Origin of the sequence: Chitinivibrio alkaliphilus ACht1 (genome assembly GCF_000474745.1) — a bacterium.
Taxonomy (GTDB): Bacteria; Fibrobacterota; Chitinivibrionia; order Chitinivibrionales; family Chitinivibrionaceae; genus Chitinivibrio; species Chitinivibrio alkaliphilus.
In genome coordinates this window covers 1-115,343 of the sequence record NZ_ASJR01000002.1, presented here as the reverse complement: position 1 = coordinate 115,343, position 115,343 = coordinate 1, and the positions used below count along the sequence as shown (strand labels likewise).

Sequence of the window (115,343 nt, the reverse complement as noted above, 5' to 3'; positions counted from 1 at the left end):
TCTTGAGTATGAGGTGAGCGCACACTATCTCATACTCCGCAACGGTGTGTGCCATGCCTTAGTACCGGAAGAGAAAAAAGCGTGGCATTGTGGAAAATCAATCATGCCTCCGCCAGACAATCGGCACGGGGTAAATGCCTTTAGTATTGGTATTGAGCTGGTAGGAGGAGAACCAGGAAAACCGTTCACCCCCGCTCAATACAACAGCCTTGTGCCACTTATAAAAGATATCTGTTCGCGCCACTCCATTCAAAAGATACTCGGCCATGAAGACATTGCAGGAAGCCGAGCCATAAAAATGGGTATCCGCCCAGATGAAAAGAAGGACCCCGGACCGAATTTTAACTGGAAACTTCTACATGGTATCACATCACTTTTGAGTCAGAGAGAAGACTCCATTCCACTGTGAAGGGGGATGGACACATAAATACTCCGTTCGCTTCACCATAACTGTGGATGGACTCATCCCAGGAGAAATTTCCCTCTCGCAACTACGACGAAACTCTTCCAAGGCTGTGGAAAAATCCCCCTCTGTATACTTCTGAAGAGCTGATTCATACACATTGATAAGGTCGTTTATCTGCGTCTGTTCTTCCGTCTCACACACCTCTTTCTCCCCCATGAGTTCATACACCCGCACCGGCTGCTTTTTTCCTACTACGGTGATCGTGTCAACCCAACGAAAAAAGAAAGAGTCTCCCGCATCTTCACGAGTGGTTTCTCCCACAAGAACGGAAACCCCATACTGCTTTGCAGCGGACTCAAGGCGAGCAGCAAGATTTACGCTGTCGCCAATCATGGTATAATTCATTCGTATATCACACCCAATATTTCCCGTGACAAAATTACCCGTATTGATACCGATACGGGTTCTCATAGATGTGATTTTTTGAGATATATCAGGATCTTTTTGCCACAGCACTTCCAATTCTCGTAACGCACGTTGCATTTGGCACGCAGCTTTGCAGGCATGAAACGCATTCTGTGGAATACGCTGTGGAGCACCAAAAAACGCAATAATTGCATCACCACTGTATCGATCAAGGGTGCCCTTATTCTCAAGAAGAATATTGGTCATTTTCGAAAAATACGTATTAAGAACTGCCACAAGATCCTGGGGATTATCAAATTTCTCTGAAAAAGTAGAAAACTTCTCAATATCAGTAAAAAAAGCAGTACCATATACAGACTCTCCGCCCAGTTTGGGTATTGTATGGGTACGCGCCATTTCCTCAATGTATTGGGGAGAAAGATAGGTCTTAAAAAGAGAGGTTAAATATTTGTATTCCCGATTATCTTCAAGATAATCCACAATAATCCCAATTCCTGTAAAAATTGCTACGGAGACGAATGCCTGGACCATGGGAAGAAAAACATTTTCAAGATACAGGAAATACGCCCCCATATAAAGAGAAATAAACAGAAGGGGAATGCATATAAACAAAAACTTCTTTGAAAGAAATAGAAATATACCGTACAACAACAGGAGCGCTCCAAAGGAGAGTATAGAAGCAGCTCTAAAACCGAGGTCTACTACGGGATCCCCTTCGAGCAATGTGTGGGCTGTTTGAGCATGTAGCTGCACGATAGGAGATCGTCCGCTGCTGTACCGTTGAGAAAGAGGTGTCAATCCCAAATCTCCCACGGTTTCTGCAGCACTCCCAACAAAGACAATTGCCTTGTCCAACAATTGCGGAAGCGAATCGGTATCCCCACGCAGATATGCATTATAGCCTCGATAGAGACTACTCAAAGAGTAAAAGGGAAGCGAATCAGAGAAGTTTACCGTAATGCCATACTCCGCATCAAGAGAGATAGTATCATCACTGAGGTGGAGTTTTGATTTATCAAGATCATAGGAGAGCGTATGGTCTGTGTACGCAAGAACTGCCTCAAGAGCAAGGGAAGCATAGACCCGTGAATTTGCCGAGAGCAGTACGGGCATCTTTCGGTCAACCCCATCGGGCATAGGCACGGCCCTATTAATAAAGCCCATACGCTGAACCACATCACCCACAGCATCATAGGGACGCTGTACTCGCCGCACAGACCGGTCATCAAAATAGATTTCTCCATCTCCGTGCGAAAATCGTTCCATAAAGCGATGTTGTTGTCCCGGAATAACTCCCCGTCCCCCGTCGCTTTGTCGAACGACAAAGCCAAACCCGGGAATTACGGAAGGAGAAGCAGCAAGGTATTGTAGGAAGAGTGCATCATCGTCATGGATCATCTCGTCAATAAAAATGATATCGAGGGCTGTAACAGTAGCGCCATACTCCTCAAGCATCATGAGAATACGAGCATATACATCTTTCCGCAGGGGCCATGTAAATCCGAGAGTTTCAAAAAAATCTTCGTCTATACCGACAACCGCAACAGAAGATGAAACATCTCCTCCATGTTCATTCCGAGTCCAGAAATCGTATACACGCCACTCTTGCACTGCCACAGTGGGGATACGAAACAGAAGTGCCACAAAGGCAAATGAAAAAACGAGACCACCCCAAAGCAGCTTATATTTTTGTGATTGTGGTCTATGCTCTTTGGGCATCCCTTTTTTTGTCATAAATCCATCCAAACAAGTAGATCTGCAATTTCAGCAATTTGTGTAGGATCTGCACCGCGAACACCACCAAAGGGCATAACATTACCGCCATATGAATCCGTGTCACCAGCCCCAGAAAAATCATCTTCCAGCACTTGCTGACGAATCATATCTTGTAAGCGACTTCGATCTATCTGCTGCTCCTCACCGGAGTGATCCGTGGCTCGTTCTGTCGGTTCAGTACTTACGGGAATACCGAGCAGTCGATCAAAACTATCCAGGCTTCCTGTTTTTGTGTACACCTCACGAACCATATCAGAAAAGACATCCATACCATCAGAACGATCAGATACGTAGTAAAATAACCCTTTATTAATTAAACCTTCTTCAAAAGAACCACGGGTCAAAGCCTCTTCTATTTGGCCAATGGCCGCTCCATCATCTCCGGTTAAGAGTAAAGCGCAGGCATAATTATTCCGTACAGCTCGACTCTCCCCATACAGCTCAACAAGGCCGGAAAAATGCTCGCGAGCTGCCAAAAAATCACCACTTCGAGCGTAGAGACGACCAAGACGATTCTTCTCAGTCAGAGAGAGTGTATCTCGACTCTCAAGATCTTCGATGGCTTGAAACATGCTATTTCGAGCATACTCATATACGTGACTTAAATCAACCGTTACCGAGGAGAGAAGGTTTTCCAGAGGTAGATCTATGGTATGTCGATAATCAAAGGGACGATAGGTTTGCCACGCCGTGGCAACTTCTACAATATCAAAACGACCTCCATCAGCAACGGTTTGACGAAACTGCTGTGCCGCCGCAGACCACGCGTCAAAAAACGTGTCAGATAACATGGTGGTTTCCACGGGAATCCAACACTGGTTGTTGTGAATAATAACCCTGTTCCTATCTACACCAAGAATGTCTGCATTTTTCTCATAAACACCTGTATTAAACATGGTTAAGACATGATCATCATAAACAATGAACGCCGTGGGAATACCAATAGCTGAAAGAAGAGCTGCGTATAATACGGCAAAATCATCACAATCTCCGGTGCGTTTTTCTAAGGTTTGCACGGGAAAATAGACTTGATCAAGACCTGATGCCGCAATATTTACGGGATCACTTACATAGGTAAATCCGTGTTCTCGAAGGGCGCTAAAAATAGCGATAGCATCACTCAGGTCATCGGGGAGAGAGGTCGAGCGATCATACTCAGCAACAACATACCGTGCAAACCGATCAATGGTTGGGTTTTGATATGTTACAAAAGACCCAAGACTGGGTAGATTGTTCCAATCAAGGCCATTACGGGTGTATACCCGTACGGGCACCATAATCTCGCGCGACTCCCGACGCCCTTGAATCGTGTATGACAAAGACACCTCTGCAGGCACTTGCCGTTCCGCAGAAAACTCCAGGAGTTTCTCCTCATTTAGAAGCAGAGGCATGGAAAGGGTTTTCTCGCCACCCTGGGAAAAGGAAACGGCACGCTCCGTGGGCATATCCATTAAGCGAGGTATAAAAACATGGACACGAAGATCATCTACCTGTTCTCCACCTCCTGCTACGGTAATTTCAGCAATATCGTTTTCTTCATAATAGCGAAGCCGTGAGGGGAATATGGGTTCTATCTGAGCGGAGCGTACCGAAAGAGAGGGCATATCAATATCGTAGGAAATCTTCCCCGGCGTTGTGCGTTCCCCTTCCTGAAGGGCAATACGTCCCGGAGCAAGAGCACTAATTCTCCATACTCCATGCTGCTCAATCTGTCTGCGCAATGCCTGGACAGTTCCCAGCACTTCAACATCATACACGGCCCGCCCCTGTTCAACATACCGTAAATGGCCCTGCTTTATTTGGGGAATCTTCGCAAAGGACGATTCAAGATCATACAGTTTTTCCTCACTCTGGGAGTGTGCCAATAGTTCTATACGACGTAAGCCACGCGTATGTTCACGCCAGTAGGCTGATATGGCCGCATCAATACCAGCAGAGATAATCTCGCCACCTTCACGCAAACCATCATCGCGAGCGGTATACTCATCAAGTGTACGTTTGAGGACCCGTTCCGAAAGTGATGTAATAATCTCTGCATTATCAGCACGAATCACCCGTACATTCACATTTACCGGCACTGAGACTTGCGAAACTCCATAGGCGGTCTGTACACGGGGAGCTGCAATATCAACACGCCCGCGAATAATAATATCTGCTCCATGGGCAAAACCCAAAGCGGCAAGATCTTCACCGTCCGTATCCTCTTGGCGTACCCGTTCCAATTGCTCCTCTTCAAGAAGCTGATACCCCTGAGCTGTGAGAGCTCCTTCAATTACGTGGGTTACAATATTATCGTGTACAGGTGTATTCTGCTCATACTCCTCCAGAAGTACCATCACACGGGGCTTTTCAACCTGTTCTTCTACGAGAAACCCCTCGGCTTCAAAAGAGTCTATAAAAAAATCTTCATTCACTCTCAGCCGTACCGTTGTTTCATATACCCCATAACGACTTTTCTTTTCGAGGATCTCCGAAGAAACGATAAGATCTTCTCTGTGGGTTTGGAAAAACTCCTCTACCTTCTGTTCATACTCACGAAGAAAAGAACGGTCGGAAAGGGTTTGTGCATACTCCCAAAGGGCATCTCTTTGCGCTTTATGCAACGCCGACTCTACGGACTCTCCCATGGCAGATGCGGTGCGGAAAGCACCTTCGTTTCTCTGCGCGGCCTGAAGGGTAAAAAAGAGACAGCAGAGACATAAAAAAACCGTGGAACACGTTGATGATTTCATGAAAACTTCCCCGATAAAGTGACTGATAAAATAAATTATTGCTCCAGCGATAACTATATTATAATATGAACAAACGTGCAAATATATTTTATGAGAAAGAACCATCTCCACAGAAGAGAGCATACCATGGTATTCCTGAACCGCCTTGGTTCATCTACCCTAAGAACAATAAGCACATACACAGATTTGCTCGGTTTGTGGTATGACATGGTTACGCGCTTACTGTTCAATCGAGACACACGTGTAAACGGCCCACAACTGGTTAATCAAATTCTGTTTACCGGCGTAGACGCATTTTTTACGATTACCCTTATCGCTATTTCATTAGGGGTAGCCCTTTCTACACAATTGGTGAACAATGTTGCCAATATCGATGTTACGTCATTTTTCGGTACTTTACTGGCCTTATCTATCAAAGAGGTCTCTCCCTTTATAACGGCTGTAGTCATAATTGGGCGATCTGGTTCAGGATTTACAACCTTTCTTGGAAATATGAAAGTAACCAGAGAAACAGACGCTCTCAAAGCCATGGCCATTCCTGTCATTGACTTTCTCTGTATACCCAACTTTGTTGGTATGGTTATCGCAACCCTCGCCCTCAATTTCTACTTTAGCAGTATCCTTCTTCTCTCTGGCCTCGCAACAATAAACTTCCTTACGGGACGCCCCGTATACATTTTGATAGAACAGGTATTCTCCCACATCGTATTTATCGATATCATGGTAATACTTCTCAAATGTATTATATTCGGATCGGTGGTTGCCACAACCTCAAGCTATTTCGGGCTGCACGTTAAAACAATTCGTATTGTGCCACGGGCAGTATTTCGAACAGTAGTAACCTCAATCATATTTATTCTTCTTGCAAATATTGCCCTTGCTCTCATTTCCACCTTTTTACGGGGATTTCTGTTGTAATTATGTCGTCCATAACCATACGCGGAGTCTCTATGTATTCTCACGTGAGCAAATACCCCCCCACGGACCTCTCAATCCCCGAAGGAAGCACCATTGTTTTTTCAGGCCCCTGCGGAAGTGGAAAAAGCTTTCTTCTTGAACTTGCGGCAGGTATAAAAAAACCTCCCATAGGCACAATTCTATGGAATAATCGCGATATCCAAACCTTATCGGAATTAGAAGAAAAACAGTATCGTTCTTCCTTTGGGGTTGCCCTGCAACAACCCACCCTTATCAACTTTCTATCCGTCGAAAAGAACCTCTCTCTGCCCTTGTCGTACCATGGCAGAATGGACTCAGAGTCTATACAGAGACGGGTAGAAACCATGATACAGCAATTTGAAATTACAAAACAAAAACACAACCTACCGGAACGACTCTCCACCGGCCAGAAAAAACTGGTCTCCCTTGCACGAGCACTTATCGCATCTCCGAAGGTTCTTTTTTTAGATGAACCCACGGAAGGGCTTGATCCATTGCAGGCCGAAACTATTCTAGATGTGCTGAATTTGCTTGGGCAAGTTCCAGAGAAAACCGTAATCATCTCTACAGGAGATAACTCAATTATAGAAAAACTACAATCTCCCCTCTACTATCTCGACGGGTATACCATACATTACTGCCCTGATTATGAATCTTACCTGCAAAGGAGAGAGTCCTTATTATGAGCTCAACTACGGCCCACCATAATAAAGATCCGTTCTACTATCGGTATAGAAATCAAGTTGTTGGCTTGTTTGTACTTATTCCTCTTATTCTCATCCCTACCTTTATGGTACACGTCTTTATAAGCTCCGAATACTTCACCCCTCGAGCCCCCCTCTATCTACGTGTTACGCACAGTCTGCCTATTGAAAAGGGGAATAATGTAACAATTATGGAAAAGAAAGTGGGGTATGTACAGGAGATTATTCTGAACAAAGAAGGCAGCTTAGATATAAAAATGAGTGTTGAAGAACAATACTTACCGCTCATTGGGCACGACAGTAAGTGTATGATTAAACAAAAACAAACGGTTGTTGGAGACTGGCTCATAGATATAGCCCCCTCAAGAAATCCAGAAAAAAAAGTAACAGCCGGTGATACCCTTCGCCAGTTTGAGTTTATTCGTATTGAAGATATGGTGCACCGCTTAACCACAATGTCACGAAGTGCCCACACCATCTTAAATCAAGTAGCCTATGGAGAAGGCATCGTGAGTATGCTTATCTCCGATGAGGAGCTTGCCCAAGACATGCGCATACTTGTGGATCAAACCAAGCATTTTTTTGCAGAGCTGGAAACATCTCTCGATAGCTTCCCGCCAATTCTCGAAACCATGGAACAGGCAATACTTTCTCTTGATAAACTGGGACACGAAGGTGTTTCCATGGCTCAAAACCTCAACACCTTTGCCCTTATGGCACAACATGTGGCAGACTCACTTTTTATTGTGACAGAAAAGATGGATCATCTAGCAGATTCAACAGCCACGGTGCCACCTGTAATGAAGCAAAGCTTTGAAGAAATTGAGTCGGTCCTTGCCGAGTTTGCCCTTATTCTTGAAGGGCTTCGTGAACACTGGTTTTTAAAACGAAGTATCCGAAGAGTAGAAGAAGATCGAGAGGAATAAAACATGAAAGTAGTATTATTTTAAGTCACCGCTAGGAACTATTATTATATTAGTGATACAACAGTGAAAAGCAGTCACAAAAAAACAACGAAGGTTATTTATGGCAACAATCAACTACGCTGCGCGTGAAATAAATGTAAAGATTGTCTATTACGGCCCAGCACTCAGCGGAAAAACAACTAATCTTCAAATTATACATCAGAAAACTCCCGATGCTTCAAAAAGCGATATGGTATCTCTTGCAACCGAAGCAGACAGAACACTCTTTTTTGATTTTCTTCCCATAGATCTTGGAAAAATACGGGGATTTACCACAAAGATACAGCTCTACACTGTTCCGGGGCAGGTATATTACAACGCAACGCGAAAGCTTGTTTTGCGCGGGGTTGACGGCATTGTTTTTGTGGCAGACTCGGCAGAAGACAAAATGGACCAGAATATTGAAAGCCTCGATAACATGGAAGAGAATCTTGCTGAGTACGGATATGATCTTCGTACGATACCGGTCATCTTACAATTTAACAAACGGGACATTCATAACGCCCTCCCCGTTGAATATCTTAATCAAAAGCTCAATCGGTATAACACACAGTATCAGGAGGCAATTGCCAATAAAGGCAAAGGGGTCTTCGAAACCCTCAAAGTAATCGGCAAACGGGTTATTGATATCCTGAACCAGAAGTACAGCACCCCAAACCAACCCGGGCTGAATCATAGCAGACCCACTCAGCCAAGACCACTCGCCCAGCCAAAAGCTGCGCCTAAAAAAGCTGCCCCAACGCCACGTCCTCAAAAACAGCCTCCCCCCGCAGCGCAAAATCAGGCTCCGCAGGAGCAACAACAGCAACAGCTGGAACTACAACGGCAAATTCAACTGCAACAACAAATGCTTGAGCAACAAAAACGACAGCTTGAAGAACAACAACGCATGTTCGAGCAACAGCGACAAGAGTTTCTTCGGCAACAGCAAGAGACACCTCCTCCTCCCTCTGCTCATACAAGTGAAGACTCAGAGGATCTTGAATTTGATATGTCCTTTGGGTCGTCAACCTCAAAAACACAGGAGATTCCCGTTGTACCACGTTCTCCCGAGCCCCCACAACAACAGGAAGATTCCGATGATATTGATCTTGATATAGATGATTTGGACGCCTTCAATGAGGATCTATCTCTTGATATGGACGAAGACTCACTTGGAACTGATCTTGAGCTTGAAGAGCTCGACACGGTTGATTCACTCTCAGAAAAACCTCAAGCTCAACCTGAAAGCCCAACGGAACTCTCCTTGGAAGACTTCTCCTTTGACGATGATAGCGATGACCTCATATCAAGTAGTTTTCTCTCGGATGATGCTCCTTCCACTCCACCAGAGAAAAAGGAAGAGAAGAAGCATGAAGAGCCACACGACGCCCCTCTTGACGTAACATCTATGAAACCAGAAACCAACGATTCTGAGGAAGAAGAAAGCCAACTTTTTTTCAGTACCATTGAAAACAGCACAAAGAAAGCCAAGAAAAAGCCCATTAACCCAAAGTACAAGAAAAATTTCCTTGATAATCTTTTTAATAAATAATCCGGAGGATTCATGCGGGAAGACCTTTTATTACGACCGGATGATATTTTTTCCATAAATCTCATCCTCACATCAATTCTTGATGACAGTCACAGCGAAATTATATTGCTGACCAATAAATCGGGGAGACTCATAACTTTTCAAGCACAAAGAAGTACCTATGATGCCATATCTATTTCTGCCCTTATATCGGGAACCTTTGCATCAAGTAATTCTATCGCAAATATGATTAACGAACCCGGTTTTGATACCATTCATCTTGAAGGCAATACCTTAGATATATTTGTTGCCCAAGTTGATGCAAACAATATTGTCACAACGGTATTTCCAAAAAATTCCAGTGCCAAAAAAGTAAAGTATGCCTTAGAGACACGGAAAACCGAATTTCAGAAAACTCTAAAAAAGCTCTACTCCCACGTTGAAAATGACCCATTCCTTAATATTAATGTCTCAGAATATGCTCATGATAAAAAATAAGAGAACTATGAGCAACAGAATGATAACCGTTTTTACAAAGGCCTGCCAATCAGCGTGCTTTTCGGTGTGGCCAAACTCATTCCGAACACTCTGTTCGTAATCATGTTCATGAAGATCGTTCTGATCATACCCCCCCATATCAGACCATCCCGTGCTCTCATCGGAGCCGCAATTCGGACAAAATTGAGCGTCTCTAGCCAATTCAAAATTGCAAAAGGGACAATTCCATGTATCTTGCACAAGCCTCACTCCTCATAAAATGGTATTTCTTCTGATACTAACTCTGCTTCCGTTTTTCACAGGCCTTATGGCCATATGGTATATCGGAGCAACAAGTGGTAAGACACCACCGTGCCTACTCTTTCATAATATATATATAACACCGCCAAAACTTCGTACCCTCTCTGAAATTTCCCGCCATACCTTTGAGGATATTATTACAACAGTTGCTGCTCACTATACTATCACATCGCTACGCGAGTATGCCGGTTCAACGGATATGGTACTCACCTTTGACGACGGTTTTTCATCGATTAAAGAACACGCTCTCCCCTTTTTAGAAACCCACGGCCATAATGCAACTATCTTTATTATCAGTGGGGCTTTGCACGGATCTTCTCCCCTGGATATCTATGGAAAAAGATCCTATCTTTCTGCCGCTGATATTCGTGAAATAGCAGAACGAGGATTTGAAATAGGCAGTCATACCATGCATCACCGTGACCTTCGACAACTTTCTCTTAAAGAGTGTTTGTATGAATTGGAGGGATCAAAAAAAGATTTGGAAGACCTTCTGGGAATGCCCGTAGAAGCCCTCTCTTTTCCTCTCGGGCTTTGGAATAAGCGAGTTCTTTCCCTTGCAAAACAAGCTGGGTATAGCCGCTTTTCTTTCTATACTGGCATGCCCTCCCGCTATACCGCTACGCCTCCCCACTTTGCGGCTCGCGGTGTATACCCCTTTGACTCTCCACAAGATGTTTTGGAAAAATTACAATGTCGTCCCCGCTACTCACAAGGACGTACGCGGGGAGCAATCCTTCCCCACTTTGCCAAGGGAACGGCCATGGCAAAATACCACCCATCCTATGCTCCATGGCGTATTTTTACGCCTCAGCACGATTTTCGATACCAGCAGAACACGTACCAATAGAATACAGAAACAGCCACCCAATAAGAAAGAACAGGGCGATTGAAGAAAACCCGGCGCGTACAGGTAACGTGCGTGCATAATAAATATGGATTAGGGTATACTCATACCGATATTGGAAAAACTGAGTAAGTCCGTAGGTTATGAGAGAGATAATCGCAGGCCCGAGAATCATGGAAAAACGACCGACCATTGAATAAATCCCAAAAAAAGATGTTTGCTTCTCCCCAGGGATGAGACTCAGAAAATAAGATCTGCTTACCGCTTGTGTTCCCCCTTGAAGCATCCCGACACCCAGAGCTAAAAGAAAAAAGCTGTAGGTGCCGCGAAGAAAGAAAAGGGATGATGCAACAAGGATACTGTAGCCACCGACAAGCAACAGCAACACACGACGAGCACTCCCTCTTGAAGCTGCTCGTCCGGCAAGCAGGGAGCAAGGAAATGCCGCAAACTGTACAAAAATCAGGGCGACAATAACAGCAGAGTTACTCACACCGATGGCTAGAGCCATGCCAGAACTCATGGATATTAAGGTGAGCACACCGTTTATATAAAACCAATAGGCGATAATAAAAAAAAGAATATTTCTATCCCCTAACAAAATATTCAAATCATCTTTCAGCAATGCAAGGGATCTACGAAACCGATGTGGAGGGGGCGTTTTCACTTTTGGAGTAAAATTTGCGCAGAATAGAGGTTGTGCAAAAACAAGCCACCATACAGCTGCGCAAATCAGAGACACCTTGGCGGCATGGTATACTCCATCTATACCAGGGAGTTGTTCGTGCCAACGAAGAATAGCACTATTTCCGAGAAAAAGGAGAACCCCTCCAAGATAACCATAGGCAAACCCTTTGGCGGAAACGAGATGTCTATTCTGTTCCGTTGAGACATCATACAAAAGCGTATCATAAAACAGAACCGATAGCTGAAATGAGACTTGGGAAACAACAAAAAGAGCCAAGGAGGCCCCCCATTGATTCACCCCAATCAGAGATAACCCCGCTGTTGAGACAATGCCCGCGAGAGCCCAAAATATAAGATAACTCTTACGTCTACCCGAGGTGGACGCAAAGGCTGCAGCAAAGGGAGATGCCACAGCTACAACAAAACCTGCCCAAGAGTTTGCTGCGCCAAGCCATGAAAAAGCAGCGCTTGGTGAGAGTGTCGCTCCCCAGTACTCAGTGAATAGAATGGGAAAAAAGGCTGCTAAAACAGGGAGTGCATAGGCCGAGTTTGCCCATCCGTAGAGTATCCACGCTCTTTGTCGTGTTATTTTCATAGAACTCCTGTCTCACACCCAACCACCCCGATAAAATATATTTATACTGAACCTGTTGTGGAGATGATTTATGAAGATAGCCCTTATCACTGGTGCTACATCTGGAATTGGATACGCCTTTGTAGAACATATCGACACCCTCTCTGAAGTGGATGAAATATGGGTTTCTGGGCGACGAATCACTGTCTTAGAGAAAATACAGAGCTCCTGCAAAACACGCATACGAACCTTTCCGGGAGATTGTACAACAAAAGCAGTAGGTCACGAAATTGAGCACGCCTTACATACAACAAAGGCGTGCATATCATACCTTGTTATTTCTGCAGGCATGGGAAAGGCAGGCCCATTTCGGCAATCATCCTATACAGACCAGCTTACCATGGTTGATCTGAATTGTCGCGCCGTGGTAGACATCATCCACTGTGCTCTTCCTGCCATGGGCAAAGGCAGCACTCTATTCCTCCTATCTTCCATTGCCGGCTTTTCTCCCTTGGGCAATTATGCCGTATACGCAGCATCAAAGGCATTTACCACAAGTTTGGGCATAAGTCTACGTGAGGAACTTCGTCCGGATATTACCGTGGTAACCGTAACTCCTTCCTCCGTAGACACCCCCTTTCACAGAATAAGCAAAAGTACCGGAATAAAAAAACGATATTTTACACAAAAAACAGCACCGGAAAAAGTGGTACAAAAAGCGTTTGCTGATGGTCAGAAACATCATGCCTACTCCTGTGCCGGTCGTGTCGCCATCGCTGTGCGAGTGCTACACCGCTGTATTCCAAATCATCTTGCCGCACTTCTTGGGTGCCGCGCCCTCTATCGATAAAAGGAAGCCTATGACACATCCCCCCATAGCCATAACCATGGGAGATCCCGCAGGTATTGGCCCAGAAATTATTCTCAAATTTTTCAGCAAACTCCCCACTCTTACCACACCGCCCCTTGTGATTGGTTCTATGGAAGTACTCTCCTATTACGCTGCGTGCCTTACAGAGCCTGCCCCCCCCCTTCAAAGAGTAACAGATCCTCAGGAGATACAGCCGGGGGTGATACCTGTGCTGGAGCAGGATATGCCACCATTCTCATGGAAACCGGGTATTCTTTCTAAGGAGTGTGGCGCTGCGGCCTATTCCTACATTTGCCGTTCTATTGAGCTGGCCCAATCTCAGCAGGTCTCTGCCGTTGTTACTGCCCCCATTAATAAAGAAGCTCTCCATATGGCGGGCATTGCCTATCCGGGACATACCGAAATTTTTGCAGAAAAGACGGGATGCAGTTCCTATACAATGATGTTCTCCCTTGACGGCGTTTCCGTTGTACATGTGACAAGCCATTGTTCTCTTCGTGAGGCTCTCGATAAGGTTAAGCCACCCCTTGTTCTTTCTAATATTCGCCTGCTCCACCAAGAATTGTGCTTGCTGGGTATAGACAACCCACGTATTGCCGTATCCGGTCTCAACCCCCACGCCGGTGAGAATAGGATCTTCGGCAATGAAGATTATGAACATATTTTACCTGCGGTGACCCATGCCCGCAAAGAAGGCATGGCTGTTGTAGGACCTCTGCCCCCTGACACGGTCTTTATGAACGCCTTTAAAGGCGAATTTGATGGGGTGGTTTCAATGTTACATGATCACGGGTTTGTGGCGTTGAAATCCCGCGATTTTGAACGAGGAGTAAATGTTACAATCGGGCTCCCTATTATTCGCACCTCCGTTGGTCATGGTACCGCCTTCGGTATTGCCGGGAAAAATTGTGCCTCACCGGAAAGTCTTTGCGAAGCCTATGCAACAGCAGAAAAACTAACCCGTTCCCGCAAAGAGTAAAAAGAAGTTGCATCTCCTGTGACCGTAGTATATTATATAGGCGTTCTGGAAGGAGAAACGTATGGGAAATAAAATAGTTGATCCAATTGTTGCACGCCTCATGGGCCTACGCTATAAGTCACATCCATGGCACGGCATATCTATTGGAAAAAATGCACCGGAAGTAGTAACATCATTTATTGAGATGGTCTCAACCGATACCGTAAAATACGAAGTAGACAAGGCCAGTGGCTACCTCTACCTTGATCGTCCGCAAAAATATAGTAACGTTGTACCAGCCATTTACGGGTTTATTCCGCAAACATATTCGGGAAAACGAGTTGCTCAGATCAGCCAGGACAAAACAGAAGATGCAAGTATAAAAGGTGATGGAGACCCCATTGATATTTGTATCCTTACAGAGAAAAGTATTGTTCATGGCGATATTATTGTAAGCGCAAAGCCAATCGGTGGATTCCGCATGCTTGACGGCAACGAAGCAGATGATAAGATTGTTGCCGTGCTAAATCACGACGCGGTGTATGGAGATTATCGCGACATCTCCGATGTTCCTGATATGGTTATCGATCGACTAAAACACTATTTTCTTACATACAAAGATCTCCCCGGTGAAAAGCGCAATGTTAAAATAACCCATACCTACGGTATTGACGATGCTCATCGGGTTATTGAAAAGTCCATAGAAGACTATGATGCACGCTTTAATAACCTTGAAAACATCTTGAGCGACCCAAGCTGAGGCTCTGTATATGAAAATTGGTGTTCTTCTCACGGGTCATACTTCTTTCGCTTGGCTTCAGGAACAACTGGAAAAAAAGCAGGCAACCCGCCTTGGTCTGAACACCTATGTACACGGGTTCTACGGTAAAACCGAAGTGGTGGCCGTATCTACCAGTCACGGTAAGGTGGCAACCTCCCTTGCTGCAACCGTATTGGCGATTCATTTCTCCGTAGATCAACTCTTTCTATTTGGATTTTGCGGATCACTCAGAAACAACATTATCCCCGGAGATATTATAGTTCCTGAAAGTTTTGTGCAATATGATGCGGATGTAAGTGCCTTAGGAGGTACAACATGTGAAATTCCCTTGCATGGTTTTTCACGATTTTCGGCAAACAAAGACCTCACGCATCGTATTATAGAAATACTTTCTCTTTCGAAGGAAATAAAACAAGGTTCTCTGCACCGGGGGTGTATGGGAAGTGCCGACACCTTTGTAGCAGATAGGCAACGGCGAAACAGAATCAGTAAAATCAGTCCTGAAATTCTTACTGTTGATATGGAGAGCGCCTCCCTGGCGCATGTCGGGTATGAGTACAATCTCCCCATAGCTGTTATTAAACTAGTGTCTGACACAGCTGATCATTCGGCTGTATCAGAGTATGAGTCATTTATTAAAGAGGGCGAAAAGACCCTTCTTCCACCCCTTATCTCAAAACTGCTCTCACATGTCACAACATAAGGGAACTCCCGCCATACTCATCCCTGCATACCGGGCGGAAAAAGAACTCCGTACGTTTATTCCGCAGTTGCTTGAGTTTTATCCCGCCCAACATATTTACGTCGTCAATGACGGTATTACCGATGCTACGCAAGCCCTCTGTTCCTCCCTGGGAATTGTGTGTTTTTCTCACACCAAAAACCGGGGAAAAGGTGCAGCACTCCGTACGGGGTTTTTCCACCTTGTGCACCACTATGAGTGGGTAATCACCATGGATGCCGATGGGCAACACCGGCCCAGTGACATTCCCCATTTTCTGTATGCAATACTGCATGCTCCAGCTCATTGTGCCCTCATTTTCGGCGTACGGAACATGTCTTTCGGACAAATGCCCATACTTCGTATGCTTTCAAACAAACTCACTTCTCTCGCACTCTCTCTTCTCTGCATGCGGTTTATCGAGGATTCACAATGTGGATTTCGCGCGTATAATCTACCTGTCTTTATGCGGATACACACCCGATTTCGAAAATTTGAATTTGAATCGGAAGTGCTTCTTCGCCTTCGTGCGGCTCAATATGAGGTAGATTCAGTGCCGGTAAAAACAGTATACATAGAGGATGGACCAAGCCATATCTCACACCTTACCGATACCCTGCGGTGGATCTTTGCCGTGGGAAGTACCAAAATATCGCTTCTATGGAATAGTTAAAATGGACTCTTTTCATTTTTTACCCCCGGATGTCGCCCGGGGTCGATTAGTACGAAAGCTTCGTACCAAAGGAATTACCAATGAACAGGTACTGCATGCCATAGAGTCAGTGCCCCGCCATGCCTTTGTTGACCCAGGCCTTTCTCATAAGGCATATGAAGATATTACCCTTCCCATTGATCATAACCAAACAATTTCTCAACCCTTTATTGTTGCCCTTATGACGCAACTTCTTGATGTACAACCAGACATGAAAGTCTTGGAAATTGGCACGGGGTCGGGATACCAAAGTGCGGTTCTGCGTTATTTTACGCACCGGCTTTTTACGGTGGAACGTATTAAGGAACTATCCTTTAAAGCACGGGACGCATTTACCCGTTGCGGCATTAAAAATATTATTTGTAAATACGGGGACGGCACCTGTGGATGGCCGCATTATGCCCCCTTTGATCGTATTATTGTCACGGCGGGAGCACCGGCAGTACCGACACGGCTTTTGCAACAACTTACTCCTGAAGGAATCTTGGTGATTCCCACAGGAGACCGTGAAAATCAGCGTCTTGAAGTATATAAAAAACGCCCAGACCGCATAGAGCGAACCACCTATACTGATGTTGTCTTTGTTCCCCTCATTGGCGAACAAGGATGGAAAGAGAGGGAATAAGTGAACAGAACCATAAAAGAACTTCTGGCTGGCTATGTTGTCGGAGCAGCAAATATCATACCCGGCGTATCCGGAGGTACATTTCTTCTTATTCTCGGATTGTACGAACGTCTGATTACCATCCTCAGCAGCATACATCCGATGCAGCTATTGTTCGACTTCGGTAACTGTATAGTACCCTTCAGAAAACAGTCCCGCCCCCTGGCTCATCCCCGAGAAGACCTACTCTTCCTTGTACGTCTTGTGGGAGGCGCGGCCCTTGCGCTTTTTACGCTCTCCCATGTAATAACCATTCTTCTTGAATCACACCATACGATTACCTATGCCTTTTTCTTTGGGCTAATTCTTATCTCAAGTTATATTCCTATACGACTCCTAAGAACTCCCTCCATTTCGCTTTTTTTACCCCTCCTTATGGGCGGATTTCTTTCCCTCGGACTCTCCAGCTTCGACCAGCCCGTGGAAACAACCCTCAGCCGTTCTGCTCAATATGAGGCGCGGTATTATGCCGAGGATGAAACTTCAGCCGATGAAAGCCCCCTCAAGCAGACAGCCTACTCCCCGAGAACCTACGGAGCCGTATTTATCAGTGGTGCCCTTGCCATGGCAGCCATGATACTCCCCGGTCTCAGCGGCTCTTTAATACTTCTGATGCTTGGACAATACCTAGTGGTTATCTCAGCCATATCAGCCCTCCTGCGTTCTCCCGCGCCAGAACACATACTACTTCTTACAATCATGGCCATGGGGATGCTCTTTGGTCTGATATTTTTTGTAAAGGTTATTCATACAACCTTACAGCGGTTTCATGACGGTACCATGAGTTTTCTAACAGGGCTTATTCTTGGCTCTCTTTACACCCTCTGGCCTTTCAAGGAACGACAGATACTCCCGGAAGTATTTCTTCGAGAAGACGGAGAAATCGTTAGAGTTGAAGGGTACGAACTTATTACGGCTATCAACCAAGCTCCTTCAGGTGACACGCTTCTTCCGGCTCTAACAGCGTTTCTATTTGGAGCTGGTACTATGATTATATGTATCTATCTTAAGGAGCGTTCCCAATGATTCATACAGGTGAATATGCTTCCCTCACGGTTACTCGGTTTACCGATTTTGGCACATTTCTTACCACCACGTCGGGAGAGGAAGTACTCTTGCCCCGTGCAGAGACACCCGAATCTCTTGCCGAAAATGACACACTTCGCGTGTTTCTCTACTGCGATTCTGAGGATCGTCCCACGGCAACCCTTCGTACTCCTGCCCTACGACTCCATACATTTGCTCCCCTTACCGTCACTGATGTAAACGCCATGGGTGCCTTTTGCGACTGGGGGCTTACTAAGGAACTCCTTATCCCGTATTTCCAAATGTTTTCACCTCTAAAAAAAGACGAAACCGCCGTGGTATACCTCTGTCGTGACGATGACACGGGACGCCTCTACGGCACAACTCGTCTCGGGCCACATCTTCAACAACCGGCGGAGAGCGATCTTGCCACACCAGCAGACGTATCAGCCATGGTGTATCATATTTCTCCTCACGGTGCCTTAGCGGTAGTAAACGGTCAATGGAGTGGAATGTTTCCTCCTCAGGAAAGTTCTCTTCTTACGGTTGGAACATCCTATACGGCGACGGTAAAGGTTGTCCAAGATGATGGAAAGATTGATCTCACCTTTGCCCCCGCTTCGGCAGGACAACGGGATGAGTTAGAACAGCAAATACTCGCTGCATTGCAGGCTGCTCCGGGGGGGGTGCTCCCCTATCATGACAAAAGTGATGCAGCGTCTATTCAGAACGCCTTTTCCATGAGCAAAAAAACATTCAAAAAAACCGTGGGAAGTCTCTATAAAAAAGGGCGTATACGTATAAAAAAAGGACACCATATCTCTTTACCGTAAAGGAGCCTCCTCCTCCGCGTCTCTCAATGACATATATTACAATAGACCCATACTGAGGAGGAAGAGATGAGACGACTATACCTGTTAGTTACAGTACTGTTTTTGAGCTCGTGTATGCGCTATATGACCCATGAACGCCAGGAAGCTCGCGTAGAACACATAGATATTTCGCAAACTCTGCTTGTGGCAGAACAGATGATGCAAAGCACCGACCGACGCAACAGCTTAGTATTTTGGGTTATCAAAGACCAAGAGCTCACGGCTGAAGAGGCTGCTCGCATAGGAGAACTCTACTTTACATATAAGGATAATATCGAAACATCCTTTGATCAGTGGCATTTCACGTGGGCCATTGCCAATATGTATCGATTGGGGGATTCTGCAGTACAACATGAGTTGAGTTATGCTTACGCTGATGCCCTACAATGGGCACAAGACCTTGGTCGTCGGGGAAAACGAGCCACACGGGATACAACAATCTATATGGGAGATGCACACAGCGGTGGACGCCTCTTTGCCCGGCGCCATATTGTTGCACCGGGAAATGATTCCTATCTGCAGTCTGCAGAAGAGTACTTTAGACGCGAGGGCATTCCTTACACAAAGGAGTAATGTTTTTTGAGATCCGCGGTGATATCCCACTCACATGAAAGGCCTTGTGGAAAAGTGACAAGATCACCTGCTTCAATGTAAAACACTTCTCCATGGGACGTGGTAACCCGCACCGCGCCCTGGAGAATATAGCAGACCTCCTCTGCATCGTAGGTCCAAGGAAAGCAAGACACTTCCTTTTCCCATATGGGCCAAGAAAAAACGCCCATGCGATCAAGCTCTTCCCGTGCGGGATTTCGCGTAATTGTAATCTTATCAGCCATAGAACCTCCTATATATCAAGGGGAGTACTTTCAACCTTCAGTTCTGCCTCTGCATCTACGACACCACGATTAATCAGCAATCTGCATTCTGCCAATTTCTCAATGGTAACCGGATCTTCAATATTTGCTTTAATGGCCCGGATTAACTGAACAACCATACGCAATACACGAATCAGATCTCCCTCGGGTACCCCAAAGGCAAGAAGGTCTCCGAGGCTGCCGCCATTTACCCAAGATAAGATTGGCGCTGCCAAACGATAATCAAGTTCAGGAATAGGATCTTTAATCCCCTCTTTCAACTCTTTCTGCCGTAGTTTACGAATAATCTTACCGCCATCAGTGGTTATCTCAAAATCACTGAGTGGCCCATCTTTTTTTCTGCTTTCTGTAATGAGTGCTCCCAAAACAACACAGATTTCCTGCGGCGAAAGAGCATCAAAGATACGTCGATAATAGAGTTCTGCCGCCTGTATCTCATAGCCGTTTACCAAAGAGGCAAGGCGACCTTTGGGAGTGAGATTTTGTCCGTCAAGATAGCCGTTTTTCTGAAGAAAACGTACGCGGCGACGAATCTGATCTTCCTCTTTTTTATATGACGCAGATAAGTGAAACGTCCCTTTTACAAAGTTACGCAAGCTTTTTCGGAAAAGAACAAAGGCCTCTTCTCCAAACCGACTATACAAGCTAAGAATTGTCGAATATGATGCAAAGAAACGACTTTCTACTTGTTCACTCTCTGTGTAGAAAAGTCGTTTTATTTCTTTTTCTTCAACTGTTTCAGGGATAATATGACAGTAGACATGGCCAATATCATCTAAGCCGCGCCGTCCTGCTCTTCCTGCCATCTGCTGAAAGGAACGATTACTCAGATATTGGAACTCCACGCCGTTAAATTTCTCGACATCATCAAACACAACCGTTCGAGCAGGCATATTCACCCCAAGGGCAAAGGTCTCCGTACAAAAAAGAAGCTTGATAAGTCCCGTGGCAAACAATCGTTCTACAATTTCCTTTGCCGCAGGCAATATTCCGGCATGGTGATAGGCAATACCACGGCGCCATAACCGCTCCATATTGTCCAAACGGCTGTAATCTTCAATTTGATACATATGAATTAAGGTGTCAACCATGGTATCAAGCTCCACCTGTTCTTCATCGGAAAGAAGGTTGAGCACGGCCATACGACGGGCATTTTCTTCGCACCCTTTGCGATTAAACACAAAATACAGTATGGGATCACGCTCTTTTCGGACGATATTTTTGATTAATCGTTTCGGAGAGGGCTTGCGAAACCGAAACCGTTTGCGTTGCTTGGGATTTTTGACGTACCGCTCTTTGAGCAGATCAAAAGAAACCGGCCCATATTTTGCACTGAAAAGGTGCATCTTAAGGGGAACAGGACGTTCCGTCTCACATACCACGGCAATTTTCTGTTCACGAACAACCTCCATCCATTCTGCCAAGCGATCAATATTTGGAACTGTCGCTGAGAGACAGACAAAACGGATATGTTTTGGTGCAAGAATAATTGATTCCTCCCACACGGTCCCCCGCTCTTCATCATCGATAAAGTGAACTTCATCGAAAACTGTATACCGCACATTTTCAAGGCGTTGAGCCCCCTCAAGAATCATATTCCGAAAGATTTCCGTGGTCATCACCAAAATCTGACCATCAGGATTAATAGAAAGATCTCCCGTATGGATGCCCACAGCATCATCGCCAAATCGCAGTTTAAAATCGCGATACTTCTGATTTGAAAGGGCTTTGATCGGCGCTGTATAAACAACCCGTCCCCCCTCGTTAATCACTTTTTCTACGGCATACTCTGCTACAATTGTTTTTCCACACCCCGTTGGGGCAGATACTAAGACGGAAGTATTCTCTTCAATAGCCTGAATTGCGTCTTCCTGAAATTTATCGAGTTCTAATCCTCTGTAATTCATTACCGGCAGAACCTTTCTACGCTAAAAATTTTTATACACATAAGCAATATCATCCCGTGTAAGGGGAGAATCAGCATAGTGTATATTTTGTTGTACGTGTTGCAGAGTACGAAACCCTGGGATAACCCCTGCAACATTTTTATGATACAATACAAACTGCAAGGCCACACGACTTAACTCTTCTGGAGTTGTACCAAAACGATGTTCAATCTGCTGCATGGCGGCAGTTACTTGTTCAAGGGATTTCTTCATGAATTTCTTTTGTCCACGGCGATGGTCTCCTTCACCGAAGACGGGAGGGTTTTCCGGCCGATACTTATGTAGCAACAACCCTTGGTTCAAGGGCGAAAACCCTACGAAGGAGCAATCATACCGCTCACATAATTGCATAAGATCACTATTCTTCTCTATAAAATGGTAATCCATCATATGCGCCCAACTTTGGCAGACATCGGGCTGTACGACAGGAAAAAGGCGCTTAAAATCTTTTTGCGAGTAGGCCGATTGACCAATGGCACGAATTTTTCCTTCTTCCTGTAGCTTCCGCATCTCCGCAACGGCATCATCCAAATACACATCATCTGGACCGAAATCTCCATGATGAAAATAGTACAGATCTATCACTTCACGTTGTAAATTCATGAGTGACTGCTCACATTGGTGACGAATATTAAGGGGGGTGTAGGCATGCTCACCAGTTCCACGGAACCACCCCACCTTACTGGCAATAACCACATCCCTCGTCCGCTTCCCCAGGCATAGGGCCAGAAGGCGTTCTGCCCGTCCATCACCGTACACATCAGCAGTATCAAAATGGGTTACCCCGTGATCAAGAGCATAGGAAACACCTTTACGCACCTCTGATTCATCACAGGGAGCCCACCCATTGGGGTATCCGCCATGCCAATTCGGCCCACCAAGGGCCCAACAGCCAAGGCCTATCTCAGAGATTTCGATACCTGTTTTCCCAAGGAGTCTGTACTTCATTATCCCAGCTCCAATACATCTTTTAGGGGAGAAAAAGAGAAATCGTGCAATAATCTCCGTAACCGTGGATAGGTTTTATGCTGATTCACATAGTGGCGAAACCTTTTTGAAAGAGGTAGTCCCGTAACACGAGGCTGCCCCGGATCTATCTCCCACGGATGTAGATAAAACACACCTGGTCGGCCGTGTTTTTCGCAATGGCGGAATCCATATTTAAACCACTGATAGGGAAACATACGGAAATACCCACCGCCACTACAGGGAATATTCATGCCAAAGCGCGGAATACAGGTCATGGGAAATTCCATCAGGCCTTGACGTATCTCGTATGGCTCTAAGGGAACCCCCGCATTGGCGTAATCTGGATGAAAGGGCACAGGAAACAAGGACGAGTCGTAGAGAATTCCCGCATCAGAGAGTGTTTTAAAGATCCAGTCTTGCGTAGGATCAACTGAAAAAGACGGGGCACGGAATCCGATAATTGGATTTTTCGCACATCTAGCAAGGTGCTCGAGGGAGACAAAGAGATCTCTGCGAAATGCCTCCGGTCCCAAGTCAATCACGCGCTCATGTCCATAGCCATGTGTACCGATCTCATGACCACGATGCTCTATCTCAGTGATCAAATCCGGCAGGCGGTGTGCAATCCACCCCAGAACAAAAAAAGTCGCCCGCACTCCACATTCATCAAAGAGATCCAAAAGCTTCGCCGTATTTGCAGCAACACGAAGCTCAAGACGATCCCAGTCGGCATGGGAGTATCGATTGGCAAAATTTTGCACCATAAACCAATCTTCAAGATCTATGGAGAGGGCATGCATACAGGTCATTAGAGCAACCGTTTTCCCTTTTTCTTAAAATCCCGCACTTCCTCTGGAGTCGGAAATGTTTGATAAGATCCTCCCGCTGGAATGGGAGTTCCAACCACATCCTCATGAACCATCTGAGCAAGAACGTGATCCATGAGACGTGCACTAATTTTCTTTGTTTTACGGATCATCTCATCTAAACTCTCCTGCCCGATGGGGACACGTTCCTGCACAAGCATATGTCCCCGATCAACCTCTTCTTCCATTGTATGAATCGTTACACCAAGTTCGGGGGCATCCTTATATAAAGCCCAAAATACGGGCATCATTCCACGGTTTTCCGGCAAAAGAGCGGAATGAGAATTGAGACATCCCCGTGGAGGAATCCCTAAGAGTTCTTTTTTAAAGATAACCGGTGCAGCCACAGATACAAGGACATCTATTTTTTCGTCCTTAAGCCACGAGAGATACGCTTCACTATGAACCGATGCAACATCGATACAGGGAATACGTTCCTGCTCAACCAGGGAACGTATTGTCTTCTTACGAAACTTTCGATATGCATAGGCACACCCCATACGGATAAAATCACGCATACCATAGAATCCATACATCTGTCGTGCCAACGCCCAGGTTGAACCTTTATTGAACGCCGGAAGAATTGTGACCCCACAAATCTCGTACTCACTATGACGTGCGCGGGGAAGGAACTCACAAAAAAACTCACGCACATAGAAAAGGTCTTCCTCCGTGATTACGGCTACTCTCATGCATTTCCCCTTTCTGTGCTGGACCATGTCGCACTTTTTATGCCCCGACAGAATCGGAAAAAACCAAAAAGCAGGGCTATATTCATAGAAACAAAATGCGCAAGCGATGACAATAACGGAATTGATATGCCACACCGGTAACAGAGCCACCCGACACCCGCAAGAATATAGAACAGGAGTTGTCCCATAAAAATTGTCACAAAATGCGGTTGCTGAAGCAGAAGCATATTGGACACAAACATACTTACAAGGAGGAACGGAGAAAACCAGCGCAACACCTTATGAGAGAGATAAAAGAACAATCGAAGTGGATGAAGTGGCGATAGCATTCGGGGTAAGAGTGAGAAAGATTGATAATTCCCCGCTCCAATTCGTACACGACGAGAAAACTCCTCTGAAAGAGTCTCACCGGTTTCTTCGTACGCACGAGCCTCAGGATCAAAGATAACCCGAAGCCCCTTCTGAATCATGCGCACGGGAATCAGAAAATCATCATTGGAATACGCATTGGCTGGTAAAGGCTGAAAATATGCTTTTCGTATGGCATAAAACCCACCGAAAGCACCCATGGCATACCCAAAAAGACCTTCACCATATTTGATATTGGCTTCACTCTGACGATAGGTAACTTCCTTTTTCAACCCCTGTACTCCGCGGGGGACATAGAGACGCAAGGCCCCTAACACAGCCCCTATATCAGGGGCGGCAAAGGCCGATACAATTGTGCGAAGAGCCTTTGTTTCGTACATGGTATTAGCATCAGATAAAACGATGATATCTCCCCGTGCATCGGGGACAGCCTTATTAATCATCCCCGTTTTCCCACTTCGCTCTGTATAGGCATGAAAGGTAATGGATGGGTACTTCTCTGCGTACGTCGTCACTATCTCGTTGGTCCGGTCGCTGCTCTTATCTGAACAAACCAGAATTTCCAGTTTTTCCCGAGGATACTCCAAGGAAAGAGTGTTTTCCAGTTTCTCCGCAATCACCTTCTCTTCATTGTAGGCGGGAATAAAAAGAGACACCGTGGGCAGAAACGTATCGTCTCGGGCGATCCCTTTTTTCCAGCGTTTCCCCAACCAGTTCATACCACGCGGAAAAAAAACATAGGCATGGAAAAAAAAGAAAAGAGATGTATAAAACAGTAGATCCATTATTATTCATCCTCCATCTGCTGCAAGATACGGTCAAGCAATTGCAGCCATTGTTCAGGTGAGTCATCATAGTGGTGTAATATATCTATCACATCCGTTACAGAGTGTCCTGTAACATCAAGAAGTGCCTGTAGGAACCGTGCTTTGTCAGCCGGTGTCAGAAAGCGTGCATTGTCTTCAAGGATAATTACCCCCGCCACAACCTGCTCCTTTGCAGACATTCGAGATGAATCAGAAGAGGCCATGGCAACGCCATAACTCATACAAAGGCAGAGAAGTACGGCACAGAGATTATTCATAGGACACCATATAGGCCTCAGGATCTACGGGCGTTCCTTGTATCCGTACCTCATAATGAACATGCGGGCCGACGGAATACCCCGTCTCTCCAAGCGCCCCAATTCGATGTCCCTTGGACACACGCTGACCGCGCCGCACAAAGATCTCATCTAAATGAGCATAAAAAGTTTCCACACCTTGGCTATGTCGGATACGTACATACTTTCCCCAAAAAGAGTCTTCTCCCCTTTCACGCACCACTCCCCCCGCCGTTGCAATGACAGGTGCCCCCACGGGAGCAGTATAATCAACACCGTTATGCATCTGTTCGCGATGATCAAAATGGCTTTTGTAGGTCCCAAAACTCTTTGTTTGATAAAATCTTACAGAATCAGGCAAGGGCTTTATAACGGGAATATCAGAAAAGATATTATTCCCCTCTGAAATCGCCTGGGCAATGGTAGCAAACTCACCGTGGAGGCTATCAACATATGAAGTAAGAAAGGGGATATCACGAAATAGAGACGTATCCCATGGTACGGTGCGGGTATCCTCCGCCGTATCCGAAACCATAAGCCAGGAATTATGTTCTTTCAAGGATGAAATCTCCGCACCAATATCTGCTTTAAGACGCCCCACGGATTCAGTGCGATAAGCCAAGGTCTCAACGCGCTTATGAAGGTTACGTTCACGAAAGGAGACCCGCTCTTTCTCCTGTGAAAGAGTGGGTAGAATCCAGAAACGAACCCCCAAAAGAACCAAAAAGAGAGAAAATAGAAAGAGGTTTCGCAGGATGCGCCGTTTCCGTTTTCCCTCATTACGGAGTAACTTTACTCGAAGCAGAACCGTTTTTTTTGTGAGCACTTAGGCGTCCTTTTTTGCCTGTTCCTCTTGTGAAGAAGGTTCCTCTTCCTGTGCTTCGCGCTCTTTTAACTCTGTAATTTCGGAATCAAGCCGAGCAATACCAGCATAATTTTCATCGATATCTGCAACAAAGCTTTCTACGGCAACATCGGCGGCAATGGACGCGTCCAACCCATCTTTTTTCATATCATACACACGTTGTCCAAGGTCTTTAAAGGCTGTTTCAATACGTTTTTCAGCCTGAAATTTTTCAATTTTTAACTTCCCAAGCTGTGAATAGTGATTGATGGCATCTTTTGAAACTGCAACACCGGCATTAATACTACTGCGAACATTATCCCAGAATGTATTCTCCATAGTATCCTCCACGGAAAAGTGATATTCATACCATCTAAATATACTTAAGGTTAGTTGAATATGTTACGAAAGAATCCACGAACCCCTCTTTTTATAATTTCAGCATCAACAGAAACACGATATGCCTCTGGACGCCCTTCCATGGTACCATAAAACAGGCGTCCTCCATCAATCTTTTCATCCTCGATAAGGGCATCCCATATGACAGGACGTACATAGGTGCGAAACTCAGGGGAGATACGCCCCTCTATGGAATAGGCAAAGGTTCCCGGGACAAGCAGATACATACCCGCAAGATGTAAGGAGTAATAGTCGTGTATGCAGGAGATCTCGTGACTTTCCACAATCCCGTTTCGCAGCCGTACGTCTCCTCCTATGTGGTCAAAATCAAGGTCGGCAATACCAATGCGCGCCAACTCCCGCCGGGCCCGCTGGAGGTAATCGCTTTCTGAATCGGAAAACTTTTCAAGGGAAAATCGCCCGTTCCCTGAGAGACGATAGGGGTTTCGTATATCTGGAATTGTAAGAGTATCTGAGGAGAAAGAAAAAGAGAGCTGTCCTCCCAAACGTGCTTCCGGAAGAAGTGCTTCCAAAGAAAGCGAGTCACCGCGAAGATTCCCTTGAAGTGCCTTTTTTTCATGATCATACAATCCATCAAAGGTCAATACTCCCTCTGCAAGAGTCAGGCTGGCTGACGTAGCCATAAGCTGAGTCTCTTCAAGGGTTACGGGGAGAGACAGAGAGTCTACTGTAAAGGGGCCTAAAAGCCCACGATCAGCCGAAAAGATTCCGCGTAAGCTGTTTCCACGGCCGCCTATGTCAAGCCTCCCCCGCTCCACCTGAGCCGCCGTCTCTTCAAAGGGCACTGTCGCCGATATATTTTCTATGCGCACAGAACGCAGATCCAAGAGGCGGGGCCATACATCTTCTTCACCACGCCGTAAGGTCTGACGAAGCTGCATCGCTCTAAAAAGAGGGATGCGCCCCTGTATGGTATCTGCACGAAAATACTCCTGTCCATCCTCTGTGCGTACCGCGACATCAGAATAGACAAAACGGCCGCGAAGGTCAATACGGTAGGAGTCTGCATGGAAGTGAAAACCAAAGGATTCCAAATAGTCGCGGGGTACGTCGTATAAATCACCGAGGGAGAAAGAAACACGCAGAAGTACCACAAAAGTACCAAAGAGAAGGACGACGATTGCCATAGTTTTTGAATTCATGCTTTCCCCTGTTATATTTTAGCTGGTGTACGGCGGGATTACTCATCTTTTCGAAGCAAGGAAGCCCTATGCTCAAACTCTTACTGGTAACGGAAAATATAACCTTATACGATGAGTTGCTTAAAGAAAATTCCATTGATACATCTCTGCAGCGAATTGACACCATTGAGGGAGCTATTACCCACCTGCGAAAAGAGGAGCACAACGCCCTTATTATAGACATTCAAACTATCGCTACCCAAGAAATAGACTACATTCACTATATTCACCAACTCCATGCAACTCTTCCCCTCGTAATTCTTACCGACCTTTCTCACATCGATGAAGCAACCCGTGCAATTCAATCGGGAGCACTTTTCTATTTAATACTTCCTGTCTCCTGTAAAATCATAGAGCAAGCTCTCAGCCACATCCAGGAGTCGCGGCGTAACTACGCCCGAATGATAGAGAAAGAACAGGAGTTTATGTATGATCTTATTGGAGAAAGCCCCCGCATGGAGCGCGTGTTACGTCTTACCCAAAAGGTGGCCCCCTCTTCTGCGACGGTGTTTTTAAGTGGCGAAAACGGAACGGGAAAAGAGTTTTTTGCACAGATTATTCATAACAAATCAAACCAGAACGGCCCCTTTGTTCCCGTAAATTGTGGTGCCATACCCGACAACCTCTTTGAAAGTGAGCTTTTTGGACATACCCGCGGTTCATTTACCGGTGCTGACAAAGACCGTGACGGCCTCGCAAAAGAAGCAGAAGACGGAACGCTCTTTTTAGATGAAGTGGGTGAACTTTCCTTGCAAAATCAGGTAAAGCTGCTCCGTTTTCTCCAGGAAAAGAAGTTTAAACCGGTCGGGTCAAATACAGAACGCCATGCAAACATACGGGTTATTTCTGCAACCAACCGTGACCTTCGTACCATGGTGCAGGAAGGGTCCTTTCGTGAAGATCTCTTTTATCGTCTTCACGTATTCCCGATTCATATCCCCCCCTTACGGGAGCGCATGGAGACCCTTCCCCATCTTATCCGTACATTCATCGTGAAATATAGTGAAAAGGCAAACAAATTCTTTCGTGGATTTTCCCAAAACGCAGAGATAATTCTGCGAAACCACACATATCCGGGAAATATTCGTGAGCTTGAGAATATTATTGAACATGCAACAATCATGGCAGAAACCTCCATTATTACGGAGGAAGACCTCCCCCCCTACCTTACGGAACATACCGTGCCCGGTATTCCCGACAATTCTCATACAAGTCACGCCCTACTTCCCTATTATGTAGAAAAAGAGGGGGAATACACCATTCCTGAAAATGGAGAAAAAGAGAGGGAGAGCTTTGTTCTCGGTCCGGAAATTATTCCCCTTGAAGCAGTTGAAGAAAAGTATATTGACTTCGCTCTGCGCCTGTCACAACATAACTACTCAGAAACAGCAAAAAAACTGCACATATCCCGTTCGACACTGTGGAGAAAATTGAAAGAAAAGGATGAAAAATGAATATACGTGTATATTACGAAGATACTGATTGCGGGGGCGTTGTATACCATGCAAACTACCTCCGTTACATGGAGCGAGCACGCACAGAGTTTTTGCGGGAACGAGGAATTCACCTTGACACCTACCACCACAAGAATATCGTATTCGCCGTAACGGAGCTTCAAATAAAATACCGTTTTCCCGCACGGTATAACGATCTATTGCGGGTGGAAACAGATCTTACAGAACTCACCACCTACCGCACAGGGTTTAAAAATCGTATTTATACGCACGAGGACACCCTATGCTGTAGTGCACACCTAAAACTTGTGGCAGTAAACAGTGCCACCATGAAGGTAACCCGTGTTGATGACCACTATTATGACACCTTACACCCCTATCTTACTCCATCGAACTAATTTTTTGAAGAGAGGTTTATAATGAGAAAAACAGCCATGTTGCTCCTCCTCATAGGTGCAACAATTATTTCCGCAAAAGAAGTTTTACCCAAAGGGCGAAGCAGTCGGGTACAACAACGAAGTCGGGCAACCTATGATCGTACCATTACCGATCGGAAAAACTACAATACCTACGACCATTTTGGCCTTGTAACCGGGCTCTTAGACACTCGTACGACTCCGATCATAACAGCCTTACAGTGGAGAAACCTATCTATAGACAGTGATGACCAAGACATAACAAGCAACTCCATTCTTGCGCCGCATTTTATGGTTGGTACCCCCGGGGAAAAGTACTTCTCTGTCTATTACGGTATTACCCCAGCAAAACGTACCCCTTCCGGGGCAGAAGAGCTTTCTACCATAAAACATGACTTTGGGGTTTCCTGGATCTCCCAAGCAGAGGATGAATCGTTTCGATTCGGCTTTGATTTTGATGGTGCTGCGGGTCGGGTAGAAGAAAGCACCAGTGAAAGCACCCGGAATTACTACCATTTGGACAATCTTGAAGTAATGATGGGGACGGTGATACATGAAATAGCAACTCTCACGTTTTCCGGTGGTCTTTCTGCTCGATATGATTCCTTAGACCATGAAAACCGAAGCAATGCCAATCCCATGCGGGATGCCTTTTTCGATATAGAGTTCCCCCGCGTATCTACCGTATTAGAAATTAAGGACAACCTCAGCCCCTATAAGGGAAGCTTTGGCCTTACCTATGCTCGTAGTAATTTTGTCTATTCAGCACGAAATGACGCCTCAAGCGGATCTTTCATCCCCCTCGACAATACAATTCAAACCGAGATTCGACCTGACAAAATTGATGATGCCGATGCCTTGGTAACGGACTCTCTCACGGCGCATCTTAAAAGTATCTGGGGACTCTACCTTGATACCTTTGGTGGTGAGCGACTCTTCTCTCCCGCCGTTGAGCTGGGCATTACCCACGCCAGTAAACGCAGGATGGTACCTGGATCAGACAACTACCCTTTTTCATACAACGGCGAAATATCAGGGTATGACTGGCGCGAAACCTCTTTCTCTGCAGGAACGGGCTTCTCCATACACCTTACCCCTGCCTTGGATCTTTTCTCCGAATATCAGTTTAGCACCTTAAATCTTGATCTCACCGGGGAAGAACTTCAGCATGACGTGGATGATAATGATGGGTATCACCGTTTTAATACGGGGTTTTCCTTGGGAATCCACAATATGTCTGGCACAGATTTTTCCCAAGATAATCGTCTCTATATAGATTTTTCTTTTCTTCTCAAGCAAGAAAACAGCCTGAACCGCTCATGGTATAGTTCTGATTTTGGATCATACATCACTGATGCTCGCACAGAGAGCCAACGGTTTCGGTATGCACCGTGGGAAGAGTACCAAACAGAAGTACGTACAAGAAATATAGCCACAGGGCTCCGAGGACATTTTAACGATGGACGTATGGAGCTTCATGCCAATGCGGCATTCCTCGAACAAGTCTTTTCAACTCCTGGTGAAGACGACGAGACCACTTCTGGAATTGCGCTGAACATGGATCTCATATTCAACATTCCCACAAACGAGTAAGTTACTCCCCGGAGACGTTGCTGTCTCCGGGGCTTTCATGCACGCACTTCACGTCTATGGAAAAAAGAAATGAGCGGTTCGGCATAGCCCCGTTCCGTATCAATACTAAAGGTATCAATACGATTTTTCTTCAAAAGAGCCTGCCGTTTTTCGCGGTGTAAGGCAGCTTTACGGGCAAAGGCGTCCCGCACGCGACGACTCCCCGTATCTATCACGCATTTTTTTCCCGTTTCGGGGTCAACAAGATCAACAAGTCCCATTGCGGGAAGTTCGTATTCGCGCCGATCCTCCACCGTCACCGCAATAAGATCATGACGTCTTGCCGTCGCCTGGAGTGATCTTTCATAGGAAAATTCCGAAAGAAAGTCAGAAACAAGAAACAAAACAGCCTTTCGCTTTTGGATAGAATTTATATACCGTAAAGCTGCTGTAATATCTGTCCCCGTACCACGAGGACGAAAATAAAGCAACTCTCGAATGAGGTGCAATACATGCTTGCGCCCTTTCCGAGGCGGGATGAATCGTTCAATACGATCTGTAAAAAGCACAAGGCCCACCTGGTCATTATTTCGTATGGCAGAAAACCCCAAGAGTGCTCCGAGCTCCGCAATCATACGACTTTTAAAATGTACACGGGTACCAAAATCTTCACTGGCAGACATGTCTATGGCCAAAAGGACGGTCAGTTCTCGCTCTTCCTCATTTTTCTTTATGTAAGGCTCCCCCGTACGAGCTGTGACATTCCAGTCGATAGATCGAACATCATCTCCCTCAATATAGGGTCGAACATCGGCAAATTCCATGCCGTTACCTTTAAACACCGTTTTGTACTCTCCCCCCATGATTGAATCTACCATGGAGCGAGTTGTAATCTCTATCCTGCGGACAGACCGCAAAACCTCACGGGGAAGCATTTACGGTACCTCGATAGAATCGAATACTGCGCGCACAATATCTTCACAGACAACATTTTCAGCATCTGCTTCATAGGTAGTGGCAATACGGTGGTTCAGCACATCAAACCCCACAGACTTAATATCCTCAGGAGTTACATATCCACGGCCATGTAAAAAAGCGGTAACCCGTGCACATTTTGCCAAAGCGAGGGTCCCCCGCGGTGATGCACCATACTCAATATACTCGGAAAAATCAGCAAGGCCATATTCCTTGGGAGACCGCGTTGCCATAACCAAATCGATGAGATACTCTTCTACACGCGGATCCATATAGATTTTTGGAATAACACTTCGGGCAGCAAGAATATCCTCTACGGATGCAACCGGTTCTATCTGAGGACGATCGGGAGAGCTCATAGTACGTAAAATAGCCATCTCCTCATCCCGCGATGGATATGTTATTTTCACCTTAAGCATAAAACGGTCAACCTGTGCTTCGGGGAGCTGATATGTTCCCTCTTGATCTACCGGGTTTTGTGTCGCCATAACAAGAAAGGGTTGTTCTAAGGCATAGGTCGTATCTCCAATGGTTACTTGCCGTTCCTGCATTGCCTCAAGAAGCGCCGACTGCACCTTCGCAGGAGCTCGGTTTACCTCATCAGCAAGAATAAAGTTGGAAAAGAGAGGGCCTTTCTTCGGTACAAACTCACCGTTCTTTTGGTCATAAATCATTGTACCGATCAAGTCTGCGGGCAGCAGATCTGGGGTAAACTGCAATCGCTTAAACCCCGTATTTACAATACGAGCCAAGGTTGAAATAGAGAGGGTTTTCGCAAGACCAGGCAGGCCTTCCAAGAGGATATGTCCATCCGCAATGAGGGCTGTAAGAAGCTTATCAACCATATTCTCCTGGCCCACAACAACTTGGCTCATTTCCTGCCGGATTCTGGATACAAAACTGCTGTTTTCCTGCACCGTATCGGTGATACGAGAAATGTCACGTTCCATTCGTTCTTACTCTCCTTACTGATATGTCTTCTATGCTCATTACGATTACTTCACTACTTTATTTTGACTCTTCCAATCTTTCAATATATGAGGAATCGCTATGGAAAGGGTGTCCTGTGAAGAAATACCAAAGAGATCTCCACCGGGAGAAAGGGGAAATGCCTCACGGACATCTACTGCCCCCGTTGTGTCGACGTGGGCGACAAGAGCGGGGGTGCGAGAGAGCAGCAACTCTGATGATAGCGGTACAACATCAGTATGGGTAAGTGCTCCTGTCAGCCGGAGAGAATCCGTATTGTTCCAGCGTTCCATTTTATTAGCAGGGGGAGCAACACGGGCGGTACGTCGGCTTCCCTCTCCCTGAATATGTGATGTGGAAAAAGCGTGAAGCGTATCACCGTGCACCCTTTGAAGAAAAAGTGTATCAATTTGCTCTAAAACATACTCCTCCAGAGAAAAAGTGAGCATAAATTCTGTTTCTGGCATAGTTTGACCAACCACCTCTCCTTCCGCTACATACCCATGGGGATACACATTCTCTGCGGGTAGAAAGTATCCTTCATGAGGAGCCACAAGTCGTGCGTGTCTCTGACGGAGACGATATTCCCGAAGCAGTGCTTCTGTCTCTTGAAAGCGTTTCTTTGCCTGCAGATATTCCCGCCGCGAAATTCGCTCTTGTGTAGCAAGCTGCTCTGCATTGACATAGTGTAATCGTGCAATTTTTTTCTCTGTGGAATACTGCTCTATTTTTTTCCATACACCGCATGCTGTTCCCACAAAAGTAATAACTCCTGCTCATTCACAGCACCTAAAGGAATAGAGTGCCCCGTAAGACGACCTGAACGTGGTGCCCGTACAGGCTGCGCCTGCGTAAATACCCCCGCCACCGGAACAGACAGTGACACCACCGTGTCACGGGGTGCAATACGATAATTCAGCGGCACAGAGCTACCGTATGGTGCTTCGTGAGAGACGTCCTGCCGACAGGAGACAAAGAGAATGTAGATAAGAATCATCAGACCTTTCATCGGTCACCTCCCCAAGACTACTCCATGTGTATAATATACGGGGTAGCGTCTTCTTTGTGGATAAAAAAGCATTTATTCAAAATCAAAGCGCACTGTTCCGTCTTGCTCCAAGCAGAGACGACACGAAAAAAACTTCCCGGTCTCTCGACTGAGGAATCCCGATAGAATATCTGTCCTACGACGATTCAAGAGATCACGGAGTTCATTCGGCGTAAGAGTTCGGGAAGCAATCTTGCGAAAAAGAATAAAAGAGCAGTGTTCACAAAAAAGATACGCGTCAGCCACATACAAGGTACTTCCGCACAGAGGACATGGGGCTGCGGGAAAGCGACGCCCCTGAAACTGAAGCGTATACTCCTTACTTACAAGTAACCTTCCCTGACAAGTTCGGCCTCGTCGTGTTTTCCACTCACCCCGCCAGGGTGTTTTTCCTTCGTGCACCAAGGCAGATACATCGTCCTGCCGAAGACGCACTTGACGATACACATAGGGTATCTTGAAAGAACAGTGGGAACATTCCCAGCCATACTCTTTCTTTGTCAGAATACCCTTACAACAGGGACACGGCATGGACATCAATGTCGTTCAGCCATACTCCGAAGAAGTGCCTCGGTCTCATCCCATCCCAAACAGGGGTCGGTAATTGACTGACCAAACGTGGTCCCCTCTGGTTTTTGATTTCCTCCCACAAGAAAGCTTTCCACCATAAAGCCCTTAACGGCTGCACGGATTTCAGGAGAGTAGTCACAATGATTTAGTACTTCCTGAACAATACGTGGCTGTTCTCCATAGCGTTTTCCCGAATTGGAGTGATTTGCATCTACAATAATACCGGGGTTTTTCACCTGACGATTACCGTAGGCAGACACGAGTTTATGTAAATCTTCATAGTGGTAATTGGGGACATGCTCACCATTTTTGCGTTGAAACCCACGCATGATTGTATGAGCCAAATCATTTCCATTCGTTTCTACTTCATATCCGGCAAAGGCAAAGATGTGCGGTGCCTGTGCTGCTTCTACAGAATTAAGCATGATTTCTGTATTACCACCCGTGGTATTCTTCATTCCCACAGGAATATCCACCCCACTTGCCGTAAGACGATGTTCTTGGTTTTCTACCGAACGAGCCCCCACGGCAACATAGCTTAAGAGATCATCCACATACTTATGATTCTCGGGATACAACATCTCATCTGCCAAGGGAAGATGTGTTTCAGAAATAATCTGACAATGAAGCTGACGAATCGCCTGTATTCCTTCGGCAATACTGGGCTTCTTTGAAAGATCCGGTTGATGCAATAACCCCTTATAGCCAACCCCAAGGGTTCTCGGTTTATTGGTATAGACTCGGGGAACAAGTATCACAGAGTCCCGAATTTCCTCTTGCAGACGGGCAAGACGATGGGTGTATTCCATAACTGCAGCAGGATCATGGGCAGAACAGGGACCAATAATACACACAAGGCGAGAATCTTTGCCCGTAAAAATATCCCGAAGGACCTGATCATTTTTTTGTTTCAATGCCACTAGATCTGCCCCAAGGGGGATCTGTTCTTTTATCTCTTCAGGACTTTTCAGCTTTTGAATAAATCGAAATGCCATAACACCGCGCTCCACGTTTATATTTGAATAGCCTCGTTTACAGCCTCTACAACCTCTGGAAATAAGGGGGTATCATCAATTAGACGATCCCATTGCGAAAGGCTGTAGGTCGCTGTATACGTTGTCAATTTATGAGGGTCCATTCCTCGTTTTTTCCATCGTTGGAAAATATCTTTTGGTAAGAGGACGTTCCCGTTTTTTTCAATTTCCACCGTTTTGTCACAAAGCTCCCGATACAAAAGCCTTACAGCAGCTTCGCTTCGCCACAGCTCTGTAAGACGAGAAAACCGCTGACGAACCCCTGCTCGAACAGCCGGTAGATCCTGCCATGAAATAAACTCAACAGTCATGGATTCGGGGAGAATCTTGCGATATTTTTGAAAAAAAGCAAACACCAATGAGTGGTGCAAAAACACTCTGTTCAAGTACGGTTATATGGGACATACCCATAGAATAATATCCCAGGGCAAGCTCTAAAATTATTTTCGCAACAGTTTTTTTTGCGTACTCCCACCACACCGGCATATCCATGCAGGGGTGTATTATATGTGAAAGAAAGGGGAGGCGCCAAGAGCAGTTTTTTTTGTGTAGACACCGCCTGCGCAACGCATTCGGTTATCTTCCCTGAGGCTGTAAGAGGAAGTGAGTCATGGTAATACTCCGTACCAGCAAGAGGAAGAAGCACCCCTGCATATTCGGTACTTTCTTGACGATTACTATGATGGTGCTGTTTCATGACTCTCCCTTGAAAAAAGCCCCTTGAGGATTGAGCAACCCCCGAACTTTATCAATTAACTCTGCGTTATTAAAGGGTTTTATGATGAAATCATCTCCCCCCGAGGCGTAAGCCTGTTCTATTTCATTATCCTGCGTTGCAGCTGAGAAAAATGCCACGGGGATTTTCTTGGTTTCTCCCTGGGATTTTAATATCCGACAAGTAAGATCTCCCGCCAAACCGGGCAGGTAGATATTCAACAGTATGAGGTCTGGATTATTTTCAAAGGCCATTCGAAGGCCGATCTCGCCTGTGGCACAGGTGAGGAGGGTATACTGCTCTTCTAAAAGAACCCGACAGATTTCAATGGTCTCAGCATCATCATCAATAATCAAAATCTTCTGTTTTTTTGCTTCGCTCTCAGTAGAATCATCCCTGTCGTGAGGAAGGACTCCATACTTTCCCGAAGAGATAATGGGCTGATTCATAATAGAATTCAGATGCATCATTCGTGTCTCGTCATCATCCCAGGGAATTTGGGAATCAAGGGGAAGTTGAATATTGAATTCACTCCCCTGAGCGCAGCTTTCTCTCTTCGTACCATTGCTTTCGACCCAAATTTCACCGCCATGACGCTGAATAATGCCTTTCACAATGGAAAGACCAAGACCGGTGCCACCCCCCATGTATTTCACGTGACTACTACAGTGATTTGCCGCGTGAGACACCTCGTAGAATGGGGTAAATATTTTATCGTACTCACTCTCATCAATGCCGATTCCTTCGTCTTTGATACAAATATGAAAAGCACCGTCACGAACAGCAATGGAGCACGTCACAACCGTATGGTCAGGAGAGTATTTTATGGCATTACTCATTAAATTTGTAAAAACTTGATGCAGGCGAATCTCATCTCCGTAATAATCGGGAAGAGCAGACTCAATGTCAACCTCAACACCAATATTTCGTTTCCCGATGAAATGCCCCAAATCCTGAATCGCATCGCGAAGAATTTTTTCCAGATCAACGGTTTCCGGCTTAAGACGCAATCGATTCTGTTCAATACGGGAGACATCCAACATGTCATTAATTACATTATGAAGTTTGTCAGCCGCTTTTTTGATACGACGCAACATCTTTTCAACCTGCGGCGTCAACTCGTCGCTCATATTATCAATAAGTAATTCTGAATATCCTTTTATGGACGTTAAGGGCGTTTTTAACTCGTGAGACGCAATGCCAAGAAACTTTGTTTTCAACTCACTAATACGCCTAAAATTAGTGCTCTCTTTTACTAATTTCGAATTTTCTCGAGTGAGCTCGCGGTTTCGGCGTTCAAGCTCCTTAGTAGTGGAAATTTCCTTGCTGATATCGATCAAATAAAAAACAATCCAGTTTTCACCGCGAGCAGGATTCTTCATAAGAGTACAGGTCATATTAACCTGTACAAAGGCACCATTTTTACAAACAAGTCGTATCTCAGGACGCTCGACACTCTCTCCGCTCTCTAAGGCTCTCACCAAATGATCCCACTCCTGTCGAAATGTGCGGTCATACACAATATCCGTCACAGGTTGCTCCACCAATTGGTCTCGACTAAACAAGAGCATCTCGCACACTTTACTATTTACATATTCAACCTTACCGGACGTGTCAGCCACAATAATGCCTTCTTGGACACCCTGAATATCACCGTGCGTATATTCCATAACCACTCGTTACATCTCTCTAATTTTTTCGATAGTTTGGCGTGTAGCTGCGATCAATCGAGGCACAAGTTGCTCAGCCTCATCAAAACGGTTTGCACTTACCGCAGCCACAGCCTCAGAAAAGGAGGAATCTTTGATAGAACAGCTGCTTTCCACAACGGAGACAATCCAACTCCATTCAGTATATTTATGAATGCCACGAAGGTATAAGATCCCACGAAAAATAATAAGATATTGCTGCATCGCATACAGTAGCACGAGGGCTGGCATATCCTTACAAACCTCTGCACGTCGCAAAAAAGAGACTGTCTGTACACATCGGGCTAAGAGATGGGTCCGAATTTCTTCATGAGAAAGCTCTATTCCAGTATAGAGATCTTGGCCCCAGAGCAAATGAGCACGCTCCTGTGTATACAGAAAATCGAGAGGATACACAGTGCGTACGTAGGAAAGTTCTGACTCTTCCAAGAAAAGAAGTTGCGCCTCTTCTACTACCCCATGAGAACGACACACTCCATCAAGGGTGGAGATATGTTCCCCCCCCCAAGAGGATGTAACAACAAGAAGCAGCGGTTTGTTGCCCGCAAGACGGTTTAAGAGCGCATCATTGCCAACAAGAACAACAGACACTAAGGTGTCTCCGAAATGTTCAACCAACTGCTTTGTTACTGCTTCAGCTTCAAGAAGAATAGCACTGCTATCATAGGTTTTCCGGTATTCCATAAGAGCTGAAAAAACGTGCTTTTCCCGGGATCTTGCAAAGGACACCCCCCCAAATAATAAGGCGGTGTCACCTTCGGGAAGGCAGTCTTTTCTTCGCCCCTGCCATAAGAGCATAAAGAGAAGCAAAAGACCAGCAGAGAGAAAATAGAATAAAAACCAACGGCGAAGATGCAGTCGCATGGCGAAAAAATCTCGGGAAGGTGTTAAAAATGTAGCAAGCTCTACTCCTTCATATCGGGCTATGAGATCTACCGCATTGATAAAGAAATGATAGAGCCCCCGGGAGACATTTGTCTGTGCAGCCTCAATGCGAGACATACTTTTATGTATCTCCAGCTCTTCAAGATCAATACGGCGCTGAAGCTCTGGCGAGGCCGTTGTGTACAATGTTCCTTCGCTCAAGAAAACAAGGCCAAACCATGGTTCCTCGGGGGAGGACGTCCGCTCATTAAAGTACTCTTGGGCTGATTTTTCGTTGAAGCGTTCAAAAGATGTATCAAGTACGGAGATAAAAAAACGATACCCATGTTCTTCATAGAGAATGGCCATATCACGAGTAATCTGCGCAGCCACAGATCGATCGATCTGCCCGGAGGGGTCTGAAAATTCATACGGACTGTGCTGAAAATTGCTGTTAAAATATACAAAGATTCCGCAGAGAAGGAGTACAAGGAAAAGTCCATGGCGCACCCATTTTTTATGCATCTTCAGCGCCTCGAACATCTCGAATTTTGCTCATAATCATCGCAGCACGGTCAAAATCTTCTCGCCCCAAAGCATCAACCTTTTCTACCAAGAGTGAGAGATACTGGTTTTCATCTTCTCCCATGGACGGGGTGCGGGTTAAGGCAAAGATTGTAGCCACATCTTCCGGATACTCATACCATGAAAGAAACCGTCGTACATCCTCTTCAACATCTGTGCGCAGTGAGTCGTTTTCCCGCGAGTGAATTAACTCTGGTATAAATTTTCGGAGTAAAACCCCCTTTACATCACCACTCTCTTCCGGAGCAATCTGTACGGTTTTATACGCTCCGCCCGTTTCTAACTGTGAGATCATGGAATCTATCTCACCACGAACATTTACGATCTGCGCTTCCCGGTATTTCGCCTGATACAGGATGGTAATCGCATTTACTGCTAAATTAGCATTTGCCGTATTGTTAAACACACCCAGATAGTAGATATCTCCCTCTTCATGAAGTATCTCTTCTTCCGAAGAAAAGGCAACCATCTTCGCGGGTGTTGGAATATAATCTTCCATAGATTCAAGCTCTTTCAGCTTATCGCGAAATTTATCCGGGTCTAAGGCACCTTCAATGCCACCAAGGCTTTCGATAAACTTATGCATCCCCTCTTCATCGTCTCCCCCGCCACCAAATTCCTGACGGAGAAAATCTCGGAGACTATTTTGATCTCTATAATTGCCTTGGGCCACCAATAGGCCGTTTTGAATAATATTTTCTATACGATTCTCTTCGCTGTGCGGTAGTTCTTCAGAATTTTCAAGACGGGCATAAACCGTGAGAAGCCCCGCCATATTGTGCGGATCCCCTTTTTTCTGAAGGATATTAAACAAATTATTCATCATTCTCCTTCTCGTACAATCTTCGACTGTAAAATAATACGCGGGACACTTCAAGAACCATGATCATCATTGTAATATTGCCAAAATACTGCCACCCCGCATCGGCCAGAGTAAAAAGAGGATGGAGAAGAGGAGGAAAAAGAAGTGAAAGGAGCAGCAATTTCCCCAACCCACCCTCGGGAAGGTACCGTCCTAAAATAAGAATAAACCCACCGAGGAACAAGCTGTTAAAGAGGGTCGTCCCCATCAAAAAAAGGGTATTAGCTGTAAAAAGAAGAAAAAACACCACAAGGGCAGGCATAACATGATGGAATACCCGGCTACGAAGTGCATCTTCAGAGAAGGAAAACTTACCTTCGGGGAATATCTGCACCCATGATAGGGCCTTCGTAGAATCTCCCGGGAGGACAAGACCATGGCGTGTTACTTGTAGTCCCGTCCCGAGAGAATCTACTCCATGGGACGCAAAGCGGAGCGGCGACGGAGAAAAAAGATCCTCCACGGTTTCGCGATTATATACATAGTAAAAGCTTCTTTTATCCATAAGTGTTGTGAGCAGCAACATGTTTTGCCGGGGGCTTGGGTTTTGTGGAGTCTCTTCTGAAAAATGAAGCAGCCCATCACGAAGAGTGACCTCAGAAAACACACCAGCAAGAACCTCAGGCAGACGTTGATACATCCGCGGCATTGCTAAGAGAGAAGAAAGAAGAGAAAAGAAGAGAACACTTAAGGCCAAAAGCCGGCCCAAATCGAAAAGAGATTTCTCTCGGATCGTAACAAGCCAAAACCCGGGCGATACCAAAAGAAGGTGCAATAGGCCGGCCAAATTCATATATCCTTCCTCATACTATTCACCATCTTCATTCAAACGCTGCGCCGCATCACTCTCGGGAAAAAGGTCGCGCAATTGATCAAAGACAAAGGAACTTCGTTGTTCTTCCCCACGCTTTTCGTAAGTCTGACCGAGGCGAAATAGTGCTCGAGGAGCATATTCACTTTCACGGTGCTCATTGAAGAACTCCTTAAGAAGCTCCTCCGCGGCTTCATACTCCTCTAGGTGAAAGAGACTTTCCGCACTTTTATAATATGCCCTTACGGCGTCATCGCTTTCAGGATAGGTCTCACGGTACAGCTCAAAATCTTCCAAGGCTAAATCAAAATCTCCACTGCGAAACGCCTCTACGCCTTGACGAATAAGGGCACGACGTTCATTTTCGGCAATGGCTGCTTCAAGAGAGTCTCTTCGAGCCCGCTCTTCCCAATGTTTTGTAATCACACCGGTTTGCTCAGCTATGGCAGACATCTTCATATTGCTCTCATTTAAGTTATTAGCCATACGATCAATCTTTGCTTCAAGGCGGCGCAATACATCATTGAGCGCAACTTGATCCCGACGATTCTGGCGCTCCAAACTATCCATGCGCTCCTCATATACGTGCACTACGGAATCACGTTCCTGCGCAGTAATACGCTCTATTTCCTGTGTACGCAAGACAGTGATGTTCGCGCACCCCGTGAGGAAAACCAGTATCAAAAAAGTTCCCATCAACCTCATCATATCCTACCTTCGTATCTGTGTCATTTCAACACGACGATTCAATTGGTGACATTCAGAATCAGTACAACCAAACTCAGCAGGAGACTCTTTACCGAAGGACGTAACCTCTACACGGTTTTCAGGTACACCATAACTCATAAATATTGCGTATACTGCTTCGGCGCGACGTTCACCCAAGGCCATATTGTATTCCGAACTTCCTCGCTCATCACAATGCCCATCCAAACGAATTCGAATTGTATCATGGTCGAGCAGAAATTCCGCTGCAGCAATAGCCTTTTCTCGCCCTGTATTATTCAAGCTGTAGTCATCAAAGTCAAAATAAATCGTTTGAAGATACTCAGCAGCTAAGGAATCCATATCTACCGGTTCAAGGGTTGTTGTATCCACTTCATCCCAGTCAGCCGTATCTAAGGGCTCTTCCTCAGGAACAACCGACTCTTCTACAGGATCCATATCGATGTCATCAACAACCCCTGTATCACGACCACACCCTCCCAAGAATAAGAGGAAAAACACAAGCACACTTAGTAGAAACCCTTTTGCTTTCATAGCAAACTCCTTTTTAGTTACCTCGAGTCCATGCGGGCATGCCCCCAGAACCACTGGTTGTTATTTTTACAGCCGCTCCGTCTTCAACACGAATCAGCCAAATATTACTTGCACCTGCATGCTGCGTTTGAAATGCTACATGCGCTCCATCGGGAGACCACGAGGGATACTGATGGTTTCCCGGTAGCTCCTTTGTAAGATTCACTTCACCACTTCCATCTGCTGCACTCATAAACACATCAAAGCGACCATCGCGGCGAGATGTATAGGCGAGATAGTCTCCTTGAGGAGACCAGGCAGGGGAGTCGTAGTAGGTTCCTCCATAGGTAATTCGCTCCACCGATTCACCATCACGGGTCACGGTATAGATTTGTGGAGTCCCACTCCGATCTGAAATAAAGGCAAGTCGGTACCCGTTGGGAGACCACGACGGAGCAATATCAATGCCCGGAGAATGTGCAAGGTGCCTCAAACCCGTACCATCGCGGCGAATAGAATAGATATCCATGCTCCCCCGATGAGAGGAGGCAAAGGCAACCCGATCACTACTGGGGCAGTACGATGGGGACGACTCAACCCGTCGAGATGCGAAAAGAGGTTTTCGCGTACCATCACGGAGATTCCCGGCATAGAGATCTGCCTTACCCCGTTCATATCCAATCCAAAAAAGATCGCCCTCTACTCCAAAAGCAGGCATAATATTAAGTTCACCTCGTGTCACAACACGTTGATTATGACCATCGTAATCAATACGAAAAATATTACGGCCCCGTTCATCCCGGTCAACATAGTAGATGTAACTGCTAAACGGCCCTGTTTCTCCAAATAATCGTTCGTACACCGTATCAGAAAAACGATGCGCCACGCGTCGCGCTCCCGTAGCGGTATATCGATACCGACGCTGCTGTATCACATCATCACGAAAAGCATCAACCAAGCGCACCGTTAGATCGATGGTATCATTCTCAATACGATAATACCCATCAAGGTACATGGCAATAAGACTATCCTGAAACACAAGCGTATCAAACTCCTGCACCGATTCAAAATATCGAAACCGAGGAGAAAAATCCATATTGGCTGCCATAATCTCATCGGGGCGATTTTCAGTAAGTGATATATCCCCACGATTCTCAAAGGGAAACACAGCAATACCAACGGCGTCATCTTCTAACATACGTGACTCAACATGCACTTCTCGCGCTATCACAACAACACTGCTTAACAGGAGAACCCACAGAGCATACAGCCCACTCGTTATAACTCTATTTTCCTTCATATTATACCTCCGGAATTAATCGATACACCACACGGAGCTCCGGCTCACGATAGCCTGACGGAAGAGGGCGAAACTGTTCAACCCTTTGCACCGCTTGCATCGCTTGTCGGTCCAATACACGATTCCCAGAACTTTCCAGCACACGAAGATCACGAAATGACCCGCTTCGCTCAATTGTAAAGCCCACAACAACAAATATACTTTCATCACGTACGGTGGGACGCCAATTCCGCCGTACTTGATTTACAATACTTGCAATATACCAGTCATAGGCAAAGCCCTCTTCCACTTGTACTTCCTGAACATCTGCCGCAGATTCTGTATCTTGACGAGCAAGAAGCTCTTCAAGATCCCGCATATCATCCTCTGGCTCAGGTTCCGGCTCTGGCTCAGGTTCCGGCTCCGGCTCAGGTTCCGGCTCCGGCTCCGGCTCAGGTTCCGGCTCCGGCTCAGGTTCCGGCTCAGGCTCAGGTTCCGGCTCAGGCTCAGGTTCCGGCTCAGGCTCTGGTTCCGGCTCCGGCTCAGGTTCCGGCTCAGGCTCTGGTTCCGGCTCCGGCTCAGGTTCCGGCTCCGGCTCAGGTTCCGGCTCAGGCTCTGGTTGCGGCTCAGGCTCGGGATCTGGCTGCGGAGCTTCCAACAGAGAAAAGGTCTGAGGTCGTTCGTACTGTTGCGGACGATGAAACAGAAGCATTGCCACAGGAATAATACCGATAAGCAAGAGGTGCAATATAAAAGAAGCAACCACAAAGGAGAATACAACCCCCTTTTCCTGCGGATCTGCCTTAGTAATAAGGGTCCGTTTCACCACCTAATCCTCTTTTAAAGGCTCTGTTAAAAAACCGAGGTTAACCACCCCCGCATTTTGAATTTCTGAAATGAGGCGCATAACAACCCCGTACGGAACCTCCCTGTCAGCACTGAGATAGACCGGTGTAGCCAGATCTCCCGCAAACACCTGTGCAAACTCGCGGGAAAAGGAACGAAGCGAAACGGGTCGTTCGTCTATATAGATATCTTGCTCCTTGGTAACCACCACCTGTATTACTCGCTCTGGAAGCTCAACAGCTTCTGACTCAGTATCCGGCAAATCAACCTGCACCCCCTGTGTCATCATGGGGGCTGTTATCATAAATATGATAAGCAGGGCAAAAACCACATCAACCAGATTTGTTATATTTAACTCACTGATCGATTTATTGCGGCGTCTCTTACGTCGTTTGTTCATGAGCAGTGTCCTTTTTCCCCTTTGCATAGAGCATATTAAAAAGCTCCCGCTTCAGGTTTAGCAATAGATGATCGCTAAACTCCTCTAACTCATCCTCTATTCTTTCGACTTTATGGTTGAAAATATTATAAAAAACAACCGCCGGAATAGCCACGGCAAGCCCCACAATGGTAGTAATCAAAGCAGCAGAAATACCCGGAGCAACAACAGCAAGGTTTGCTGAAGCCTGTTCTCCTATTTCATAAAACGCAAGCATAATACCCCACACCGTTCCGAAGAGCCCCAGAAAGGGTGCCACACTACTCACCACGGCCAGAAGGTAGAGTCCCCAATCCTGTTTTCGCGCAAGGCGTCCCACTTCTGCATCAAGACGTTCCCGAGCCATGTAAAATTGATTTTGCAAATAGAATGACCAATCACTGACCCCCTTATGCAACCGAGCATCACGAATAATTCGTTTAAACTCCTCCACGGTCATGCGCCCCAATTCTCCCGCAGGAGACTCGGCACTATCATGGGCAACGGAACTCAAATCGCGAATACTTTCCAAGGATGAAAAAAATGAAATAAACCGTTTATTGTGTCGTCGCACCGAGGCGAGTACAAAAAAACGATTAACAATAATCCCCCAGGAAAAAACAGAGAAGATGAGTAATAGAAGAAGCACAGCCTTTGCCATTGCTCCGGAATCCATAATTAAATGCAACGCAGGAATATCCATACTGTCAGCCCTCCTGTGATATTTTCAGTCTAAAGATATATAACGGTGCTTCGCACATTAAAACACTTTATGAATGTTTTTCAAAAACAAATAAGAGCCAATCTGAAGGCACAACATATTTTATACAAAATTTCATTGGAGAGGAGACAGAGAGATGGATACATCCCAATATGCAAGCCCCCTTATTGAGCGATACGCCTCACGAGAAATGTCATACTTTTTTTCTCACGATTTTAAATTTGGCACGTGGCGAAAAATATGGATTGCCTTGGCTGAAGCTGAACAGGAGCTGGGGCTCCCCATTACGGATGCGCAAATTACAGAAATGAAGGAACAGGCCGGAACAATTGATTTTGCGCGAGCTGCGGAGTGGGAAAAGAAAACGCGCCACGATGTCATGTCCCACGTACACACCTATGGGGAGGCCTGCCCCACAGCGCGTCCCATTATTCACCTTGGAGCAACCAGTGCTTTTGTCGGCGACAACACTGATATTATTCAGATTAAAGAAGCCACCCGACTGATTATCCAGCGACTCACCATGCTGATTGACGCCTTAAGTGAGTTTGCCCGGGAATATAAAAATCTCCCCACCCTTGGTTTTACTCATTACCAACCGGCACAGTGTACCACTGTAGGAAAGCGGGCAACCCTCTGGATTCTTGATTTATCCATGGATTTAGAAGATCTCATCCGGTTTTATGAGACCCTTCCTTTTCGTGGGGCCAAAGGCACCACGGGAACACAAGCGAGCTTTCTCAACCTCTTCAATGGCGACCATGCCAAGGTAAAACAACTCGATGATATGATTACCCAAAAGATGGGATTTTCACGAAAACTCCCTGTGAGCGGCCAAACGTACACTCGAAAAATCGATGCACAGATCTCGGCACTTCTCTCTGGGGTGGCCCAATCAATCCACAAAATGGCAAATGATATTCGCCTTTTAGCAAATCGTAAAGAGATTGAAGAACCCTTTGCAAAAAACCAGATAGGCTCCTCAGCCATGGCGTACAAACGCAACCCCATGCGCAGTGAACGCATGACTGCCTTGGCACGCTTTATCATATCCCTTGCCTCATCTCCTGCCATGACTGCAGCAGAACAGTGGTTTGAACGTACCTTAGATGATTCAGCAAACAAGCGCCTTGCCATAGCCGAAGCATTTCTTGCAACCGATGCAATTCTTACCATTGGCTTGAACGTTTCCAAGGGGCTCGTGGTGTACCCCAAAGTTATTGAGAAAAATCTTCGTGAAGAGCTCCCCTTCATGGCCACGGAGAACATTATCATGGAAGCTGTTAAAAAAGGCGGTGACCGCCAAGAGCTACATGAACAAATTCGCGTACACTCCATGGAAGCAGGAAAACGCGTAAAGCTTGAAGGAGAAGAAAACGATCTGCTTGCACGTATTGTGGCAGACCCTCTGTTTAAAATGAACGATACAGATATGGCGCGGATACTGAATCTCAAAGATTTCATTGGGCGAGCACCGGAGCAAACCGACGAATTCCTTTCTGAATACCTTGCTCCCATCCTGTCACACGGAAAAAAGTTTGGAAATATAGACGAGGTAGAACTCTCCGTATAAGATCTTCTTTTTTTCTTGCAGGTATCGGTGAATCATCCTACTATATGGACGATTCACCTTTTTTTTCGGGAGAAAAAATGCTGAAACACCACCATATCGTTATGATACTTCTCCTCCCGTTGCTACTCTCTGCCGAGACCTCAGACCGCCACTACTGGGAAGGTATTTCCCTCTTTGAAATCGGTGGATCCCTTCCTGTAGAATCTTACACAGCACACTCCCCCGCAGTTGACATCTATGGGCAAATCCCTCTCCACATGTCATCCAATCGCTATATAGCTTCAGGCATATTGTATCGCAGAGATATTTTGCTGAACGAATCTCGCCTGCACAGTGCTCAGGTCGGACAAGTCATTGCAGTAGTAAACCAGGGACTTCGAAACAACCTCCACCTCTATAGTGAATACAACGGAGGAATCAACAGCCTTTGGGACTCCCCCCAGAAGGGACAATCGCACTTCATACTCTCTTTTCTCGGACAACACAGGGGGGACACCTACCTTCGTCTGGGTGCAGCATTTCTCTATGAATTTGAAGAGGGAGCTCTCTTTCCAGTAGTCGGAGTGAGCCATGCCTTTTCACCAACCATCCGTGCCGAACTTCTTGTTCCGCGCCACATTATACTCAAAAAGAGCCTCTCTCCGCTCTGGGAAGGGGGAATAAAAAGCTCGTACCACCGACAAAAAAACAGTTTTTCCGGCACCCAGATTACCACACAGGAGTATTTCAAAAACGGTGTATACACCGATCGTATTCTTGTTCAAGACCTGCTTATTCGTGCAAAAGGAGGAGTTCTTCTTTTTGTAGATAAGGAAACCGATGGCGTCCCCCTCGACCAAGATCAACGCTTTTTCTTTCGCCTCTCTCTTCGATGGAGGGTGTAAATGAATGCATACCAAAATATCCTGCTGGTAACATCGGGAATTTTACTCGCCGTGGCGCTTTTTTCTTTCTCCTGTCGGAGAAGTATCGCAAGGATAAAGCCCACACGTACTTCTGTTTTACCTGCCTACCGGCCGCGCTCTACATGGCACTTCTTTACCACATCTACCATGTCGGGCCGCATACCCATAGCTATACCCTGCGTGTACTCCACCTTATAACTCTCAACATCTCCATGATCTATTACCCCTTAGTAATTCACCAAATTATTCAAAGACCTCACACACAAACATACACTATCCTGGCACGATCTTTGGCTGGAATAACGATACTTCGCATACTCCTCGGATATACCCTTGGTTACGGAACAGATATTCTATTCACACAAACGATACTCCCCTGGGGAGAAACAATCTATCTATTCCATGAAGAAACAGAACCGTTGAAACTTATCCATAACATACTCTTCATTGCCATGGTGGTGTATACGGGCAGTATTATTCACCATGCACACCGCCATAATGCCAAATGCCCCCCCACCTTATTTCCCCTTCATACACTCTTTCTCATCACCCTCTCTGTGGATGCTCTTTTTCTCAATCATACCATAAGCATGATCCAATTAACTCCATTCATTACGGCAGGACTCTTTGGTGGCATTGCCGTTATATTGGGAAACAAAATGAATGAGGGACTCCTCCAAAAAGAGCTCCTCTTTGAACGAAATCAACAGCTCTCACAACTCTTAAACAATGATGACATTGGCATCTTCACCAAAGACCGGAACAGTCGTTTTGTCCTACCGGGAAAACATATCTGTAAGATACTTAACAAAACAGAAAAGGAGGTACAGGGAAAAACCATACAGGACTTTATCCCCTTCCACGAAGCAGCCCGCATCCACAAGGCTGATAGCTACATACTGCAAACCGGTGCAAGTGACGAGTTTGAAGAAGAGTTCTCCTATGGGGGCAAAGAACACTCCTACCTCACCTATAAATCTCCCTTAAGAAATAAAGATGGTACAATTCAGGGGTTAATTGGGATATCCATCAATCGAATGCCGCAAAAGATAATGCAGGAAAAAATAGCACAGGTAGAAAAATTTACCTCCTTAGGGGAGCTTGCCGGTGAAATTGCGCACAACTTTAATAACCAACTCACCAGTATTCTCGGCTATGCAGACATGCTCCTGGCAAGCGAAGAGTTTCACAGAAAGTCCGTAGAAGACATTATTTCCATTGCAGAATCCACCTCCCAATATATTCGTCAGCTCCTCGATTTTTCTCAGAAAGGTACAAGAGGAACCGATAAGATTTTTCTTTCTGCCCTTATTACAGCAACCCTCGAACACCTCTATCTCCCGCCTGAGGCAGCCATTACAGTTCATACCTGTATAAGCCATCCTGATATGTGCGTGGAGGGACATCGGGCAAATCTTCAAAATGCCTTGACCAATATCTGCGTAAACGCCCGGGACTCACTTACAGAGGAGGGTGAAATTACCATTGCTGTTAAACGAACCTACCTTAATAAACCACAGGCAAAACTTCTTGCACTCTCAGAAGGGTTTTATGCCCACCTCATTGTAGAAGATACGGGGAGCGGTATTCCTCGGGAAATACAAGAAAAAATATTCACTCCATTCTTTACCACAAAAACCAAAGACCGAGGTACCGGCTTAGGGCTCTCCTCTGTCTACAAGACCGTCAAGGCACATAAGGGGGGGATTATTCTCTATTCTACCCCCGAAGAAGGCACGACCTTTGAAATATATCTCCCCGAGTATTGCTCATCCTCCTCAGAGAGTTGAGGGAAATTATCTTCCCCGCAGAACGCTGAATTATGTATTTTGTCCAGTACTACAACTCTATACGAAACGGGATCGTATGCTGGATAGACTACAAAAACTTTCAAAACAGTTTGAAGCTGAGCTGGGCGAAGCAGCGTCCCAGGCAGATATTCTTGCGGTTAAAGCAAAATACATTGGTAAAAAAGGTGAGATCAGTTCCATCCTCAAGGGGATGAAAGATGCCTCACCTGAGGAAAAGAAAACCGTGGGCAAAGAGTCAAACAGGCTGAAGCAAGAGATGCATAAAGCCATTTCTCAAGCGCTCTCAGAGAGAGAAAAACAGGAAATTGAAGAACAGCTTCGGCAGAATCGACAAGACATCAGCCTCACAAAATCGCTCTTGGGACAGCGCCATCCTGCGGCGTATCATCCGGTAACAATAGTACAGAGAGAGATTGAGGATATCTTCACGTCCATGGGGTTTACCATTCTCAACGGCCCGCACATTGAAGATGACTACCACAATTTTGAAGCCTTAAACATACCAGAGACCCATCCTGCCCGTGATATGCAGGATACCTTTTGGTTCTCCGACATGAAACATCTTCTCCGAACCCATACCTCTCCCATGCAGGTTCGGGGCATGGAAACCCATACAGCCCCCTTTAAATTTGTCTGTCCGGGAAAGGTGTTTCGCTGTGAAGATACAGATGCATCCCATGAAATGGTTTTCCACCAACTTGAAGGCATGATGGTGGGGGAAAACATCTCCGTGGCAAATCTCATCTACTTTATGAAAGTGCTTCTTGCTGAGATATTTGGCAAGGAAGTGGAAGTACGCCTTCGCCCAGGCTATTTCCCCTTTGTAGAACCCGGTTTTGAATTGGACATAAAATGCCTTATCTGCGGTGGTTCGGGCTGTTCTGTCTGTAAACAAACTGGATGGGTAGAACTGCTTCCCTGCGGCATGGTACATCCAAGAGTGCTTGAATATGGGCAGGTTGATACAGATAAATACAACGGTTTTGCCTTTGGACTTGGCCTTGACAGGTTGGTAATGATGCGCTACGGTATTGATGATATTCGATATCTTCACAGCGGTGATCTTCGTTTTGGACAACAATTCTCAGAATACTAGAAATAAAGGATACCCCCATGGATATATCTCTACAATGGATTCGTGATTTTACGGATATTCCCTCCCTTCCTCCTGCAGAAATTAGTACACGCTTCACCATGGCAACCTGCGAAGTCGAAGCGGTACAGGAGGTTGGAGCCTATATGGAACAGGTGGTGGCATCAAAAGTAACCGATATTACCGCACACCCTGATGCTGACAATCTACAAATTGTTACAGTTGATGCAGGACAAGCGCACCATAGTGTAGTCTGCGGTGCTCCCAATGTACACCGAGGTATGCTCGTTCCCTTCGCTCCTGTTGGAACGACCCTCCCCGGCGGGTTCACCTTGGTGCCAAAGAAAATTCGCGGCGTGGAGTCTCAGGGAATGCTCTGTGCAGAAGACGAACTTGGCCTCGGTACCTCCCACGAAGGGCTACTCTCTCTTCCTGAAGACACCCCCCCGGGAACCCCCTTGCACAGCATATACGGTGTGAGCCGCGATGTACTTCTCGATATTGACAACAAATCGATTACCCATCGCCCCGACCTCTGGGGGCATTTCGGAATGGCACGGGAGTTTGCGGCTGTGTTTAATACCCCGTTACAAAATCCCTTTACCCCGGAGTGGTGTGAAGAACTACGCCAACTCGGAACGGGAAAGGCCCCCGTACAGCTTCACGTAGAAGAAGATTCAGCTTGCAAAGCCTATTTGGGACTCTCCCTATCGGGTATACAGATAAGCCAAAGTCCACAGTGGATGCAGCAACGTCTTACGAACTGCGGCATCCGTCCCATAAATAACATCGTGGATATATCAAATTATGTTATGCTGGAACTGGGCATCCCCCTGCATATTTTCGACCGCGACCATATCACAGACAATACGATTCGCGTAGAACGGCTTAAAGAAGAGATATCCTTTGAGACCCTTGACGGGGAAATTCGCTCCCTTAAAGCTGGAGACACCGTTGTATCTGACGGGGAAAAGCCTCTTGTTATCGCCGGCATTATGGGAGGCGCAAACAGCGGTGTTACGGAAGACACAGAAACCATTTTTATTGAGGTTGCTAATTGGAAAGCCAGCGAAGTCCGTACAACCTCTGCACGGATCGGCCTACGCACAGATTCATCTCAGCGGTATGAAAAGTCTCTTGACTCACAGCTTCTTGAAAGAACACTTCTTCGTACTCTTGAGCTCGTACGCTCACAATGCCCCCATGCTGTAGTAGAAGGGGCTATACAAAAAGGCGGGGCTGATCTCAGCACCCCCTATACCCCGCGTGTTATCACCGTATCCACAGACAAAATCTGTGCTATTCTCGGAAAAGAAATCTCCCGTGACCACATTGCAGAGATTCTTACAAAACTCGATTTCTCCCTTAAAATAGAGGAAGACCTGTTTTCCATAACAGTTCCTTCCTATCGTGCAACCAAGGATATTGAGTGCGATGCGGATATTATTGAAGAGGTAGGACGAATTATCGGATATGACAATATCGCCCCTGTTCCTACCTACGAGACGATCCGCCCCCTTCGTCCTGCCACGGAGATTCAATTTACCCGTAAACTCCGCGATTTTCTTGTGTTACGAGGAAATCTCATTGAAACCATGACCTACCCCATGATCGGAAGATCTCTCTTAGAAAAAGCGGATTGGCATGAAAAAAATGAATCTCTCACCTTAAAAAATGCTCTCTCACGGGACCATGAAATTATGCGCCCCAGCGTTGTCCCCTCTCTGTTAGAAATGGCGGGGCAAAATGCAAAGAATTTCCCTCGCTTTTCCGCCTTTGAAATTGGAAGACAGTATCAAAACGATAAAGATAATTTCTCTAAAGAGGAAACAGTTGTAACCATCGCTCTATATGATAGAAACGAAAACCGTTTCATTGAATTGCGAAATCTCCTTGAAGAATTGATACGCTATCTTGCCATTCCAGTTACCCTTAACGAGCCTCGGGAGAAATTTCCCAATGCTCTGGTCCATCGAGAATGGACCGGCCTTCATCCCTATGAAACCCTCGATATTAAAACCATGGGGAAAAACAAGGGATTTCTCACAACACTTCATCCGTTGATGGCACGAACCTTTAAAATAAAAGGAACTCTTTCCATGGCAGTTATGTCTATCCAAGAGTTACAAAGCCTGAAACCCCGGGAGAAGGTTCGGTATACTCCTCTTCCCAAATACCCCGGTTCAACCTTTGACTGCACCCTTCGTACCCCGCACCACACATCGGCTGATACGGTTGTACGGGCAGTGGAACGTCTCAAGATACCCCATGTGATATCGGTAAAAGTTGCTGATGTATTTTCCCTCAACGATGCGGAAAAAGCCGTCACAATTCAGACCAGCTTTCTGAATCCGCAGGGAACCTTGGACCATGAGTTTTTGGAAACACAACAGGATAAAATTGTTGCTGAATTAGAAACAGCAGGGTTTCCTCTAAAAGTCTAGAAAGGGGGGATACCCCCCTTCTTGACACACCACTTTCCCCATTCATTATTTTATGATAATCACGTTTCTGCAAAAGGATTGGTATGCTTAAAAACTCGCCAAAGACAGTGCACACTCTCTGTATCGCCGTGTTTGCCCTCACAACCCTCGTTCTCTTTCATGAATTTCTCTTTGATAGCTCAACTATCTTGGCAGACCAACACAGTGACCGTATTAAGGATTTAGGCAAAAAGCAGTCCTTTCAAACAACCTTACAGAACGAGGGGGAGTTTTCCCTGTGGAACCCCGCAGTTCTCGGAGGAATGCCCACGGTCGATGCTACAGCAGGGGATATTATGTACCCCCTCTCCCTTCCGTTTTATAAAACCACCCCCCTTGTTCGGGCAGAGGGGATTAAAATGGTACTCCATGTGTTTCTTGCGGGAGTTACCATGTATCTCATGCTGTTCTACTCCTTCAAGATGAAGCCTCTTGTTGCGTTTATGGGAGGTATGTTCTACATGCTGAACCCACAATTTTTCTCCCATGTGCATCCGGGACATGATGGAAAAATGTTTGTTATTGCCTTACTCCCGCTTATTGTCTGGTCTCTACGTTCTCTCCTGGCACGACCAACCCTCTTTAAGACAACCCTCCTTGGCACCGCCATCAGTATGGCTCTATTTACATCGCACATTCAAATGACCTATTTCATGCTCTGGGGGCTCTTTGCCTACTGGGTATACGATAGCTGGGTGAGATATACGGAAACAAAAGAACTCTCTTCCCTTATTTCACGTGCCGGAGCATTCTGGGGGGCCATGGGTATTGTCCTTATTATCGGGGGGATACAACTCTACCCCGCCTTTTCTTTTGTCATGGATGGCCTTTCCGTACGGGGAGAAGATCGCGGTATCGACTTTGTTGCCACATGGAGTTTACACTGGCCTGAATTCTTTTCTCTATGGGTTCCCGAATTCGGGAATTGGTTGGAGTATTACTGGAGTGAAAACCCCTTTAAATTAAATACGGAGTATGTTGGCGCCGTGGCAACACTTTTGGCTTTTCTTGCCCTCTATACACGGCCGACCAAGACCCGTTTTTTTTGGTTTGGTGTTGGTCTATTTTCAGTGCTTCTCAGTATGGGCACCCACACTCCACTGCTCACCCTTGCCTATCACACCATACCGGGGGTGGATAAATTTCGTGCTCTGAGCATGATCATGTTTTGGTACTCCTTTGCTGTGGTTCTCCTCAGTTGCCTGTTTCTCCAAGATCTTTTCACCGGGTATTATACAAATCTTGCCGAAGCGCAAAAAAAACGGGTGGAACGTACCCTCTATGCTCTCATGGGGGTATCGCTGTTTCTTTTGATACTCTTTAGCAATGAAGGCTTTGTGTATGGGCTTCTCTCTCCTCTTACGGAAACCCTTCCTGAAAAAGAACAAATCTTTCGAAGAAATTTTTCTGATAATTTTACGGGAGCTCTCACAGGATGGTTTCTCATAACCATGACTGCTCTTATCACCATACTCCTTCTCATACAGAAAAAACTTGGGCGATATACCGTTTTAGCCATTCTCCTTGTAATGGGCTGCATCGACACAATTCGTGTAAACAATAAATTTATAAAAATTGAAGACGCAACCCCCTATACTGCAAGTGACCCGCAACTGAATGCCTTAGCTGAAAAGATGGAGGATGAACCCTTTCGCGTATTCTTTTTACCCGGCTTCACCAGGATACAAAATATTGCCGGAATTTACGGGTTAGAAGGTGTCGATGGGTTTCACGACAACGAGCTCGCATGGTATCGTGAGTTTCGCGGTCAGGGAGGTAGAAATTATCTCATGCCCTTTATGGACCAACGAGGAGAAGGCCTTAATTTTCAACAGCTTCCCTTTGGAAGTAATCGCTTGAATATAGCGAACTGCCGCTACTTCATTCTTCGTACACGTGAAGGTTTTCTTCCTGTGGAAAATCAAAACTATCTCCCACGCCTTTCCTTTACAACCCACTATGAAGTGATGACAGAACAGGAAATACAAACCACTCTTGAACAACCAGGGTTTGACGCCCGTTCTACGGTGCTACTCCAGGAAGAACCTCCAATTCCATCACGGAAAACAGAATCTTCTGAACTTCAAACCAAATGGAAGCGATACACCCCGAATACACGGAAGGCGCGTATAACAGCCCCTGACGAGGGAATTCTACGAATATCCGAAGTGTACTATCCCGGATGGGAAATATATCTCAACGGGGAAAAACAGGATATCTACCAAAGTGATCTCGCGTGGATGGCTATCACCATACCGGAGGGAACCCATGAGATAGAACTACGGGCAACGTCCCCCTATCTCGATACCATTCTTCCCCCATTTCGTATTCTCGTATTTCTCATGGGCGGATACTGGGTGTATCTTGGTGGAGCATTTCTTTGGAAACGCTACGGAAACGTACGGTGAAAGTCCTTACTCTCACCCACGTGTTTCCGAGAACACATGAAGATGCGGTCGCCCCGTTTCTTTGGAACTACCATGAGGCGGTGGCTCACTTAGGCGTTGAATACGTTGTACTTGCCCCCCATCAAGCAGGGCTTTCACCTTGTGAGAAACAGGGAACATGGCATGTGCAACGCTTTCAGTATGCCCCCGAAAAATGGGAGCGTTTAGCCTATACGGGACAGATGCATGAGCTCGTTTTGAAAAACCTTTGGAACAAGGTACTTTTCGGAGCATATATGGCCACTTGTTTTTTCAAGCTATGTCGTATCCTGCGAAAAGAACGGTTTGACCTTGTACACGTCCACTGGTGGATTCCCTCAGGGTTTATCATGTATTTAGCCTCCTTCTTTCATAGAACCCCCTATGTTATTACAACGCATGGAACCGATGTGTTTATTTTAAAAAAATTCCCCCTTCTTACGCACATTGCCCGCCCCGTCTTTAAGAAGGCGGCACGTGTTCAGACTATCTCTACGTATGTACAAGACCTCACCATGAATATGTTTTCTTTGCCGGCAAGAAAGACCCTGCGAATTCCCATGCCAATCCGTGAAGAGCAGTTTCCTCTCTCACCTCCACGGTTTTATGGGGGCACAAAACTTCTCTGTATCGGGCGGCTCATCAAACGGAAAGGGGTGCACGTCCTTGTAGAAAGTCTCGCCCTGCTTCCCCCTGAATACGAACTTACCATTGTGGGGACCGGTCCTGAAGAAACATCACTCTCTGAGCAAATGAAGCGACTCAAGGTAGAACACCGAATCCGCCATATCCGACAGCTTTCTCCCAAGGATTTAAGCACAATCATGGGAGAATCAGATATTTTCATACTGCCCTCTCTCACCGACTGGAAGGGCGAAACCGAAGGACTCGGTATGGTGCTCTTAGAAGCCCAGCGCATGGGTCTGGCACTTATCGCCTCCAATTCCGGCGGCATGACCGATATCGTCATCCATGAGGAAACGGGGTTTCTTTTTCCAGAAGGAGAGAGCAACGCCTTGGCCCAGCAGATTACTCGATATCGATGCCAAGATACACATCGAGCCATGGTGGAAGGAGCGCAAAAACGCTATGAACACTTCTACTCCCGGACAGCCATTGCCGAACAAACCTACGCCATGTATCAGGATATCTGTTCCCACGGGGAGTAGTATCGCCCCTGTACAATATAAGGATCAATCATGTTTTCCAACATATATTCTTTCTTGCTCACCCATGAAATCCCTGCTGCAGAACAGATAAGCGCGTTGCTGATTCTCCTTGTTTCTCTTGGCACTGCAATCTGCGTCTTTTTTATTTCCCGGACACTCATTCTCCCCAGTATCGGACGAATCGCGGAACGTACTCCCGTTCGCTGGGATCAGATCTTACTTAAATTTCGGTTTTTCAAACGACTCAGCAGACTTTTCTCCGCCATGCTTTTCCTCTTTCTCAGCCGCCATTTTCTTCCGCCCGACACACCGTATCTTGTACTTCCCACTTTGATTACCCATGTTTATATTGTATATGTTACAGCAACACTTCTGTTCGCCCTGCTCAACGCCAGTATCGTTTATTATGAAAGCGTACCCTTTTCACATCAAATTCCTCTGAAAGTATTTACGCAAGTCATTAAAATTGTTGTAGTACTTTTTGCTCTTATTATTACGGCATCACTCATACTCCAAAAATCACCCCTCATCCTTCTTAGCGGGTTAGGAGCATTAACAGCAGTATTGATGCTTGTGTTTAAAGACCCCATCCTTGGATTTGTCGCGGGTATTCAACTTTCTGCAAATAAAATGCTTGCCGTGGGAGACTGGCTGGAGATGTCAAAATATAGTGCCGATGGTACCGTTATCGATATCACCCTTACCACCGTTAAAATTCAAAATTGGGATAATACCATCACGACAATCCCCACCTACTCACTCATATCAGACTCGTTTAAAAACTGGCGCGGTTTACGGGAGATTGGAGGGCGACGTATATCCCGCAGCATTTTTATTGATCTCTCAACGATTCACTTTCTGAGCAAAGATGAATTACAACAACTAAAGAGCATTGATTTACTCTCTCCTTATTTTTCCCAGAAACTTCGTGAAGTTCACACTCCCACTGTGGAAACCCCATCACCAGAGAATCTGAACGAACGGCATCTGACAAATATCGGTACTTTTCGCGCATACCTTTCGGCCTATATCAGTCGGCACCCCGACATTGAAACCGGCCTCCTCCACATGGTACGTCAGCTTGAACCCACAGCCCAAGGCCTTGCCATACAAATATACGCATTTACAAAAGACATTCGTTGGGCCTCTTACGAGGCAATTCAAGCAGATATTTTTGACCATGTGTTTGCCGCGGCGCCGCTGTTCAATCTGCGGCTCTATCAAACCCCCTCCGGCGAGGATATTCGTACCATCAGTAGATGAGAAAAACAACTCGCCACCCAGCATATGGCATACAAAAAGAATCAGCTCCTCTTCAGACACGTCCTCCGAAGACCCCTCTAAGCATCACAAAGTTGATAAAAAATCTGAGCTAAACAAAAAAGGCGGCCCACTGAAATCAGATGGTCCGCCCTGTTTATTCCTGGTATATCCTATTTGCTGGAGACCGTACGTCCTTCTACGTGAACAACGCCCTCTTTTTTCATACCGTGTAATACGGCAAAAAGATCAGTTTCCGATACTTCTTTTCCTGCATTCTCCAGGAGACTCAGCACATCATCAACACTGGTTGAACCACTTGCCACGGCATCTTTCACCGTTTTTTCACAAAAATATTCTACGGACGACGTGTTTTTCATCACTGCAATATGAAACCCTTGTACACGCGTTCCAATTTTGCTAAGAACCCCCTTATACTCCTGCTGTCCCTTCACATACACCGCGTTTTTATCCTCTGTACCGCTATTTCGTGCAAAGAGAACACCTAAAAGAGCGTCACCGCTCATAATATTTGCATAGAGCACATTGATATCTTCCTTTTCCTCATAGGATACTTGTACATCCCCAGGCAGATGCCCCTCTTTTTTAGCTGCGGCAACCTCCTCTTCTATGAGATCAACATCCTGTTTCCAGATATCACTCCCCCGATAAAAAAGAGATTTATCCACAAAATAGGTGTATAAGGTTTCGGAAAATCCCGGCTCAAAGGGTGTCAAGATCTCTTCTCGGTATAGATTGAGTTCTTTTACCGCTGCAAGAGTTATCAAACCCGTGAGAAGCCCTACACCGGAGAGAAGCTCTTGCGACTCCCCCGCATTATTTTCTACTTCAATGGGGAAGATGAGGTGCCCTGATATTTCAAGACCGACTAAGAGTTGTCCTTCAGAAAAGTTTCCAATCCACTTGTCTCCCACAGCTACAACTTTTTTATTGAGCCCCAGATTTTTCTCCGCAGCATTTGCGGTCATAATATCTGATTCGATTGTTGAAATAAACCAAGTGTTTTTTGGATCAGCGCCTTTTTTCTCTATGAGATAGCGTGCAAGGATATACCCACATTTATCACCGTCAAGAACATGTACGGCATCGCTATCTTTATCATAATACAGCAAAAATCCCCGGTCACCGTCACCATCTAGGGGAACACCCCAAACCTTTCCACTTCCTTCAGCGCGGCCACGGTCAAAAAGTTCCTGCACAAAGGGAATATGTGCATCATACTCCTGCGCTGTAAAGAGTTCTGTTCCTTCTATCTCTGCGACACCACATTCGCGATTGATATTATCACCTCGAGGTGTCTCATTTGTACAGGCAAAGTTGACCTTAAGCTCTTTTAACAAAGCAGTTCCGATGGTGTGAGTCGCCCCATTGGCAGAATCAAAAACCAAGGTACACTCCTGCAAGATGGATTCCATCGAATCAGGAAGCACCTGCTTCATGAAGTTCCGAGCCTCATCTTCAACATTCTGCTCTTCAACGGAGGCGCAGGGATCGGGCAGCTCTTCCAAACGGCAGTAGTTGAACATATAGGCAGATAAGGTGTAATCTCCCAGGTCTCCCTCGGGCAGAAGCTTTGCACCATCAATAAAAAACTTAATTCCATTCTGATTAGACGGGTTGTGAGAAGCAGTGAGACACGCCCCGCCCCGAAAACTATTTTGCAGCATTTTCAAGGGTATAATAGCGGTAGGAACCACCCCAATATCCAGCACATTGATTCCCGCACGAAGAAACCCATCACGTACGGCAGTAATGAGTTTCCACTCATAGGCCTTATCACGACCGTCGTTTCCAACCACAAAGGTATCGCCGGGCCGTGCGATTTCATTTCGTTTTAAAATTTCTGCAAAGGCGAAGGAGGTAATTCGAACTAAATCGGGCGTAAAGGCATTATCAGATAAAAGCGCCGCAATAAAATCTTTATGGGGGTTTAACACTACTTTTCCACGAATACCATCGGTACCCATAAAATTCACCCGCCCCATCATGAGAGCTGTTTTTTGACGCTCCCCCGTATCAGGCTCCGTAGAAGAAAGATAGAGCGATACGGCCTTTTGCATATCAATTAAGACAGGCGTTCCGTATTTTTCAAAAAAATCAGACAAGAGTAACTCTTCCAAAGCCGACTCTGAACCGTCGGGAAAAAGATCGGCCCGTGAACTCCGGGAAAGAAGGGTTCCTGTCTCCAAGGAGTCAACGAGAAAGATCTTCTGAGCGATTAATTCATCTAAGCGGGACATTGTTTTTTTAAGAGCTTTTCCAGGGCTGCTACATCCATCACGTACCTCTTTACAGTTTGTGTCATTTACTTACTGCGTAGAATATAATATTTTACTGTGTGGCGTGGGTACTTCATGCATGAAGACTGTTCACGGCAGAAGAGAAAAACGAAGAAACGGTAGAATACCCAGTCCGTATTCATACCCCAACCAAAAGGATAGTGCAACCATGCCAGAAAAAAAACCGGAGCTTCTTGCCCCCGCAGGATCTATTGAATCATTCCATGCGGCCCTTGATGCGGGTGCCGATGCGGTCTATCTTGGCATGGGAGACTTTAACGCCCGCCAGAGAAGCACCCTCTTAACCCCCAAAACCCTCAGCTACCTTATACCGGCAGCTCAGAAACAGGGAGTACGGGTTTACATCACCCTCAATACTCTTGTAAAAGATGGGGAAATACCCGCCTTTATACAACAATGTAACACCCTCCACGATTTACAGCCCGATGCGGTTATCGTACAAGATCTCGGCATGGCTGCCATGATGCAGCGCCACTTTCCCCACCTCGAACTCCACGGAAGTACGCAGATGACCCTGCATACTCTGGGTGGGTTTGAAGCGGCAAAACGCCTGGGTATTCGCCGCGTGGTGCCGGCCAGAGAACTCTCTTTGCGTGATATTTATAAGATTCGCAACAAAACAGATCTTGAGATAGAGCTCTTTATCCACGGTGCTCTCTGTTACTCCCTCTCGGGAAACTGTTTGGCCTCAAGTTTTATTGGAGGTCATTCCGGAAACCGCGGGCGTTGCAGAATGGTGTGTCGACGCCCCTTTACGGCAGGGCGAAGAAAGGGGTTTTACTTTTCACCGAAGGATTTCCAAGCCCTTGACTACATTGATGAATTTCGCACCATCGGCATCGATAGTTTGAAAATTGAAGGGCGAATGAAAAACAGCTCCTATGTATATGCTGTTACCTCTGCCTATCGGGCATATCTTGATGGAGAAAAGGATCGTGCTGAAACCGAGGCAGCCTTGAAAGGTGATTTTGGTCGTCCCAAAACCGACTTCCTCCTCTCCGGTCCACAGGCAACAGGTATTGTCTCTGCCGGTGCTCCCCTCGGCACGGGGCTTTCCGCAGGAAAAATTATTGGAAGCATGGGCTCATCCTATATATTTGAACAGGGAGAGCACCCCTTGGTGGAAGGGGACAGCCTTCGCTTTCAACCTCAGAACGGCCAAGAAGGAATCTCCTGTAAACTGCTCTCCTTGAAAGAAAATAGTTCCGGTTTTTCCACCATCACCTTGCAAGGAATACAGGGTGAAAAAGAGGGGGAGCTTTTTATTATTTCCCGCAAGGACAAACGGGAAAAGAAATGGCGCACAACACAGGTAAGCTGTACGCCACGAACTCTTTCCCCCCATCCACGAGTAAGCGCCAAAATGGTAATGAAGCCCCTTGACCACCCAACTCCGAAAGCAGAAAAGAAAAAGCTCTATCTACGCTTTGATGATCCGAACTGGATACAACACCTCACGCCCTCCATGGGTACCCTTATCTGTTCTCTCCATATTCAGGGCTCAAAGCAATTACATCCGGAGAAAATTCCTGCGGGAATACGGAAAAAGATGATACTGTCTCTTCCTCCGTATATTGCTGAAAGTGAAACAGGAGCATGGAAAAAAAGAATTGATTCATTGAAAAAAGCAGGATTTTCTCGCTGGATGCTTGGTAATATTGGTTTTATATCCTTCTTTGATCTTTCTCAGGATACGCTCTATGCAGACTATTCTATCTGGACCGTAAATAGATACACCCAAAAAGTATTGCATGACATGGGCTTTTCTGCATTTATGTATTCCCCAGAAGATGATATTTTAAACCTAAAACGCACCGGTTCATCCCGGGGTATTATGCCCGTATTTATGCGAATACCCGTTTTTGTTTCACGCGTACGCCCCACCGTTTCTGTGCAGAGCGTTGTAGAAGACAGCGACGGGACGCCCTATGGACTCCATCAAAATGATGGCTTGACTCAGTTGGTCAGCCAGACGCCCCTAGCTCTCACCCATCGTATTAAAAAATTAACCGAGTGCGGTATATCCCAATTTCTTATTGACCTCAGTTTTTATCCCCCCGATAAAAAAATGGTTGATAGAACTGTCACGGCTGTTCAACGATCATTGAAACTAGAGGGTGACCTTTTTAACCATAAACGAGGATTGAAATGAATCTTATTATTGCCAGCGGTAACCAGCACAAAGTGCGAGAAATTCGGGACTATCTTTCCCCGCGAATCCCTGCACTGCAGATCTCATCTCTTAGGGACCTCTACTCTTCAGTCCCAGATATCCCCGAAACAGGAACAACCTTTGAAGAAAACAGTTTGCAAAAAGCACGCTGGCTGTATGCAAAACATTCGGGGTGGATCATAGCTGATGATTCAGGTTTGGAAGTCAATGCTCTGCAGGGAGCCCCGGGAGTTTACTCTGCGCGCTACGCAGGCGAGCCATGCAATGATTCGGCAAATAATGCAAAGTTATTGTCAGAGCTCAGTGGTGTTGCCCCGGAAAAACGAACAGCCCGCTACCGTGCGGTAATAACCCTTCTTTCTCCTGAGAATAAGGCTCATACCTTTTCCGGCTCCTGTGAAGGCACCATCGCAGAAACCCCCTCCGGCACGGAAGGATTTGGATATGATCCACTCTTTATTCCCACAGGATACACACGGAGTTTTGCTGAATTAGGAGACAAAATCAAAGAAAAGATCAGCCATAGAAGTAGTGCCTTACGTGCCATGGCAGAAAAATTTCCACAATATCTTGCATTTTATCAATAGAGCATATATATTGTGTCACGTTTGGGGCTGTAGCTCAGTTGGGAGAGCGCGACGCTGGCAGCGTTGAGGTCAGGGGTTCGAACCCCCTCAGCTCCACCATTACTCACCATTTTCCCACCTCTTCTTTTTGTTTCTTTCTCTTGATAGAGTCACCGTGTTTAGGTTTTACTCTTTTTTCACAACCCCTTCGTATTACCTCTCTATTCTTTGATATAATGAGCAAAAACCACGCATTTCCCTCCTCTGTTCGTTTCAACAATCTTTTTTCGGTATTATCTAAATCAAAACGAATGGGTAATGCGTATATTAGGGACATACAGTTTTTTTTCGGAGGTTTTATGAAATACCTATCTGTACTCACCGCGATGCTTCTTTGTGCAGTATCGCTATCCTTTGGACGCGCTCATTCCCTATCGGCGCCGGTCAACAATCCACCACAACTTATTGTGTTAGGGTCGGATGATAATACCAGCACTGAAGGGATGGAGTGGATTGTAGAGTATCTCGCATCAAAAACACATGCCGACGGCACCCCCCTGCGCATGTCCTTTTACTCAAATACCTTGAGAGGGTGGGACGATGCTCAAAGTGACCTTGTTCAAATTCATGCTCGTGCCTACCAAGATGGACATGAGGTTTCTTCTCACACGCATGACCACATGTACTTTTTAAACACAGCACCAGAGGTGTGGTCAAGTGAAGAACAAGGCATGATTGAGAACCCCGATTATCGCTATAGAGCATCACGGGACTCTATCCAAGCAATGATTGAAAAAAACATCGAGAAACTAAAGATGGCAGGTGTTCCCCGTGAGCATATGCAGGGATTTCGCGTTCCTTATCTCGCATTCACTGACCCTGCCTTTACTGAGATTAATAATGCGGGCTTTGTTTACGATCACTCAGTAACAGAAAGCCAAGGCGGTCCTGCTGGAAACAACTGGCCGTATACCATGGAAAACGGGGTACGGAATGAGCCCTGGTATATGCAAAATTACGATGTGCACGTGGGAAGTCATCGCGGCCTGTGGCAGCTACCTGTGTATTCCTTTCAAGCGCATCCCGATGACTGGGGGTACCTGCAAGAGCAAGCCAGCTGGAACACTGAGGGAGAAATCACTGGTCTTGACTACAATATGTGGGCAAATCCAGAAGGCGGTCATAAACTGAACAAGACCCAATCTATCAATGCATTAAAATATACCCTCGATCAATCCCTGGAGGGAACGAGAGCACCAATGACAATTGGGATGCACTCGCAATACTATGTTGATGACTACGATGCGAGTGGTTTCCCCCACATGGAAAATTATCAAGATCGCCGTGAAGTAATTGAAGCATTTATTGATTACGCTCTCACGAAAGATAACGTGTGGTTTGTAACTGGTGCTCAAGTAATTCAGTTCATGGAAAACCCCGTCTCTGCTTCATCTTTTGACCCAGATAATTATACGTGGGAAGTTGATGATGACCACGGTGACGATGATGATGACCACGGTGACGATGATGGTGATCATGGTGATGACGACGGTGATTTTGATGTCTACACCGAACTTCTTGGACGTGCATCATGGAGTTCATGGGCTGATGATTTTGGCACAGGATCTGAAGCGAATGTGGATGACGCCGATGAGATGAATGTTATCCTGGAACTTACTCAAGGAGAAAAACCAGAAGATGACGATGACTGGCCCAGTGCGTCCGCAACGGCCTCTGTGGCAGAGACCTTTGACGGCGTTACTCATATAGAGATCTCTTATACAGCTGATGCCTCTTTCACCGTTGGTGTCGGAACCGATGCCCAAGGTTTTTCTACAGAAGTCTCTGCAGGAACCAATGAAACTGAGACGATCGCCATTTCTGACCTTGACTATGTATGGGGTGATGATGAACTTATAATGGAAGATATTTCCGGGATTACCTTTGGAACAGTCGAAGAAGGACCTGTTGAAATCACGCTTACTTCAGTAAAAGTCATTGGCGTAGATTTCGACGACGATGACCATGGTGATGACGACGGCGACGATAGTGACGACGACCATGGTGATGACAACGGTGACACATCTCCAATCGATGTTGTTTCTTTCTATAGTAATATGGAAAAAGACAGTGATGCGGTTATTGTTGAAGATGACAACATCATAACCATTACCCGTCCTGAAGGTGAAGGAGCATGGGCCAGTGCAGGAATGTGGGTTACAGAAGACTTTACCTTGGAAAATGTCCGTCGTATCTCTGTTACCTACTCATCAGATGCTGATTTTGAAATACAGCTCCCCATGCCGGAAACCGGAGATGCCGGTACAGCTCACAGAATTTCTCTACCAAAATCTGAAGTGGAAACAACCATTGAAGTTGGAATTCTTGATTCCCGACAACCTTCATGGATCTCCTCTGATGACCGCTTTGACCTAGATCCTGCAGCGGTAGCATATCCTGCTATTGCCCTTGACAACGATGATTATACAGAAGAAGTGACCGGTACCATTACGGTAGAACAGCTTCAGTTTATCTACGAAGGTGATCCAGGAACACCCGATGATGGAACACCTCTTGTGACTGAAGATGTTTCGACCCGTCAGAGTCTGTCAATTGACGAAGTAACTCGTCAAGGTCTGAACCTTACAGTTCCTGAAAGCGGAACCTATACTGTTTCACTCTATGCTGCTGATGGACGACTGATACAAGAAGTATCACAAAATCTATCTGCCGGTGTAAATAGTATGAACTTTACAAATCGACTTTCCACAGGAATGTTTGTGGTACGTGTACACGGTCAGAACAAGAATGCTGTGTCCCGTCATATTCTTCGATAAGACGTCATACTTTTGACATTTTATCAAGCTTCCCTCCCTGTGAGGGAAGCTTTTTTTTTAAACATGTCCTATTATAGAGCACGCAGAAATTTATCAACCTTTTTTGCATATAATCTAAACCTTTTTTGTGAACATCAGAGTATATTCACAGAGCTACCCTTTTATAGGTAACGTTGGAGGTTTTTATGAAAGTGTGTATTTCTCTGGGCATACTGCTCTTTGCCCTTGTATCTGCCGGAACTGTCGCAGCTTCCGGTGCTCCCATTGACAATCCACCGCAATTTATTATTCTGGGATCAGATGATAATACCAGCGCAGAAGGAATGGACTGGATTGTAGAATATCTTGCATCAAAGGAACATGCTGACGGTACACCCCTGCGCATGTCATTCTATTCAAACACCGGTACCGCCGGAGGGTGGGTAGACAGAGACGGTGAGATTCACAATCAAGAGCTTGTTGACGCCCATGCGCGAGCATACCAAAATGGCCATGAAGTATCATGTCACGGCTATGGCCACCCCCACTATGTATCTGGATCTGCGTGGGAACGCGATGAAGATTGGAACATCATCGGCGATAATGAAGATCAAATTCGTTTTTCAAAAGAAGAGATTCGTGAAGATATAGAAAAAAATCTTGAGTTACTACAATTAGCTGGTGTTCCTCGTGAACACATGCGCGGTTTCCGTACTCCATACCTCGCGTTTTCCGATTCCGTTTTTTCAGTGGTTCGTGAATTGGGGTTTGAGTATGACTGTTCAGTGACAGAATCGCAGGGAGGTCCTGCAAAGCATGTTTGGCCATATGATATGGCCGACGGAATTATTGAGGGATCTGAAAACTCTTGGTGGATCACGGAACACGATACCCCCGTACGCAGCCACCCCGGACTGTGGCAACTACCGGCCTACTCCCTTGAAGCACACCCTGATGACTGGGAGTACCTGGAAGAGCTTGCCGGGTGGAACACCACTGGACAAGTAACTGGGCTTGACTGGAATATGTGGGCAGAACCAGAAGGCGGTGTGTTGTTTAATAAAGAACAATCAATAAACGCCTTAAAACATACCCTCGATGAAAAGCTGAACGGTACCCGAGCTCCCATGGCGTTCGGTATGCACTCACAATACTACGTGGATGATTATGATGCAGAAGGATTTCCCAATGTTCAGGACAGTGAAGATAGACGCGCTATTATTGAAGCATTTATCGACTACGCCCTCACAAAGGAAAATGTCTGGTTTGTAAATGGTGCGCAGGTTTTTGCCTACATGAATGACCCCGTTTCTGCTGATGAGTTCAACCCTGACGATTACGCCTGGTCTATTGAGGAAGAAGACAATGAAGCTCCCACAGATATCAGACTGAGCAATACCGTCATAGAGGAAGGACAAAAGAGTGTTGGAACAGTCACCGTTATTGATCAACCCGGTGATGTACATACCATAGAAGTTGTTTCCGGCCCCTTTTCTATTGATAATCGTTCTCTCTACGCAGAGGAAGATCTAGCCGTAGGAACCTATACTCTTATTCTCAAAGCGACAGACCAAGGTGGTCTTTCCTTAGAAAAGGAATTTACCATTGAAGTAGTAGAGCCAGCAGAATATACAGAATTGATTGGTATGGCTTCATGGGAAGGTGATTTCGATGGCTATGATACAGGTTCTGATGCCGTGGTAGAAGAAGAAGACGGTATTGTATCCATGATTCTGACGCAAGGTGAAAGCGATGGCGATGAGAATGAATGGGCCTGGGCCTCTGGCGCTGGGTATATTGATGGAGATCTTGAAGGCATTACCCATATTGAAGTGGTATACAGTGCCACAAAGAACATCACCCTCGGCCTTGGAACAGGTACCTATGGCTACAATGTATCCCTGGAGGCTGGAGAAGAAAAAACTCTTCGGGTTGCAGCAACAGAGGATGAATTCTCTCACGTGTGGGGGCCAGAAGATTTCGATCTTGCTGATTTTTCCGGAGTATCCTTTGGAACAGCTGAAGAAGGCAGTGTTGAAATACAGTTGTATTCGGTAAAACTCTTTGGATATTCCGAAACATCTCTTATTGAAGAGCGTGCCACGCAACCCGCATCACTTGCCATAGGTAATGTGCATCGCCACGGTCTGAGCCTCTCTACTCCACGAAGCGGCTCCTATACCATCGGTATTTATACCGCTGATGGTAGACGGATTTCCACCACGCAACAACAGCTCTCTGCTGGTGTTTCTGAGATCTCTTTTGACCAGAGACTCTCATCCAATGTTGTGGTTGTACGGATTACCGGTGAAGGGCTTGATGCCACAGCTCGCTATATGCTGCGTTAGTAGCAAGGGCGTTTCAAAGCCAAACAAAAAGAGCTGCCTCTACGGCAGCTCTTTTTATGCAATGGGACAAACTTGAACACTAAAAACTCCGGCTGAGCAATACCCCGCGTAATCTGTCTTCAACAATTACAACTTCAATTTCTTCCTCTTCTTCTTCACAGGAAAAACAAAGAAACCGCCTATCTCCATTACCATCTCCTTTTACGTCCAATTCATTCAGCACTACAGCATCAAAAGTGATCGTCGCATTTGCTGAAGGAAAGCTTGGATACCACTGAATAGCACCCCCTTCTTCATCATATTGAACATAGATTGCACCTTGGAAATTATCTACAGTATTTTCAGATCCTCCCACATGAAATGTTCCTGACATCCTGTAAAACAAACCACGAAAGTAATCCCACCCCCCAATATTACTAACAGCTCCTCCATTATTTATAATAGTGAAATGACCATTAGGTTCAACCGAAAACATAGAGCCTGTTGAGGTTGGCTGTAATGTACCATTATTTTCCACAATAACAATAAACCTACTGGTAATTAAGGAACCAGTATCGTACACATTTACAGTGGCATCTGATATGCGAATAACCGTAAACCCATTCCATGTTGCGTTTGAAGTTGCAAGATTTTCAAAATAAGTGGCATCTGCATCAGTACTGCTTAAGTCAATAATTTTATCATCCGGTATAACATCAAGATTAATAGAATACGGGCATTCCGGCGGAAGAGACAGAGAATCTTCAATATATTCCACAGTCATACTTGGTCCGTGAATGGTATTATTATCCCCATCAATCCAACTTTCATTTGGAAAGGCCCCTTCAGCATAATAGATACTTCTATTATTGAAGTTATAATTCCCATCACCCCAATCAATTTGGGGATTCTCCAACCAAAATGAACTTGACGTGTCTTCTGCAAAAACAAATGGTGCATCAGCGCCCGCACTAACAGCGCCTTCAGGAAAGCCACCCTTGCCTCTAAAGGTAAATGATGAAGGCTGAATTGATGGATGTGAACGTAATTCAAGTCTTGGACGTGTATAAAATAAAGCATTATCTGTAAATTCAAAGTGACCTTTGTACACCATCTGCCCATCAGAAGCCTGCGTTTGAAAAAAACCATTGAAAACTGAACCGGATGTTTGCTCATCAAAATTTACTGATGAACTAAATCGTGTCCCACCGTTGATTTGTACAGGGCCTCGCAATTCTAATGAAACATCATCCTCCATATAAATTGCATTCTGGTTCGGTATTTCACGCTCTTCATCACCCATCCCCTCCAATCGATACACCCCCATGGCGCTCGCCCGCGCACCACCTCGGCCAATCCCTTCCGAATAAAGAGAAATAGCTGAAGTGTGTGGGTCGAATCCCGTAACCTGCACACGAAATCGCGTATGCGTATCAAGAGAATCATAACTATCATCATCACCAATAAGCCAAACTTCCTTGTTTTTAGAATCATTTGCCCATCGATTCAAAAAGGTCACCACCTCTTCTTGGTCCGTCGAATCAGCGGTTTCAAAAAAGGCTAAGGCCTTGGTAAACCCACTGTGAACAGCAGACCGAGCGCTTTGAGAATTAGTAAAACTAATCTGCGCCATCTGCTGAGAGTGACTGAGATTGAGTAATGTAGCCGATATAATGCCCACAAGGGCAATTGCAATTACAGTGTATGACAGGGACATGCCCCGACGATTATAATATTCCATTGCTCGGTACCTCAATGATCGATTCATATTTACGGTATACATTTTTACTCTGTGCCGGAGGAGTATATTCACGATCTCCCGGAAATTCAAAGGTTCGCTCCGTGACTACTCCACCGGGCATAGAAGAACGAACCAACAGAGTGACTCTCACATACCGGATTGTATGACGCCCCCCTTCGGGGTCATCTGTCCAGGTTTGAAAATCAGGGGAAAATTCATACGTAAGAGCAACCACATTATCCGCAAGAACCGTAACAGTCTCCTGCGTTGCATCCCAATCTGAAAATTCCGGCTCTGGTGGGGAAGAAAGATCTATATCAAGGGGGGTGATTCGGCGATACAGCGAATCACCACTGAGAGTATAGGAAACCTGTTCTACCCGCTCAGGTACGCGGATTGTCTCCATAACACCACGGAAAAATGTGAGGGTATCAATAAGGGAAGCGTCGCCTTGAATAAATAGAAACGAGGCGGCGGAATCATTGGGCATAGGGTCTGGTGGAGAAGAATAGGCAAAGCTTCCGGTCCAGGTTCCCGGAATACGGGCTAGTCGGTGTTCCTCACGATAATCCACAGTGTCTGCGAAATCCACAGTGTCTGCGATAAGATAATGTTTAAACCCCATGGTACCCATATCACGGGAAATAATGTTAATGAGATCTGTCCCGGAATGCTGAAGATCTACAACGCGACGCTCATGTTCTGCTCCTGTCAGAAGAGAGGTGATAAAATCGAGGGAGTACGTAACAACAAAGAGGCTTACCACCATGTAGACAATAAGCTCTACAAGGGTAACACCTCTGGAATTTCCAAGTGGATTAGTGGTTTTCATTGCTGCTGTCTCCTATGGTGCACATACGTTAATTTCTTCCCAGCCATGATCACCGTGTGGACCACTTGGCTCCCTATGTCCTTGGCCAGCATTGATACACTCCCACAGTTTTCCGTTATTTACAACCAAATCACCTATGGAATAGGAGCCTAATGGCCACTCATCAACTCCCGCACAGGGATCACTCCCTTCACTTTCCCCGGTATCATCGCCATTTTCTCCATTCTCTGGGGCGGGAGTTACTTCTATAAAAAAGGTGGTTTGGATAGATGTTTCAGTATCCTCCCGATCTCTCGTTTCAACATTTATTTCGGTAGAACCAGAGAAATCAGCAGGCACTCCTGCAGAAGCATTCACTACTAGGGTGTCTTCAACAGCAGCAAAGAGATCACCCACAGGCACATCCCAGTTATACACCTCATAGCTATGATCGGCATCAATATCGGGGTCCTCCGTTTCAAACACGCCAACCACCGTCCCCTGGGGTGAGCCGGCCTCAATGGTGGTATTAGTCAGAGCAGTGCTTTCAGGAGTCTGGATAACATCACCAATGGGTATTGTCACGGTGGCACTGCCGGAAAGATCACCCAAAAGACCTTGAATCTGTAAGGAGTACTCCTGTACGCCCTCATCATAGTTTATTTCTTCCGGGGCACGTACATATATACGGCCCTTATGGGGCTGCTCGTTGCGAATTCCAAAGATGGAATCAGGATTCCCGCCCACAATGGACCACGAAATTTGTGCCCGTGATGCATTGTTTACTTCCATTGTATGCAGTACGGTGTCCTTTGGAATAAGACGCTCCACCTGGGGATCATCGCTCACCTGCTCAAATAATGTGTCGAGCACAGCGTCTTCTATTTGCGGGAGTACCGCCTCCACCAAATGCACCGAAATAGATGTTGATAGGGTTTCTCCAAAACAGTCAGTAAGAAGCACATCTACGGTATAGGAACCTGGAGAAAGTGCCTCAGCCGTATGCAACTTTCTGCCAACAATACGAAAATGATCATTATCCGCCTCCCCCGCTTCCAGAGATGGCTGGGCAAAATCACCCTCAGCACTGTCGGGGTCATGACCAATGAGTTCAGCCACAAACCGATCTATCCCGCTGGTGCCGCCCTCCGGTATGGTAATAACAAGGGGAAGCTGATCATGATCAACCACCTCTCCCTCTTCATTACGTATTTCAAGACTATCCGGGGCATCATTATTTTCTATATCAGGACAGACATCTCCGCGAATATATCCCGTAAGTCGTACTGAATCAGAACGTCCTGCACGGGTTTGCCATGCCGTTGTCACAGTGACTACAGCGGGATGGCCAGAATCATCTACCTCCCAGGAACGATCATAGGTCACTCCGTCCCTCTGAGGCGAATCACTGCCGTCTCGCTCAACAACAGAAGACCCTCCCGTAAGAGAAACCAACTTCTGCCGTGTCAATTCATACGCAACATTACTCTCTTGCGTATCACCACTTCTGTCTGATAAAAACATCATTGTCGAGGTGGCAACTGTTATGCCAATGCCAAGCACCACCATGGCAATCATGACTTCTGCTACGGAAAACCCCGAATTTTTTACTCTCGTTGTACCCATGACCCACCATTCCATTTAAAGACATGCAGGGTAGTACCTGCTTCTGTTTTAACTATGGCTGCCCCTTCCTGGGGAAGCTCCGTATTTGGAATGTATATGAGTCCGTGATTCATTGAGCCTATTTCGTCATTGAAGAAAATAAGACGGTTACTTCCGGAGGCGCCCGAAGGACTCTCCCAGTCTCCCTGAACCGCCTCTGTTGAGAGGGATATACCCAGCTTCGTTCCCAATTGCGATGCAGCCTCTGCGGGAAAGGGGCCAACAGACAAAGTGCGCAACCCATCCGGAAGAACTTCATCGGTTACATCACGGAGATGCTGAGAGGGCATTGCCGGTATCACCGCTGAAGGCCCATCAAAGGCGTGCACCTGTATGTTTCCACCGGAAAAATCGACAATGTATGGCGTATCATCCGCAATGGCCCGAGCCCGCAAAGATCTCAACTGAGATCGTACTGCAAAAATATCCCGTTCAAAACGTCTCCGGGCAACAAGGTTTCCAATGGAAAAGGTAACTGTTGTTGCTAAAATACCAATAATTGCAACAACAACTAACACTTCTACAAGGGTAAACCCGCGTTTGGATGAAACATCCATTGTTCCCCGCTCTATAAGGCTTCCTCTTATAAGTATAACGGAAAAAAACAATTTTACCACTTAATTTTGCATTTTTAGTAAAAAAGGTCAACCTTGTATCTCTTCTTTTTATGAAGAAGTTTTACATAAAAGCACAAAAAGAGGATACTGAAAGCCCCCTCATTCTAAAAGAGGGGGCTTTTGTATAGGAGTACTCTCTGAGAAACAGGGAAGAGAGAAAAATATGGGGGTAAAAAAAGCCTTTCCCCAAAGGACGAGGCAACACAGCCGTACTTAGAACGAACGGCTCAGAAGCGATGAAGAGATGCCGTTGGGAGAAACCACAATAACATTCTCTTCATAATCATCGGGGTCGCTAAAAAGCCCCACCGCTGCAAGCTCGTTGATCACGTCGGGGTTAAAGGTCACCATTTGATGAGCATTCCATCCTCCATCAAACTTCGTCCCCGCATCTTTCCCCGCATAAATAGCCCCGTCATAATGAGACAATGGATGACGAGCCCGAAAGGTTTGTTGATTGTCATCACTTACGGAGTTAAAATAAATAAACCCGCGCATATACTCCGGCTCATGGAAAGCATAGGAGGACCCATCGTAGTCTTCTGCATAAATTGCCACATTTGCCGTGGAGGTGGTATTGAGACGTATCCCCTGCCAAGCTGCTCCATTAATAATAATAATCGCTTTTCCGTCAAACTCCACCCCATGTGATTGAATAAGCATGCCGCCAGAGCTGATATTATCAAAATGAACCACAAGAAATTCATCTTCCCAGAGCTCTCGTTGTGCAAACTCCGTGTTTAACTCTTCTGCCGTAATAGGCCCCGTGGGGCGCCATATATCTCCATGCTGTAAGGGGAGATTATAGTTAAAATGTACCAAGCCGAGCTTTTCATGAACACCCACATGATTGGGCAGAGTATCAATATCATCTCCATAATCAGTATGGACATTGCCCTTATTGGTAAACTGATTTTCCAAGGGAGTCACTTCTCCATTCGCGGTTGTCACACTGGCAGACTCTGAGTAATGAAGATCTGCTCCGCCAAGATCATCCGTTCCTCCCCCATCCTTATCTACGGCACCATTAAAAAAGATGTTCCCCCCTTCCATAGTAAACCCTGAGGATCCATAACGAAAATCCTGGGCAAAGCCGACGTTATCCATGAAACGATATTCTCCACCATCATAATGTAGTGGACCGGCAAAATAGGCCGAACCATCAAATCGGGTGGTGACACCAATGCTACTTGTTTCCAGCTCTCCATCATGGTCTGCATCAAACCGAAAGGGACCGTTAAAGCGTACCGGTCCGTTATTCATCCTCATAACACGCCGCACTGAGGTTGGCCCATTAATCGTTAGTTGTACATTGAACTCGTAGTTCCCGTTATCTATCTGCAACGCATTAATCGGCACGGTAACATTCTCGACTCTCCGTTCTAATCCGTGGAGGGTATACACCCCAAGCGCTGATGCACGAGCGCCACCACGACCCACGCCCTCAGAAAAAATCGATATGGAGTAAGTGTTTGGATCAAACCCTACCACTTCAACACGGTACTCCATATTACCAGAGACAATCCAGAGACTATCTCCAACGTCACGATCTAATACCCACCGATCCCGTACCGCATCTGCGTCACCATCTACCCAGCGGTTTAACAACGCCACCACGGAATCTTCCATATCGCGGCTTTCAAAAAAGGAACGGGCATCATTGAGCCCCGCATGAACTGCAGCTCGCGCGCTCAAAGAGTTTGTATACTGAATCTCCTGTATACGATGACTGTGAGAAATACTGAGGAGTGTTGCCGCAATTATCCCTAATACAACCACCGCTATTATGGCGTAGGCAAGGGACATTCCCTTTGAATTATAATATTCCATTACTCGGTACCTCTACGGTTGCTTCATATTTTCGATACAAATGCCGGTCACTTTCAACACTGTACACCATATCGGTATCCAGGTCTTCGAGATCAGCGGCCCGTGCCAAAATGAAATCTCGGTTGGTTTGAACGCTTCCCTCCCGTGTGGAACGAATAAGCAGGCTGATGCGCATATAGCGAATCTCATCGCGCTGTCCTGAAGGATCTGCATACCAGCGTTCATAGTCAGGGGAAAAGGTAAATACCAGCCCCACGGTATTATCATGTATCACCACGGTGTCGCCCTGAGCAGCATCATAGGAACCATCGACAAAGGACGTCAAAACCCGTTTCAATTTACCCCCATTGACAAAATAGGAGACCCGTTCTGCCGGTTGGTCTGCCGGTTCAAGAGAGGTTTCCATGAGCCCGCGAAAGAACGTCAGAGAGTCGAGGACATCCCCCCCCACAGCTTTTTCAACAAAAAACGAGGCAGCGGAGTCTGCGGGAAGTGGGTCAGGAGCTGTCTCATAGACATCGGCCCCCGTCCATGTTCCCGGAATACGATAGCGGACAAAATCGGTGCCATTGGACGTGCCAAGGTAGTATTTAAACCCCATGGAGCCCACATCCCGCAGAAGCATATTGATAATATCTGAGCCATCGTGTTGAATATCCACCACGCGACGCTCTTGCTCCATATTGGTAAGTAGGGATGTGATAAGTTCCAGAGAAAAGGTGATCACAAAGATACTTACCACCATGTATACAATCAGTTCTACCAAGGTTACGCCACGACAATTTCCCGTGGGGAAGGAGGAGGATGCTTCCCCTTGATATCTCCGTGTCATTATTCACTCTCCTCTGGCACATCAAATCGCTTTTCAAAATTAGCACTCGAAATCTGCCCCCATGCGGCCCCATCAGTATTCACCACCTCATAGATACGCTCCCCATGACGAACAAGATCTCCCAATTCTGCAGAAGCCCATTCAAAGTTATCATTAAATACAGGCACATTATCTGTATTACGGAACCATGAATGATCTTTACGCTTTAGATTAACTGTAACTGTCTCTGTAAAAACAGTTCCCAGAAACGTGTCGGAATCTACATTGTGACGATCTGTCACCTCTATGGTAACCGATTCAGGCGATTCATCATCAGAGCCAATAAACCTGAGGATCGAATCATTTGTAATTTCGACATTGCTTCCCGATGTGATCTCAAAGGTGTGGCTCTCATCTCGATCAGGGTCTTCGGCCCGAAGTATGCCCACAGAGGGGGTAAATCCAGTACCTACAGGTATTTTCGGCACCCTAACATTGGAAAGGGTGCCCCCCGTGGGTGGCTCATTGACATCTTTTAACGAGACCGTAAAAAACGCAGAGGCAGTGTTTGTTTCATCATACTCTGCTGTAACACGGAGGGTGTAATTTTGCGTGCCCGTATCATAATCCAAATCTTTTTCTCGCCCCTCTTGAATATACACCAATCCCTCATCGGTAATAGCGAATATACCACCGCCGTCCTCGATGAGCTCTATTGTATCAAGATCTGAAAATGCAATACTCCCCCCCGTGAGTTCTGCCTGCACCACCTCGCGAGAATCTGGGTCAGCATAGGCAAACGTATCATAGTACGGGGATGTATCGGGGTAGTGCTCGTGAATGGACACATCCGGGACAGTAATGGAGAAGGAAAACTCCTGTTCCACCAGTATAGTCATTTCCGCTGTAAGAGTTTCATCAAAACAATCTCGCACCTCTATGAAGAGGGTGTACTCCCCGGTATCAAGGGGCTGGGCCGGATACAGTTCATCACGTGTAATGCGAAAAAAGGCATTGTCCCCCTCTGTATCATCCAGATGAAAGGAGAGGCGATCTCCCTCTTCAATATCAGGATCATGCCCCACCAAAGTGGCAAGGCGTGTGTTTTGGGAGAGAGAGTCTCCTTCAGCAACAAAAAACCGTACCGAATCATCCGCACTCTCACCGTCCTCAAGAGTAAAATGGGAGTCTCCCGCTACACCGTGGTATACGGTAAGACTTTCTGGGGGAGAGTTGTTCCCTATGTCGGGACAGGGAGATCCACGGAGTCGGCCGCGCAGTACCACGGAATCTTTTCTGCCGTTCACAGCCCATGTCGTAGTGACAATAACCGTTTGCTCCGTGGTCACCTCAGCCTCACGTGTATAACGTATCCCCTCACGTTCCTGCGTATCTTCGTAGGTGCCCACGCTCCGCGAGGGGGCTCCATCGCGCGTATACTCCATTAATTTTTCCTTGGTAAGCATGTAGCCGTAGTTACTTACCTTTGTGTCATCACCCTGCTGGGCAATATGAAGAATGGTAGAGGTGGTAATGGTGATGGCAATACCAAGAACTACCATGGCAATCATTACTTCCGCCACGGAAAAACCGTGTTTATTTACTCCCGCTTCAGCCATTGTGCTCCGTCCCAAAAATAGAGTGATAAGGTATTTCGTTCTGACGTTCGAACCAGGGCAAACCCTTCATCAGGGCGTTGAATATTTTGTAGATACACCACCCCGGAGGTAATTGTTCCAATGCCGTCGTGGTGAAAGGTAATTCTGTCATGATTAGCCCAATCTCCCTGAATAGGCTCTGACCCATCAAACCCGGCAAGCCCCGCAGGAAGATCTCCATATTGAAACAGATCAAGGGGGTCTGTAAACACCGAGGGATAGACCGTGTCATTTTCATCGACAAGACGAATATCATCGGGACTACTCTGTAGCTCAACGTACAGCCGCCGGTTGAGAGCGATGGCCTTTGCCCGCACATTTCGCAACTGTGAAAAGAGGGAAACAACCTGCGCCTCCGCTCGACGACGCTCTACTAAAGGCCCCACGGCAAAGGTAACAGTGGTCGCCAAAATTCCGATTATGGCCACCACCACTAACACTTCTACCAAGGTAAAACCGTGTGAATACTTATGTTTCATGTCCCATCCAGTTCTTGTATTGTGATTTTCAGTAGTATGCTATACTACCCACTCCCTCCGTAAAATATATACTACGTGCTACGCAGTTGCCTGATTTTTTTAGTAGGTACAGAAAAAGATCACCTGCGCCATGCCTCACGCACCACCCGCGCAAAATCTGCAAGGGTCTGTGTGCCCCCTGCTTCGGAAACAACAGTGCCCGTAACAATAATATCGGCACCGGCCGCAAGCTTCTCCTGCACATGGGCCACACTACGCAAGCCGCCACCGACAATGAGTGGCAGAGAGGTACTATGACGAACAGCCGTAATGAGCGCCGGCGGTACTGAGGAATGAGCGCCACTGCCCGCTTCAAGGTAGAGTAGTTTCTGTCCCATATACTCAGCGGCAAGGGCATGCATGGCTGCAATATCCGGCTTGTCCCGTGGCAAGGGCTTTGTGTTACTCATAAACTCCACGGAGGTGGTATTTCCCGACTCAACAAGAAGGTAGGCTGTGGCCATGGGCTCTATACCGGCTTGGCGAATGCGCGGAGCTCCCTTGAGCTGCTCCCCAATTAAAAAATTGGGGTTTCGGCCCGAAAGAAGCGTAAGGAACAACACCCCATGAGCATGGGCAGAAATCTGTGTGGCATCTCCGGGAAAGAGCAACACGGGAATATTCACGGCATCCCGTACGGACAAAACAAATTCATCAAAATGAACACTGGACATGAGAGACCCGCCCACAAGAATGGCATGGGCTCCGTGATCCTCTGCCGTACGCGCGCGCTCCCCCGCCTCACGAGGGGTTGCATCATCTGGATCAAGCAGCACCCAGAGAAGTTTTTCTCCTCGACGGGTTCGCTCCTGAATGTCTCTATACACCGTTTCTGTCATATCTACCTCAGCAAGAACTACCTGTCCAAATATACGTTATTGCTCTCCCCCTGTTTAGGGGCAAAAACTATTTTTTGCAAAAATACAAAAGGAGCAGAGATGGACCGAAAAATTTCACTCACGGGAATAAAGCCCACGGGTATGCCCCATCTTGGAAATTACATGGGGGCCATAGCCCCTGCCCTTGAACTTGCTCAGGAGTATCATGCGCACTACTTTATCGCCGATTACCATGCGCTCAACAGCGTGCGCGATGCCCATGAACTGCGACAAATGACCTATGAAGTAGCCGCCACGTGGATTGCCTGTGGCCTTGATCCTGAAAAGGTCCTGTTTTATCGTCAGTCAGACGTGCCAGAAACCTTCGAGCTTACCACCATGCTCATGGCCTTTACTGCCAAGGGGCTGATGAATCGCGCCCATGCCTATAAGGCACTGGTGCAGGCAAACGTTGCAGCGGGCAAAGATCACGACTTCGGCGTTAATATGGGGCTCTACACATACCCCATTCTCATGGCAGCAGATATTCTTCTCTTTGATGCCCACGTGGTGCCCGTAGGGAAAGATCAAGTGCAGCATTTGGAGATGGCTGCCGATATTGCGCAAACTATTAACGCAAACTACAAAGATGAGCTCCTCCGGATTCCCCGGGCCATCACCCACACCAATACCGCCTTGGTTATTGGACAGGACGGGCGTAAAATGAGTAAAAGCTACAACAACACGATCCCCTTGTTTATTCCGCAAAAACAGTTTCGTAAAAAAATCATGAAAATACAAACAAACTCTCAGGAAATTCACGAAGTAAAAGACCCGCAACAGTGTAGCGTTTTTGCGCTCTATTCTCTCTTTGCTACGCAGCAACAGCAGGAAGATCTGGCCGCACGGTACCGCGCGGGTGGCATGGGGTGGGGAGAAGCCAAAACCGCCCTCTACGAGGTTCTTGAAGAGATTATTGGGCCAAAACGAGCCATCTACAACGAACTCATGGGAGATACTGCACAAATTGATGCGATTCTCCAAAAAGGAGCGGAAAAGGCGCGAGAAAAAGCAGCGGCAAAAATATCCCAGCTTCGCAAAGCCATGGGATTTAACTAAAACCAGTACGGAGATACCATGGAATATTCATATCTTGACACAACCGTAGCACAGGTGCATGAAGAAATTAACCGCGCCTGTACCGACGCAGGACGTGATCCCTCAGAGATCACCTGCATTGTGGTGACCAAGAGAAAACCCTGTGCCTTGGCACAGGCGGTAATCTCTCGCGGCAATGTACATATCGGCGAAAACCGTCCACAGGAAATCATGGAGAAAGTCCCCCAGTTACAGGGAAACTTTACCATGCACCTTATCGGACAACTGCAGAGTAATAAGGTGAACAAGGTTGCTCCCTATATCGATTGGGCTCATTCGGTGGATCGACCTAAGATTATCACCAAGCTGAACGATGCTGCCGGGGAGCTTTCTAAGACAATCAATATCTGTCTGCAGGTGAACACCTCCGGTGAAGCGCAAAAGTCGGGCTGCCGTCCTGAAGAAGCACGTCACCTGTGCGAATTAATTGCCCAAAAGCCCCATCTTTCCCTGCGGGGACTTATGACCATGGGCCCCCTGGGGGGAACAGAACAGCAAACCCGTGCGGCCTTTGCAACCCTGCGGGCCCTCGGCGAATCAATCCAGGACCTCTGCCACGAAAAACGCGTAGAACTCTCCATGGGCATGAGTGGCGATTTCCCCCTCGCCATTGCCGAAGGAGCCACCATGGTGCGAATTGGCTCACGCATTGTTGGATCACGGGAGGAGTAAATGTGGGTTCTTGTCCTGCTTTTTAATGCAGCAGAGCTTCTCTTGCTTATTCGGATTATCCTCTCGTGGTTGCAGTATGAATCGGCAAATGAATTTACCCGCTGGGTGTGCTCTGTGGTAGATCCCCTTCTTGCGCCGATACGATCTTTTTTACCGCAAAACTCAATGGGCATTGATTTTTCACCAATTATTTTATTTATATTCATAGATATTGTGAAACGTCTGGCACTAACCCTTTGAGAACGTCATCTCTGTGAGGCTCCATGGAAATAACCCCTATTGAAATTAGGAATTACAAATTTCGGAAACAGCTGTTCAATGGTCTTGATGAAGATCATGTCATGAGCTTTCTTCAGCAGATTGCCGACGAAGTGGCCGACCTTTCTGCAAAAAACAATGCCATGGCGACCAAAATTAAAGAGCTCACGGGACAGGTGGGGCATTATAAAAAAATTGAGCACACCATGAATGAGACCCTTATGACGGCACAACGAGCCACCGACGATGCACGGGCCAATGCCCAAAAAGAAGCGGAGCTCATTCTCAAGGACGCGCAGGTACGGGCCGACCGCTATGAAGACGAAACCCGTTCACGAATTCATGAGTTAACCGGAGAGATACGCTCTCTACAGGCACAGAAAGAGAGTTTCCTCGCCCGATTTCGCGCAATGCTGCGTGACCAACTCTCGTATCTCGATGTAATGGGAGGACATCTTGACGATGACGACGCCTCTCACGATGACGAATAAGGCCTCCCTATAGATTCATGATTCTATCGCCCCCGCTCCATACCACCCTCAGATCCTATAATCTTAGAGAGGCTCTTATTCTTGGTTCGGGCTGGAACAACCTCGTACACCACATCAAGGTTGTCACCACAATTCCCTACCACGACATAGAGCCCATGCCACACTGCACAACCTCGCACCATCGGGGAAATATGCATGTGGCACAGAAGGGCAGCAAACATATCCTTATTTTTGAGGGACGCTCCCATCTCTATGAGTGCTATACCCCGCAACAGGTGGTTACTCCCGTCTATATCGCCCAAAGCCTGGGCATAGAAACCCTGCTTCTTACCAATGCATCAGGAGCATGCTGTCCCACGGTGCCACCAGGGGCGCTCTTTTTCATAGAAGACCATATTAACCTCACGGGATGTTCCCCCCTTCGCGGCACAGATAATTATAAAATCGGCCCTCGTTATCCTTCGCTCCATGAAGTATATTCTGGAGGTGTTACAGAGATACTGATCCAGGCAGGACGGGAGCTCTCCCTTCCCACACACTGCGGTGTGTATGCCGGCATTTCTGGACCGGAAACACCAACCCCGGCAGAAAACGCCATGTATCGTATGTGGGGGGCGCACACGGTTGGAATGAGCACGGTCATGGAAGCCATTGCAGCAGCCCACTGTGGCATGCGTGTGGGCGGTATTTCACTCGTGACAGATTCAGCCTGCGACAGCGCTGCTCCCGCTCTTCCCCGAGCAGCACAAAAACGGGCAAAACAAACAGAACAGAAACGAAATAAATTTATACTAAAGGTGTTGGAATTGCTATGGCACAAGGCTACTTCAAAGCGGTTGACACAAAGGTAAACTTTCCCCGGGTTGAGGAAAAAATCCTTGCCACATGGAAAAAGAATAAAACCTTCCAAAAGTCTCTGGAAAAGACCAGACAAAACGAAACAGAAGACTTTGTGTTTTATGACGGACCTCCCTTTGCAACAGGACTTCCCCATTACGGGCATCTTCTTGCGGGAACCATCAAGGATATCGTCCCCCGCTACTGGACCATGCGGGGACACCATGTAGACCGCCGCTTCGGGTGGGATACCCACGGGCTTCCCGTTGAGAATGAGATGGAAAAGGAGTTTCAGGTATCAGGAAAAAAAGAGATTGATGATATGGGACTCCACCTCTTCAACGAGGCGTGTCGCTCCATAGTCCTGCGCTACACCTCACAATGGCAGGAAGTGGTAGAACGCATGGGGCGATGGGTCGATTTTGACAACCAGTACCGCACCATGGACGCCCCCTATATGGAATCCATCTGGTGGGTCTTTAAGGAGATTTGGGGAAAGGGACTTATCTACGAAGGCTTTCGTGTACAGCCCTATTGCCCCCGCTGTACAACCCCCCTTTCAAATTTTGAAGTAAACGAGGGCTATCAGGATAAAAAAGATATCTCTATTACGGTAAAAATGCCCGTAAAAGGACAGGAAAATACCTCCATCCTCGTATGGACCACCACCCCCTGGACACTCCCCTCAAACGTCGCCCTTGCCGTGGGACCGGATATCCCCTACGTAAAGGTACAGGACGGAGATGAGTTTTTTATCCTTGCCGAAGCACGTCTTTCAGCCTATTACAAAAATGAATCGGACTATACGGTGGTGGAAACATATACGGGACGTGATCTCACCGGTCTCTCCTATACCCCCATGTTTCCCTATTTTGCTGAACGGTCGGAGAAATTTTTCCAGGTACACACCGCCGACTTTGTCTCCACCGAAGACGGCACAGGCATTGTTCATATCGCCCCCGCCTTCGGGGAAGATGACTTCCTTGTGGGAAAAGAACTCGGCCTTCCCATTGTCTGTCCCGTGGACGAAGAGGGACGATATACCGAAGAAGTATGCGACTATGCGGGACAATTTGTTCATGATGCCAATGTGCAGATTGTGGCGGACATCAAAGAAACGGGCCGCTTGGTACATAAACAAACCATTACCCACCGCTACCCCTTTTGCTATCGCTGTGATACTCCCCTTATCTATAAGGCAATCAACACCTGGTTTATGCAGATAGAACCCCTCAAACCCAATATGCACGAGAATAACTCCCGTATCCACTGGGTGCCGGGTCATTTACAGAAAGGCCGCTTTGGAAAAGGCATCGAGGGTGCACCCGACTGGAATATCGCACGAAACCGCTACTGGGGAACCCCCATACCACTCTGGCGCTGTGAATGCGGACATATAGAGTGTGTGGGCTCCCTGAAAGATCTTCACGTCCGTGCCGGAAAGGGCAATGAAGAGGCAGGTAAAACAGCACATAAAGAGGTCGTGAGCCGTATAAAAAAAGCCCTTCGGGACAAGGCACAATCCCAGCTTGAAAAATTCAATATTGACCCCGCATGGGCAGAGGCGGTGGGCTCTACGGAGATATCTGAAAACGATCTTCACTCCCATATAGTCAACGCCTTGACACTCTCCTGCCCTGAGTGTGAAAATGCCATGGAACGGACTCCCGAGGTGCTGGACTGCTGGTTTGAGTCGGGCTCCATGCCCTATGCGCAAAACCACTATCCCTTTGAAAACAAGGAGTACTTCGAGAAAAACTTCCCCGCAAATTTTATTGCCGAGGGAATTGACCAGACTCGGGGGTGGTTCTACACGCTCACGGTGCTCAGTTCGGCCCTGTTTGGCCGCGAAGCCTTTCAAAATGTAATCGTCAACGGCATTATTCTCGCCGAAGACGGCAACAAAATGTCAAAACGACTAAAAAATTACGCGCCACCCCAGGAGATTATGGATAAGGTTGGTGCCGATGCCATCCGCCTGTTTCTCATAAACTCTCCGGCGGTAAAGGCGGAAAACCTGCGTTTTTCCGAAGAGGGTGTCCGGGAGATGGCCCGTTCCATCCTTATTCCCTTTTGGAATGCCTACTCCTTTTTTGTTACCTATGCCAACATCGATTCCTGGAAACCAACATCAACCGAAGCTCCCGCCAGCGACAACGAGCTTGACCGATGGGTTATCTCCCTTCTGGCCTATGTCATCCGCGATGTAAACCGCGAAATGGAGGAGTACAATCTCTATAAGGTTGTGCCTCTCATGGTTGATTTTATTGATAATCTTACCAACTGGTACATTCGTCGATCACGTCGGCGTTTCTGGAAATCACAAAATGATGGAGATAAGGAGAATGCATACCAAACCCTCTATCATGTTTTGGTGGAGTTTTCCAAGGTCATGGCCCCCTTTCTCCCCTTCCTCACCGATGCCGTCTATGAGAATCTTGTCTGCGGCACAACCCCCGATGCGCCAGAATCGGTGCACCTCTGTGACTTCCCCCGTACGCAAGAAAAACAGGTTGACGAAGACATTATCACTCAAATGGCCTTGGTTCGTAATGCCGTGGGAATTGGTCGTCTCTTGCGCAGTCGCTACGGTATAAAAAATCGTCAGCCCCTGTCTGATATTACTGTTATCATTCGCGATGCCCATAAACGCCACCTTGTTGCAGATATGAAGCATCTTATTATGGACGAGCTGAATGTGAAAGATGTGCGGCTGGAAGAGCGTGAAGAGTCGGTTCTTCATATTTCAGCAAAACCAAATTTTAAAAAGCTCGGCCCCATTTTTGGTAAGGAAATGAAGAAGGTTGGCCCGGAAATTACCGCCTTCACCCCGGAGGATATTACCGACCTTGAAGCGGGAGCAACCCGCTCTGTTTTAGGCAGGGATATAACCTTTGAAGATATACTCCTTGTTCGAAACAAAAAAGAAGGGGTTGAGGTGGAAACCGATGGTGAAGTAACCCTTGCCTTGAATACAGAAATTACGGAGAGTCTCGCCAGGGAGGGGCTGGTGCGGGAACTGATAAACCGCATTCAAAATCATCGAAAAGAGAGCGGGTATGAGGTGTCTGACAGAATTACTCTCACCCTTTCCTGCCCCGCACCTCTACGTGATGCCATGGGTGACTTCATGGAAATAATTCAAAGTGAAACCCTCACGGAAAAACTCACCTTCGATGATGCCCGTGAAGCCCGTGAAACCTGCACCGTGGAAGAGTATTCCGTGGGAATTACGTCACAAAAAGCTTAACCGGGGCAGAGGGCTGTCCCGTTCCGTGAGAGGAGAACCATGGCTATATCAGAGAAAATCGCCGCGTATATGCAAAAAGGCTCCATGATCCGCAAGCTCTTTGAAGAGGGGGCTCGCCTCAAGGCGGACGGATCGGGGCGTCCCGTATACGATTTTTCCATCGGAAATCCCGACCTGGAACCACCGCAGGAGTTTTCCCGGGCCCTTGCCCGACACGCACAGGACACCACCCACGGACGGCATAAATACATGGCAAACACGGGCTATGAAGAAACAAGACGTGCCGTGGCAGTACAGCTGGAAAAAGAGTACAACCTCCCCTTTCATGACGAATCAATCATCATGACCGTGGGCGCCGGCGGCGGCTTAAATACTCTGTTAAAGGCGGTGGTAAACCCCGGGGAAGAGGTGCTCACGGTGGCGCCCTATTTTGTGGAGTACGGTTTTTACTGTGACAATCACGGTATCAACCTGCGCACGGTGGAATGTGACCGTGATTTCCACCTTCCCCTGGAAAAAATTGACCATGCCATCACCGAAAAAACCGGTGCGGTGATTATCAATAATCCCAACAATCCCACGGGCGTGGTCTACACCCAGGACGAGCTCAACAGGTTGGGGGAAATTCTGGCCCGTCATTCCGCCGGGAGGAAAAAGCCCCTCTATCTTATTGACGATGCGCCCTATCGTAAGCTTGTCTACGATGTACCCCACTGCAGCAGTGCCTTTGCAGCCTACGAACACACCTTCATGGTAACAAGTCACTCAAAGGATCTGGGGCTGCCGGGAGAGCGTATCGGCTATATTGCCATATCTCCCCGTACACAGGAGCCCGCCCTGATCTATCAGGCCTGTGCCTTCACCAACCGCACCCTGGGCTTTGTCAATGCACCGGCCCTGATGCAGCGTGTGGTGGCACAGATTCAGGATGTCACCATTGACCTTTCCTGGTATAAGGGCAAACGGGACCGACTCTATACAGCCCTGCGCCATATGGGCTATGAACTCCCCTATCCGGGGGGAGCCTTCTATATGTTTCCCGCTGTTCCCGCCGGGATGGATGAACAGGCCTTTGTGGATCTTCTCACGGCAAAACGGGTTCTGACCGTACCCGGATCGGCCTTTGGGAAACCGGGCTATTTTCGCCTCTCCTACTGTGTGGATGACGAAAAAATAGACGGAGCCCTCCCCTTCTTTGAAGACGCACTGCGTGAAGCACGACAAAAACAGTAACACCAACCTTTGAAATATGGAGCATTCGTGGTAAGAAGACTCTTTGTAGAAAAGAAACCGGGCTTTAATATTGCCGCCCGGCGCATGAAGGACGACCTGCGCGACCATCTCAATATATCACACCTCAGAGACCTCCGCATCCTTATCCGCTACGATGTGGAAGGTTTGAGTGAAACTGATTTCACCATGATTACCCCGGTTATCCTTTCGGAACCCCCCGTGGATACCACCGCAGACACCTTATCTCTGGATGATGACGAGCACGCCTTTGCCATTGAGTATCTCCCCGGTCAGTTTGATCAGCGGGCCGACTCTGCCGCACAGGCCATACAGATTATGACCCATGGTGAGCTGTCCCCCGTACGGTGTGCGGAAGTAATTGTCCTGAAGGGCCCCCTTTCCACTGAAGAAATTGACGCCGTAAAAACCTACCTCATCAATCCCGTGGATTCCCATGAAGCCTCCATGGATACCCCCGAAACGCTCCAGGTCACTCCCCCCGTACCCAAAAAAGTAGCTGTCCTTGAGGGGTTTATCGAAGGGGATGAGGATCGTGCCCGCGCCCTGCGGGAAGAGCTGGGCCTTGCCATGAACCGCGAAGATATCCTCCATTGTCAGGCCTATTTTCGCGATGAAGAAAAGCGAAACCCCACCATTACAGAAATAAAACTCCTTGATACGTATTGGTCTGACCACTGCCGTCATACCACCTTCATGACCCGCCTGCGGGATATTTCCATCGAAGAACACCCCCATACCGCCCCTGTTAAAAAGGCCCTTGCGGACTACCGCGCATGCCGAAAAGAGGTATATGGCGATACTCCCCGCAAGGCGGAGTGTCTCATGGATATTGCCGTGATCGCCATGAAACACCTCCGGGCACAGGGAAAACTCGCCGATCTGGAAGTAAGCAACGAGGTAAACGCCTGTTCCATAGAGGTGGAGGCAGAAACCATGGAGGGGAAAAAAGAACCCTGGCTCCTCATGTTTAAAAACGAAACCCACAATCACCCAACGGAGATAGAACCCTTCGGCGGCGCGGCAACCTGCCTCGGCGGAGCCATACGGGACCCCCTCTCGGGTCGTTCCTATGTCTATCAGGCCATGCGGGTCAGCGGAGCCGACGACCCACGCACCCCCCTGGATAAAACCCTCCCGGGGAAACTTCCCCAGAGGAAAATCTGTGTGGAAGCCGCAGAGGGCTACTCCTCCTACGGAAATCAGATTGGCCTTGCCACGGGGCTTGTGGATGAAATCTATCATTCCGGCTACCGTGCCAAGCGTATGGAAGTTGGTGCTGTTGTGGCCGGTGCCCCAAAGAAAAACGTCCTTCGCGGTGAACCTGCGCCGGGGGACTGCATTATTCTTATCGGCGGCCGTACGGGACGGGACGGATGTGGTGGAGCCACGGGGTCATCCAAGGCCCAGACCGAAGAATCGGTATCCCAAAGCGGAGCGGAAGTACAAAAGGGAAATCCCCCCACGGAACGCAAACTGCAGCGGCTCTTTCGCAACCCCGAATTCAGCACAAAAATAAAGGTATGTAACGATTTTGGTGCCGGCGGTGTGGCCGTGGCCATCGGTGAGATAGCCGAAGGCCTTATTATAGATCTTGATGCGGTTCCCACAAAGTATACCGGCCTTGACGGCACAGAGCTTGCCATATCAGAATCGCAGGAGCGCATGGCCGTCTGTATAGACCGGGCAGACCGGGAAAAAATTATCGCCCTGTCCCGGGAGGAAAACCTTGAGGCGGTCTCCGTGGCAGAGGTGACACAGGAGCGCCGGGTAATTATGCAGTGGCGGGGTGACAACATTGTCAATCTCTCCCGCGATTTCATTGATACCAACGGCGTATTGCAGAGTATGCCCGTGTCTGTGACGGCCCCCGAAGGTGAAAACCCCCTCGACGAAGCCCCTGAAGCTGTGCAAAAAGCCCACACCCTGCCGGAAAAATGGTACGCCGCCCTGGCAGACCTCAACGTCTGCAGTAAAAAGGGATTGGTGGAACGCTTTGACTCCACTATTGGAGCAGGATCCATCCTTCTGCCTTTCGGCGGAAAATACCAGGAGACCCCCACGCAGGTCATGGCGGCAAAACTCCCCATGCAGCGGGGAGACTCCCGCACGGCCTCCCTGATGTCCTATGGATTTGATCCCACCCTTTCAAGCTGGTCTCCCTTCCACGGAGCCCTCTATGCCGTGGTGGAATCGGTGGCGCGTATTGTTGCCGCCGGGGGCTCTCGAAAACGAGTCCGCCTCAGTCTGCAGGAATATTTTGAACGCCTCGGGGATGATCCCGCCATCTGGGGAAAACCCCTTGCGGCCCTCCTTGGAGCACTCCATGCCCAACGGGGCTTTGGGACAGCCGCCATCGGCGGAAAGGACTCCATGTCGGGTACCTATGAGGATATCAGCGTTCCCCCAACCCTCATCTCCTTTGCCGTTGCCCCCGCCTCCGTGGACACGATCATTTCTCCGGAACTGAAAAATCCGGGCAATTATCTCTCCCTCCTCTCTGTGCCTCTGACAGAAGAGGGTATCCCCGATTTTCCCGCCCTCTGCGCTCTCTACGATACAGTAACCGCAGCCATCGCAGATGGCACCATTGTCTCAGCCCATACCGTGGGGCCGGGAGGCATCGCTGGCGCCCTTTCAAAGATGGCCTTTGGAAATAAATTCGGTGCCAACCTTACCTCTGTCCTCGATGAAGCAAGTCTTTTCACACCGGAATACGGCGCCCTTATCTGCGAAAGCAGTGCACCCCTTACCATGGACAGCGCGTCTATTCTCGGGCAGGTACAAAAAGATTTTACCATCACCATGGCGGGCTTTTCCATTGATCTTGAAAAGGCCCACACCCTCTGGGCCACCCCCCTTGAGGATGTATACCCCACCACGGCGGGAGAGCCGGGAGAAAGTCGGGACATTTCCTATAGCCCGCCGACGATTCAGAAAAGCGGTACCACCACGGCACGACCCCGTGTTTTTATCCCCGTTTTTCCGGGGACAAACTGTGAATATGATACGGCGAGGGCCTTTGAGCGCGCCGGAGGAATACCGCAGATGCAGGTTCTCCGCAACCTCACCCGCACCGATGTGGAAGAAAGTATTTCCCGCACCGTTGAGGCCATTAAAAACGCCCAGATTCTCATGTTTCCCGGTGGCTTTTCCGCGGGGGATGAACCGGAGGGTTCGGGAAAATTTATCGCCTCCTATTTTCGCAATCCCCGTATTCAGGATGCGGTAATGGAGCTGCTCAACTCCCGTGACGGTCTTATTCTTGGTATCTGTAACGGTTTTCAGGCCCTCATAAAACTGGGGCTTTTACCCTACGGAGAAATCTGCGAACTCCGCAAAGACACCCCAACCCTCACCTTTAATACCATTGGCCGCCATGTTTCGCAGATGGTAGCCACAAAAATCAGCTCAACCCTCTCCCCGTGGTTTCATCAGGTGGCCACCGGCGATCTTCACTCAATAGCCGTATCCCACGGCGAAGGACGGTTTTTTGCCGATGAGGCATGGCGTACACGCCTGGCTGAGGCGGGGCAGATTGCCACGCAGTATGTGGACCTTCAGGGAAAACCCACGGAGGCCATGCCGCATAATCCCAACGGCTCTGTCTGGGGTATTGAGGGGATCACCTCACCGGACGGGCGGATACTGGGGAAAATGGGCCATTCCGAACGGATTGGTACGGGAGTGGGGAAAAATATTCACGGTGAGAAGGATCAAAAGATCTTTCAATCGGGAGTAAAGTACTTTCTTTAATGTATACGGGGGAGAAAGCCCTCCCCCGTCTCTCGCATCGTCTACCTATGTGATGACCACAAAGCCTTACGGGATGTGGGGAATCGTCTGAGTACTACGACGGGACTGCCCTCCTGCTGAAATACCGGAAAACACCCCCAGATATTGTCCCCGTGGCAGGACCGTATCTTCAAGTAAGAGTGTGGTTTTACCTTGCTGAAAAGAGATATTCTCATCACTCTCATACACCAATTCACCCCGCAGAGTAAAGAGCTGCACCGTTCCCCGTAGTGCCTCTGGAACCCGTACAGTCAATGCATTCGTTCCCCCATGATACGCAAGGGAGATATCCCTGCTTGGAGAATCGACAAAGTCTTCTCGAATACGATCAGTCCGTGTATCCATGAGAGAATACCTACTGAATCCGTCAACTTCAAACACAGCCGTTTCCTCTGCTATCTGCAAGGTTGTGGTTGCCCGCTCATCCTCCGGAGATTCCTCATGAGCTGCTTCTCCAAAGGAGCTTCGCCGCACCACCGCTTCGGTAAAGGGAATGTTGTGCAGAGTAACCACGGCGGATTCCTCTGCAAGAAAATCGGCCGACGCCGGATCAATCTCGACAAAGAAATCACGATTTTCGCCATCAACCTCAATATTCAACGCATCAGGAAGCCAATGAAGCTGCTCCCGGTGATCAATAATATTGATCCCCGGTGGAAAGGTAATAGACCCCATATCATCACGCACAAACACGATTGAGTCGGGAGTGTCAAACAAATGTTCCACATCGGCAAAGGATGGTGTTTCCACCACATCCCCCTCGGGAACAGCCACACCGGTTATGGCCATACCATAGTCACTTCCCGGCTCAAGAAGAGCACTGTCTATTACCGGAATAGGACCAATTGTCATATCCACAGGAGAACCGGCGATAATACGAACACCGATGACCCCTGCAGTATCAGGAAACACAACATTTCCCGAAAGGGTAAGGCTGTCTGCCTCTATGCTGCCAACCTTCTTGTTTGAAAGGAGATCAACATCGATATAATCATCCCGGGATTCAGAGAGAAACAGGACTGTCTCTATGGTAAGAGGTGCAAAATCCGGAATCTCTGCGAACCTGCTGTTGGTAATAGAAATCTCAAAGTCATCACCATCAAAGTAAACCTTATCTGCATCATCATCAAGAAAAGAAAAGGTGATTTTGCCGATCTCTGCAACAGCCATACTCAAAAGCATACAGATACACACACCTATTTTATGTTTCATGGGGCCTTTCAAAAAAACTACCCATACCTTCACCGTATCGTGTTACGCCCACCGTTGCAAGGAAAAATATGCTCTACGGGGAAGATCAGATGCCTCTTCCGGGGGAGAAACGGCAACCTTTTTTGTATCATTTCGCATACCACGATACTACGAAAACGTGAGAGGCATATACCCTGTCCGGTAAAGAAGGCTCTGCTCTCAGTATCTCTAAACTCAAGGCCCCAAAACTCAGGGAGAGACACGGAAAGAGCCCGTGCTCTGCCTCCCCTCCGTTTCAACACGATATACATACACTCCCTTTGCAGGAAGAGAAAGCTCCACGGGCGTAACACCCTGTGCAGAAAAGCTGGTAAGGGCTTTCCCGGCAGGATCATACAGGTGTACCTTTGCCTCAGCACTCCCAAAATGAGTAAAGGACAAAACCATCCCCTGTGCCCTTAGGGAGTAGTCTGGCCGAGAGAGTGGGCGGGAAGAATCTACGACGGAATGAAGACGTACGGGCTCATCCAACTCTCTCGAATATCCCGTGCCTACCTGACTGATACGTGCTGCATAATCGGAGTCTGCTCCGATACCATAGTGAGACATCGCCAGGGAGTAGCCACGATAGGGATACGCTCCGCCAATCTGCTCATCATCAATCCACACCGAGTAGGTCATTTCATCATAATTCATGCGAAAACTCACGGTAATACTGTCATCCTCAAGAACCACCCCATGGGCCGTGTCATATTCCCGTGTGTCCCCGTTGAGAGCTGCGGCAAGACCATCCTGTATCCGCAGTGAACCAAAGAGATGCCACTCTCCGTCAACATCTTCCCGTATAGCCGGGCCGACATAGACGGTTGACCCCGTATCAAGAATGGTAACACGCATATTAAGATATTTTTCCGAATCAGCAAGGGTATCCTGAAAGTCTACCCCCTGCCACTGTGTGGATGCAATGGCATCAAGGGAGTCTAGGGCGTAGAGGGTGGTGGTCTCACGGGATGTTTGCCCAAGGGAGTCTGTGACCTGCGCAGCCAAGGTGTAGATTCCCGGCGCGGTAATCTTTTTTGTATCAACGGCTGAATCAGAGACGACACCATCACTGCCGAATTCCAGGCGGTATGAAAGATCCCGTCCAAGGCTCATACGACTGTCAATACCCACTGCAAAGGGAACAACCCCCGTGGTGTGACTGGTGGAAAAAAGGGCCTGTGGTTTGGGGGTTGCCTGATCCTGTGAAACCAGAAATGAGCCGTATTCAGCGTACACATCGTAGGGGGGTGCCCAGTCCTGGGAACTTCCGCCAAAGAAAGTGGAAATATAGAAGACATCAATGGCAAGCTCTTCAATATCACGAAAGGTTAGATCTTCACGTACAAGGGACAGTTCACCGTCAAACCATGAGTATATTGACCCATCTGACTCACCGGGGGTGTTCATGATAATTCGGGTTACCACGGTGTGCCATTTTTCAGGCTCAAAGCGTTTTTGCGGCAGGACATAATTCCAGGGAAAATCAGCCGCCCGGTGATCGGGCAGATAGACATATTGCACTCCATCCCCCTCTGAGCGCCACATGATACGAGCGCTCCATCCATTGGTCCCATCAGGTGTCTGACCACCGGTGATACAGTCCCCTCCGCACAGGCCGGGAAGCTTTCCGCCCCGCACAAAGTCAAAGCCCTCTTCAAAACGTACCGTATACACTGCCCATGCCGTATCAACGGTCTCTGAAAGAACTGCCTTTATCTGAATTCCGTTTTCGTGGGGGCCAAAGGTGTTTCCGGGATAGACCATACGTAAGGCCTGTTCACCCTCTTGGGCCCCTTGGACAATCTCACCACGCCCCTGTTCCATGCCCATATACCACTGCGCATTGGGAAAATCAGCCTCAGCCATGGCCTGGGTATAGGGCCCGGGAGAATGGTCGTTAAAATCTACAAAGAGAAGTGGTTCTGATGCTCCCAGGGCAAGGACAGAGAAAAAAAGAGCGACCCGTACACGGGATGAGAATATAACACTGTTCCATGGATAGTTCATAGACACGCCTCCGAAGATGGGAAAAAGTATATAACAAGTATACCCCAGCTACACCGAAACCGCACAGAAAAAAACAGTTCTCTTTAAAAAAGGGGAAACGAATACCCCGTTCCCCCCGTGTACCAAAAGATTCCGAGCGCTATTACGGTCGTGGAACAATGCGCCGATACTCTTGTCTTCCCGTAGAAGAGGTGATACCAAGAATAACCGGCCCCGTAAATCGAGGCAGCTGCCACGCTCGATCTCCCACGCTATAGGCAGCCAAACGAGCACCGGCAAGATCATACAGGACAACGTGATGTACACCTTTTTCAGCAAAATGGAGAACACCTCCTTCTGCACCATGTTCTACCCGTACGAGGGAAGAAGCGGAGTGCCCACCTTCATGAACGATCGCCCCTGTCTCATCATCCAGGGGGTCATAGCTCACCCAATCAAACTCAACACTGAAGGTGTCTGCCTGCGGTGCCTCCGTGGAGTGGGGATTGGTAATTACCGACCAACTGTCTGTATGCCAGATATTGAGCATGAGCCGGGCCGGTTTCTGGGTGATGCGCTCCTGGGGCCCCTGATAATCCCAGAGGACCACCGTATCCTTTGTTTCCGGATGCAGTATCCACCAGCGAATTCGATCGGGCTCCCAGTCAAATCCGTAGGTATAAAAGCGATCCGCAGCGTTGAAATTTTCTATGGCCGGAATGGTTTCAGGATAATTTTCCGCCCCGTGCAGATCTACCCCATCGCTGCCGAGACGTTCCCGATAGGTGGTGGAATAGATATGCCCTTCGGCAAGATTGAGAATACGGGAAACCTGGCGGGTCTCCCCCGTGGGGCCGTGATAATCCGTATACGCGGAAAGATAGAGCACCTCCGGATCTGCGATAAGCCATTCAAAATCTATCTCACTGTTATCGTAGAGACCCGTCCCTGTCCAGTCATTCTCCATATCCTCCGCCCATTCATCATTATAGAAGGTGTAAAACCCCACCACACCGCCAACGTTGGGCTGATCATCCGTATGGGGGATACGTACCCGCGTAGCGTAGGTACCAAATTGCGTAAACCCCGTATTCATATTGGGCCCCTGCCACGCACCGGGGGCATCCTCTGAGTCCATGGTAAGGGCAAGGGTTCGTGTTCCCTCCTCACGGGCAGACTCAACACCGGCATACCAGGTAAAATCAGCCTGATTTCCCCCGGATCCGTAGCTGAAATATTCCACATTCTTTGTGGGTTCAGGAGCGTCAAACTCCGCCATGAATCCGTCAATAAGATTCACGGGGACATCATCTCCCAGAAGAGATCCTCCACACAGCACCACTGCCAACAACACCATACATTTTTTCATAACTGCCTCCATATTTTTAGTATACCCTACCTGCATATATTCTGCAAGGCGGGACATTTCCCGTCTCACAGAAAGAATACACCGGCATGGCACAATAAATCCTTCCAATACTGAAAAAACGGCACAGGCATGTTTTTTTCTGAAGACAGCAGCTTTTGTATAAAAATGCAAATATTCCCGGGAAAAAAAGCAGACCTCAGGATGAGTTTTTTTGCCGATACTCCCGGGGGGAACACCCATGGAAGCGACGAAATATTTTTGTAAAGGTGGTGGGATGGCGATATCCCGTATAGAGGGCTATTTCATTGATCTGCCGGTCAGTCTCACGGAGCAAACGCGCCGCTTCCTCTATGCGAAGGGTGTCAAGATACTCCTTAAAACCCATGCCCCGCCCCTTTTGCAGTACCGTGCGAATCCTTTTTTCAGAAAGCCCCGTTTCCCCGATAGCCCTCTGTAAAGACATGTCAAGGCGGGAATACTCCCGTCCCAGATATTCTTCGATAATACCCAGGTCCTCCGCCAGCTGAGAAGACACATCCAGGGGGGTATAGGAGAGCACGCTTTTTTTTCTGTGGCGGGAAACAAGCAGGGGGAGAATAAGGAGTGCCGATACCCCCCACCAGAGAAGATATCCATGAAAGGATCGGTAAAAACGGATCTTTTCTATGTGCAGGCGCATGGGAGCATTGCGGGGAGTCTGTGGATGACTTTGAAAACGGATCTGTCGTACCCGTCCAAGGCTTTCACGATTTCTGTTTTGGGGGATGCGGTTTTCCTGAAACCACCATACGGGGGTCCGCAGATCTGAAAGGGAAAGATCAATTTCTACGGAAACATCGCTGATATCCTCCTGAAAAAGCCGCCATGTCAAGGCTGCATCGGAAGTGGAAAACCCCTCCACCATGGTAGCACAAAGAAGGGTAAAGGGGGCGCTCATCTCCGGATTCACATGTATGCGCACCCGATCATATCGGGTAAGGTCCCAGAAAGAGGTATCGGGCCTACTCAGGGCAATACCCGCATAGGGAAACTGGCGCTCTTCACCGATGCGATAGAGCATTCCAAGATATCCCGGGTTTTTCTGTATATCCAGCACTGCAGAGCTCCCCTCTGCATAGTCGTCACTATCGGCATAGGATTCTATCTCAAGGGGTGTTACACCGGGAATTATTTCCAGTGGATGGACAAAAAAATGCACCGTGGAAATCACGGCCATAAGGATACCCGCAATGGCCAAAAACCGGGCATAGGTTTTATTTTGTAGAAAGTTTTTCTTAATCATAATACCCCTTGCAACCTGCCGTACGGTATCCCCCTACTCCCCTTTCGGGAAAGATGTATATCATAATATAGTATAGAATTGGTGAAAAAACAGCCCTGCCGGAAGAAAAAAACTCCCATGCTTTTTTTGGGGCAACACAGGGGGGCATGATCCTATGACACATGCTGTGGAGTTTTGTCTCTCTGTGGTGCCCCCGATACAGAAGTCATCCGCACCGCACAATCTCTTCCATTTTCTATGGGCAGATCCTTCAGACTCCGCCTCGTGGATACACGAGAGCATCATGTTACGCTCTGACCCCCTCTCGTCGCAACACAGGCACTCCGGCAGCCCTTTGAAATAGATGTTTTGTATTGATGTGAATAAAATTTTGAGAAAATCCCCCTGGTGTGTGAACAAATGTATATTGATTTTACTTGAAAATGAAAGAATACATGCAAAACAAGGGAGTTGCGTGTTACGATCACACAAAAGACAAAATGCGTTGGATGGGATTTTTATGATAATAACAGAAGTGTACAATACCTTCCATATATGGAGTTATCATACACCGTGGTGTATGATAACCACAGATTTTGGTGGGTATCATATACCTTGTAATATAAGGATAAAGGAAAAATAACACTACCATGGTGGTGCTATCTACTAGGACGTTGTATGAAATGCTTGGGAGGCTACCAGCTACCATGAAAGAAACATGTGCGAAGAGAATGAAGAAAAAAACTTGCCCATTAAGAATGCCCAACGTCCATGTTGAGCAGATAAAAGGAAATAAACAAAAATGAAGCATAGCCTTGCAATTGAAAAGTCAATAACTGCACTAGAAGAGTTCGCGGAAGACAAAGAATTAAGAGCGGCCTTAACGCATTGGTTGCAAAACCCTGAGAAATTACCACCTCTTTTTAATAAATATCATAAACAGATTGTTATTTCAGAGCTAATTGATGGTTATAGTGCTCCCAATAAATTCAAATCCAAATTATCAGTAGCGGAAGATGAAGAACCTTACCAACTTAAATTGCCCATTGTCTGGGATGATCTTCCTTATCCACCGCCTGAAAAATGGAATTTTACATTTATTGATCTCTTTGCCGGTATAGGTGGTTTTCGGCAAGCGTTTCAAAGTGTAGGTGGTAAATGTGTGTTCACGAGTGAATGGGATAAATACGCAAAAAAGACTTATGAAGCTAATTATGGCGAAACTCCATACGGTGACATTCGAAAAATAAATAAATCAGATATCCCTGATCACGATGTGCTTTGTGCCGGTTTTCCCTGTCAGCCGTTTTCTCTGGCAGGTGTTTCGAAGAAGAACTCGCTTGGACGTAAGCATGGATTTGAGGATGAAACCCAAGGAACGCTGTTCTTTGAAATTAAAGAGATTCTTCGTATCAAACGACCGAAGGCATTTATCCTAGAAAACGTGAAGAACCTGCTCTCACATAACAAAGGTGAAACATTTGAAGTAATCCGGCATGCGCTGGAAGAAAACCTTGGGTATGTAATCAACTGGAAAGTGGTTGACGGAGCAAATTGGGTCCCACAACACCGCGAAAGAATCTTCATTGTTGGATATGACCCCAAACAGATAAAGATAGAGAAGGAGGAGATTGTCATTCCTATAGCACCTGGAGCTGAATACAGCTATCCGACCCTACCTTCGATTATTCACAAAAAACTTGCTGGATACACTCTCGGTCCGGGCACATGGGATACCCTAGAGCGTCACAAAGCAAACCACGCCGCTAAAGGAAATGGATTTGGCTATGGTATTCATCGCTTTCCAATCGCCGATGATACTGTTACCAGGACAATCTCCGCTAGGTACCATAAGGATGGGGCTGAGATTCTGATTGCTCAAAAGGGCGACCGCCCAAGACGACTATCTGTGGAAGAAGCAATGCAGCTCCAAGGATATGATCCTGAACACTTTGTGTTCCCGGTCTCCAAGACCCAGGCGTACAAACAGATCGGCAATAGCGTAGTTGTTCCGGCCATCCGCTCTGCAGCTAAAGAAATAGCCAAAATATTTAAAGAAAGAGGCTGATCATGGGGGATCTGCGGGAACACACAGAAGATTTCTTCAAAACCTGGGTGCTTTCAGATGGAGTCGTGGCCATACAGCTTACGAAAAAACAGTATTCTGTTAGCGCCGCAGACATTGTACGTGTTGAATTCAAGGGGTATCAGAGGGCTGCCGGTGTGGTGGTGGATGCAAAACCGTCAGATCACTTGCCTGTTCTTCGCTTTAACCGTTTCCCATGTGAATTGAGAATAAAGCTCCTGATGCCGACCAGCCCGTTGCAGCGGCCGGCAGTGGAACTGTGTGCTTCTTCAAGTGGCCGTTCCTTTTCCATTGAACAGGTTCCTTACTCAGACCAGATCATCGTTGGCACCAACAGCTGGTATCCACTTATTCCTGAAAACATTCAAGACATCCGCTCAATCCTGAATGAAATCAAGGCCGATGGTTCAGGACCAGTTACTCTTAGGCAGGCTCTGGAACTCACGAAGATGGATTCATCATTGGTTTCTGTTGAAACTGCATCAGAACTTCCAAATGACTGCAGAATATCCGATGGTGGATGCGATCAGGCACTTGAGCTCCTTTCATGTAACGGCTTCCAGGCCGACTTGTACCCCTACCAGAAAAATGGTTTTTCCTGGCTAAAGAGTATTTCTGAAGAAGGGCTTGGATGTGTTCTGGCTGATGAAATGGGCTTGGGTAAAACTCTTCAGGTCATTGCTGTTCTGAGTTATTTCAAGGTTGACTGGAATCAACCTGCACTGATTATTGCTCCGGCCACGCTTCTTGAAAACTGGCGAAGGGAGTTTGCTCGATTCTCTCCCGGAATGACGGTTTATGTCCATTCAGGCAACGAACGTACCGGCTTCCCTTCACAACTGAAGAAGTATGATATTGTTGTGTGTTCATACGACACAGCTGTCAGGGACCAGGGACTATTTGGCATGATAGAGTGGGGATTTGTCGTTTTGGATGAAGCCCAAGCGATCAAAAACCCAGAAACACGCCGGGCTATAGCTGCCAAGGGACTGAAAAGACGGGTCGCTATTGCTGTTACAGGGACTCCCGTTGAGAACAAACTGGCGGATCTCTGGTCCATCATGGACTTCTCCTGCCCGGGCCTGTTAGGTTCCCGCGAGGCATTTGACCACATCTATGGTGATGACTATCAAAGCGCGGAGAAGCTTGAAACCGTCGTCTCCCCACTCATGCTCCGACGCAGAGTTGCTGATGTGGCCACTGATCTTCCAGAGAAGATCATTATACCGCAGCCGGTCAATATGAGTGACGCCGAGATAGGGCAATACGATCTCATAAGACAACAGGTCGCTGACGAATATGGAAAGTCTGCCACTCTGATCTCCCTGTTGCGCCTGCGTCAGTTCTGCACTCATCCGATTCTCTTGGAGGATGAAACGAATGATGCACACATATCTCCAATGCAGAGCTCGAAATTCTGTCGTTTGCTCGAAATCCTTGAAGAAATAGTTCTAAACAAAGAAAAGGCTATCATCTTTACTTCGTTCATTGCCATGTCTGATCTGTTGACCAGTGAGTTGCCAATGCGCTTCTCCATTCCATCTTGGCAAATTGATGGAAGAACACCTGTAGTAGAAAGGCAGGAAGTGGTCGATACATTTTCTGCTGTTGCCGGTTCTGCTGTGCTGATTTTGAATCCAAGGGCTGCGGGAACAGGGCTGAACATAACTGCTGCCAACCATGTGATTCACTATACACTTGAATGGAATCCGGCAGTCGAGGACCAAGCAACTGCACGTGCTTTTCGGCGGGGCCAAATCCTGCCTGTTACTGTCCACCGTCTTTTCTATCCAGATACAGTGGAAGAAGTCATTAACGATCGTCTGGATCGGAAACGCCAACTTGCGGAGGTAGCTGTAGTCGGTACCGAAGCTCCGGAGGTGGAAACCGCAGATATTGCAAGGGCACTTCAGCTATCACCAATCAATACGCCGAAAGGAGTGAAACAGTGATCAACTCAAGTTTTCCAGACACGCAACGTCCCTCTGAAGTTGCCCCATCAGGATATTCTGAATGGAGAGTCCAATGATAACAAGAACAAATGCTATTGAAAAAATGCTGAGTCGCAATGATACAGGTGAAACAGGTGGTCATCAGGCTGGCATTCTCATCCCTAAAAAGCCAGAGATCCTGTCCTTTTTTCCTGAACTGAATAATGAGGAGAAGAATCCAAGGTTCCTTATTGCCTTCCATGATCACATGGGTGAACAGTGGTCATTCTCCTTCATCTACTATAACAACAAGTTTTTTGGTGGTACCCGGAACGAATATCGTCTGACCGGCATGACTAGGTATATGAGTGCATACAATCTTAAGTCGGGGGATACACTCACTCTGTCTAGGGATGTAAATGGCTTTTACTCGGTGAAATATCAGAAAGACGGAGTTAAAAAAATTGGCTCTGGTCCGCTGAAGCTCAGTAATTCATGGAAAGTTGTTAAAATATAGAACGGGAGAAGAATATGTCGCGAAAACAAACACTGCCTCCAAATCCGGCTCGCCTTATAGAAGGACTTAGGGATACCGGATATGACTTCAACACTGCGCTTGCTGATATTGTGGACAACTCTGTTGACGCCGGTGCAACAAAAATCGATATCAGGATCAACATGGACCCCGATGGAGATATTCTTGTTTCTGTTGCCGACGATGGCTGCGGGATGGATGAGCAGGCTCTCTTAAACGGAATGACATATGGGGCGCAGGGACTTGTTGATCCGAAGCGCTTGGGAAAATTCGGTCTTGGCCTGAAGACAGCATCCACCGCATTTTGCCGAAGGCTCTCGGTTATCACACGCAGTTCAGGTGAAAACAGTTTGGTGAAGGCAACATGGGATCTTGATCATGTGGTCAATGCTTCAGAATGGGAACTCCTTCTTGATGTTCCTATAGAATTTGAAGAGGATCTGCTTAACGAAGTTGCCCCAAGTTCATCAGGCACACTTGTCATGTGGGACAAAGTCGACCGGATGATGAAAAACTACTCTGAGCCGGGTGGCAAGCATGCTCGTAATGCATTGGACAGGGTTGTGACCGGATTCAGAGATCATGCAGCCATGGTTTATCAACGTTTCCTGAATGTTACTGATGAACGTTCGCGAAATATCAAAATAATTCTGAATGGACAGACAGTTGCTCCTTGGGACCCATTTTGCGAGGATGAAGGTGATACCGAGCTTGTTGCAGAAAAAAAGCTCGAAGCCGAACTTCCTGACGGCAGTCCGGTTGAATTCTCTATCCGTGCTTTTGTCCTCCCGCGACGGGAATACTTCTCATCTCAGGAAGCAGCTAAACGTGCACGCCTTACAAATAACATGCAGGGCATTTATATCTATCGGGAAAACCGCCTTATTCATCCTGCAGATTGGCTGGGCATGTTTACAAAAGAACCTCACTTGTCGCTTCTCAGAGTTGAGTTCTCGTTTACCCACGAGTCAGATGAAGCATTCCAAGTTGATATAAAAAAATCCCGGATTTTGTTGAATGAAGAATTGTATAACTGGGTTCTGAACGAGTTTCTTCCAGCACCGAGAAATGCGGCCAACGAGCGTTACAGACGTGGGCAGCGCAAGAAAGTTAGCGATGAAGCCAAAGACGCCCATGAAGGCTCTAATCGCTCCATTTCAAGCAAAGAGCAAGATCTACGTAACGCAGAAGTCACTGTTGTCGATTCTGCTGCCGGTGATGTGGAAGTTAAGAACAAATCCGGCACAGTCCGCCTGAAATTAAAAGTGAGCGAATCCACGGCTCCCAGGCAGGTTTGTGTGCAACCGGCAGATAGTATTGACGACGGAATCCTGTGGGCTCCGGCAATTATTGACGGCCATCATGCAGTAAGGGTAAACACCGGCCATCCCTATTACCACAAGGTCTATGTTCCCAACTTGGCATCTGATGTGACTATTCAAGGAATGGACTCCCTGCTTTGGGCTTTGGTCGAAGCAGAGCTTGGAACAATCAACGAAGCCACGAAAAACCATTTTGAGGAATTGCGCTTCGAAGTATCGCGCCTGTTAAGAAAACTGGTTGAGGATCTTCCTGAACCTGATCTGGAAGATTGATAATTATGATTGATACGGCACATCTGTCCCGTGCTCTAACAGAGCGATTTGGTCTGGAAGTAGAAGCAAGTGCAACTGTGGAGAATAACGGGCAAAAAATTATTATCGGCCCATGTGGGATTGAGCGCACCATATCATTTCGTGTCGAGCTTCACCTTGGCTGGAGAACTGTGTCGGCAGCTTTTATTCCAGGGAATTATGCATCCGGACTCATCCTCGGGATGAAAACCGCAACACCTTCACAACAAGCTGCTTTCGCGGTATTTTCAGACAGTCTTAAGTCAAAAGGGGCTCAAGTTACTTTAAAACTAGATTCTGTGCATGTTGATGCATCTAAGCCATCTTCTTGGCCACACGACTGGGGAACCATTCGAATCTCAATGAAGAAGGTTGGAGTTGTTGTGGAGAAGACATCGGGGTATGACTTTGATGCTACCTTTCCGTGGGCAACTGGTTTTTTGGGTCTTGCACTTGCACTTCTCCCACTTGAAGAAATTAATGAATCTGCAATTGAAGGTGAAAGCGAAGGTGCAGCGCTGCTCAAGTTGGTTAAACAATATGAAAGGAGCCGAATCAACCGGGCTGCTTGTATTGAAATTCATGGAACGGCCTGCAGGATTTGTGATTTCGATTTTGGTGCTAAATACGGTGAGCTGGGCGAAGGTTTTATTCACGTCCATCATATTGTCCCAGTTTCTCAAATGGGTGGAAGTTATTCTCTCGATCCTGGAAAAGATCTTCTTCCGGTCTGTCCTAATTGCCACGCAATGCTACACCGTCGTAAACCAGCCTTGAGTCCAGAGGATCTACTTCAAATCCTATCTGGAGAGCTTTGAATGGATAGTTTAACTCCTGAAAAGCGAAGCTGGAATATGTCCAGAATAAGATCTAAAAATACAAAAATAGAAAAAGAAGTTCGAACAGTTCTTCATAAAATGGGGTACCGATATAGAATTAATCCGATTGATATTCTTGGAAAACCAGATATTTTTCTTCGCAAATACAACACTGCAATATTTGTACATGGTTGTTTTTGGCATAGACATCAAGGGTGCAAATACGCCTATACACCAAAATCAAATATAGAGTTCTGGGATTTAAAATTTAAGAAAAATATAAACCGCGATAATAATGTTAAAAGCCAAATTGAAAAAATGGGTATTAATTATTTAGTCGTTTGGGAGTGTGAATTGAGAGATATAGATAAATTAAAAAAGCGACTGGAAAATATGTTGATTAAAAATGTCAGCTGCCGCACGTCCTGTGCTCCAGCTGAAAGAAATGGGCAAGTTTTTAAGAGGAATTAAGGATGCACATGTATATAGAAGTAGTAGCCATGAAAACCGCCTCCCAAGCACGTCATACAACAGCGGCTATATGGTTCCGCTTCGCTTCACCCAAATTTTTGCTCCACTGCGTTCCGCAAAAACTTCATATAGCCGCGAAACGTTATAGGCAATACCGCACCAATACAGAAAGAAGAAGATAGAATGGAAAAGTGGAAGATCTTAAAATCCCCGCGCCCCAAGAAGCCCGCCGTCCATGGCGGGCTGAAGAAGTTTTACTTTGGTAAGGATTAAATTGAAAGCGCAGAAGAAAACATCAATACTTGATAACAAATCTCTGGGAAATGTTGTTTCCGAGCTCAAAGAAAATATCGCAGGTGGATGCACTCTTTCTGTGGTTTCCGCTCTGTTTTCTCTTTACGCCTATGACGAGCTTAAAAGGGAGCTTTCAAAGGTTTCCAAGTTTAAGCTGCTTGTTCCGTGTTATAGCGACAAAGAGGGGTTTCTGAAAAACCTTTCCGGGAATCACTTGGATCGTCGTCTGCGCAATCGGCTTGATGTTACTCGGGTTGCACGAGAGTGCGCCCAGTGGCTGAAACAAAAATGCGAAGTCCGCGAGTTGCCATCATCGGTCCACCAGAACCTTATTCATTTATCTCATGCCGGTAGCGATGAACACCTTGCCATTGTGGGCAGTTCATCCTTTACCACTGACGGTCTGGGTATCGTTCCATCTGAATCCCACCACATGAACACCTGCTTTCGCAGTTCTGATGAGGCGCATTCACTCATCAAATGGTTTGATGAGCTGTGGGCCTCAGGTAAAAACAGCAATGATTTTGAAGCGATCCTGCAGGAAGCACTTTCGCTCATTTATACCGATAAAACTCCCCAGCAAATCTACTTCCTGACTCTATTCAATATCTTCAGGGATTTTATCGGCGAGTTGGATGAAGACAAAATCATCAAGACCCAGACCGGAATTAAAAGCACTCAAGTCTGGCAAAAGCTTTACAAATTTCAGCGGGATGGCGTTCTTGGAGCCATCGATAAAATAGAGCGTTACAATGGCTGCATCATTGCAGACAGCGTGGGACTGGGTAAGACCTTTGAAGCGCTGGCGGTAATCAAATACTATGAACTCCGCAACGATAGAGTGCTGGTCTTATGCCCCAAAAAGCTCCGGGAAAACTGGACCTTATACACCGTTAACGACAAACGAAACATTCTCGCTTCCGACAGGTTTAACTTTGATGTCCTCAATCACACGGACTTGACCCGTGTGCGCGGCATGTCAGGGGAGATCAATTTAGAGACCCTGAACTGGGGGAACTACGACTTGATCGTTATCGACGAGTCGCACAACTTTAGAAACAACCCGGCTCGCAAGGATGATTCTCTGACCCGATATTCCAAACTGATGAATGAGATCATCAAAGCAGGTGTAAAAACCAAAGTGCTGATGCTATCAGCCACCCCGGTAAACAACCGGATGAACGACCTGAAAAACCAAGTCGCTTTTATCGTTGAGGCAAAAGACGACGCATTGAAGACCAACGGTATTACCAGTATAGAGCAGACTTTGAAAATGGCTCAGACGCGCTTCAATGCATGGCTGAATCTGGACGACCGAGAAAGAACCACGGAGTCCCTGCTGGAGACTTTGAATTTTGACTATTTCAAATTGCTGGATCTTCTCACCATTGCCCGATCCAGAAAGCATATCGAAAAGTATTATGATGTAACGGAGATCGGAAAATTTCCGGAGAGGCTCAAGCCCGTCAATATCAAGACAGACATTGATACGGAGGGACGCTTCCCGGCGCTTGAAAGTATTAATAGAGACATTCGGCTGCTTAATCTGAGCGCCTATGCTCCGCTGAAATATGTCCTGCCGCAAAAGGCTGAAGAGTACAGCCGCAAGTATGACCGAAAGGTTGCTGGCGGTTCCGTGTTCAGACAGGTCGACCGTGAACAGAGCTTGATTCATCTGATGCGGGTTAACCTGTTCAAGCGAATGGAAAGTTCAATCAACTCCTTCACCATGACGCTGGAAAAACTGCTCGGTGAAGTAACAGGGTTGATCCAGAAAATTGCAGACCATGACAACAATGCAGCGGTTGAAGAGTTTGATATCGAAGAGATCGAAATTGAAGATGATGCCTTCTCTCCTTTTGTTGTCGGCAAGAAGGTCAAAGTCCTGATTCAGGACATGGATACGGTCCGCTGGAAGCAAGAGCTTGAAGAAGACCGGGAGATTCTGGAAAAACTGATTGCCTCTTCACAGTCCGTCAAAGCGCCGCAAGATGAAAAACTCAGGAAACTGAAGGAGCTCATTCGTTACAAAGTTGCCAACCCGATCAATCCGGACAATAAGAAGCTCATTATTTTTACGGCGTTTGCAGACACGGCCAAGTATCTCTATGACAACATAGCCGGATGGGCCAACAAAGAGTTGGGTGTCTATGCTGCCTTGGTGACCGGCTCCGGAGAAAATAAAACCGAGATGCCCGGCATACGCAAAGACCTGGCCTCGATCATCACCTCCTTCTCTCCGGTATCAAAAGAACGTGACAAGATCGATTCTTCTCTTACAGCTGAGATTGACCTGCTGATTGCCACCGACTGTATTTCAGAGGGGCAAAACCTGCAGGATTGTGATTACCTGATCAACTATGACATCCACTGGAATCCGGTTCGAATCATTCAGCGTTTTGGACGTGTTGATCGACTGGGCTCAAAGAATGACAAAATTCAACTGGTGAACTTCTGGCCCAACATGGAGCTGGATGAATACATCAATCTTGAGGCCCGTGTTTCCGGCCGCATGGTTCTGCTGGATATCTCGGCCACCGGTGAAGAGAACGTCATCGAGTTTACCGATTCCGGAAAGATGAATGACCTCGAATACCGCCGCAAACAGCTCGAAAAACTTCAGAACGAAGTGGTCGATATTGATGATGTCGAGGGTGGCATCTCCATCACCGACCTCACGCTGAACGACTTTCGCATGGACCTCACTGACTACATAAAAGAACATGAGAATCTGCTGGAGCGGATTCCGCCGGGCGCTTTTGCTGTTGCCACCATTGACGATACCCTAAAAGACGACCTGTCTCCGGGAGTAATTTTTTGCCTTAAAAATGAAGGCGCTCAAACCGTTTCAGACTCCACCTATGCCTTGTCGCCTTACTATCTGGTCTATGTATCAAACGACGGTTCAGTTCTTTTGCAATTCACTCAGACAAAAAAGATTCTGGACCTGCTAAAAAAGATGAGCATCCATGGAAAGTCCGTTGAGGGTGAAGCCACCACCCGGCTTTCCAACCTGACACGCAAAGGTTCCGATATGTCTCACTACCGTAATCTGCTGTCCAAAGCCGTGCAGGCTCTGACCGGCGCAGCTGAAGAGCGCGGCGTGGAGAGTCTTTTCTCTCCCGGTGGCACCGTCATCAATAAAAACAGCTTTAAGGGTATGGATGATTTTGAAGTGGTCAGCTACCTGATCCTTTTGGGTGAGGAGGCTGACGATGCCAGATAATAAAAAAGCAGCCATTGATTACGTCTGGAATGCCATCTCCTTTCCGGAGGCGGCCCTGCTGGGTAAACGGGTTCCCAAAAAGCAGTTTCTTGAAAGTGGTGAACTTGTCGCCAGCGACAAAAAGCTGTTTCGGGAAAACGTGAAAAACGTGTATTGGGAATACACCCTGAAGCCATCAACTTGTCCTGTTCTACCCTACAGGGACAATGAACGGGAATACCTTGAGGTGGCGGTTCTACAGGTTGAAATGAACTCCCAGAAAGGCCACAAACGAATCGCAGAAATTATCCACCGAATAATTCCTTACCCGCTGATGATTGGTTTTTATGTTGGAACCACAGAACACACCGAATACACTGAAAAAGAAAGTATTAATTCCGTGTCTTCTGTGTCTTCCGTGGTTAATAAATCTTTTGCCCTGAGCATCGCTCCTAAACGTTTCAGTCAGACCGAGCAAGGAGCTTATGTTGCCGAGCGTTTCTATACCACCGGCTGGATGCACAGCGGGGCATTCAATGACCGAGAAGCGGCATTTGTCGCATCACTTGCATGGGACAATATGCCGCTTCAGACCTATGGCACTCTATACAATGCCTGGACGGATCGCTTTACCGGATACGAATGTTCGGTGTTGTCCGGAAGTTTTACCATCGGCAAGGCCGGAGATCGGCTGGAGCAGTTGACGCGGTGCCGGGAAATTGAATCAAGAATATCGGAGCTGCGCGGGCAGCTGAAAAAAGCGGCTTTTAACCGGCAGGTGGAGCTGAATACACAAATCAAGAAATTTGAACAAGAGCTCAGGCAACTGGCTGCGAGCCTGTAATAAGAGAGGTTTAATCATGGAAAAAATGGACGGTAAAACAATGGACATCGTAGCCGAAAATGTTGGCAAGCTGAAGGAGCTGTTTCCGGAAGCCTTCACCGAAGGCAAGGTGGACTTTGAAGCCCTGAAGGAAGTGCTCGGCACATTTGTGGACGACCGCGACGAACGCTACAGCTTTACATGGAACGGTAAAAGCAAAGCCCGAATGATCGCCCAGACGCCAAGCACAGGCGCCCTGCGCCCCTGCAAGGACGAGTCAGTGGATTGGGACACCACCCAGAATATTTTCATTGAAGGCGATAACCTTGAAGTGCTCAAGCTCCTGCAGAAGAGCTATCACAAAAAAGTGAAGATGATCTATATCGATCCGCCGTACAATACTGGACATGACTTTGTTTATAAGGACAATTTCAAAGACAACATCAAAAACTATAAAGAGATCACCGGTCAGGTGGATGGTGAAGGCCGTAACCTCTCAAACAATCCCGAAACCAGTGGGCGCTATCATACCGACTGGTTGAACATGATGTATCCTCGCCTGAAGCTGGCGAGGAATTTGTTGAAGGATAATGGGGTTATCTTTATATCTATTGATGATACTGAAGTTTCTAATCTTCGGAAAATCTCTGATGAGGTTTTTGGGGAAGAAAATTTTGTTGCAGAGTTAGTCTGGAAAAGACGGGTTTCCTCTGCAATGGCAGATAACAATGTATCTGCAGACCATGACTATGTTATCTGCTTTCAAAAAGGAGATCTGAAAGACTTTAAAGGCTTCCAAAAAGATTTTAAGCGATATTCAAATCCTGACAATGATCCACGTGGCCCATGGATTTTGGATAACCTAACTGTCGGAATGAATGCTTCAATGCGCCCCAACCAGGCTTATGATTTAGTTGATCCTGCAACAGGAAATGTTTATCCGTTTAATCCTAATCGGGTTTGGGCATTTATACCAGAATCAATGGATCGGATGATCAAGGAGGGGCGAATTGTGTTCCCGAAGGATACATCCAAAAGACCAATGCAAAAACGGTTCAGAGATGAACTAAAGAGTACACACAACCCGTTCTCTACTTTAATGATGGATAGAGTAGGATTAAACACAGAGGCAACACGGAATATTCAAGAATTGATGGGGGGCAATGTTTTCGATTATTCTAAACCACTTTCACTTCTTACAACATTAATTCCGCAAGTATGCAATGGAAATGATGTCATTTTAGATTTTTTTGCAGGCTCAAGTGTGACTGCTCATGCTGCTATGAAGCTCAACGCCGAAGAAAGTGGCAACCGCAAATTCATCATGGTGCAACTACCTGAAGCTTGTGATGAAAAATCAGAAGCCTACAAAGCAGGTTACAAAACCATCTCCGAGATTGGCAAAGAGCGCATCCGCCGGGCTGCCGCAAAGATCAAAGCAGAAAACCCAGAATATCAAGGTGACCTTGGCTTCAAGGTATTCAAGCTCGACTCCACCAATATCAAACCATGGGAGGTCGACTTTGATATGACGGAGCGCACTCTCGAAGACTTCATCTCCAACATCAAAACCGACCGTCGTGAGGAAGATGTCCTTTACGAGGTCCTGCTCAAGTATGGTCTGGATCTTACGTTGCCCATAACTGAACACACCATTGCCGGTCAAAAGGTATTCGATATCGGTATGGGAGCACTGATTATCTGTCTATCGGATGCCATTTCCCTTGAGGTGGTCGAAGGCATTGCGAAGCTGAAGGATGAGCTCAATCCGGAAATCATGCGCGTGGTATTCAAGGACTCCGGCTTCAAGGATGACGTGGTCAAAACCAATGCGGTTCAGATTCTCAAACAGGCTGGCATTATCGATGTAAGGAGCTTGTAAGATGAACCACGAAAAACACGAAAAGACACGAAAGAAGAAGGGAACCACGGAACACACGAAAGTGGGTTTTGATGGTTTAGTTGGACTGTTTGAGCAGACGCAGGCTGCCATGCAATCCCAGGCAGCAAAGTCGGTGGATATTGCGTTAGTTGTCCGCAACTGGCTGTTTGGCTGGTATATCGTGGAGTTTGAGCAAAATGGTGCAGATCGGGCTGAATACGGCAAACAGTTACTTAAAGAGTTGGCTTTTCAATTAAGCATTAAAGGGTGCTCTGAGCGTAATTTAGCTTCGTTCAGGAAGTTTCATGTTACCTACTCAGACATTTTGCAGGCACTGCCTGCAAAATCATCTCAACAGGTTCAGATTCAACAGGCAGCGTCTGTTGAATCTTCAAACATTGGTCAGTCACTGCCTGACCAATGTTTTCAGCTGATTGGCAATTCAGACATTTTGCAGGCAATGACTGCAAAATTGAGTGAGCGCTTTGTACTCGGCTGGACGCATTATGTGACGCTTCTGACAGTGAAAAACCGGGATGAGCGGCAGTTCTATGAGCTGGAGGCTGCTGAGAACGGTTGGGGATACCGTGAACTGGAAAGGCAAATCAATTCTGCCCTGTATGAGCGTCTCGCCTTAAGCCGAGACAAGAACGAGGTAAAACAACTTTCAACTCATGGGCAACTTGTTGAAAAAGCAGATGATGTCATTAAAAGTCCATACATTCTCGAATTTACAGGCTTGGAAGAACGAAAAAGCTACAGTGAGCATGATCTTGAAACGGCATTGATTGATAAAATTGAGCATTTCCTTTTGGAGCTGGGTAAAGGCTTCCTGTTTGAATCTCGCCAAAAGCGGTTCTCTTTTGATAACCGCCATTTCTATGTTGATCTGGTTTTCTACAACCGTCTCTTGCGTTGTTATGTCGTGATTGATCTGAAAGTCGGCGACCTGAAGCACCAGGATCTCGGACAGATGCAGATGTATGTCAACTACTTCGACCGCTATGTTAAAACCGATGACGAAAAACCTACCATCGGCATTTTACTTTGTCTGACCAAAAGCGATGAACTGGTTGAGCTAACCCTGCCTGAAAATGCCAACATTTATGCATCTGAATATCAGCTTTACCTTCCCGACAAAGAAGCACTCAAAAAACAATTAGAAGAGGCCCAGGCAGAATGGGAAGCAACTCACGAGGATTCCTCGGAAGTTCAGAATCAAGGAGGGCACCACGAATGAACACGAATAAACACGAATACACTGAGAAAGTGGTTGTTTCCATTTTGGAACATACCACTCAAAAGCGAGCAATAGAGATAAAAACAAAGAACCAGAGCATGTTGATAGATAACCTTTCGTGGTTAAAAAATCCTTCTGTGTCTTCTGTGTCTTCCGTGCTTAAAACAGAGGTGCAAAGTGAAAATTAAATTCGACGCAAATCTGGATTTCCAGAAGCAGGCTATAGAATCAGTCACCGGGGTATTTGAAGGGCAGGAAATTTGCCAGACCAATTTTACGGTGGCTCCACTGCAATACACCACCCAGCAGGTCATTCCCAGCATGGAAAACAATCTGGGTGTCGGTAACCGCTTAAAACTTCTGCCGGAGGACATCCACAAAAATATCCGCAAGATTCAGTTGAAAAATGGGCTGGCTCCTTCCGAAAAAATGAATTCCATGGATTTTACCGTGGAGATGGAGACCGGAACCGGAAAAACCTATGTCTATCTGCGCTCTATCTTTGAAATGAACCGGCTTTACGGCTTCACCAAATTCATCATTGTTGTTCCGTCCATAGCCATTAAAGAAGGGGTGTATAAGTCGTTGCAAATCACGGTGGACCATTTCCGTGAGCTTTATGAGAATGTCAGTTTCGACTATTTTGTCTATGACTCCAGTAAGCTTTCCGATGTGAGGAATTTTGCCACCAGCCCTGATATTCAGGTCATGGTGATCAATATTGATGCCTTCAGAAAAAGTTTCAGTGATCCGGAAAAGGAAAACAAGGCCAATATCATCCACCGTTCCCATGACCGTATGACCGGGGCCAAGCCGATTGAATACATTCAGGAAACCAACCCAATCGTTATTGTAGATGAACCCCAGAGTGTTGACACGACCTCAAAGAGTAAAGAGGCTATTCGCTCACTTAATCCGCTCTGCACGCTGCGTTACTCGGCTACTCATGTGGACAAGCATCACATGCTCTACAAGCTGGATTCCGTCGATGCCTATGAGAAGAAATTGGTAAAGCAGATCGAGGTTGCCGGAGTTGAAGTCAAAGACGGCCACAACAAGGCCTACATTAAGCTCCTGAGCGTCAACAATAAAAAAAGCCCGATTACCGCTCAAGTTGAAATTGATAGTCGCCTTAAAAACGGTTCGATGAAGCGTAAAAAGATTAAGGTGAAAAGCGGTGACGATTTGCTGGATAAAAGTGGTGGGCGTGATATTTACGATGGTTACATCATAGAGGATATCTACTGCGAAAAAGGCAACGAATACATCAGCTTCACCAGTAAGCCGGAAATTTTAAAATTGGGTCAGGCCATTGGCGAAGTTGACCCAGACGAATACAAGTGCCTGCAGATCCGCAAGACCATCGAAGAACATCTGGATAAAGAGATGCGTCTGCGTCCCCAGGGTATCAAGGTCCTCAGCCTGTTTTTCATCGACAAGGTAGCCAACTACCGCTGGTACGATGAAGACGGCAATCCGCAAAAGGGCAAATTCGCTCTGATGTTTGAAAAGGAGTATGCCCGGGCAATCCGCAAACCTAAATACAGCACCCTCTTTGAAGGGGCGGATCTGAATACAGTTGCTGCCGGTGTGCATAACGGGTATTTCGCCGTTGATAAAAAGAAAGATGCATCGGGAAATGCAAGGCTCAAGGATGCATCCGGGAAAACACTGGCCGATGAGAGCGCCTATAACCTGATCATGAAGGAGAAGGAGAAACTCCTCAGCTTTGACTCAAAGCTGAAGTTTATTTTCTCACACTCCGCACTGAAAGAAGGCTGGGACAATCCCAACGTCTTCCAGATCTGTACCCTCAACGAAACCAATTCGGTTATTAAAAAACGTCAGGAAATTGGCCGTGGTCTTCGAATCTGTGTCAATCAGGATGGTGAGCGCGTTCACGGGTTTGAGGTCAACACGCTTACCGTCATGGCAAATGAATCCTATGAAAAATTTGCCGAACAGCTCCAGAAAGAGATTGAGCAGGAAGAAGGTATTAAATTCGGAGTGGTTGAAGAGCACCTGTTTGCCAACATCGTTGTTCCGGTTGACGACTACAACAATGAACACCTTGGAGTCGATGCTTCCAAGAAGCTTTGGGATCACCTGAAAACCACTGGTTACATTGATACCAAAGGCAAGGTGCAGGACTCCTTAAAGACTGCCCTAAAAAGTGGTGAGCTTGAGCTGCCGGAGGAATTCAAAGAACAAGCCCCGCATATTGCTGCGGTGCTGAAGAAAGTTTCCGGCAATCTCAATATCAAGAACCGTGACGACAAGAAAAAGGTGTCGCTGAATAAATCCGTATTTTTAAGTCCGGAGTTCAAAGAGCTTTGGGACCGGATCAAATACAAGACCACTTTTAGAGTCGATTTTGATGTAGAGACACTTGCCGCAAAATGCGCTGAAGAGATTAAAGGCAATCTGCAGGTGGGCAAGGCCAGGTTTATTTATCGAAAAGCCAAGGCCGAGATTGATCGTGGTGGTGTTCACGCAGAGCAGGTTCAGGAAACAGCCAGTGTCTACGAGTCACGATCTTTCGAGCTCCCGGATCTGATCACTTACCTCCAGAATGAAACCAACCTGACCCGCCGGACTATTGTTAAGATTATCAACGACAGTGGCCGCCTTGAGTCCTTTAAAAACAACCCGCAGAAGTTCATCGAGCAGGTATCGACCATCATCCAGCACCAGATGCGTCTCTTTGTAGTCGACGGGATTAAGTATCACAAGATCGGGGATGAACATTTTTACGCTCAGGAACTGTTCAGCGATAACGAGCTGTTTGGCTATCTACAGAAGAACATGGTTGAAAGCCAGAAGTCAGTCTTTGACCATGTGGTCTACGATTCCGACGTGGAGCTGGAGTTCGCCACTGCTTTTGAACGAAGCGATGACATCAAGCTATACGCCAAGCTCCCGGACTGGTTCAAAATCGACACGCCTCTGGGCACCTATAACCCGGACTGGGCTGTATTGATTGAGGTGGATGGCAAAGAGAAGCTTTACTTTGTTGTTGAGACCAAAAGCACCTTATTCACCGATGCGCTACGCCCAACTGAAAAAGCCAAGATCGCATGCGGCAAGGAACACTTCAAAGCTCTGGGCAAAGAGGTTGAGTTCGCCGTCACAAATGCGTTCGAGGACTTTTCAGGGAAGTACGTTGAGA

General features: G+C 46.9%; 96 protein-coding genes, 1 tRNA gene and 1 pseudogene (1 of these 98 running past the window's edge). 52 read left to right on the top strand and 46 right to left on the bottom strand.

What is annotated here, in order from left to right:
- Positions 1-409, top strand: partial view of an N-acetylmuramoyl-L-alanine amidase gene (locus CALK_RS11875; RefSeq protein WP_022635864.1) — the 3' portion only. 206 nt of this gene lie to the left of the window's left edge; the window shows 409 of its 615 coding nt (coding positions 207-615); its start codon lies beyond the left edge, outside the window; it ends in the stop codon at positions 407-409.
- Here the strand turns inward: CALK_RS11875 and CALK_RS01470 are convergent.
- Positions 371-2,566: an adenylate/guanylate cyclase domain-containing protein gene (locus CALK_RS01470; protein WP_022635863.1), complete on the bottom strand. Its 2,196-nt coding sequence runs from the start codon at positions 2,564-2,566 to the stop codon at positions 371-373. The genes CALK_RS11875 and CALK_RS01470 overlap by 39 nt on opposite strands.
- Entirely contained in the window at positions 2,563-5,340 is a 2,778-nt protein-coding gene (locus CALK_RS01465) for a transglutaminase-like domain-containing protein (protein ID WP_081697937.1), read from the bottom strand. Before CALK_RS01465 ends, CALK_RS01470 begins: the two co-directional genes overlap by 4 nt.
- 126 nt (positions 5,341-5,466) lie before the next feature.
- Here CALK_RS01465 and CALK_RS01460 point away from each other — a divergent pair, with 126 nt between their 5' ends.
- The 5 genes and pseudogenes from CALK_RS01460 to CALK_RS01440 all read left to right on the top strand — a co-directional run bounded on the left by CALK_RS01460 (position 5,467) and on the right by CALK_RS01440 (position 9,959).
- Entirely contained in the window at positions 5,467-6,258 is a 792-nt protein-coding gene (locus tag CALK_RS01460) for an ABC transporter permease (protein WP_022635861.1), read from the top strand.
- A 32-nt stretch (positions 6,259-6,290) separates the two neighbouring features.
- Complete coding sequence (locus CALK_RS01455; protein ID WP_022635860.1) at positions 6,291-6,965, top strand: ATP-binding cassette domain-containing protein; 675 nt, start codon at positions 6,291-6,293, stop codon at positions 6,963-6,965.
- Positions 6,962-7,909, top strand: coding sequence for an MlaD family protein (locus CALK_RS01450; RefSeq protein WP_022635859.1), 948 nt, complete (start codon positions 6,962-6,964; stop codon positions 7,907-7,909). The genes CALK_RS01455 and CALK_RS01450 overlap by 4 nt, the downstream gene beginning before the upstream one ends.
- A 100-nt stretch (positions 7,910-8,009) precedes the next feature.
- Positions 8,010-8,573 (top strand): annotated as a pseudogene (locus CALK_RS13385) (GTP-binding protein); the annotation flags it as partial.
- 921 nt (positions 8,574-9,494) lie between these two features.
- Complete coding sequence (locus CALK_RS01440) at positions 9,495-9,959, top strand: roadblock/LC7 domain-containing protein (protein ID WP_022635857.1); 465 nt, start codon at positions 9,495-9,497, stop codon at positions 9,957-9,959.
- On the opposite strand, the gene CALK_RS01435 is transcribed toward CALK_RS01440, so the two are convergent.
- Complete coding sequence (locus tag CALK_RS01435; protein ID WP_034636186.1) at positions 9,933-10,199, bottom strand: zinc ribbon domain-containing protein; 267 nt, start codon at positions 10,197-10,199, stop codon at positions 9,933-9,935. The two genes, CALK_RS01440 and CALK_RS01435, sit on opposite strands and share 27 nt — an antisense overlap.
- A 67-nt stretch (positions 10,200-10,266) precedes the next feature.
- Between CALK_RS01435 and CALK_RS11870 the strand changes: the two genes are divergently transcribed.
- Positions 10,267-11,109 carry a polysaccharide deacetylase family protein gene (locus CALK_RS11870; protein WP_022635855.1) on the top strand — a complete coding sequence of 281 codons (843 nt, stop codon included), beginning with the start codon at positions 10,267-10,269 and terminating at the stop codon, positions 11,107-11,109.
- Here CALK_RS11870 and CALK_RS01425 read toward each other — a convergent pair.
- Entirely contained in the window at positions 11,063-12,388 is a 1,326-nt protein-coding gene (locus tag CALK_RS01425; RefSeq protein ID WP_022635854.1) for an MFS transporter, read from the bottom strand. The genes CALK_RS11870 and CALK_RS01425 overlap by 47 nt on opposite strands.
- A gap of 70 nt (positions 12,389-12,458) precedes the next feature.
- Here CALK_RS01425 and CALK_RS01420 point away from each other — a divergent pair, with 70 nt between their 5' ends.
- The 9 genes from CALK_RS01420 (at position 12,459) to CALK_RS01380 (ending at position 19,545) form a co-directional block, all read left to right on the top strand.
- A complete protein-coding gene (locus CALK_RS01420) occupies positions 12,459-13,217 on the top strand; it encodes an SDR family NAD(P)-dependent oxidoreductase (RefSeq protein ID WP_022635853.1) in 759 nt (252 codons plus the stop codon).
- 10 nt (positions 13,218-13,227) lie between these two features.
- The gene (gene pdxA, locus CALK_RS01415; RefSeq protein ID WP_022635852.1) at positions 13,228-14,217 is read left to right on the top strand and encodes a 4-hydroxythreonine-4-phosphate dehydrogenase PdxA; all 990 of its coding nucleotides are present in this window, start codon (positions 13,228-13,230) and stop codon (positions 14,215-14,217) included.
- Positions 14,218-14,278: 61 nt separating this feature from the next.
- Complete coding sequence (locus tag CALK_RS01410) at positions 14,279-14,956, top strand: inorganic pyrophosphatase (RefSeq protein WP_022635851.1); 678 nt, start codon at positions 14,279-14,281, stop codon at positions 14,954-14,956.
- A 10-nt stretch (positions 14,957-14,966) separates the two neighbouring features.
- A complete protein-coding gene (mtnN, locus tag CALK_RS01405; RefSeq protein WP_022635850.1) occupies positions 14,967-15,680 on the top strand; it encodes a 5'-methylthioadenosine/S-adenosylhomocysteine nucleosidase in 714 nt (237 codons plus the stop codon).
- Complete coding sequence (locus CALK_RS01400; protein ID WP_022635849.1) at positions 15,667-16,371, top strand: glycosyltransferase family 2 protein; 705 nt, start codon at positions 15,667-15,669, stop codon at positions 16,369-16,371. Before mtnN ends, CALK_RS01400 begins: the two co-directional genes overlap by 14 nt.
- A complete protein-coding gene (locus CALK_RS01395; protein ID WP_204365293.1) occupies positions 16,328-17,035 on the top strand; it encodes a protein-L-isoaspartate(D-aspartate) O-methyltransferase in 708 nt (235 codons plus the stop codon). The genes CALK_RS01400 and CALK_RS01395 overlap by 44 nt, the downstream gene beginning before the upstream one ends.
- A complete protein-coding gene (locus tag CALK_RS01390; RefSeq protein ID WP_022635847.1) occupies positions 17,036-18,100 on the top strand; it encodes a DUF368 domain-containing protein in 1,065 nt (354 codons plus the stop codon).
- Positions 18,097-18,933, top strand: a complete 837-nt coding sequence (locus CALK_RS01385; RefSeq protein WP_022635846.1) for a CvfB family protein — start codon at positions 18,097-18,099, stop codon at positions 18,931-18,933. The genes CALK_RS01390 and CALK_RS01385 overlap by 4 nt, the downstream gene beginning before the upstream one ends.
- Before the next feature lie 66 nt (positions 18,934-18,999).
- A complete protein-coding gene (locus tag CALK_RS01380; protein ID WP_022635845.1) occupies positions 19,000-19,545 on the top strand; it encodes a hypothetical protein in 546 nt (181 codons plus the stop codon).
- Here CALK_RS01380 and CALK_RS01375 read toward each other — a convergent pair.
- Genes CALK_RS01375 through CALK_RS01330 form a run of 10 tightly spaced genes read right to left on the bottom strand, consistent with a single transcriptional unit; the run spans position 19,530 to position 28,197 of the window.
- A complete protein-coding gene (locus CALK_RS01375) occupies positions 19,530-19,808 on the bottom strand; it encodes a cupin domain-containing protein (RefSeq protein WP_022635844.1) in 279 nt (92 codons plus the stop codon). The two genes, CALK_RS01380 and CALK_RS01375, sit on opposite strands and share 16 nt — an antisense overlap.
- Before the next feature lie 8 nt (positions 19,809-19,816).
- On the bottom strand, positions 19,817-21,754 hold the full coding sequence (locus CALK_RS01370) for a DEAD/DEAH box helicase (RefSeq protein WP_022635843.1): 1,938 nt from the start codon (positions 21,752-21,754) through the stop codon (positions 19,817-19,819).
- 21 nt (positions 21,755-21,775) lie between these two features.
- Positions 21,776-22,741: an aldo/keto reductase gene (locus tag CALK_RS11865; protein ID WP_022635842.1), complete on the bottom strand. Its 966-nt coding sequence runs from the start codon at positions 22,739-22,741 to the stop codon at positions 21,776-21,778.
- Positions 22,741-23,571: an XrtA system polysaccharide deacetylase gene (locus CALK_RS01360; protein WP_022635841.1), complete on the bottom strand. Its 831-nt coding sequence runs from the start codon at positions 23,569-23,571 to the stop codon at positions 22,741-22,743. The genes CALK_RS11865 and CALK_RS01360 overlap by 1 nt, the downstream gene beginning before the upstream one ends.
- Positions 23,571-24,320, bottom strand: coding sequence for a formyltransferase family protein (locus tag CALK_RS01355; RefSeq protein WP_022635840.1), 750 nt, complete (start codon positions 24,318-24,320; stop codon positions 23,571-23,573). Before CALK_RS01355 ends, CALK_RS01360 begins: the two co-directional genes overlap by 1 nt.
- Complete coding sequence (locus CALK_RS01350) at positions 24,317-25,474, bottom strand: glycosyltransferase family 2 protein (RefSeq protein WP_022635839.1); 1,158 nt, start codon at positions 25,472-25,474, stop codon at positions 24,317-24,319. The genes CALK_RS01355 and CALK_RS01350 overlap by 4 nt, the downstream gene beginning before the upstream one ends.
- A 2-nt stretch (positions 25,475-25,476) precedes the next feature.
- Complete coding sequence (locus CALK_RS01345; RefSeq protein ID WP_022635838.1) at positions 25,477-25,773, bottom strand: hypothetical protein; 297 nt, start codon at positions 25,771-25,773, stop codon at positions 25,477-25,479.
- Positions 25,766-26,617, bottom strand: a complete 852-nt coding sequence (locus CALK_RS11860; RefSeq protein WP_022635837.1) for a M23 family metallopeptidase — start codon at positions 26,615-26,617, stop codon at positions 25,766-25,768. The genes CALK_RS01345 and CALK_RS11860 overlap by 8 nt, the downstream gene beginning before the upstream one ends.
- On the bottom strand, positions 26,618-26,974 hold the full coding sequence (locus tag CALK_RS01335; protein ID WP_022635836.1) for a hypothetical protein: 357 nt from the start codon (positions 26,972-26,974) through the stop codon (positions 26,618-26,620). It abuts the gene before it with no gap.
- Positions 26,975-27,024: 50 nt separating this feature from the next.
- Positions 27,025-28,197, bottom strand: coding sequence for an AsmA family protein (locus CALK_RS01330; RefSeq protein WP_022635835.1), 1,173 nt, complete (start codon positions 28,195-28,197; stop codon positions 27,025-27,027).
- A gap of 68 nt (positions 28,198-28,265) precedes the next feature.
- On the opposite strand from CALK_RS01330, the gene CALK_RS01325 reads away from it, so the two are divergent.
- The 3 genes from CALK_RS01325 to CALK_RS01315 are packed head-to-tail and all read left to right on the top strand — an operon-like array spanning position 28,266 to position 31,699.
- Entirely contained in the window at positions 28,266-29,690 is a 1,425-nt protein-coding gene (locus CALK_RS01325) for a sigma-54 dependent transcriptional regulator (RefSeq protein WP_022635834.1), read from the top strand.
- Positions 29,687-30,088, top strand: coding sequence for a YbgC/FadM family acyl-CoA thioesterase (locus CALK_RS01320; protein ID WP_022635833.1), 402 nt, complete (start codon positions 29,687-29,689; stop codon positions 30,086-30,088). Before CALK_RS01325 ends, CALK_RS01320 begins: the two co-directional genes overlap by 4 nt.
- A gap of 21 nt (positions 30,089-30,109) precedes the next feature.
- Complete coding sequence (locus CALK_RS01315) at positions 30,110-31,699, top strand: hypothetical protein (RefSeq protein ID WP_034636179.1); 1,590 nt, start codon at positions 30,110-30,112, stop codon at positions 31,697-31,699.
- Between the two features lie 35 nt (positions 31,700-31,734).
- Here the strand turns inward: CALK_RS01315 and CALK_RS01310 are convergent, their stop codons facing one another.
- From CALK_RS01310 to CALK_RS01225, 18 genes are all read right to left on the bottom strand, one after another.
- Positions 31,735-32,613 carry a DUF58 domain-containing protein gene (locus CALK_RS01310; RefSeq protein WP_022635831.1) on the bottom strand — a complete coding sequence of 293 codons (879 nt, stop codon included), beginning with the start codon at positions 32,611-32,613 and terminating at the stop codon, positions 31,735-31,737.
- Positions 32,614-33,603: an AAA family ATPase gene (locus CALK_RS01305; protein WP_022635830.1), complete on the bottom strand. Its 990-nt coding sequence runs from the start codon at positions 33,601-33,603 to the stop codon at positions 32,614-32,616.
- A gap of 45 nt (positions 33,604-33,648) precedes the next feature.
- Positions 33,649-34,380, bottom strand: a complete 732-nt coding sequence (locus CALK_RS01300; protein WP_022635829.1) for a hypothetical protein — start codon at positions 34,378-34,380, stop codon at positions 33,649-33,651.
- Positions 34,347-34,631 (bottom strand): hypothetical protein, encoded by a 285-nt coding sequence (locus tag CALK_RS01295; protein ID WP_022635828.1) that lies wholly within the window; start codon positions 34,629-34,631, stop codon positions 34,347-34,349. The genes CALK_RS01300 and CALK_RS01295 overlap by 34 nt, the downstream gene beginning before the upstream one ends.
- Positions 34,632-34,703: 72 nt before the next feature.
- Complete coding sequence (locus CALK_RS01290) at positions 34,704-35,201, bottom strand: topoisomerase C-terminal repeat-containing protein (protein WP_162146686.1); 498 nt, start codon at positions 35,199-35,201, stop codon at positions 34,704-34,706.
- Between the two features lie 5 nt (positions 35,202-35,206).
- A complete protein-coding gene (locus CALK_RS01285; protein WP_022635826.1) occupies positions 35,207-36,235 on the bottom strand; it encodes a 3-deoxy-7-phosphoheptulonate synthase in 1,029 nt (342 codons plus the stop codon).
- 17 nt (positions 36,236-36,252) lie between these two features.
- Positions 36,253-36,645 carry a hypothetical protein gene (locus CALK_RS01280; protein ID WP_034636176.1) on the bottom strand — a complete coding sequence of 131 codons (393 nt, stop codon included), beginning with the start codon at positions 36,643-36,645 and terminating at the stop codon, positions 36,253-36,255.
- Positions 36,646-36,656: 11 nt separating this feature from the next.
- The gene (locus CALK_RS01275) at positions 36,657-36,971 is read right to left on the bottom strand and encodes a hypothetical protein (RefSeq protein WP_022635824.1); all 315 of its coding nucleotides are present in this window, start codon (positions 36,969-36,971) and stop codon (positions 36,657-36,659) included.
- Positions 36,968-38,659 carry an ATP-binding protein gene (locus tag CALK_RS01270; RefSeq protein ID WP_022635823.1) on the bottom strand — a complete coding sequence of 564 codons (1,692 nt, stop codon included), beginning with the start codon at positions 38,657-38,659 and terminating at the stop codon, positions 36,968-36,970. The genes CALK_RS01275 and CALK_RS01270 overlap by 4 nt, the downstream gene beginning before the upstream one ends.
- A gap of 9 nt (positions 38,660-38,668) precedes the next feature.
- Positions 38,669-40,087, bottom strand: coding sequence for a hypothetical protein (locus CALK_RS01265; RefSeq protein WP_022635822.1), 1,419 nt, complete (start codon positions 40,085-40,087; stop codon positions 38,669-38,671).
- Positions 40,080-40,970, bottom strand: a complete 891-nt coding sequence (locus CALK_RS01260) for a hypothetical protein (protein ID WP_022635821.1) — start codon at positions 40,968-40,970, stop codon at positions 40,080-40,082. The genes CALK_RS01265 and CALK_RS01260 overlap by 8 nt, the downstream gene beginning before the upstream one ends.
- On the bottom strand, positions 40,963-41,802 hold the full coding sequence (locus tag CALK_RS01255; protein ID WP_022635820.1) for a hypothetical protein: 840 nt from the start codon (positions 41,800-41,802) through the stop codon (positions 40,963-40,965). The genes CALK_RS01260 and CALK_RS01255 overlap by 8 nt, the downstream gene beginning before the upstream one ends.
- Positions 41,803-41,817: 15 nt before the next feature.
- A complete protein-coding gene (locus CALK_RS01250; protein WP_162146685.1) occupies positions 41,818-42,504 on the bottom strand; it encodes a tetratricopeptide repeat protein in 687 nt (228 codons plus the stop codon).
- A gap of 27 nt (positions 42,505-42,531) precedes the next feature.
- Positions 42,532-43,080, bottom strand: a complete 549-nt coding sequence (locus CALK_RS01245) for an OmpA family protein (RefSeq protein WP_022635818.1) — start codon at positions 43,078-43,080, stop codon at positions 42,532-42,534.
- 13 nt (positions 43,081-43,093) lie between these two features.
- Complete coding sequence (locus tag CALK_RS01240; protein WP_022635817.1) at positions 43,094-44,359, bottom strand: DPP IV N-terminal domain-containing protein; 1,266 nt, start codon at positions 44,357-44,359, stop codon at positions 43,094-43,096.
- 1 nt (position 44,360) lies between these two features.
- On the bottom strand, positions 44,361-45,167 hold the full coding sequence (locus CALK_RS01235; RefSeq protein WP_022635816.1) for an energy transducer TonB: 807 nt from the start codon (positions 45,165-45,167) through the stop codon (positions 44,361-44,363).
- Positions 45,168-45,584 (bottom strand): ExbD/TolR family protein, encoded by a 417-nt coding sequence (locus CALK_RS01230; RefSeq protein WP_022635815.1) that lies wholly within the window; start codon positions 45,582-45,584, stop codon positions 45,168-45,170.
- Positions 45,568-46,305 carry a MotA/TolQ/ExbB proton channel family protein gene (locus tag CALK_RS01225; RefSeq protein ID WP_022635814.1) on the bottom strand — a complete coding sequence of 246 codons (738 nt, stop codon included), beginning with the start codon at positions 46,303-46,305 and terminating at the stop codon, positions 45,568-45,570. The genes CALK_RS01230 and CALK_RS01225 overlap by 17 nt, the downstream gene beginning before the upstream one ends.
- Positions 46,306-46,459: 154 nt before the next feature.
- Between CALK_RS01225 and purB the strand changes: the two genes are divergently transcribed.
- The 8 genes from purB (at position 46,460) to CALK_RS01185 (ending at position 59,046) form a co-directional block, all read left to right on the top strand.
- Positions 46,460-47,896 carry an adenylosuccinate lyase gene (gene purB, locus CALK_RS01220; RefSeq protein WP_022635813.1) on the top strand — a complete coding sequence of 479 codons (1,437 nt, stop codon included), beginning with the start codon at positions 46,460-46,462 and terminating at the stop codon, positions 47,894-47,896.
- A 77-nt stretch (positions 47,897-47,973) separates the two neighbouring features.
- A complete protein-coding gene (locus tag CALK_RS01215) occupies positions 47,974-48,780 on the top strand; it encodes a hypothetical protein (protein ID WP_034636171.1) in 807 nt (268 codons plus the stop codon).
- Between the two features lie 143 nt (positions 48,781-48,923).
- Positions 48,924-50,591, top strand: a complete 1,668-nt coding sequence (locus tag CALK_RS01210; RefSeq protein WP_162146684.1) for a two-component system sensor histidine kinase NtrB — start codon at positions 48,924-48,926, stop codon at positions 50,589-50,591.
- Positions 50,592-50,667: 76 nt separating this feature from the next.
- Entirely contained in the window at positions 50,668-51,708 is a 1,041-nt protein-coding gene (locus CALK_RS01205) for a phenylalanine--tRNA ligase subunit alpha (protein WP_022635810.1), read from the top strand.
- Positions 51,709-51,725: 17 nt separating this feature from the next.
- Positions 51,726-54,149 carry a phenylalanine--tRNA ligase subunit beta gene (gene pheT / locus CALK_RS01200; RefSeq protein WP_022635809.1) on the top strand — a complete coding sequence of 808 codons (2,424 nt, stop codon included), beginning with the start codon at positions 51,726-51,728 and terminating at the stop codon, positions 54,147-54,149.
- Between the two features lie 83 nt (positions 54,150-54,232).
- Positions 54,233-56,596 (top strand): glycosyltransferase family protein, encoded by a 2,364-nt coding sequence (locus tag CALK_RS01195; RefSeq protein WP_022635808.1) that lies wholly within the window; start codon positions 54,233-54,235, stop codon positions 56,594-56,596.
- Positions 56,569-57,783, top strand: coding sequence for a glycosyltransferase (locus CALK_RS01190; RefSeq protein WP_034636169.1), 1,215 nt, complete (start codon positions 56,569-56,571; stop codon positions 57,781-57,783). The genes CALK_RS01195 and CALK_RS01190 overlap by 28 nt, the downstream gene beginning before the upstream one ends.
- Before the next feature lie 30 nt (positions 57,784-57,813).
- Positions 57,814-59,046: a mechanosensitive ion channel family protein gene (locus CALK_RS01185; RefSeq protein ID WP_022635806.1), complete on the top strand. Its 1,233-nt coding sequence runs from the start codon at positions 57,814-57,816 to the stop codon at positions 59,044-59,046.
- Between the two features lie 170 nt (positions 59,047-59,216).
- Here the strand turns inward: CALK_RS01185 and CALK_RS01180 are convergent, their stop codons facing one another.
- The gene (locus CALK_RS01180; protein WP_022635805.1) at positions 59,217-61,304 is read right to left on the bottom strand and encodes an N-acetylglucosamine-1-P-mutase; all 2,088 of its coding nucleotides are present in this window, start codon (positions 61,302-61,304) and stop codon (positions 59,217-59,219) included.
- 208 nt (positions 61,305-61,512) lie between these two features.
- Here CALK_RS01180 and CALK_RS11855 point away from each other — a divergent pair, with 208 nt between their 5' ends.
- From CALK_RS11855 to CALK_RS01155, 5 genes are all read left to right on the top strand, one after another.
- Positions 61,513-63,516, top strand: coding sequence for a peptidase U32 family protein (locus CALK_RS11855; RefSeq protein WP_022635804.1), 2,004 nt, complete (start codon positions 61,513-61,515; stop codon positions 63,514-63,516).
- Positions 63,513-64,124, top strand: a complete 612-nt coding sequence (gene rdgB / locus CALK_RS01170) for an RdgB/HAM1 family non-canonical purine NTP pyrophosphatase (RefSeq protein WP_022635803.1) — start codon at positions 63,513-63,515, stop codon at positions 64,122-64,124. Before CALK_RS11855 ends, rdgB begins: the two co-directional genes overlap by 4 nt.
- Positions 64,125-64,147: 23 nt before the next feature.
- Positions 64,148-64,223 (top strand) — tRNA-Ala (locus tag CALK_RS01165).
- A gap of 239 nt (positions 64,224-64,462) precedes the next feature.
- A complete protein-coding gene (locus CALK_RS12500; RefSeq protein WP_022635801.1) occupies positions 64,463-66,940 on the top strand; it encodes a polysaccharide deacetylase family protein in 2,478 nt (825 codons plus the stop codon).
- 185 nt (positions 66,941-67,125) lie between these two features.
- Positions 67,126-69,267 carry a polysaccharide deacetylase family protein gene (locus CALK_RS01155; protein ID WP_022635800.1) on the top strand — a complete coding sequence of 714 codons (2,142 nt, stop codon included), beginning with the start codon at positions 67,126-67,128 and terminating at the stop codon, positions 69,265-69,267.
- 79 nt (positions 69,268-69,346) lie between these two features.
- On the opposite strand, the gene CALK_RS01150 is transcribed toward CALK_RS01155, so the two are convergent.
- The 9 genes from CALK_RS01150 to CALK_RS01110 form a co-directional block, all read right to left on the bottom strand.
- On the bottom strand, positions 69,347-70,987 hold the full coding sequence (locus CALK_RS01150) for a hypothetical protein (protein WP_022635799.1): 1,641 nt from the start codon (positions 70,985-70,987) through the stop codon (positions 69,347-69,349).
- Positions 70,974-71,819, bottom strand: a complete 846-nt coding sequence (locus CALK_RS01145) for a hypothetical protein (RefSeq protein WP_022635798.1) — start codon at positions 71,817-71,819, stop codon at positions 70,974-70,976. The genes CALK_RS01150 and CALK_RS01145 overlap by 14 nt, the downstream gene beginning before the upstream one ends.
- Before the next feature lie 12 nt (positions 71,820-71,831).
- Entirely contained in the window at positions 71,832-73,424 is a 1,593-nt protein-coding gene (locus CALK_RS01140) for a prepilin-type N-terminal cleavage/methylation domain-containing protein (RefSeq protein WP_022635797.1), read from the bottom strand.
- On the bottom strand, positions 73,406-74,020 hold the full coding sequence (locus tag CALK_RS01135; RefSeq protein WP_022635796.1) for a pilus assembly FimT family protein: 615 nt from the start codon (positions 74,018-74,020) through the stop codon (positions 73,406-73,408). Before CALK_RS01135 ends, CALK_RS01140 begins: the two co-directional genes overlap by 19 nt.
- Before the next feature lie 273 nt (positions 74,021-74,293).
- Positions 74,294-75,910 carry a hypothetical protein gene (locus tag CALK_RS01130; protein WP_022635795.1) on the bottom strand — a complete coding sequence of 539 codons (1,617 nt, stop codon included), beginning with the start codon at positions 75,908-75,910 and terminating at the stop codon, positions 74,294-74,296.
- Positions 75,897-76,742: a hypothetical protein gene (locus CALK_RS01125; protein WP_022635794.1), complete on the bottom strand. Its 846-nt coding sequence runs from the start codon at positions 76,740-76,742 to the stop codon at positions 75,897-75,899. The genes CALK_RS01130 and CALK_RS01125 overlap by 14 nt, the downstream gene beginning before the upstream one ends.
- Positions 76,742-78,340 carry a prepilin-type N-terminal cleavage/methylation domain-containing protein gene (locus CALK_RS01120; protein ID WP_081697928.1) on the bottom strand — a complete coding sequence of 533 codons (1,599 nt, stop codon included), beginning with the start codon at positions 78,338-78,340 and terminating at the stop codon, positions 76,742-76,744. Before CALK_RS01120 ends, CALK_RS01125 begins: the two co-directional genes overlap by 1 nt.
- Positions 78,322-78,858, bottom strand: a complete 537-nt coding sequence (locus tag CALK_RS01115; protein ID WP_022635792.1) for a prepilin-type N-terminal cleavage/methylation domain-containing protein — start codon at positions 78,856-78,858, stop codon at positions 78,322-78,324. The genes CALK_RS01120 and CALK_RS01115 overlap by 19 nt, the downstream gene beginning before the upstream one ends.
- A gap of 119 nt (positions 78,859-78,977) precedes the next feature.
- The gene (locus tag CALK_RS01110; RefSeq protein WP_022635791.1) at positions 78,978-79,736 is read right to left on the bottom strand and encodes a phosphoglycerol geranylgeranyltransferase; all 759 of its coding nucleotides are present in this window, start codon (positions 79,734-79,736) and stop codon (positions 78,978-78,980) included.
- Positions 79,737-79,835: 99 nt separating this feature from the next.
- Here CALK_RS01110 and trpS point away from each other — a divergent pair, with 99 nt between their 5' ends.
- From trpS to CALK_RS01070, 8 genes are read left to right on the top strand one after another with little or no spacing between them, the layout of a single operon-like run.
- Positions 79,836-80,834: a tryptophan--tRNA ligase gene (trpS, locus tag CALK_RS01105; protein WP_022635790.1), complete on the top strand. Its 999-nt coding sequence runs from the start codon at positions 79,836-79,838 to the stop codon at positions 80,832-80,834.
- A gap of 18 nt (positions 80,835-80,852) precedes the next feature.
- Positions 80,853-81,545, top strand: a complete 693-nt coding sequence (locus CALK_RS01100) for a YggS family pyridoxal phosphate-dependent enzyme (protein WP_022635789.1) — start codon at positions 80,853-80,855, stop codon at positions 81,543-81,545.
- Positions 81,546-81,785, top strand: coding sequence for a YggT family protein (locus CALK_RS01095; protein ID WP_022635788.1), 240 nt, complete (start codon positions 81,546-81,548; stop codon positions 81,783-81,785). It begins immediately after the preceding gene.
- Positions 81,786-81,808: 23 nt separating this feature from the next.
- Complete coding sequence (locus CALK_RS01090) at positions 81,809-82,294, top strand: DivIVA domain-containing protein (RefSeq protein WP_022635787.1); 486 nt, start codon at positions 81,809-81,811, stop codon at positions 82,292-82,294.
- Between the two features lie 17 nt (positions 82,295-82,311).
- Positions 82,312-83,145 (top strand): purine-nucleoside phosphorylase, encoded by an 834-nt coding sequence (locus CALK_RS01085; protein WP_022635786.1) that lies wholly within the window; start codon positions 82,312-82,314, stop codon positions 83,143-83,145.
- Positions 83,106-86,381, top strand: a complete 3,276-nt coding sequence (gene ileS / locus CALK_RS01080) for an isoleucine--tRNA ligase (RefSeq protein WP_022635785.1) — start codon at positions 83,106-83,108, stop codon at positions 86,379-86,381. Before CALK_RS01085 ends, ileS begins: the two co-directional genes overlap by 40 nt.
- A 39-nt stretch (positions 86,382-86,420) precedes the next feature.
- Positions 86,421-87,614 carry a pyridoxal phosphate-dependent aminotransferase gene (locus CALK_RS01075; protein WP_022635784.1) on the top strand — a complete coding sequence of 398 codons (1,194 nt, stop codon included), beginning with the start codon at positions 86,421-86,423 and terminating at the stop codon, positions 87,612-87,614.
- A gap of 27 nt (positions 87,615-87,641) precedes the next feature.
- Positions 87,642-91,388, top strand: coding sequence for a phosphoribosylformylglycinamidine synthase (locus tag CALK_RS01070; protein WP_022635783.1), 3,747 nt, complete (start codon positions 87,642-87,644; stop codon positions 91,386-91,388).
- 66 nt (positions 91,389-91,454) lie between these two features.
- On the opposite strand, the gene CALK_RS01065 is transcribed toward CALK_RS01070, so the two are convergent.
- From CALK_RS01065 to CALK_RS01050, 4 genes are all read right to left on the bottom strand, one after another.
- Positions 91,455-92,639, bottom strand: coding sequence for a hypothetical protein (locus CALK_RS01065; RefSeq protein WP_155851756.1), 1,185 nt, complete (start codon positions 92,637-92,639; stop codon positions 91,455-91,457).
- A gap of 228 nt (positions 92,640-92,867) precedes the next feature.
- Positions 92,868-94,667: a polysaccharide lyase gene (locus tag CALK_RS11850; RefSeq protein ID WP_022635781.1), complete on the bottom strand. Its 1,800-nt coding sequence runs from the start codon at positions 94,665-94,667 to the stop codon at positions 92,868-92,870.
- A gap of 142 nt (positions 94,668-94,809) precedes the next feature.
- Positions 94,810-96,015 (bottom strand): glycoside hydrolase family 16 protein, encoded by a 1,206-nt coding sequence (locus CALK_RS11845; RefSeq protein ID WP_155851755.1) that lies wholly within the window; start codon positions 96,013-96,015, stop codon positions 94,810-94,812.
- 196 nt (positions 96,016-96,211) lie between these two features.
- Positions 96,212-97,297: a helix-turn-helix domain-containing protein gene (locus tag CALK_RS01050; protein ID WP_022635779.1), complete on the bottom strand. Its 1,086-nt coding sequence runs from the start codon at positions 97,295-97,297 to the stop codon at positions 96,212-96,214.
- Positions 97,298-98,078: 781 nt separating this feature from the next.
- Here CALK_RS01050 and dcm point away from each other — a divergent pair.
- From dcm to CALK_RS00985, 12 genes are all read left to right on the top strand, one after another.
- On the top strand, positions 98,079-99,344 hold the full coding sequence (gene dcm, locus CALK_RS01045; RefSeq protein ID WP_022635778.1) for a DNA (cytosine-5-)-methyltransferase: 1,266 nt from the start codon (positions 98,079-98,081) through the stop codon (positions 99,342-99,344).
- Between the two features lie 2 nt (positions 99,345-99,346).
- On the top strand, positions 99,347-101,314 hold the full coding sequence (locus tag CALK_RS01040; protein WP_022635777.1) for a DEAD/DEAH box helicase: 1,968 nt from the start codon (positions 99,347-99,349) through the stop codon (positions 101,312-101,314).
- 73 nt (positions 101,315-101,387) lie between these two features.
- Positions 101,388-101,810 (top strand): EcoRII N-terminal effector-binding domain-containing protein, encoded by a 423-nt coding sequence (locus CALK_RS01035; protein ID WP_022635776.1) that lies wholly within the window; start codon positions 101,388-101,390, stop codon positions 101,808-101,810.
- Positions 101,811-101,824: 14 nt separating this feature from the next.
- Complete coding sequence (locus CALK_RS01030) at positions 101,825-103,423, top strand: ATP-binding protein (protein ID WP_022635775.1); 1,599 nt, start codon at positions 101,825-101,827, stop codon at positions 103,421-103,423.
- A 5-nt stretch (positions 103,424-103,428) separates the two neighbouring features.
- A complete protein-coding gene (locus tag CALK_RS11840; RefSeq protein WP_022635774.1) occupies positions 103,429-104,259 on the top strand; it encodes an HNH endonuclease in 831 nt (276 codons plus the stop codon).
- Positions 104,260-104,730, top strand: a complete 471-nt coding sequence (locus CALK_RS01020; protein ID WP_022635773.1) for a very short patch repair endonuclease — start codon at positions 104,260-104,262, stop codon at positions 104,728-104,730.
- Positions 104,731-105,004: 274 nt separating this feature from the next.
- Positions 105,005-108,250, top strand: a complete 3,246-nt coding sequence (locus CALK_RS01010; RefSeq protein WP_022635772.1) for a helicase-related protein — start codon at positions 105,005-105,007, stop codon at positions 108,248-108,250.
- Positions 108,240-109,073 (top strand): DUF4391 domain-containing protein, encoded by an 834-nt coding sequence (locus CALK_RS01005; protein ID WP_022635771.1) that lies wholly within the window; start codon positions 108,240-108,242, stop codon positions 109,071-109,073. Before CALK_RS01010 ends, CALK_RS01005 begins: the two co-directional genes overlap by 11 nt.
- A gap of 16 nt (positions 109,074-109,089) precedes the next feature.
- On the top strand, positions 109,090-110,934 hold the full coding sequence (locus tag CALK_RS01000; RefSeq protein WP_022635770.1) for a site-specific DNA-methyltransferase: 1,845 nt from the start codon (positions 109,090-109,092) through the stop codon (positions 110,932-110,934).
- A 1-nt stretch (position 110,935) separates the two neighbouring features.
- Positions 110,936-112,174 carry a PDDEXK nuclease domain-containing protein gene (locus CALK_RS00995; RefSeq protein ID WP_022635769.1) on the top strand — a complete coding sequence of 413 codons (1,239 nt, stop codon included), beginning with the start codon at positions 110,936-110,938 and terminating at the stop codon, positions 112,172-112,174.
- Positions 112,171-112,362 (top strand): hypothetical protein, encoded by a 192-nt coding sequence (locus tag CALK_RS00990; protein WP_034636154.1) that lies wholly within the window; start codon positions 112,171-112,173, stop codon positions 112,360-112,362. The genes CALK_RS00995 and CALK_RS00990 overlap by 4 nt, the downstream gene beginning before the upstream one ends.
- Positions 112,352-115,343 (top strand): type III restriction-modification system endonuclease (locus CALK_RS00985; RefSeq protein ID WP_034636153.1); only part of this gene is annotated, 2,992 nt, incomplete at its 3' end. The genes CALK_RS00990 and CALK_RS00985, both read left to right, overlap by 11 nt.

Excerpts from the sequence above, each read along its gene's own strand:
- CALK_RS01110 (WP_022635791.1), bottom strand. The coding sequence starts at position 79,736 with ATGACAGAAACGGTGTATAGAGACATTCAGGAGCGAACCCGTCGAGGA.
- CALK_RS01465 (WP_081697937.1), bottom strand. The coding sequence starts at position 5,340 with ATGAAATCATCAACGTGTTCCACGGTTTTTTTATGTCTCTGCTGTCTC.
- CALK_RS01290 (WP_162146686.1), bottom strand. The coding sequence starts at position 35,201 with ATGCCGTGTCCCTGTTGTAAGGGTATTCTGACAAAGAAAGAGTATGGC.
- CALK_RS01345 (WP_022635838.1), bottom strand. The coding sequence starts at position 25,773 with ATGAATAATCTCTGTGCCGTACTTCTCTGCCTTTGTATGAGTTATGGC.
- CALK_RS01205 (WP_022635810.1), top strand. The coding sequence starts at position 50,668 with ATGCTGGATAGACTACAAAAACTTTCAAAACAGTTTGAAGCTGAGCTG.
- CALK_RS01265 (WP_022635822.1), bottom strand. The coding sequence starts at position 40,087 with ATGCATAAAAAATGGGTGCGCCATGGACTTTTCCTTGTACTCCTTCTC.
- ileS (WP_022635785.1), top strand. The coding sequence starts at position 83,106 with ATGGCACAAGGCTACTTCAAAGCGGTTGACACAAAGGTAAACTTTCCC.
- CALK_RS01385 (WP_022635846.1), top strand. The coding sequence starts at position 18,097 with ATGATTCATACAGGTGAATATGCTTCCCTCACGGTTACTCGGTTTACC.
- CALK_RS01245 (WP_022635818.1), bottom strand. The coding sequence starts at position 43,080 with ATGAAAGCAAAAGGGTTTCTACTAAGTGTGCTTGTGTTTTTCCTCTTA.
- CALK_RS01400 (WP_022635849.1), top strand. The coding sequence starts at position 15,667 with ATGTCACAACATAAGGGAACTCCCGCCATACTCATCCCTGCATACCGG.
- CALK_RS01040 (WP_022635777.1), top strand. The coding sequence starts at position 99,347 with ATGGGGGATCTGCGGGAACACACAGAAGATTTCTTCAAAACCTGGGTG.
- CALK_RS01330 (WP_022635835.1), bottom strand. The coding sequence starts at position 28,197 with ATGAATTCAAAAACTATGGCAATCGTCGTCCTTCTCTTTGGTACTTTT.
- CALK_RS01095 (WP_022635788.1), top strand. The coding sequence starts at position 81,546 with ATGTGGGTTCTTGTCCTGCTTTTTAATGCAGCAGAGCTTCTCTTGCTT.
- CALK_RS01185 (WP_022635806.1), top strand. The coding sequence starts at position 57,814 with ATGTTTTCCAACATATATTCTTTCTTGCTCACCCATGAAATCCCTGCT.
- CALK_RS01360 (WP_022635841.1), bottom strand. The coding sequence starts at position 23,571 with ATGACCTGTATGCATGCCCTCTCCATAGATCTTGAAGATTGGTTTATG.
- CALK_RS01410 (WP_022635851.1), top strand. The coding sequence starts at position 14,279 with ATGGGAAATAAAATAGTTGATCCAATTGTTGCACGCCTCATGGGCCTA.
- CALK_RS01275 (WP_022635824.1), bottom strand. The coding sequence starts at position 36,971 with ATGAAACAGCACCATCATAGTAATCGTCAAGAAAGTACCGAATATGCA.
- CALK_RS01090 (WP_022635787.1), top strand. The coding sequence starts at position 81,809 with ATGGAAATAACCCCTATTGAAATTAGGAATTACAAATTTCGGAAACAG.
- CALK_RS01285 (WP_022635826.1), bottom strand. The coding sequence starts at position 36,235 with ATGGCATTTCGATTTATTCAAAAGCTGAAAAGTCCTGAAGAGATAAAA.
- CALK_RS01030 (WP_022635775.1), top strand. The coding sequence starts at position 101,825 with ATGTCGCGAAAACAAACACTGCCTCCAAATCCGGCTCGCCTTATAGAA.
- CALK_RS01440 (WP_022635857.1), top strand. The coding sequence starts at position 9,495 with ATGCGGGAAGACCTTTTATTACGACCGGATGATATTTTTTCCATAAAT.
- CALK_RS11845 (WP_155851755.1), bottom strand. The coding sequence starts at position 96,015 with ATGAAAAAATGTATGGTGTTGTTGGCAGTGGTGCTGTGTGGAGGATCT.
- CALK_RS01155 (WP_022635800.1), top strand. The coding sequence starts at position 67,126 with ATGAAAGTGTGTATTTCTCTGGGCATACTGCTCTTTGCCCTTGTATCT.
- CALK_RS11865 (WP_022635842.1), bottom strand. The coding sequence starts at position 22,741 with ATGAAGTACAGACTCCTTGGGAAAACAGGTATCGAAATCTCTGAGATA.
- CALK_RS01455 (WP_022635860.1), top strand. The coding sequence starts at position 6,291 with ATGTATTCTCACGTGAGCAAATACCCCCCCACGGACCTCTCAATCCCC.
- CALK_RS01075 (WP_022635784.1), top strand. The coding sequence starts at position 86,421 with ATGGCTATATCAGAGAAAATCGCCGCGTATATGCAAAAAGGCTCCATG.
- CALK_RS01035 (WP_022635776.1), top strand. The coding sequence starts at position 101,388 with ATGATAACAAGAACAAATGCTATTGAAAAAATGCTGAGTCGCAATGAT.
- mtnN (WP_022635850.1), top strand. The coding sequence starts at position 14,967 with ATGAAAATTGGTGTTCTTCTCACGGGTCATACTTCTTTCGCTTGGCTT.
- rdgB (WP_022635803.1), top strand. The coding sequence starts at position 63,513 with ATGAATCTTATTATTGCCAGCGGTAACCAGCACAAAGTGCGAGAAATT.
- CALK_RS01215 (WP_034636171.1), top strand. The coding sequence starts at position 47,974 with ATGCTGAAACACCACCATATCGTTATGATACTTCTCCTCCCGTTGCTA.
- CALK_RS01195 (WP_022635808.1), top strand. The coding sequence starts at position 54,233 with ATGCTTAAAAACTCGCCAAAGACAGTGCACACTCTCTGTATCGCCGTG.
- CALK_RS01420 (WP_022635853.1), top strand. The coding sequence starts at position 12,459 with ATGAAGATAGCCCTTATCACTGGTGCTACATCTGGAATTGGATACGCC.
- CALK_RS01320 (WP_022635833.1), top strand. The coding sequence starts at position 29,687 with ATGAATATACGTGTATATTACGAAGATACTGATTGCGGGGGCGTTGTA.
- CALK_RS01470 (WP_022635863.1), bottom strand. The coding sequence starts at position 2,566 with ATGACAAAAAAAGGGATGCCCAAAGAGCATAGACCACAATCACAAAAA.
- CALK_RS01125 (WP_022635794.1), bottom strand. The coding sequence starts at position 76,742 with ATGACACGGAGATATCAAGGGGAAGCATCCTCCTCCTTCCCCACGGGA.
- pdxA (WP_022635852.1), top strand. The coding sequence starts at position 13,228 with ATGACACATCCCCCCATAGCCATAACCATGGGAGATCCCGCAGGTATT.
- pheT (WP_022635809.1), top strand. The coding sequence starts at position 51,726 with ATGGATATATCTCTACAATGGATTCGTGATTTTACGGATATTCCCTCC.
- CALK_RS11840 (WP_022635774.1), top strand. The coding sequence starts at position 103,429 with ATGATTGATACGGCACATCTGTCCCGTGCTCTAACAGAGCGATTTGGT.
- CALK_RS01450 (WP_022635859.1), top strand. The coding sequence starts at position 6,962 with ATGAGCTCAACTACGGCCCACCATAATAAAGATCCGTTCTACTATCGG.
- CALK_RS01005 (WP_022635771.1), top strand. The coding sequence starts at position 108,240 with ATGCCAGATAATAAAAAAGCAGCCATTGATTACGTCTGGAATGCCATC.
- CALK_RS01460 (WP_022635861.1), top strand. The coding sequence starts at position 5,467 with ATGGTATTCCTGAACCGCCTTGGTTCATCTACCCTAAGAACAATAAGC.
- CALK_RS01065 (WP_155851756.1), bottom strand. The coding sequence starts at position 92,639 with ATGAAACATAAAATAGGTGTGTGTATCTGTATGCTTTTGAGTATGGCT.
- CALK_RS01255 (WP_022635820.1), bottom strand. The coding sequence starts at position 41,802 with ATGAATTTGGCCGGCCTATTGCACCTTCTTTTGGTATCGCCCGGGTTT.
- CALK_RS01350 (WP_022635839.1), bottom strand. The coding sequence starts at position 25,474 with ATGGATCTACTGTTTTATACATCTCTTTTCTTTTTTTTCCATGCCTAT.
- CALK_RS11870 (WP_022635855.1), top strand. The coding sequence starts at position 10,267 with ATGGCCATATGGTATATCGGAGCAACAAGTGGTAAGACACCACCGTGC.
- CALK_RS01370 (WP_022635843.1), bottom strand. The coding sequence starts at position 21,754 with ATGAATTACAGAGGATTAGAACTCGATAAATTTCAGGAAGACGCAATT.
- CALK_RS01315 (WP_034636179.1), top strand. The coding sequence starts at position 30,110 with ATGAGAAAAACAGCCATGTTGCTCCTCCTCATAGGTGCAACAATTATT.
- CALK_RS01145 (WP_022635798.1), bottom strand. The coding sequence starts at position 71,819 with ATGAAAACCACTAATCCACTTGGAAATTCCAGAGGTGTTACCCTTGTA.
- CALK_RS01180 (WP_022635805.1), bottom strand. The coding sequence starts at position 61,304 with ATGTCCCGCTTAGATGAATTAATCGCTCAGAAGATCTTTCTCGTTGAC.
- CALK_RS11850 (WP_022635781.1), bottom strand. The coding sequence starts at position 94,667 with ATGAACTATCCATGGAACAGTGTTATATTCTCATCCCGTGTACGGGTC.
- CALK_RS01050 (WP_022635779.1), bottom strand. The coding sequence starts at position 97,297 with ATGATTAAGAAAAACTTTCTACAAAATAAAACCTATGCCCGGTTTTTG.
- CALK_RS01150 (WP_022635799.1), bottom strand. The coding sequence starts at position 70,987 with ATGGAATATTATAATCGTCGGGGCATGTCCCTGTCATACACTGTAATT.
- CALK_RS01425 (WP_022635854.1), bottom strand. The coding sequence starts at position 12,388 with ATGAAAATAACACGACAAAGAGCGTGGATACTCTACGGATGGGCAAAC.
- CALK_RS01140 (WP_022635797.1), bottom strand. The coding sequence starts at position 73,424 with ATGGGTACAACGAGAGTAAAAAATTCGGGGTTTTCCGTAGCAGAAGTC.
- CALK_RS01295 (WP_022635828.1), bottom strand. The coding sequence starts at position 34,631 with ATGAAAGGTCTGATGATTCTTATCTACATTCTCTTTGTCTCCTGTCGG.
- CALK_RS01270 (WP_022635823.1), bottom strand. The coding sequence starts at position 38,659 with ATGGAATATACGCACGGTGATATTCAGGGTGTCCAAGAAGGCATTATT.
- CALK_RS01210 (WP_162146684.1), top strand. The coding sequence starts at position 48,924 with ATGGCACTTCTTTACCACATCTACCATGTCGGGCCGCATACCCATAGC.
- CALK_RS01135 (WP_022635796.1), bottom strand. The coding sequence starts at position 74,020 with ATGGATGTTTCATCCAAACGCGGGTTTACCCTTGTAGAAGTGTTAGTT.
- CALK_RS01310 (WP_022635831.1), bottom strand. The coding sequence starts at position 32,613 with ATGCTTCCCCGTGAGGTTTTGCGGTCTGTCCGCAGGATAGAGATTACA.
- CALK_RS01305 (WP_022635830.1), bottom strand. The coding sequence starts at position 33,603 with ATGGAACGTGACATTTCTCGTATCACCGATACGGTGCAGGAAAACAGC.
- CALK_RS01240 (WP_022635817.1), bottom strand. The coding sequence starts at position 44,359 with ATGAAGGAAAATAGAGTTATAACGAGTGGGCTGTATGCTCTGTGGGTT.
- purB (WP_022635813.1), top strand. The coding sequence starts at position 46,460 with ATGGATACATCCCAATATGCAAGCCCCCTTATTGAGCGATACGCCTCA.
- CALK_RS01260 (WP_022635821.1), bottom strand. The coding sequence starts at position 40,970 with ATGAATAATTTGTTTAATATCCTTCAGAAAAAAGGGGATCCGCACAAT.
- trpS (WP_022635790.1), top strand. The coding sequence starts at position 79,836 with ATGGACCGAAAAATTTCACTCACGGGAATAAAGCCCACGGGTATGCCC.
- CALK_RS01120 (WP_081697928.1), bottom strand. The coding sequence starts at position 78,340 with ATGGCTGAAGCGGGAGTAAATAAACACGGTTTTTCCGTGGCGGAAGTA.
- CALK_RS01325 (WP_022635834.1), top strand. The coding sequence starts at position 28,266 with ATGCTCAAACTCTTACTGGTAACGGAAAATATAACCTTATACGATGAG.
- CALK_RS11855 (WP_022635804.1), top strand. The coding sequence starts at position 61,513 with ATGCCAGAAAAAAAACCGGAGCTTCTTGCCCCCGCAGGATCTATTGAA.
- CALK_RS12500 (WP_022635801.1), top strand. The coding sequence starts at position 64,463 with ATGAAATACCTATCTGTACTCACCGCGATGCTTCTTTGTGCAGTATCG.
- CALK_RS01225 (WP_022635814.1), bottom strand. The coding sequence starts at position 46,305 with ATGGATATTCCTGCGTTGCATTTAATTATGGATTCCGGAGCAATGGCA.
- CALK_RS01380 (WP_022635845.1), top strand. The coding sequence starts at position 19,000 with ATGAGACGACTATACCTGTTAGTTACAGTACTGTTTTTGAGCTCGTGT.
- CALK_RS01100 (WP_022635789.1), top strand. The coding sequence starts at position 80,853 with ATGGAATATTCATATCTTGACACAACCGTAGCACAGGTGCATGAAGAA.
- CALK_RS01375 (WP_022635844.1), bottom strand. The coding sequence starts at position 19,808 with ATGGCTGATAAGATTACAATTACGCGAAATCCCGCACGGGAAGAGCTT.
- CALK_RS01355 (WP_022635840.1), bottom strand. The coding sequence starts at position 24,320 with ATGAGAGTAGCCGTAATCACGGAGGAAGACCTTTTCTATGTGCGTGAG.
- CALK_RS01115 (WP_022635792.1), bottom strand. The coding sequence starts at position 78,858 with ATGAAACATAAGTATTCACACGGTTTTACCTTGGTAGAAGTGTTAGTG.
- CALK_RS01335 (WP_022635836.1), bottom strand. The coding sequence starts at position 26,974 with ATGGAGAATACATTCTGGGATAATGTTCGCAGTAGTATTAATGCCGGT.
- CALK_RS00995 (WP_022635769.1), top strand. The coding sequence starts at position 110,936 with ATGAACCACGAAAAACACGAAAAGACACGAAAGAAGAAGGGAACCACG.
- CALK_RS01020 (WP_022635773.1), top strand. The coding sequence starts at position 104,260 with ATGGATAGTTTAACTCCTGAAAAGCGAAGCTGGAATATGTCCAGAATA.
- CALK_RS01130 (WP_022635795.1), bottom strand. The coding sequence starts at position 75,910 with ATGGAATATTATAATTCAAAGGGAATGTCCCTTGCCTACGCCATAATA.
- dcm (WP_022635778.1), top strand. The coding sequence starts at position 98,079 with ATGAAGCATAGCCTTGCAATTGAAAAGTCAATAACTGCACTAGAAGAG.
- CALK_RS01085 (WP_022635786.1), top strand. The coding sequence starts at position 82,312 with ATGATTCTATCGCCCCCGCTCCATACCACCCTCAGATCCTATAATCTT.
- CALK_RS00990 (WP_034636154.1), top strand. The coding sequence starts at position 112,171 with ATGAACACGAATAAACACGAATACACTGAGAAAGTGGTTGTTTCCATT.
- CALK_RS01230 (WP_022635815.1), bottom strand. The coding sequence starts at position 45,584 with ATGAACAAACGACGTAAGAGACGCCGCAATAAATCGATCAGTGAGTTA.
- CALK_RS01000 (WP_022635770.1), top strand. The coding sequence starts at position 109,090 with ATGGAAAAAATGGACGGTAAAACAATGGACATCGTAGCCGAAAATGTT.